General features: G+C 67.2%; 108 protein-coding genes (2 of these 108 cut by a window edge). 63 read left to right on the top strand and 45 right to left on the bottom strand.

Annotated elements, in window-relative coordinates:
- The 10 genes from L1892_RS07645 to pcaC all read left to right on the top strand — a co-directional run.
- Positions 1 to 294, top strand: the 3' portion of a protein-coding gene (locus L1892_RS07645) for a LysR substrate-binding domain-containing protein (RefSeq protein WP_235722972.1). It extends 594 nt beyond the left edge of the window; the window shows 294 of its 888 coding nt (coding positions 595-888); its start codon lies beyond the left edge, outside the window; it ends in the stop codon at positions 292 to 294.
- 128 nt (positions 295 to 422) lie between these two features.
- Positions 423 to 1,769 carry a type III glutamate--ammonia ligase gene (gene glnT, locus L1892_RS07640; protein ID WP_235722971.1) on the top strand — a complete coding sequence of 449 codons (1,347 nt, stop codon included), beginning with the start codon at positions 423 to 425 and terminating at the stop codon, positions 1,767 to 1,769.
- Positions 1,770 to 1,824: 55 nt separating this feature from the next.
- A complete protein-coding gene (locus L1892_RS07635; protein WP_235722970.1) occupies positions 1,825 to 2,733 on the top strand; it encodes a class II glutamine amidotransferase domain-containing protein in 909 nt (302 codons plus the stop codon).
- A complete protein-coding gene (locus L1892_RS07630; protein WP_235722969.1) occupies positions 2,721 to 3,413 on the top strand; it encodes a GltB/FmdC/FwdC-like GXGXG domain-containing protein in 693 nt (230 codons plus the stop codon). Before L1892_RS07635 ends, L1892_RS07630 begins: the two co-directional genes overlap by 13 nt.
- A gap of 17 nt (positions 3,414 to 3,430) precedes the next feature.
- A complete protein-coding gene (locus L1892_RS07625; protein WP_235722968.1) occupies positions 3,431 to 4,762 on the top strand; it encodes an FMN-binding glutamate synthase family protein in 1,332 nt (443 codons plus the stop codon).
- A 123-nt stretch (positions 4,763 to 4,885) separates the two neighbouring features.
- The gene (locus L1892_RS07620; protein ID WP_372474984.1) at positions 4,886 to 6,061 is read left to right on the top strand and encodes a 4-hydroxybenzoate 3-monooxygenase; all 1,176 of its coding nucleotides are present in this window, start codon (positions 4,886 to 4,888) and stop codon (positions 6,059 to 6,061) included.
- Positions 6,046 to 6,882, top strand: a complete 837-nt coding sequence (gene pcaH / locus L1892_RS07615) for a protocatechuate 3,4-dioxygenase subunit beta (protein ID WP_372474981.1) — start codon at positions 6,046 to 6,048, stop codon at positions 6,880 to 6,882. The genes L1892_RS07620 and pcaH overlap by 16 nt, the downstream gene beginning before the upstream one ends.
- Complete coding sequence (pcaG, locus tag L1892_RS07610; RefSeq protein WP_235722966.1) at positions 6,879 to 7,433, top strand: protocatechuate 3,4-dioxygenase subunit alpha; 555 nt, start codon at positions 6,879 to 6,881, stop codon at positions 7,431 to 7,433. The genes pcaH and pcaG overlap by 4 nt, the downstream gene beginning before the upstream one ends.
- Entirely contained in the window at positions 7,430 to 8,647 is a 1,218-nt protein-coding gene (locus tag L1892_RS07605; RefSeq protein WP_235722965.1) for a lyase family protein, read from the top strand. Before pcaG ends, L1892_RS07605 begins: the two co-directional genes overlap by 4 nt.
- 19 nt (positions 8,648 to 8,666) lie before the next feature.
- Entirely contained in the window at positions 8,667 to 9,044 is a 378-nt protein-coding gene (gene pcaC, locus L1892_RS07600) for a 4-carboxymuconolactone decarboxylase (RefSeq protein ID WP_235722964.1), read from the top strand.
- Positions 9,045 to 9,057: 13 nt separating this feature from the next.
- Here the strand turns inward: pcaC and L1892_RS07595 are convergent, their stop codons facing one another.
- Positions 9,058 to 10,638: a DUF222 domain-containing protein gene (locus tag L1892_RS07595; RefSeq protein WP_235722963.1), complete on the bottom strand. Its 1,581-nt coding sequence runs from the start codon at positions 10,636 to 10,638 to the stop codon at positions 9,058 to 9,060.
- Positions 10,639 to 10,824: 186 nt separating this feature from the next.
- Positions 10,825 to 11,373: a TetR/AcrR family transcriptional regulator gene (locus tag L1892_RS07590; RefSeq protein WP_235722962.1), complete on the bottom strand. Its 549-nt coding sequence runs from the start codon at positions 11,371 to 11,373 to the stop codon at positions 10,825 to 10,827.
- 154 nt (positions 11,374 to 11,527) lie between these two features.
- On the opposite strand from L1892_RS07590, the gene L1892_RS07585 reads away from it, so the two are divergent.
- Both L1892_RS07585 and L1892_RS07580 read left to right on the top strand, forming a co-directional pair.
- Positions 11,528 to 12,724, top strand: a complete 1,197-nt coding sequence (locus L1892_RS07585) for a cytochrome P450 (protein WP_235722961.1) — start codon at positions 11,528 to 11,530, stop codon at positions 12,722 to 12,724.
- A 47-nt stretch (positions 12,725 to 12,771) separates the two neighbouring features.
- Entirely contained in the window at positions 12,772 to 13,545 is a 774-nt protein-coding gene (locus L1892_RS07580) for an IclR family transcriptional regulator (protein ID WP_235722960.1), read from the top strand.
- Between the two features lie 5 nt (positions 13,546 to 13,550).
- On the opposite strand, the gene L1892_RS07575 is transcribed toward L1892_RS07580, so the two are convergent.
- The 5 genes from L1892_RS07575 to L1892_RS07555 all read right to left on the bottom strand — a co-directional run bounded on the left by L1892_RS07575 (position 13,551) and on the right by L1892_RS07555 (position 19,528).
- Positions 13,551 to 14,615, bottom strand: coding sequence for a polyhydroxyalkanoate synthase family protein (locus L1892_RS07575; RefSeq protein WP_268900087.1), 1,065 nt, complete (start codon positions 14,613 to 14,615; stop codon positions 13,551 to 13,553).
- A 49-nt stretch (positions 14,616 to 14,664) separates the two neighbouring features.
- Positions 14,665 to 15,813 (bottom strand): serine hydrolase domain-containing protein, encoded by a 1,149-nt coding sequence (locus L1892_RS07570; RefSeq protein ID WP_235722959.1) that lies wholly within the window; start codon positions 15,811 to 15,813, stop codon positions 14,665 to 14,667.
- 114 nt (positions 15,814 to 15,927) lie between these two features.
- On the bottom strand, positions 15,928 to 17,586 hold the full coding sequence (locus L1892_RS07565; RefSeq protein ID WP_235722958.1) for a class I adenylate-forming enzyme family protein: 1,659 nt from the start codon (positions 17,584 to 17,586) through the stop codon (positions 15,928 to 15,930).
- Entirely contained in the window at positions 17,583 to 18,536 is a 954-nt protein-coding gene (locus L1892_RS07560; RefSeq protein ID WP_235722957.1) for a cyclase family protein, read from the bottom strand. The genes L1892_RS07565 and L1892_RS07560 overlap by 4 nt, the downstream gene beginning before the upstream one ends.
- A 152-nt stretch (positions 18,537 to 18,688) precedes the next feature.
- A complete protein-coding gene (locus tag L1892_RS07555; protein WP_235722956.1) occupies positions 18,689 to 19,528 on the bottom strand; it encodes a TetR-type transcription factor C-terminal domain-containing protein in 840 nt (279 codons plus the stop codon).
- Positions 19,529 to 19,633: 105 nt separating this feature from the next.
- On the opposite strand from L1892_RS07555, the gene L1892_RS07550 reads away from it, so the two are divergent.
- Positions 19,634 to 21,307 carry a class I adenylate-forming enzyme family protein gene (locus tag L1892_RS07550; RefSeq protein ID WP_235722955.1) on the top strand — a complete coding sequence of 558 codons (1,674 nt, stop codon included), beginning with the start codon at positions 19,634 to 19,636 and terminating at the stop codon, positions 21,305 to 21,307.
- A gap of 93 nt (positions 21,308 to 21,400) precedes the next feature.
- On the opposite strand, the gene L1892_RS07545 is transcribed toward L1892_RS07550, so the two are convergent.
- The 5 genes from L1892_RS07545 to L1892_RS07525 form a co-directional block, all read right to left on the bottom strand.
- Positions 21,401 to 22,552, bottom strand: coding sequence for an acyl-CoA dehydrogenase family protein (locus tag L1892_RS07545; protein ID WP_235722954.1), 1,152 nt, complete (start codon positions 22,550 to 22,552; stop codon positions 21,401 to 21,403).
- Positions 22,553 to 22,596: 44 nt separating this feature from the next.
- On the bottom strand, positions 22,597 to 23,259 hold the full coding sequence (locus tag L1892_RS07540; RefSeq protein ID WP_372474980.1) for a TetR/AcrR family transcriptional regulator: 663 nt from the start codon (positions 23,257 to 23,259) through the stop codon (positions 22,597 to 22,599).
- Positions 23,252 to 24,445 carry a thiolase family protein gene (locus L1892_RS07535; RefSeq protein ID WP_235722953.1) on the bottom strand — a complete coding sequence of 398 codons (1,194 nt, stop codon included), beginning with the start codon at positions 24,443 to 24,445 and terminating at the stop codon, positions 23,252 to 23,254. Before L1892_RS07535 ends, L1892_RS07540 begins: the two co-directional genes overlap by 8 nt.
- Before the next feature lie 141 nt (positions 24,446 to 24,586).
- The gene (locus tag L1892_RS07530) at positions 24,587 to 24,907 is read right to left on the bottom strand and encodes a putative quinol monooxygenase (RefSeq protein ID WP_235722952.1); all 321 of its coding nucleotides are present in this window, start codon (positions 24,905 to 24,907) and stop codon (positions 24,587 to 24,589) included.
- A gap of 106 nt (positions 24,908 to 25,013) precedes the next feature.
- Positions 25,014 to 25,634 (bottom strand): TetR/AcrR family transcriptional regulator, encoded by a 621-nt coding sequence (locus L1892_RS07525; protein ID WP_235722951.1) that lies wholly within the window; start codon positions 25,632 to 25,634, stop codon positions 25,014 to 25,016.
- Positions 25,635 to 25,689: 55 nt separating this feature from the next.
- Here L1892_RS07525 and L1892_RS07520 point away from each other — a divergent pair, with 55 nt between their 5' ends.
- The 5 genes from L1892_RS07520 to L1892_RS07500 all read left to right on the top strand — a co-directional run bounded on the left by L1892_RS07520 (position 25,690) and on the right by L1892_RS07500 (position 29,364).
- Positions 25,690 to 25,980 (top strand): hypothetical protein, encoded by a 291-nt coding sequence (locus L1892_RS07520; RefSeq protein WP_235722950.1) that lies wholly within the window; start codon positions 25,690 to 25,692, stop codon positions 25,978 to 25,980.
- An 87-nt stretch (positions 25,981 to 26,067) separates the two neighbouring features.
- Entirely contained in the window at positions 26,068 to 26,688 is a 621-nt protein-coding gene (locus L1892_RS07515) for a hypothetical protein (protein WP_235722949.1), read from the top strand.
- 57 nt (positions 26,689 to 26,745) lie between these two features.
- Positions 26,746 to 27,768: a Rieske 2Fe-2S domain-containing protein gene (locus L1892_RS07510; RefSeq protein ID WP_235722948.1), complete on the top strand. Its 1,023-nt coding sequence runs from the start codon at positions 26,746 to 26,748 to the stop codon at positions 27,766 to 27,768.
- Complete coding sequence (locus L1892_RS07505; protein WP_235722947.1) at positions 27,768 to 28,856, top strand: NAD(P)H-dependent amine dehydrogenase family protein; 1,089 nt, start codon at positions 27,768 to 27,770, stop codon at positions 28,854 to 28,856. Before L1892_RS07510 ends, L1892_RS07505 begins: the two co-directional genes overlap by 1 nt.
- A gap of 22 nt (positions 28,857 to 28,878) precedes the next feature.
- A complete protein-coding gene (locus L1892_RS07500; protein ID WP_235722946.1) occupies positions 28,879 to 29,364 on the top strand; it encodes a PPOX class F420-dependent oxidoreductase in 486 nt (161 codons plus the stop codon).
- A 3-nt stretch (positions 29,365 to 29,367) separates the two neighbouring features.
- On the opposite strand, the gene L1892_RS07495 is transcribed toward L1892_RS07500, so the two are convergent.
- Entirely contained in the window at positions 29,368 to 29,931 is a 564-nt protein-coding gene (locus L1892_RS07495) for a type 1 glutamine amidotransferase domain-containing protein (RefSeq protein WP_235723048.1), read from the bottom strand.
- A gap of 104 nt (positions 29,932 to 30,035) precedes the next feature.
- On the opposite strand from L1892_RS07495, the gene L1892_RS07490 reads away from it, so the two are divergent.
- Positions 30,036 to 31,127 (top strand): NAD(P)/FAD-dependent oxidoreductase, encoded by a 1,092-nt coding sequence (locus tag L1892_RS07490; RefSeq protein ID WP_235722945.1) that lies wholly within the window; start codon positions 30,036 to 30,038, stop codon positions 31,125 to 31,127.
- Positions 31,128 to 31,158: 31 nt separating this feature from the next.
- On the opposite strand, the gene L1892_RS07485 is transcribed toward L1892_RS07490, so the two are convergent.
- Positions 31,159 to 32,379: a PucR family transcriptional regulator gene (locus L1892_RS07485; RefSeq protein WP_235722944.1), complete on the bottom strand. Its 1,221-nt coding sequence runs from the start codon at positions 32,377 to 32,379 to the stop codon at positions 31,159 to 31,161.
- Between the two features lie 109 nt (positions 32,380 to 32,488).
- Here L1892_RS07485 and L1892_RS07480 point away from each other — a divergent pair, with 109 nt between their 5' ends.
- Positions 32,489 to 34,000, top strand: a complete 1,512-nt coding sequence (locus L1892_RS07480) for a flavin-containing monooxygenase (protein ID WP_235722943.1) — start codon at positions 32,489 to 32,491, stop codon at positions 33,998 to 34,000.
- 12 nt (positions 34,001 to 34,012) lie between these two features.
- On the opposite strand, the gene L1892_RS07475 is transcribed toward L1892_RS07480, so the two are convergent.
- Positions 34,013 to 34,552, bottom strand: coding sequence for a hypothetical protein (locus L1892_RS07475; RefSeq protein ID WP_235722942.1), 540 nt, complete (start codon positions 34,550 to 34,552; stop codon positions 34,013 to 34,015).
- Positions 34,553 to 34,581: 29 nt separating this feature from the next.
- Here L1892_RS07475 and L1892_RS07470 point away from each other — a divergent pair, with 29 nt between their 5' ends.
- The 3 genes from L1892_RS07470 to L1892_RS07460 all read left to right on the top strand — a co-directional run bounded on the left by L1892_RS07470 (position 34,582) and on the right by L1892_RS07460 (position 36,704).
- Positions 34,582 to 34,878, top strand: a complete 297-nt coding sequence (locus tag L1892_RS07470) for a hypothetical protein (protein ID WP_235722941.1) — start codon at positions 34,582 to 34,584, stop codon at positions 34,876 to 34,878.
- Between the two features lie 86 nt (positions 34,879 to 34,964).
- On the top strand, positions 34,965 to 36,290 hold the full coding sequence (locus tag L1892_RS07465; protein WP_235722940.1) for an NAD(P)/FAD-dependent oxidoreductase: 1,326 nt from the start codon (positions 34,965 to 34,967) through the stop codon (positions 36,288 to 36,290).
- Positions 36,291 to 36,383: 93 nt separating this feature from the next.
- A complete protein-coding gene (locus L1892_RS07460) occupies positions 36,384 to 36,704 on the top strand; it encodes a hypothetical protein (RefSeq protein ID WP_235722939.1) in 321 nt (106 codons plus the stop codon).
- Positions 36,705 to 36,726: 22 nt separating this feature from the next.
- On the opposite strand, the gene L1892_RS07455 is transcribed toward L1892_RS07460, so the two are convergent.
- Positions 36,727 to 38,745: an HNH endonuclease signature motif containing protein gene (locus tag L1892_RS07455; RefSeq protein ID WP_235722938.1), complete on the bottom strand. Its 2,019-nt coding sequence runs from the start codon at positions 38,743 to 38,745 to the stop codon at positions 36,727 to 36,729.
- Positions 38,746 to 39,342: 597 nt separating this feature from the next.
- Positions 39,343 to 40,122 (bottom strand): sulfite exporter TauE/SafE family protein, encoded by a 780-nt coding sequence (locus L1892_RS07450; RefSeq protein WP_235722937.1) that lies wholly within the window; start codon positions 40,120 to 40,122, stop codon positions 39,343 to 39,345.
- Positions 40,123 to 40,189: 67 nt separating this feature from the next.
- On the opposite strand from L1892_RS07450, the gene L1892_RS07445 reads away from it, so the two are divergent.
- The 4 genes from L1892_RS07445 (at position 40,190) to L1892_RS07430 (ending at position 43,432) form a co-directional block, all read left to right on the top strand.
- Positions 40,190 to 40,612, top strand: a complete 423-nt coding sequence (locus tag L1892_RS07445) for a CoA-binding protein (RefSeq protein WP_235722936.1) — start codon at positions 40,190 to 40,192, stop codon at positions 40,610 to 40,612.
- An 18-nt stretch (positions 40,613 to 40,630) separates the two neighbouring features.
- Entirely contained in the window at positions 40,631 to 41,395 is a 765-nt protein-coding gene (locus L1892_RS07440) for a hypothetical protein (RefSeq protein WP_235722935.1), read from the top strand.
- A 131-nt stretch (positions 41,396 to 41,526) separates the two neighbouring features.
- Positions 41,527 to 42,006, top strand: a complete 480-nt coding sequence (locus L1892_RS07435; protein ID WP_235722934.1) for a hypothetical protein — start codon at positions 41,527 to 41,529, stop codon at positions 42,004 to 42,006.
- Positions 42,007 to 42,028: 22 nt separating this feature from the next.
- Positions 42,029 to 43,432: a H(+)/Cl(-) exchange transporter ClcA gene (locus L1892_RS07430; RefSeq protein WP_235722933.1), complete on the top strand. Its 1,404-nt coding sequence runs from the start codon at positions 42,029 to 42,031 to the stop codon at positions 43,430 to 43,432.
- Between the two features lie 11 nt (positions 43,433 to 43,443).
- Here L1892_RS07430 and L1892_RS07425 read toward each other — a convergent pair whose 3' ends face one another.
- The gene (locus L1892_RS07425) at positions 43,444 to 43,971 is read right to left on the bottom strand and encodes a DUF1697 domain-containing protein (RefSeq protein ID WP_235722932.1); all 528 of its coding nucleotides are present in this window, start codon (positions 43,969 to 43,971) and stop codon (positions 43,444 to 43,446) included.
- 50 nt (positions 43,972 to 44,021) lie between these two features.
- Between L1892_RS07425 and L1892_RS07420 the strand changes: the two genes are divergently transcribed.
- Positions 44,022 to 44,180 carry a hypothetical protein gene (locus L1892_RS07420; protein ID WP_235722931.1) on the top strand — a complete coding sequence of 53 codons (159 nt, stop codon included), beginning with the start codon at positions 44,022 to 44,024 and terminating at the stop codon, positions 44,178 to 44,180.
- 133 nt (positions 44,181 to 44,313) lie between these two features.
- Here L1892_RS07420 and L1892_RS07415 read toward each other — a convergent pair whose 3' ends face one another.
- Complete coding sequence (locus L1892_RS07415) at positions 44,314 to 45,540, bottom strand: glycoside hydrolase family 183 protein (RefSeq protein ID WP_235722930.1); 1,227 nt, start codon at positions 45,538 to 45,540, stop codon at positions 44,314 to 44,316.
- A 149-nt stretch (positions 45,541 to 45,689) separates the two neighbouring features.
- Complete coding sequence (locus tag L1892_RS07410; protein WP_235722929.1) at positions 45,690 to 46,814, bottom strand: citrate/2-methylcitrate synthase; 1,125 nt, start codon at positions 46,812 to 46,814, stop codon at positions 45,690 to 45,692.
- A gap of 94 nt (positions 46,815 to 46,908) precedes the next feature.
- Between L1892_RS07410 and L1892_RS07405 the strand changes: the two genes are divergently transcribed.
- Complete coding sequence (locus L1892_RS07405) at positions 46,909 to 48,141, top strand: citrate synthase (protein ID WP_235722928.1); 1,233 nt, start codon at positions 46,909 to 46,911, stop codon at positions 48,139 to 48,141.
- A 21-nt stretch (positions 48,142 to 48,162) separates the two neighbouring features.
- On the opposite strand, the gene mgtE is transcribed toward L1892_RS07405, so the two are convergent.
- Entirely contained in the window at positions 48,163 to 49,500 is a 1,338-nt protein-coding gene (gene mgtE, locus L1892_RS07400) for a magnesium transporter (protein ID WP_372474979.1), read from the bottom strand.
- A 120-nt stretch (positions 49,501 to 49,620) separates the two neighbouring features.
- Positions 49,621 to 50,388, bottom strand: coding sequence for a methyltransferase domain-containing protein (locus tag L1892_RS07395; RefSeq protein ID WP_235722927.1), 768 nt, complete (start codon positions 50,386 to 50,388; stop codon positions 49,621 to 49,623).
- A 179-nt stretch (positions 50,389 to 50,567) separates the two neighbouring features.
- Between L1892_RS07395 and rnhA the strand changes: the two genes are divergently transcribed.
- The 3 genes from rnhA to L1892_RS07380 all read left to right on the top strand — a co-directional run bounded on the left by rnhA (position 50,568) and on the right by L1892_RS07380 (position 52,266).
- Entirely contained in the window at positions 50,568 to 51,008 is a 441-nt protein-coding gene (rnhA, locus tag L1892_RS07390) for a ribonuclease HI (protein ID WP_235723046.1), read from the top strand.
- Entirely contained in the window at positions 51,005 to 51,937 is a 933-nt protein-coding gene (locus L1892_RS07385; protein WP_235722926.1) for an NAD(P)-dependent oxidoreductase, read from the top strand. The genes rnhA and L1892_RS07385 overlap by 4 nt, the downstream gene beginning before the upstream one ends.
- Before the next feature lie 122 nt (positions 51,938 to 52,059).
- Entirely contained in the window at positions 52,060 to 52,266 is a 207-nt protein-coding gene (locus tag L1892_RS07380) for a cold-shock protein (protein WP_235722925.1), read from the top strand.
- A gap of 88 nt (positions 52,267 to 52,354) precedes the next feature.
- On the opposite strand, the gene L1892_RS07375 is transcribed toward L1892_RS07380, so the two are convergent.
- The 3 genes from L1892_RS07375 to L1892_RS07365 form a co-directional block, all read right to left on the bottom strand.
- Positions 52,355 to 52,804: a DUF5994 family protein gene (locus L1892_RS07375; RefSeq protein ID WP_235722924.1), complete on the bottom strand. Its 450-nt coding sequence runs from the start codon at positions 52,802 to 52,804 to the stop codon at positions 52,355 to 52,357.
- Positions 52,797 to 52,934, bottom strand: coding sequence for a hypothetical protein (locus L1892_RS07370; protein ID WP_235722923.1), 138 nt, complete (start codon positions 52,932 to 52,934; stop codon positions 52,797 to 52,799). Before L1892_RS07370 ends, L1892_RS07375 begins: the two co-directional genes overlap by 8 nt.
- A gap of 97 nt (positions 52,935 to 53,031) precedes the next feature.
- Positions 53,032 to 54,096, bottom strand: a complete 1,065-nt coding sequence (locus tag L1892_RS07365; RefSeq protein ID WP_235722922.1) for a fatty acid desaturase family protein — start codon at positions 54,094 to 54,096, stop codon at positions 53,032 to 53,034.
- A 221-nt stretch (positions 54,097 to 54,317) separates the two neighbouring features.
- Here L1892_RS07365 and L1892_RS07360 point away from each other — a divergent pair, with 221 nt between their 5' ends.
- Both L1892_RS07360 and L1892_RS07355 read left to right on the top strand, forming a co-directional pair.
- Positions 54,318 to 55,109, top strand: a complete 792-nt coding sequence (locus L1892_RS07360) for an SDR family oxidoreductase (RefSeq protein WP_235723045.1) — start codon at positions 54,318 to 54,320, stop codon at positions 55,107 to 55,109.
- Between the two features lie 82 nt (positions 55,110 to 55,191).
- Positions 55,192 to 55,866 (top strand): hypothetical protein, encoded by a 675-nt coding sequence (locus tag L1892_RS07355; protein WP_235723044.1) that lies wholly within the window; start codon positions 55,192 to 55,194, stop codon positions 55,864 to 55,866.
- Positions 55,867 to 55,875: 9 nt separating this feature from the next.
- On the opposite strand, the gene L1892_RS07350 is transcribed toward L1892_RS07355, so the two are convergent.
- The 8 genes from L1892_RS07350 to L1892_RS07315 form a co-directional block, all read right to left on the bottom strand.
- Positions 55,876 to 56,514, bottom strand: a complete 639-nt coding sequence (locus tag L1892_RS07350; RefSeq protein ID WP_235722921.1) for a potassium channel family protein — start codon at positions 56,512 to 56,514, stop codon at positions 55,876 to 55,878.
- Between the two features lie 25 nt (positions 56,515 to 56,539).
- The gene (locus L1892_RS07345; protein ID WP_235722920.1) at positions 56,540 to 57,898 is read right to left on the bottom strand and encodes a TrkH family potassium uptake protein; all 1,359 of its coding nucleotides are present in this window, start codon (positions 57,896 to 57,898) and stop codon (positions 56,540 to 56,542) included.
- A 39-nt stretch (positions 57,899 to 57,937) separates the two neighbouring features.
- Entirely contained in the window at positions 57,938 to 59,914 is a 1,977-nt protein-coding gene (locus L1892_RS07340; protein ID WP_272492740.1) for an ABC transporter ATP-binding protein, read from the bottom strand.
- Positions 59,911 to 61,644, bottom strand: a complete 1,734-nt coding sequence (locus tag L1892_RS07335; protein ID WP_235722919.1) for an ABC transporter ATP-binding protein — start codon at positions 61,642 to 61,644, stop codon at positions 59,911 to 59,913. Before L1892_RS07335 ends, L1892_RS07340 begins: the two co-directional genes overlap by 4 nt.
- Before the next feature lie 88 nt (positions 61,645 to 61,732).
- A complete protein-coding gene (locus tag L1892_RS07330; RefSeq protein ID WP_235722918.1) occupies positions 61,733 to 62,542 on the bottom strand; it encodes a family 1 encapsulin nanocompartment shell protein in 810 nt (269 codons plus the stop codon).
- Positions 62,543 to 62,586: 44 nt separating this feature from the next.
- Positions 62,587 to 63,642 carry a Dyp-type peroxidase gene (locus tag L1892_RS07325; protein WP_235722917.1) on the bottom strand — a complete coding sequence of 352 codons (1,056 nt, stop codon included), beginning with the start codon at positions 63,640 to 63,642 and terminating at the stop codon, positions 62,587 to 62,589.
- A gap of 41 nt (positions 63,643 to 63,683) precedes the next feature.
- On the bottom strand, positions 63,684 to 65,345 hold the full coding sequence (locus L1892_RS07320; protein WP_235722916.1) for an FAD-binding dehydrogenase: 1,662 nt from the start codon (positions 65,343 to 65,345) through the stop codon (positions 63,684 to 63,686).
- A 68-nt stretch (positions 65,346 to 65,413) separates the two neighbouring features.
- On the bottom strand, positions 65,414 to 66,901 hold the full coding sequence (locus L1892_RS07315) for an amidase (RefSeq protein ID WP_235722915.1): 1,488 nt from the start codon (positions 66,899 to 66,901) through the stop codon (positions 65,414 to 65,416).
- A gap of 328 nt (positions 66,902 to 67,229) precedes the next feature.
- Between L1892_RS07315 and L1892_RS07310 the strand changes: the two genes are divergently transcribed.
- A complete protein-coding gene (locus L1892_RS07310; protein ID WP_235722914.1) occupies positions 67,230 to 68,192 on the top strand; it encodes an alpha/beta hydrolase in 963 nt (320 codons plus the stop codon).
- A 126-nt stretch (positions 68,193 to 68,318) separates the two neighbouring features.
- On the opposite strand, the gene L1892_RS07305 is transcribed toward L1892_RS07310, so the two are convergent.
- The 8 genes from L1892_RS07305 to L1892_RS07270 all read right to left on the bottom strand — a co-directional run bounded on the left by L1892_RS07305 (position 68,319) and on the right by L1892_RS07270 (position 76,802).
- Positions 68,319 to 68,594 (bottom strand): hypothetical protein, encoded by a 276-nt coding sequence (locus L1892_RS07305; RefSeq protein WP_235722913.1) that lies wholly within the window; start codon positions 68,592 to 68,594, stop codon positions 68,319 to 68,321.
- Between the two features lie 773 nt (positions 68,595 to 69,367).
- Positions 69,368 to 70,876: a cell envelope lipid trafficking protein PgfA gene (gene pgfA, locus L1892_RS07300; RefSeq protein WP_235722912.1), complete on the bottom strand. Its 1,509-nt coding sequence runs from the start codon at positions 70,874 to 70,876 to the stop codon at positions 69,368 to 69,370.
- 108 nt (positions 70,877 to 70,984) lie between these two features.
- On the bottom strand, positions 70,985 to 72,385 hold the full coding sequence (locus tag L1892_RS07295) for an ABC1 kinase family protein (protein ID WP_235722911.1): 1,401 nt from the start codon (positions 72,383 to 72,385) through the stop codon (positions 70,985 to 70,987).
- A 47-nt stretch (positions 72,386 to 72,432) separates the two neighbouring features.
- The gene (locus L1892_RS07290) at positions 72,433 to 73,254 is read right to left on the bottom strand and encodes a metal ABC transporter permease (RefSeq protein ID WP_372474983.1); all 822 of its coding nucleotides are present in this window, start codon (positions 73,252 to 73,254) and stop codon (positions 72,433 to 72,435) included.
- A gap of 38 nt (positions 73,255 to 73,292) precedes the next feature.
- On the bottom strand, positions 73,293 to 74,075 hold the full coding sequence (locus L1892_RS07285) for a metal ABC transporter ATP-binding protein (protein WP_235722909.1): 783 nt from the start codon (positions 74,073 to 74,075) through the stop codon (positions 73,293 to 73,295).
- On the bottom strand, positions 74,062 to 75,006 hold the full coding sequence (locus tag L1892_RS07280) for a metal ABC transporter substrate-binding protein (protein WP_235722908.1): 945 nt from the start codon (positions 75,004 to 75,006) through the stop codon (positions 74,062 to 74,064). The genes L1892_RS07285 and L1892_RS07280 overlap by 14 nt, the downstream gene beginning before the upstream one ends.
- A 114-nt stretch (positions 75,007 to 75,120) precedes the next feature.
- Positions 75,121 to 75,486: an ArsR/SmtB family transcription factor gene (locus L1892_RS07275; protein WP_235722907.1), complete on the bottom strand. Its 366-nt coding sequence runs from the start codon at positions 75,484 to 75,486 to the stop codon at positions 75,121 to 75,123.
- 44 nt (positions 75,487 to 75,530) lie between these two features.
- Positions 75,531 to 76,802: an MFS transporter gene (locus L1892_RS07270; RefSeq protein ID WP_235722906.1), complete on the bottom strand. Its 1,272-nt coding sequence runs from the start codon at positions 76,800 to 76,802 to the stop codon at positions 75,531 to 75,533.
- A 185-nt stretch (positions 76,803 to 76,987) separates the two neighbouring features.
- On the opposite strand from L1892_RS07270, the gene L1892_RS07265 reads away from it, so the two are divergent.
- From L1892_RS07265 to L1892_RS07150, 24 genes are all read left to right on the top strand, one after another.
- Positions 76,988 to 78,031, top strand: coding sequence for an NAD(P)-dependent alcohol dehydrogenase (locus L1892_RS07265; protein WP_235722905.1), 1,044 nt, complete (start codon positions 76,988 to 76,990; stop codon positions 78,029 to 78,031).
- A gap of 11 nt (positions 78,032 to 78,042) precedes the next feature.
- Positions 78,043 to 78,918 carry an alpha/beta fold hydrolase gene (locus L1892_RS07260; RefSeq protein ID WP_235722904.1) on the top strand — a complete coding sequence of 292 codons (876 nt, stop codon included), beginning with the start codon at positions 78,043 to 78,045 and terminating at the stop codon, positions 78,916 to 78,918.
- 107 nt (positions 78,919 to 79,025) lie between these two features.
- Positions 79,026 to 79,370 carry an NADH-quinone oxidoreductase subunit A gene (locus L1892_RS07255; protein WP_235723042.1) on the top strand — a complete coding sequence of 115 codons (345 nt, stop codon included), beginning with the start codon at positions 79,026 to 79,028 and terminating at the stop codon, positions 79,368 to 79,370.
- Positions 79,361 to 80,572 carry a hypothetical protein gene (locus L1892_RS07250; protein ID WP_235722903.1) on the top strand — a complete coding sequence of 404 codons (1,212 nt, stop codon included), beginning with the start codon at positions 79,361 to 79,363 and terminating at the stop codon, positions 80,570 to 80,572. The genes L1892_RS07255 and L1892_RS07250 overlap by 10 nt, the downstream gene beginning before the upstream one ends.
- Positions 80,565 to 81,500 carry a complex I subunit 1 family protein gene (locus tag L1892_RS07245; RefSeq protein WP_235722902.1) on the top strand — a complete coding sequence of 312 codons (936 nt, stop codon included), beginning with the start codon at positions 80,565 to 80,567 and terminating at the stop codon, positions 81,498 to 81,500. The genes L1892_RS07250 and L1892_RS07245 overlap by 8 nt, the downstream gene beginning before the upstream one ends.
- Before the next feature lie 2 nt (positions 81,501 to 81,502).
- Positions 81,503 to 82,066 carry an NADH-quinone oxidoreductase subunit J family protein gene (locus L1892_RS07240; protein WP_235722901.1) on the top strand — a complete coding sequence of 188 codons (564 nt, stop codon included), beginning with the start codon at positions 81,503 to 81,505 and terminating at the stop codon, positions 82,064 to 82,066.
- A complete protein-coding gene (locus L1892_RS07235; RefSeq protein WP_235722900.1) occupies positions 82,063 to 82,365 on the top strand; it encodes an NADH-quinone oxidoreductase subunit NuoK in 303 nt (100 codons plus the stop codon). Before L1892_RS07240 ends, L1892_RS07235 begins: the two co-directional genes overlap by 4 nt.
- Positions 82,366 to 82,372: 7 nt before the next feature.
- Positions 82,373 to 84,220 (top strand): proton-conducting transporter transmembrane domain-containing protein, encoded by a 1,848-nt coding sequence (locus tag L1892_RS07230; protein ID WP_235722899.1) that lies wholly within the window; start codon positions 82,373 to 82,375, stop codon positions 84,218 to 84,220.
- 2 nt (positions 84,221 to 84,222) lie between these two features.
- Positions 84,223 to 85,728 carry a complex I subunit 4 family protein gene (locus L1892_RS07225; protein ID WP_235722898.1) on the top strand — a complete coding sequence of 502 codons (1,506 nt, stop codon included), beginning with the start codon at positions 84,223 to 84,225 and terminating at the stop codon, positions 85,726 to 85,728.
- 15 nt (positions 85,729 to 85,743) lie between these two features.
- Entirely contained in the window at positions 85,744 to 87,138 is a 1,395-nt protein-coding gene (locus L1892_RS07220; RefSeq protein WP_235723041.1) for an NADH-quinone oxidoreductase subunit N, read from the top strand.
- 90 nt (positions 87,139 to 87,228) lie between these two features.
- Positions 87,229 to 88,857: an L-aspartate oxidase gene (gene nadB / locus L1892_RS07215; protein ID WP_235722897.1), complete on the top strand. Its 1,629-nt coding sequence runs from the start codon at positions 87,229 to 87,231 to the stop codon at positions 88,855 to 88,857.
- Positions 88,858 to 88,933: 76 nt separating this feature from the next.
- Positions 88,934 to 89,815 (top strand): alpha/beta fold hydrolase, encoded by an 882-nt coding sequence (locus L1892_RS07210; RefSeq protein WP_235722896.1) that lies wholly within the window; start codon positions 88,934 to 88,936, stop codon positions 89,813 to 89,815.
- A gap of 213 nt (positions 89,816 to 90,028) precedes the next feature.
- Positions 90,029 to 91,012, top strand: coding sequence for a hypothetical protein (locus L1892_RS07205; RefSeq protein WP_235722895.1), 984 nt, complete (start codon positions 90,029 to 90,031; stop codon positions 91,010 to 91,012).
- A gap of 121 nt (positions 91,013 to 91,133) precedes the next feature.
- Positions 91,134 to 91,427, top strand: coding sequence for a metal-sensitive transcriptional regulator (locus L1892_RS07200; protein WP_235722894.1), 294 nt, complete (start codon positions 91,134 to 91,136; stop codon positions 91,425 to 91,427).
- Between the two features lie 111 nt (positions 91,428 to 91,538).
- Complete coding sequence (locus tag L1892_RS07195) at positions 91,539 to 91,742, top strand: heavy-metal-associated domain-containing protein (protein WP_235722893.1); 204 nt, start codon at positions 91,539 to 91,541, stop codon at positions 91,740 to 91,742.
- A complete protein-coding gene (locus L1892_RS07190) occupies positions 91,739 to 91,903 on the top strand; it encodes a hypothetical protein (protein WP_235722892.1) in 165 nt (54 codons plus the stop codon). Before L1892_RS07195 ends, L1892_RS07190 begins: the two co-directional genes overlap by 4 nt.
- A 6-nt stretch (positions 91,904 to 91,909) precedes the next feature.
- Positions 91,910 to 94,177: a heavy metal translocating P-type ATPase gene (locus L1892_RS07185; RefSeq protein ID WP_235722891.1), complete on the top strand. Its 2,268-nt coding sequence runs from the start codon at positions 91,910 to 91,912 to the stop codon at positions 94,175 to 94,177.
- Positions 94,178 to 94,323: 146 nt separating this feature from the next.
- Positions 94,324 to 95,799: an FAD-binding protein gene (locus L1892_RS07180; protein WP_235722890.1), complete on the top strand. Its 1,476-nt coding sequence runs from the start codon at positions 94,324 to 94,326 to the stop codon at positions 95,797 to 95,799.
- Between the two features lie 52 nt (positions 95,800 to 95,851).
- On the top strand, positions 95,852 to 97,405 hold the full coding sequence (locus tag L1892_RS07175; RefSeq protein WP_235722889.1) for a molybdopterin-dependent oxidoreductase: 1,554 nt from the start codon (positions 95,852 to 95,854) through the stop codon (positions 97,403 to 97,405).
- A 410-nt stretch (positions 97,406 to 97,815) separates the two neighbouring features.
- Entirely contained in the window at positions 97,816 to 98,898 is a 1,083-nt protein-coding gene (locus L1892_RS07170; protein WP_235722888.1) for a Re/Si-specific NAD(P)(+) transhydrogenase subunit alpha, read from the top strand.
- Positions 98,898 to 99,203: an NAD(P) transhydrogenase subunit alpha part 2 gene (locus L1892_RS07165; protein ID WP_160902001.1), complete on the top strand. Its 306-nt coding sequence runs from the start codon at positions 98,898 to 98,900 to the stop codon at positions 99,201 to 99,203. The genes L1892_RS07170 and L1892_RS07165 overlap by 1 nt, the downstream gene beginning before the upstream one ends.
- Positions 99,200 to 100,729, top strand: coding sequence for an NAD(P)(+) transhydrogenase (Re/Si-specific) subunit beta (locus L1892_RS07160; protein ID WP_235722887.1), 1,530 nt, complete (start codon positions 99,200 to 99,202; stop codon positions 100,727 to 100,729). The genes L1892_RS07165 and L1892_RS07160 overlap by 4 nt, the downstream gene beginning before the upstream one ends.
- A gap of 169 nt (positions 100,730 to 100,898) precedes the next feature.
- Positions 100,899 to 101,321 (top strand): DoxX family protein, encoded by a 423-nt coding sequence (locus tag L1892_RS07155; RefSeq protein ID WP_235722886.1) that lies wholly within the window; start codon positions 100,899 to 100,901, stop codon positions 101,319 to 101,321.
- A gap of 84 nt (positions 101,322 to 101,405) precedes the next feature.
- A complete protein-coding gene (locus tag L1892_RS07150; protein ID WP_235723040.1) occupies positions 101,406 to 102,446 on the top strand; it encodes a YdcF family protein in 1,041 nt (346 codons plus the stop codon).
- Between the two features lie 46 nt (positions 102,447 to 102,492).
- Here L1892_RS07150 and L1892_RS07145 read toward each other — a convergent pair whose 3' ends face one another.
- Complete coding sequence (locus L1892_RS07145; protein WP_235722885.1) at positions 102,493 to 103,251, bottom strand: metallophosphoesterase; 759 nt, start codon at positions 103,249 to 103,251, stop codon at positions 102,493 to 102,495.
- A 214-nt stretch (positions 103,252 to 103,465) separates the two neighbouring features.
- Between L1892_RS07145 and L1892_RS07140 the strand changes: the two genes are divergently transcribed.
- Positions 103,466 to 104,491: a zinc-binding dehydrogenase gene (locus L1892_RS07140; RefSeq protein WP_235723039.1), complete on the top strand. Its 1,026-nt coding sequence runs from the start codon at positions 103,466 to 103,468 to the stop codon at positions 104,489 to 104,491.
- A gap of 20 nt (positions 104,492 to 104,511) precedes the next feature.
- On the opposite strand, the gene L1892_RS07135 is transcribed toward L1892_RS07140, so the two are convergent.
- On the bottom strand, positions 104,512 to 105,228 hold the full coding sequence (locus L1892_RS07135; RefSeq protein ID WP_235722884.1) for a dienelactone hydrolase family protein: 717 nt from the start codon (positions 105,226 to 105,228) through the stop codon (positions 104,512 to 104,514).
- Positions 105,229 to 105,283: 55 nt separating this feature from the next.
- Positions 105,284 to 107,665 carry an ATP-dependent DNA ligase gene (locus tag L1892_RS07130; RefSeq protein WP_235722883.1) on the bottom strand — a complete coding sequence of 794 codons (2,382 nt, stop codon included), beginning with the start codon at positions 107,663 to 107,665 and terminating at the stop codon, positions 105,284 to 105,286.
- A 71-nt stretch (positions 107,666 to 107,736) separates the two neighbouring features.
- On the opposite strand from L1892_RS07130, the gene ku reads away from it, so the two are divergent.
- Positions 107,737 to 108,711 carry a non-homologous end joining protein Ku gene (gene ku / locus L1892_RS07125; RefSeq protein WP_235722882.1) on the top strand — a complete coding sequence of 325 codons (975 nt, stop codon included), beginning with the start codon at positions 107,737 to 107,739 and terminating at the stop codon, positions 108,709 to 108,711.
- Positions 108,712 to 108,730: 19 nt separating this feature from the next.
- Here the strand turns inward: ku and L1892_RS07120 are convergent, their stop codons facing one another.
- A complete protein-coding gene (locus L1892_RS07120; RefSeq protein WP_235722881.1) occupies positions 108,731 to 109,918 on the bottom strand; it encodes an MFS transporter in 1,188 nt (395 codons plus the stop codon).
- 152 nt (positions 109,919 to 110,070) lie between these two features.
- On the opposite strand from L1892_RS07120, the gene L1892_RS07115 reads away from it, so the two are divergent.
- Both L1892_RS07115 and L1892_RS07110 read left to right on the top strand, forming a co-directional pair.
- The gene (locus tag L1892_RS07115) at positions 110,071 to 111,123 is read left to right on the top strand and encodes an alpha/beta hydrolase (protein ID WP_235723038.1); all 1,053 of its coding nucleotides are present in this window, start codon (positions 110,071 to 110,073) and stop codon (positions 111,121 to 111,123) included.
- Between the two features lie 209 nt (positions 111,124 to 111,332).
- A protein-coding gene (locus L1892_RS07110; protein WP_235722880.1) for a non-ribosomal peptide synthetase crosses the window boundary here: on the top strand, positions 111,333 to 115,343 show its 5' portion. It continues 252 nt past the right edge of the window; the window shows 4,011 of its 4,263 coding nt (coding positions 1-4,011); it begins with the start codon at positions 111,333 to 111,335; its stop codon lies beyond the right edge, outside the window.

Raw genomic sequence — 115,343 nt, 5'->3', positions numbered from 1 at the left:
ATGCCGGCATATGTGGCGCAGATCTGGGCTCTGTTCGGCACCATCGGGTCCGAGCCGCTGGTGGTGCAGGAGGCAATACACCACGAGACCGTCGTCGGGCTGGTATCGGCCGGAGTGGGCATCTCGATCCTGCCCGCGTCGGTAGAGCGGTTCCGTCCAGCCGACGTGGTGATCAGGCCCATCGCCGACGCGCCGATGACGGCGCTGCTCATCGCGCGGCCGGCCGATGATGCGAACCCCGCGGTCGACGGGTTCGTCGAATGCCTCCGTGCGGCGCAACGGATCGACGACTGAACGGTATCGACACACATCACTCACGACTCCGTAATCGGGCGGAAACAATCGAGATGTCTACTCGGTGTAGACAAAGTTTCCCAACAGGGGACATACTGAACTCGACATCCACACGACGGAGAATCACCATGACCGACCGCAACGAACTCGCCGACCTGTGCGAGGCCTCGGGGACGAAGTTCATCCTGGCTCTGTTCGTCGACCTCCGCGGCAAGCCGTGTGCCAAGCTCGTCCCGGTAGAGGCCGTCGACGAACTGGCCACCGACGGAGTCGGCTTCGCGGGCTACGCGGTGGGCGCCATCGGACAGGAACCCAAGGACCCCGATCTGATCGCGATTCCCGATCCGGCCTCGTTCACCCCGATCCCGTTCATCAAAGAGGGTCTTGCCGTCGTGCACTGTGACCCGCATGTCGAGGGCAAGCGGTGGCCGTTCGCGCCGCGCAACATCCTCAAGTCGCTGATCGCGCAGGCTGCCGACGCCGGCTTCGAGCCGTGGGTGGGTGCCGAGGTCGAGTACTTCCTGCTCAAGCGGAACGCCGACGGCGAGCTCGTTACCGCCGATGACGCCGACGACTCGAACCAGCCCTGCTACGACGTCCGTGGCCTCACTCGCATGTACGACCACCTGACCGCGGTGTCCACCGCGATGAATCAACTCGGCTGGAGCAACTACGCCAACGATCACGAAGACGGCAACGGCCAATTCGAGCAGAACTTCAAGTACGCCGAGGCATTGACCACGGCCGACCGGGTGATCACCCTGCGCTATCTGTTGTCGACCATGGCGGCCGAGCGTGGCATGGTCGCCACCTTTATGCCCAAGCCGTTCGCCGAACGTACCGGTTCCGGTCTGCACTTCCATCTGTCGCTGACCTCCGGCGGTGCGCCGGTGTTTCCCGACTCGGCCGGCGAGGACGAGCGCGGACTCGGATTGTCGCCCACCGCCTACGGTTTCGTGGGCGGCGTGCTGGAACACGCATGCGCACTGCAGGCGCTGATGGCTCCGACGGTCAACTCCTACAAGCGAACCGGGGCTACGGCCACCCGGTCAGGCGCATCCTGGGCGCCGCGTCGCGCCACCTACGGCGGCAACGACCGAACCCACTTTGTGCGGGTCCCCGACGAACAGCGTGTTGAGTTGCGCGGGGGTGACGGCTCGGCCAACCCGTACCTGGCCATCGCGGCCGCGCTCGGCGCCGGACTCGACGGCGTCAAGCGCAGCCTCGACCCGGGCGAGATCGGTAGCTGCCCCGAGCACATCGACGCATTGCCGCTGACCTTGCTGCATGCTGTCGAGGCGCTCGACACTGACCCGGTGATCACCGGTGTGCTCAACGCCGCCGTACCCGACATCGAGGACGGCGCGAGTGGTCCGGTCTCGGAATACTTCTCCCGCCTCAAGCGCGAAGAGTTCTTCGCGTGGCATTCCGCGGTGTCCCCGTGGGAGATCGACAACTACCTGACCGCCTTCTAGAACCCTCACCGGCAGGTCCCAGCCAGAAACGTTTGAGAAAGACAAGGAAATCACCATGTGCGGAATCGTCGGGTTGCATCTGCGCAACCCCGAACTCCATCCACGCCTCGGCGAGCTCCTCGGCCAGATGCTCGGCGAGATGCAGGACCGCGGCGCGGACTCGGCCGGCATCGCCATCTACGGCGACCCGACGTGGTCGCCGGCCGGCCACGGATGTGTGTCGCTGCTGGAAACCGGTGTGGATGCAGCCGACCTGGATGCGGCCACCGCGGCCGTCGGCGCGGAGCTGGGTAGCGAGGTCACTGCACAGCTCGTCGACGACACCCTCGTCCTCGCCGCAGCCGCCGTCGACTCGGAAACGCTGCTCACCGCCGCAACCGCCGTCTACCCCACCGCCCTGGTCGCCGGTTTCGGTGCCGACCTCACCGTGCTCAAGGGTGTCGGCGCACCGCGTGATCTGGTGCAGTCCTGGGGACTTCCGAGCGCGAGCGGTTGGCAAGGTGTCGGCCACACGCGCATGGCGACCGAGTCGGCGGTGACCCCGTCGGGTGCGCATCCGTTCGCCGTCGGGCCCGAGCAGTGCCTGGTGCACAACGGATCGTTCTCCAACCACGCCACCATCCGTCGCGAGCTACGTGCCGAAGGGGTGTCCTTCGACAGCGAGAACGACACCGAAGTAGGCGCCCGCTTCGTCGCCCACCAGCTCGCACAGGGCAAGGACGTGGAGACCGCACTGAAGGAGGTGTGCACCACCTTCGACGGCTTCTACACCCTGCTGGTGTCCAACCACGATTCCTTCGCCGTGGTGCGCGACGCCATCGCCTGCAAACCGGCAGTCATCGCCGAAACCGACGACTGGGTCGCCATGGCCAGCGAGTACCGCGCGCTGGCGAACCTGCCCGGCGTCGAGAATGCACGTATCTGGGAACCCGAGCCTGAGGTGGTCTACGCATGGACACGCTGAATTCCAACACATTTGATCTCGCCACCACACCGCTCCGCGAGGTCAACGCTGCCCTTCACAACGATGACGTGTGCGGCGAGATCGTCATCGACCATCCCTCCGGTGCGCACAGTGTCGCCGCGGGCGTGAATGCGCCCGTCAAGATCACCGTCAACGGACACGTCGGCTACTACGCCGCAGGCATGAACCAGCAGGCCGAGATCACCATCAACGGCAACGCGGGAACCGGTGTGGCCGAGAACATGATGAGCGGCACCGTGGTCGTCAAGGGCAACGCGTCGCAGTCGGCCGGTGCCACCGCGCACGGCGGCCTCCTGGTGGTCGAAGGTGACGCGGCGGCGCGCTGCGGCATCTCGATGAAGGGCGTCGACATCGTCGTCGGCGGCAACGTAGGCCACAACAGCGCTTTCATGGCGCAGGCCGGCCGGATGGTGGTTCGCGGCGATGCCGGTGACGGACTGGGAGATTCGATCTACGAGACCCGCATCTACGTCCGCGGCGAGGTCGGCTCGCTCGGCGCGGATTGCGTCGCCAAGCCGATGCGTGCCGAGCACCTCGACGAATTGGCGGGTCTGCTGAAGGCCGCCGGCTTCAAGGATGACGATCCCAAGGACTACACCCGTTACGGCTCGGCCCGCGAGCTCTACCACTTCCACGCCGACAACACGTCAGCGTACTGAGCATTTCGGAGAACACCATGACCGACACCCGATCGATCGAACAGCGCGGGCTGCGCGAGTCCGCCACCTTCGACCGCACCACGATCGCCGCCATCCAGCGGGCCGCCGACACCGGCATCTACGACATCCGCGGCTGGGGCGCCAAACGCAAGCTGCCGCACTTCGATGATCTGCTGTTCCTGGGCGCTTCGATGTCGCGTTACCCGCTGGAGGGCTACCGCGAGCGCTGCGACACCGATGTCGTCCTCGGTAGCCGAAATGCCAAGTACCCATTGCATCTCGACACACCGGTCACGATCGCCGGAATGAGCTTCGGTGCGCTGTCGGCCGGGGCCAAGGAAGCGTTGGGGCGCGGTGCATCGGAGGTCGGGACGTCCACCACCACCGGTGACGGTGGCATGACGCCGGAGGAGCGGGGGCAGTCGAAGAACCTCGTCTACCAGTACCTGCCGTCGCGCTACGGCATGAACCCCGACGACCTGCGTCGCGCCGATGCGATCGAGATCGTGCTGGGTCAGGGCGCGAAGCCCGGCGGTGGTGGAATGCTGCTGGGCCAGAAGATCTCCGAGCGCGTCGCATCGATGCGTACCCTGCCGCAGGGCATCGATCAGCGCAGTGCGTGCCGGCACCCGGACTGGACCGGACCCGACGACCTCGCCATCAAGATCAACGAGTTGCGCGAGATCACCGACTGGGAGAAGCCGATCTACGTCAAGGTCGGCGCCACCCGCACCTACTACGACGTGAAGCTGGCCGTGCATTCGGGCGCCGACGTCGTCGTCGTCGACGGCATGCAGGGCGGCACCGCCGCGACCCAGGACGTGTTCATCGAGCACGTCGGTATCCCGACGCTGGCCGCGATTCCGCAGGCAGTGCAGGCGTTGCAGGAGCTGGGAGTTCACCGAGAAGTGCAGCTCATCGTCTCGGGCGGCATCCGCAACGGTGCCGATGTCGCCAAGGCGATGGCATTGGGTGCCGACGCGGTCGCCATCGGTACTGCCGCCCTCATCGCGTTGGGCGACAACGATCCCCGCTACGCCGCCGAGTACGAGGCATTGGGTTCGGCCGCCGGTTACTACGACGACTTCCAGGACGGCAAGGACCCGGCGGGCATCAGCACCCAGGACCCGGAACTGTCGGCGCGGTTCGATCCCGTCGAGGGGGGCCGTCGCCTCGCCAACTTCCTTCGGGTGATGACCATGGAGGCACAGACCATCGCCCGCGCCTGCGGCAAGGCGCATCTGCAGCACCTCGAGCCCGAAGACCTGGTGGCCATCACCATCGAGGCCTCGGCCATGGCGCGGGTGCCGCTGGCCGGCACGAGCTGGATTCCGGGCGCCGGGTTCTGAGGCGGCCCCCGACGACGCATGGCTTTCACTCAGTGAAAGCCATGCGTCGACTTCCGTGATCCCCGACTCCTATGGTCATGCCATCGCATCACCTCACAGGATCGGAGAGCGCCCATGAGTTCAATGGCCCCCACCCGCACCCGGGTGGCCATCGTCGGCGGCGGTCCGGCCGGCCTCATGTTGTCGCATCTGCTGTACGTCGCCGGCATCGAGAGCGTCGTCGTCGACAACCGCACTGTCGAGCAGATCGAGACGACCCACCGCGCCGGCATCCTCGAACGCGACAGCGTGCGCCTGCTGGTCGACTCGGGCGCCTCCGACCGGGTGCTCACCGACGGCCACGAACACGAAGGCATCTCGTTGCGCTTCGGTGGGGTGAGCCACCGCATCGACTTCCAGAAGCTGGCGGGCGCGTCCTGCTGGCTGTACCCGCAGACCGAGGTGTTCATCGACCTGCATCGCGCCCGTACCCGCGACGGTGGCGACCTGCGCTACGGAATCACCGACACCGAGGTCGTCGACGTCCTCGACACCCCGACTGTGCGCTACACCGATCCGCACGGTGTCCGGCACACGATCACCGCCGACCTCGTCGTCGGCGCGGACGGTTCCCGCAGCATCTGCCGCAAGCTCGTCGCCGACCCGCACATGTACTTCCGGGAGTACCCGTTCGCCTGGTTCGGTGTGATGGTGCAGGCGCCGCCGAGCGCACCCGAATTGATCTACAACCGCTCGCCGCAGGGTTTCGCGCTGATCAGTCAGCGCACCGACACCGTGCAACGCATGTACTTCCAGTGCGACCCCACCGAGGACCCCGAGGCCTGGTCCGACGATCGGATCTGGGAACAACTGCACACCCGGCTGTCCGGGTCCGACGGATTCCGGCTCCAGGACGGACCCGTCATCGAGCGGACTGTGCTGCCGTTCCGCAGCTTCGTGCAGTCGCCGATGCGACATGGCCGGCTGTTGTTGGCCGGTGATGCGGCACATACGGTTCCGCCTACCGGCGCCAAGGGGCTCAACCTCGCGCTGTCCGATGTGCGGGTGCTGGCCGAGGTCATCGAACGCGCGCTGAACAACAGCGACGACGACGCACTCGACACTTACACCGCGCGCGCCCTGTCGCGGGTGTGGAAGGCCCAGCACTTCTCGTACTGGATGACGACGATGCTTCACAACAGTTCGGACGCATCGGAATTCGACGAACAGCGCCAACTCGGTGAACTGGAGACGCTGGTCTCCTCCGAGGCCGGCTCCACCTATCTCGCGGAAGGGTACACAGGATGGCCACACCATTGATGTCCGGCGCCGACGAACAGTCGGACGTCATCGACCACGGCGGTGCGTCGTCGGATGCCGCAGCCGGTACACAGCGACAGATCAGTGACGAGATCGCCCACATCGCAACCGCATATGCCGACGGATTGACCGCCGGTGCGAGCCCCGAGACCCGCCCACGGCTCGACTATGCCCCCTACCGCTCCAGCTTGCTGCGGCATCCCACGAAGGACTTCCGCCACTCCGACCCCGAGGGCATCGAACTGTTCTCGCCCGCGTTCGGACACCGGGACGTCGACCCGTTGGAGGCGGACCTGACGATCCAACACGGCGGTGACCCCATCGGGGAGCGCCTCGTGGTGACCGGGCGAGTGCTCGATAGTGCGGGACGGCCGGTGCGCGGGCAGCTGGTCGAGGTGTGGCAGGCCAACGCGGCCGGTCGCTACATCCACAAGCGCGACCAGCATCCGGCGCCGATCGACCCCAACTTCACCGGCTTTGGGCGCTGCCTGACCGATGACGACGGCTGGTACAAGTTCACCACCATCAAGCCGGGGCCGTACCCGTGGAAGAACCACCACAATGCGTGGCGACCGGCGCATATCCACTTCTCGGTGTTCGGCACGGCATTCACCCAACGGCTCGTCACCCAGATGTACTTCCCCGGCGATCCGCTGTTCGCGTTCGACCCGATCTACCAGGCCATCGTCGATCAGCAGGCACGCGACCGTCTGGTCGCCGCCTACGACCACGATCTGACCCAACACGAGTGGTGCACCGGATACCGTTGGGACATCGTCCTGAACGGCGCCGGCCAGACCCCGATGGAGGAGGACCAGTGACCCTCACGCCGACCCCCGGCCAGACCGTCGGCCCGTTCTTCCACTACGCACTGCCCTTCGAGGGTGGTGCCGAGCTGGTGTCCGCCGGCCACCCTGAACGGATCAGGCTGCACGGCACGGTGTTCGACGGTGCCGGAGATCCGGTGCCCGACGCCCTGATCGAGATCTGGCAGCCCGACGGTGCGGGTAATGTCAGTTCGGCGACGGGCTCCCTGCGCCGCGACGGCTTCACCTTCACCGGTTTCGGACGTGCGCAGACCGACCGCGTCGGACACTACACGTTCGCGACGGTGGCGCCCGGCGCGGCGAACGAAGGCGGCGCACCGTTCTTCGCGGTGTGCGTGTTCGCACGCGGGTTGCTCGACCGACTGTTCACCCGCGCCTACCTACCGGTCAGTTCACCGGCACTCGCCGCGGATACGCTGTTGAACTCGGTGCCCGACGATTGCCGCGCCACCTTGATCGCCGAGAAGGACGCCGACGGCTACCGCTTCGACATCCATCTGCAAGGCGAGGTTGAGACGGTGTTCCTCGATCACGGCGGCCGATGAGTAATCTGCTCTGGCCGGGTGATCACCATGCCGGTGACTACTTCACCGACAGTGCGTTTCTGGATGCCATGCTGCGGGTGGAAGCGGCGTGGTCGGTGGCTCTCACCGAGGCCGGGGTGGCGCCGCCCGACGCGGCGGTGACCTACGACGTGTTGCGCGATCTGGTCGGTGACGCAGATCTGTCCGCCATCGCCGACGACGCGGAATCCGGCGGAAATCCGGTCATCCCGCTCGTGAAGATGCTTCGCGGCCGGGTGGACACGGTAGCCGCGGGCAGATGGCTGCACCGGGGGCTCACCAGCCAGGACGTCGTGGACACCGCGGTCATGCGCTGTGCCGCTGACACATCCGAGGCGGTCGCCGTCGAGCTGGAGCGCCAGGCCCGGATCCTGGCCGACCGTGCCGACGAACACCGGCACACCCCGATGGTGGCGCGCACCCTGACCCAGCACGCGGTGCCGACGACCTTCGGTCTCAAGGCGGCGATGTGGCTGCGTGGCGTGCTCGACGCGCGCGAGCAGGTCGCAGAAGTGTCCTTTGCGGTGCAGCTCGGCGGTGCGGGCGGGACGTCGGCGGCGGTCGTCGAACTCGCCGGCGGTGGCCCTGCCCGAGTGGCGGCCGAGACATCGACGATCGTGGCCCGTGAACTGGGTCTGGAGGCCACCACGCCGTGGCACGGTGCACGCAGCGCCGTGACCCGCATCGGTGACGCCGCCGTCACCTGCACCGACAGTTGGGCGCATATCGGCAACGATGTGCTCGCGCTGTCACGACCGGAAATCGGTGAGCTGACCGAGGGAGCCGGCGGCGGGTCGTCGACGATGCCGCACAAATCCAACCCGGTGCTGTCGGTACTCATCCGGCGGGCAGCGCTCGCCGCGCCGCCCTTGGCATCGAGTCTGCACCTGGCCGCGGTGGACACTGTCGACGAACGCACACCCGGGGGTTGGCACGTCGAATGGGACACGCTGCGGACCCTGTTGCGCCGCACCCTGGTCGCAGCCCGTCAGACCACGCGGCTCGTCGACGAACTGCGGGTCCACACCGACCGCATGGCGCACCGCCTTGCCGAGGCTGGCGACGCCGTCACCTCGGAGCAGACGACCATGGCCGAGATCGCCGGCCACACCCCGGCCGGTCAGTACCTTGGCGCCCCAGACTTCTACATCGACGCGCAACTCGAGCGCCTACGCACCATGACCAGGACACCATGACCAGGACAGGAGACCGATGATGAGCCGATACGACGACGGCATGGCGGTGCGACGCGAGGTCCTCGGCGACGCGCACGTCGACCGGGCGACCGACACCATCACCGACCTCACCCGCGACTTCCAGGAACTCATCACCGAATACGCGTGGGGCAGCATCTGGACGCGACCCGGCCTGGATCGTCGCAGCCGTTCGATGATCACGTTGACGGCACTGATCGCCCGCGGGCACCACGAAGAACTGGCCATGCATCTGCGCGCCGCGTTGCGTAACGGGCTGACTCGCGACGAGATCACCGAAGTGCTGCTGCAGTCGGCGATCTATTGCGGTGTGCCCGACGCGAACACGGCGTTCCGGATCGCGAACGGGGTGTTCGCGGAGATCGACGCGGCTCAGTGACCGCATGCTCTGACTAGTCGGTCTCGTCGGCCTCCCGTCTGCGGCGATTGCGCTCCCGTTCTTGTTGTCGGCGGGCGTGTTTGGCTTCTACCCGGGTCATGGATCGGGTGGGTGGTGGAGGCTTCGCGTTCCGGGGTGGTTCGGTGTCGTCGGGCGGCGCGGGTGGGTCTGGTGACGCGAACCGGATGCGGAGCAGTCCGGGGAACATGCTCTCGAGATTGTCGGGGTCGCCCTCGATCACCAGACCTTCCGGAGTTTTGAATTCGGTGCGAAGGCGGCCGCTGCGGTCGCGGTACATGTCGTCGACCCAGCGGCCGAAGGTTTTCAGGATGTGGAAGAACCGGCCCTTGATGTTCAGGTTCTCCGGCGCGGTCTGCCCACCTGCCGCCGGGTGGGCGTGGTTGTACTCGTGGACATGTTCGACATCGCCCTCGAACGCGGGAGTCGCATCGCCGGGCACCACGCTGTGTCCATCGCGCACCCGTACATAGGTGTCCAGCGCGGCCGAGGGGCGGTAGGGGTCGGAGGGCAGATGCGCGGGCAGGGTGAAGGTGCCATCCGGATTCTGCGGAGTGCCTTTCGGGACCAACCTCTTGACGATGGCGTCCGGTCGCGCTGCCAGGTCTCGCACGTGTTCGTCCGAGATCACTCCGTGCCCGTCGACGAACCCGGCGTTCTCGGCAGTGCCTGCGAGGGTTCCCTCGTCGCAGACGACGTGAATGACCACCTTGGCATCCACCGGCGGCACCGTGGCCGGCTCAGGAATCTCTGCGGCACAGTCCTCTCGGCCGCACAGACATTCGAACCGCGTGCCCGATAGCAATGCGAACATCGCATCCGAGGCGCGCTGCGCCTTCGTGCGTTCGTCATGAGCGCACACCGCGGCCGCCAGAGACTTGACGGCGGCCGCGGCGATACGGACGTTCTCCGCCGCCATCGTGGCAGAAATCTCGGCCATCCCATCTGGCTGCGGCTTGGTTGACATCCGCCGATCGGCCAGCGCGCGTCTGCGTGCTTCTCGGACCGCGTCCGGGTCGTGGCGGAAGACAACGCGGTCGATCATGTCTCGCAATCGCTCGGCGGACCACGCGCCACGATGCAGGTCCAACTCGGCCGCGATCTCGGCATCCACGTCGGCCATGCAGGCATGCCCGGTGAGCAGATCGGTCCGCGCAATGATCGTCGAGACCCGGGCCTGGGAGATCTGGCCGTTGCGGAGTCGCTCGGCGACCTCGGGAAGGCGATCCCGCAACGCGACTGCCTCCCGCAGGACCTGCTCGGCGGCATTCTGGGAAACACTCAGTGCCAACGCGATCCGAGCTGCGCAGTCGGCGAAACCGTCGACCACCAACATGTCCTCCGGACGTTTCCCATCGCCGACAATTCGGCGATGGAGCTCGGCGGCGAGCTGATAGTCGTGCCAGGCCAGATACGCTCGTCCGCGTTGGGACGAGGCCATCGACCCGAGCAGGCCATTGGTGTCTGCGTCTGCGACGTCATCGCCATGGAGACGCCCGGTGAAGAGTGGCGCGAGATCCGGCCATGGAGAGGGCTCACCCCACCACGACGACAACGCCCAATCGGGACCCGACACCGCCAGCACCTTTCAGAGAATGGACACGGCGAAACCACACGTCCCACATAGCTCTGAAAGTGACCGACCCCTGCGGGCCGATCCGGTGTCACATCAACACTTCGATTTCGCTGTTACCCAATGTATGCCATCGCACCGACAAGAATGGTCTCCGCAGTTCAACTCGGGTTTTGGTCCGGAGACCGATCACTCCGGATGAATCGCGCACACCAGGATCTCGACGAGCGCTCGTTCCTCGGTCGGGTCCCGCGGGGGGAGCGTCACGATGGACAGGATCGATCGGATCGCGAAGCGGACCTGCACGCCGTCGGCCGCGTCGAGGCCCATCAGCTCGGCTGCGGTCGCGATGATCGTCGGCGAGTGGATGACGGTGTCCGCCGCGGCGTAGACCCGACGCGATTCGACGAACTGCCGGATCACCGGGTCGGCGCGAATCGCTCGCACGGCCACGGTGATCGCAAGGAGCGCCCGCTCTCGCCCTTCGAGACCGGCGACCGACTTCTCGACCTCGGTGACCACGGCCGCCGAGGAGAACGCCCACACCGCCTCGAGCAACTGCTTCTTGCCGCCGACGTGACGGTAGACGGTCGCCCGCGAACAGTGGGCTCGACGTGCGAGGTCGTTGAGGTCGAACCGGTCGAGGCCGGCGCCGCCGATCATCTCTGTCGCGAGTGCGTAGAGGCGATCGCGGGCCGTTTGGTTGCGGTCGCCATTCACCAGCCAGTCATCTGTCATGTTCTCAGTGTGAGACATCTGGCTGAGATGTTTCACCCGTTTGTCGAGGTCGGGCACACGGCATGAGACGGCGCGCACCACGACCAGACATCCGATGTGTCGACTTTCCCGCAACCTGTTGCTCTGTACGCGCGATGGAGTCGACGCTGGTCAGGTGCATGATCTGGACAACCCCTATCCGTACTACGAGACGTTGCGGACCGACACGCCGGTGGCCCGGCTCGCCGACTCCCCGTTCTACGTGGTGACGAGCTGGGATCTGATTGCCGAGGCCGTGGCCCGGCCCGATCACTTCTCGTCAAATCTCACCGCGACGATGGTGTGGAACGCCGATGGCACCGTGACCACGTACCCGATCGCGGAACTGGATTCACCCATCCACGCGCTCGCCACCGCCGACGACCCGGCGCACCGGGACCATCGCAGGATGGTGATGCCGTCTCTGGTCGCCAAACGTATCGGTCAACTCGAACCGTTCATCGATCACACCGTGAAGCGACTGTGGGACAGCGGAATCGACAGCAACGGAATCGACGGCAACCGGATCGACTGGATGACGGCGGTCGCGCACCGGGTGCCCATGGCCGTCGTCGCCGAACTCCTGGGATTCCCGACCTACGACATCGACGACCTGATCCGCTGGTCGTTCGCGACCACCGTGCTGCTCGACGGAGTGGTGACCGCCGAACAGTTGACGGCGGCCACTCAGGCAGCGACCGAACTCGGCGGCCACATCGCTGAATCCTTCACTGCGACCCGCGACGATCCGGGCGGCGGCGTCATGGGCGACCTCGCGACCCTGGTGAACCGAGGCGACCTCGATGAGTCGACAGCGATCATCATGCTCATTCAACTCGTCGCGGCCGGGGCGGAATCCACCGTCAGCCTCCTCGGCAACGCCGTGTGGCTGCTCGGCGAGCAGCCGGAACTGGTCGGACAACTGCGGGACAATCGTGATCTCGTGCGCCTCTTCGTCGAGGAGGCGCTGCGCGTCGAATCGCCGTTTCGCGGTCACTACCGCCACGTCGTGCACGACACCACACTGGGGGACGTGGCATTGCCCGCCAACTCCCACCTCTATCTGATGTGGGGCGCCGCCAATCGCGACGCCGAGCACTTTGATGAGCCGGACCGGGTGAACCTGGATCCGGTGGTGCGGCGACCACACATGGCGTTTGGGAAAGGGCTACATCTGTGTGTCGGAGCCGCACTGGCGCGACTCGAGGCGCGGGTCGCGGTCAATTGCCTGCTTGATGCCACCACCGACTTCACGGTTCATGGTGAGAATCCGCAGTGGGAGCGAAGCCTGCTGGTGCGTCGACTGCGAACATTGCCGCTGACCGTGACCTGACGGAGCTCGAGCTCGCTACACTCGATTCCACTGAGTGAAAGGCGACGATGGCAGGTAACACGGGCTCCCCGGGCCAATCGGTGGCCGCGCGCACGCTGGCGGTGCTCGCCGCCTTCGACCGCACCCACCGCGCGTTGACCCTCACCGAGATCGCCGAGCGCGCCGACCTTCCGGTGCCGACGACGCATCGCCTGGCCCGCGAGCTCGAGTCATGGGGCGCGCTGACCCGTCGGCCCGACACCCGCTACGTCATCGGACGGCGGCTGTGGGATCTGGGGCTTCTGGCCCCGATCCAATCGGGTATCCGGGAGGTCGCCGCGCCCTTCTTGCAGGACTTGTACGCCGCGACGTTCGCCACCGTGCATCTCGCCGTCCGAGAGGGGATCCAGGTGCTGTATCTGGATCGACTCTCGGGCCGGGCGTCCGTCCCCGTGGTGAGCCGGGTCGGCAGCCGACTCCCGTTGCACTGCACCGGAGTCGGCAAGGTCCTACTCGCGCATGCGCCCGACGAGATACGGCGTGAGGCGATGAGTGACCTGCGCCCGATGACGCCGCACACGATCGTCGCGCCCGGGGTGTTGGAGCCACAACTCCGCCAGATCCGGCAGCAGGGCTACGCGACCACCACCGAGGAGATGACGCTGGGCGCCTGCTCGATCGCGGTGCCGATCCGCCGGGGCGAGGATGTGGTTGCCGCACTCGGGGTGGTGGTGCCGTCGCTGGGGCGCAACCGCGCGTCCTTGGTGGGCGCTGCGCAGGTGGCGGCGCAGGGAGTCGGCCGCACGTTGGGCGGGGGCCTGCCGCCCCCCGCGACGGTCTGAGCGGGTCAGATGTCCGCGCGGTCCAGGCCGGTCAAGAACTCGTCGACCCGCGGCCACGTCTGCGCGGTCGCCTCGCTGCCTGCGATCAGACCCAGATGGCTGGTCTCGACGGTGGTGAAGTGCACCTCGGGCGAGTCGGCGAAGATCTCCACGCCGTGTCGCGCTGCACCCCAGCTGACGATCGCGTCGCGATGGCTGCCGAACAGCTGGATCGGGAGCGCGATGGATGTGAGGTCGATGCTGCGATCACCGAATCGCAGTACGCCGCCGGCGATTTCGTCGCGGAAAACAAGATTTTCCCACATCTGCTCGGCCAGCTTGCCGGGATATCCGGGCAGCGCCTCCTGGAACCAGTCGATGACCTGCATCCGCGCCAACGCCTCCGTGTTGTCCGCGTTGCGGAGGATGTAGCCGGGCTTCTTGAACTCGCGTTCCCACGCCGTCGCGCGGTACCCGAGGCGCACCAGCGGCGCCGGGATGCCGCCCATCGCTTTCAGCGCGTACGTCACCGGAGCGGGACCGATCGGCCGGATGAGCGTCTTCACCAACGGATACGGCTGTACCAGCGAATAATTCAGCGGTGTGCCAACTGCGGTGATCGACCGGACGGGCAGGTCGGGATGTGCGGCGGCGGTGAGGAACGCGACGGTGCCGCCCAGGCTCCATGCGGCGAGGTCTACTGTGCTCGAAGTGTCGCCGTAGTCGGCGAGCACGTGTCCGATGGCGGCGGGGACGATGTCGTCGCAGAAGTCCTCGAAACCGAGATGGCGGTCGGCATAACCCATCTCGCCGAAATCGATCACGTACGGGATGCGTCCGGTCGCCAGCAGTGTCGCGACCACCGACATGTCCGGCGCCAGGTCGTAGCAGCGGGCCGGAACCGCGAGCGGCGGGATCAGCAGGACCGGTGAGCGTCCTGCATTGCGAGCCGCATCGACGTCGGCGGTGGTTCCGTAGCGGCGTAGCGTCCGATGCCGCCCCTCGGAAAGGGTGACGTGCGAGGTGGGCTGGTCATCGGCCACGCGTTCACCGCGCGTCAGGCGGTAAAGGGTACGGACACCGTCGAGCATGGGCACCTTCCGGTCTCGTTGGGACACGGGGTGCGATCCTACGGGAGGCTCAGCCGGCGGCAGCCAGGATGGCCCGCGTGTAGGCCTCGGAGCGGTCGGATCCGATGATGCCCGGTGCCATCTTGTTCATGACGTAGGAGATGGTCATCTTCTGCAGCGGGAACATCACAGTGATCGACCCTCCCCATCCACCCCAGAAGCAGATCCGTTCGTCGGGGAGTGAGGGCACGGTCGCGGGTTCGGGAAGACCGAATCCGATTCCCCAGCGCAGCGGCACGCCCAGAACGAGGTCGTCGCCGCGCGTCTGTTCGTCGAAGATCTGATCGATCGTCTTCTCCGTCAGCAGCTGCACGCCGTCGACGGTCCCGCCGCGGGAGATCACCGACATCGTTCGTACGAGGGCGCGGGCGTTGGTGTGGCCGTTCAGTGCCCCCATGTCGGCACGACGCCACTCGATGGTGTTTGCGGCGGCGGCTGACGCCACTGGCCCGGTGAAGGTCTTGAACATCGGCGAATCGGTGGGCAGTGCCGCGATGTCGATCGGCAGCGGTGGGGGTGGGATCACCTCGGCGATCCGTGCGTCGTCGTCCGGCCCTGCACCGATCTGTAGATCGACTCCCAGCGGGCCGGCGATCTCGTCGGCGACGAACTGTGTGAGATGTTTGCCGGTTACCCGGCGGACGATTTCGCCCAAGAGGTGGCCCTGGTTCTGCGCGTGATAACCCGACGCGGTGCCGGGTTCCCACCACGGGGCCTGGCGAGCGAGGTGTTCGACCGAGGTGTCCCAGTTGTACATGTCGGTGAGCTCGAACGGCTGATCCCACCCCGAGACCCCCGAGGTGTGCGCCATGATGTGGCGGACCTCGATATCGTCTTTGCCGTTCTGGGCGAATTCCGGCCAGTAGGTTGCGACCGGTGCGTGTAGGTCGACGAGTCCTCGGTCGGCCAGCATGAGGACCGCGAGCGCGGTGACCTCCTTGGTGGTCGACCACACGTTGACGATGGTGTCGCGCTCCCACGGAAGTGTTCGGGCGGCGTCGCGGAACCCGCCCCAGACATCGACCATCAGTTCGCCGTCGACGTCGACGGCGATGGCCGCACCGAGTTCGTTGCCTGAGTCGATTTGGGCGGCAAGCTCATCGCGCACCCGCTCGAACTTCGGATCGATGTGACCGTGGACGTCGGGTGTCTCGGACATGTCGGACTCCTTGCCGGACGACCGCGGTGTCGCCCTCTCGGCCGACCGTAGAACATGTTCCGGCGGCCCGGTTGCGGTTTGCGCCGGTTGCCGGCACAAACCGCAACCGCCGACTCATCCTGCGTCGCGCAGCTCGCGGCGCAGGATCTTGCCGGTGACCGTCTTCGGGAGCTCGCAGACGATCTCGACCTCGCGCGGATACTTGTAGGCGGCCATCTGCTCCTTACAGAACTCGACGAGCTCGGCGGTGTCGACCGTCGCGCCGTCCTGCAGTGACACATAGGCCTTGACGGTCTCGCCGCGATACTCGTCGGGCACCCCGATCACGGCAGCCTCCCGCACCGCGGGATGGGTGTACAGCACGTCCTCCACCTCGCGTGGCCACACCTTGTAGCCCGACGCGTTGATCATGTCCTTCTTGCGATCGACCACGTAGAACCAGCCGTCGCTGTCCATGAATCCGACGTCGCCGGTCTTCAGTGCACCGCCGGGAATCGATTCGGCCGTCTTGTCCGGCTTGTTCCAGTAGCCCTTGACCACCTGCGGACCGGATGTGACGAACTCGCCGACTTCGCCGACGGGAAGGTCTTCGCCATCCTCCCCGACCACCCGGACGACCGTGTTGAACACCGGCACTCCCACCGACAGTGCACCCGAGGTCGCGTCGACGGGCGCCCGAACACCGAGCGGGACACCGTGTGACGGCGACGACGTCTCCGTCAGCCCGTAGATGTTGTGGATGTAGGCGCCGAAGTCCTGCTCGAGCCGGTCGGCCATCGCCGGTGCGATCGGCGCGCCACCGGAGTAGAGAATACGCAGACTCTCGAAGTCGGCCGGTGTGGCACCGGGGGCGGCGGACAACGCGTTGAACGCGGTGATCGCCGCGACGGTGAACACCGGCCGGCGTTCGCGGATCGCGTCGAGCGTGACGTCCGGGGCAAACCGGTGTGTCAGCGTCAGCGGTGCCCGCACCAGCATCGCGATCATCACATGTCCCACGAGTCCGGTGATGTGGAACAACGGCGCGACGCCGAGCACCCCCTCGCCCGGTTTCAGACCCGTCCAGTCGCGGTAGGTCTGCGCGTTGAACGCCAGGTTTCCATGAGTGTTCATGGCGCCCTTGGGTTCTCCGGTGGTACCGCTGGTGTAGGTGAGGACGGCGACATCGTCGGCGGTGAGGGTCGGCGCCGGCAACGACGATCCGTCGAAGCCGTCGATCGTCTCGACCAGATCGCGGGTGCCGGGATTGCGGCGGCGCTCGACGCCGGCGAACAGCCGAGGATCATCGCGCGTCTGAAAGTCGAGCGGAGACGTCGTGAAGACCGTTCGGACCGCCGTCTTCCCGGTGGCGATGACCGGCGCGGCCACATCGTCGTAGAGGTCGTCGAGGGTGAGCAACGCCGTTGCGCCGGAATCGACCAGCATGTAGGTGAGTTCGCGCTGCTTGTTCATCGGATTGATCGCGACGGCGATACCGCCGGCCTTCCATGCCGCCACGATCCCGATGATGAAGGCCGGATTGTTCTGAACGTAGACCGCGAGACGATCACCGGCCGAGAATCCATCGCCGACGAGTGCGGACGCCAGCGCCGTCGCGGCCCGATCCACGTCGGCGAAGGTCAGCGTCGCGTCGAAGTAGTAGAGAAAAGGGCTGTCCGGCTCGGCCGCCACCGCAGCATCGAACACGTCGAGGGCGGTGGTGTACTCGGCCTCGATGTCGGCCGGGCTGCCCGCCGGATAGCGGGTCAGCCACGGCCGATCGGCGTAACTCACTTGATCACCACCGGGTTCACGGGTGCGCCGGTGGCCCGGTGGATCTTCAGCGGCGCAGCCACATAGAAGAACTCGTAGACCCCGTCGGCGGCACAATCCGCGGCGAGTTTCTCCAGGTCGCAGATCTCGGTGAAGGCGATGCCCAGGTTGCGCATCAGCGCATTGTGCAGAACCAACGCGACCCCGTTGTGCGGGTCGGTGGTGACCTCGTTGGCGATGGTGTCGGTGACCAGATTCGGGATCTCCTTGTCCTGGAACCACTTCACCAGTTCTGCGGAATGCACCAAGCCGGGTTCGCAGAAGTCGTCGTAGAACTTGTCGCCCTGCTGGAAGAACAGTTGGAGGTGATTGGTGCGGATGAGCAGGATGTCGCGCGGTTTGATCTCGATACCCTGTGCCGCGGCGCACTTCTCGAGGTCGGTGTGGTCGAAGGTCTCGCGCGGCCCGAGGCAATCCACCCCCCTGAAGCGGGCCATGTCCAGCAGGACCGCGCGACCGGCGACGCCACGTTGTGCGATCGGCTCGACGCTGGCCTTGTCCAGGCCGCCCACGGTGGTGCGGGCGTCATACCCGTTGTAGATCTGGCCGTCGTACCAGACGTGGCCGAGTGCGTCGTACTGCGTGGACCCCTGCAGGAAGGCGTCGATCTTGTCGTCGGCGTAGTGCAGACCGCCCGGGAAGGCCGGGCCGTCGCCGCCCTCATCCCAGTTGGACTCGTCGAAGATCATCTCGCGGGTCGCCGGGCTGCGGCCGGGCCACACCGGATCGCCCTCGGGGTCGCCGATGAGTCGCTGCAGCGTGAACAGTTCGCCCTTCTTGATCAGGCCGACGCCGGCGAGGACCTGCTCGGCGGTGAGGTAGTTGAGGCTGCCGACCTCGTCGTCGGCGCCCCATTTGCCCCAGTTGGAGGGGGAGTCGGCGAGCAGTTCGGTGAGATCGGGTGCAGTCATGGGACGCCTCTCCAGTGAGTCGATGTGAGTGGACTGAACGATTCGAGCGAACGTTCGGAAAGTTCAGGTGAGATGAGGATCACAGGATTCGGGGCGTCCGTCAAGGGGTTTCGCCGAAGTCGAAAAGGGATGTCGGACAGGCGGATTTCGGTTCAGCGGGGCTGAACAAGCATCATCGCCAGGGCGTGATCGGCGTAGTCGTGGGCGACCTCGGCAGGCGTCTTCGGTCCGGCGGTGGAGAACCAGTAGGGCAGGGCCATGCACATGGTGGCGACGACCCGCGCGGTGCCACGCGGATCCGGCGATGCGAAGGAACCGTCGGCGGCCGCGGCGACGGCCGCATCGTCGAGGCGGGCCTGCAGGCGTCGGCGGGCGTCGAGGATGACGCTGCGGTCGGGTTCCTCGAGGCTACGCATCTCGGTGGCCGTGATGAACGCCAAGTCTCGGCGTACCGCATGGCAGAGCGCCAGCGCCTCGACCATCAGCGCAAAGCGCTCAGCAGGCCGCTCGCCCTCGGCATCCGCTGCCAGCACGCGCCATTCGATGTCGGCCATCGTCTGGGTCATGAGCGTCACCAAGAGATGCTGCTTGCTCCGGTGATAGTGGTAGATGCCGGCCACGCTGCTGTCGGCGGCGGTCGCCACCAGGCGCATCGTCGCACCGTGATAGCCGACGTCGGTGAACACCTCGACCGCGGCACGTAGCGCCGGGTCGAGATCGAGATCGCTGAATCGGCGCCAGTCGGAGGTGGGTGTGGCCCCGAGGGTGTCGGACTGGCGGGCGGGTGGCGGACTCACCAGGTGGCCGGGCGAGACGTCGAGGCGCCGGGCGATCTGGTGCAGGCGATCGATCGTGAGCGCGACCTTGCCGTTCTCGATGGCGCTCATCGTCCCGACGCTGACCCCGATGTCGGCGGCCAGGGCGCGCAGGGTCAGGCCGGACTGCACACGCGCCTGGCGGACCGCCGGTCCGGTCAGGTTCTGTTCAGCCATGCTGAACACGGTAGCGCTGTGTAACACGGTAGCGCTGTGTGCCGGTCACCGTAGACTTCACCCGACGATGTCGACTCCTCGGGGGGACGGAAAGGTGACGGTCGGGTGAGTGCCTACGACGACCGGCCGTGGCTCGCCCATTACGGCGGACGGCCCGCACATCTGCGGGTGGAGTTCGGTACCGCGATGGACATGTTCGACGCCGCGGTCGCGGCAGCCCCGGATGCCCCGGCCGTGCACTACTTCGACTCCACGCTCACGTGGTCCGGCCTCGATCACGCATCGGACGCGTTGGCTGCGTTGCTGCTGGCCCGTGGATTCGGTCCGGGCGACCGGTGTGCCCTGTTCGTCCAGAACGATCCGGCGTTCGTGATCGGTCTGGTGGCGGCGTGGAAGGTGGGTGGTGTCCCGACCGCGATCAGTCCGATGAGCAAGGTGGACGAGTTCACCTGGTTCCTGCAGCGTTACCGGCCGGCGGCGTTGCTGGCGCTCGATGATCTGTACCTCGAGGTCGTCCGGCCCGCGATTGCCGATGACCCGGGCATCGCGGTTCCGGTGGTGGTGACGGTCAGTGGGTTGGACGGACAGACGCGCGACGATCCGCGGCTGTTCGCGGGTCTGCGTCGCCATCGGCCCCCGGACACGATCGACCTCGCGGCACTCGTCGCCGGGTTCGATGGTCCGGCACCGCGGCGGCGACCCGTGGGTCCGGCCGATGTCGCCGCGCTGTTGCCGACGTCGGGCACGACCGGCTTTCCCAAAGGCGCCCGGATCAGTCATGCCAATCTGACGTTCAACACCCAGATCTACCGCGAATGGACCGGAGTCGACGTCGGGGAGCCGATTCTGGCGCTGGCGCCGGTCTTTCACGTCACCGGTCTCGTGGGAGCGGTGACCCTGGCGATGCTGCTCCGGTCGCCGGTCGTGGTGACCCATCGCATCCTGCCGGCCGTGATGGCCGACGCGATCCGCGAGTGGCGGCCGGTGTTCGCGGTCGCCGCGATCACCGCCTACATAGGTCTTGCCGACGAGTCCGACATCACGCCGGCGGAGATGTCCTCGCTGCGTTTGCGTTACTCGGGCGGCGCGCCGATCGAACCTGCGGTGGCGGAGCGGCTCGAGGAGGCCCTCGGCGGATACGTGCACAACATCTACGGACAGACCGAGACGACGTCACCGTCGCACATCGTGCCACCGGAACTGCGTTCGCCGGTCGACGAGGAGACCGGGGTGCTGTCGGTCGGGGTGCCGGTGTCGAGCACGGTGGTGCGGGTGGTCGACGACGACGGCCGCGATCTTCCGGTCGGTGAGATCGGCGAATTGGTGACGAGCGGACCGCAGGTCATCGACGGCTACTGGGACGACCCGACGGCCACTGCGGCCGCACTGACCGGCGGCGAATTGCGTACCGGCGATATCGGTTTCATGGACGATGCCGGCTGGTTCTATGTCGTCGACCGCAGGACCGATGTGATCAACGCGGCGGGCTACAAGATCTGGCCGCACGAGGTGGAAGCGGTTCTGGCCAAGCATCCCGATGTCGCGGAAGCGGCGGTCGTCGGCATCCCGGACGACTATCGCGGTGAGTCGGCGAAGGCGTATGTGGTGTTGCGCGCGGGCTCGCCGACGACCGAAGCCGATCTCGTCGAGCACTGTCGCGTCCGGCTTGCGGCCTACAAGTATCCGCGGGAGATCGAGCTGGTGGGTGCGCTGCCGCGTTCGGCGACCGGAAAGTTGTTGCGACGCGAGTTGCGTGGTCAGTCGGCGATCCGACCGTGACTGAAATCGGCCCCGTGAGGGCGATCCGAGGGGATATCCCCTCGGCGCCACCTCACGGGGCCGATTTCAGTCAGGCTGCGGTGCGACCGCGATCTACAGACCCAGATCCCGGCCGATGATGTCCTTCATGATCTCGGTGGTGCCGCCGAAGATCGTCTGGATACGAGAATCGGTGTAGGCGCGGGCAACCCGGTACTCGTTCATGTAGCCGTAGCCGCCGTGCAGCTGCACGCACTGGTCGATGACGCGCTTACCCAGCTCGGTGCACCACCACTTGGCCTTGGAGGCGTCCACCGCGGTGAGCTCACCGTCGACGACGGCCTGCAGGCAGCGGTCGATGTACTGCTCGGCGATGTCGAGTTCGGTGGACATCTCGGCGACGACGAACCGGTTGTGCTGGAAGGTGCCGATCGGCTTGCCGAAGGCCTTGCGGTCCTTGACGTACTGCAGCGTCTCCTCGTACACGGCGCGGGCGCCGGCGATGGCGCCGACGGCGATCGACAGCCGCTCCGACGGCAGGTTCTGCATCAGGTGGTAGAAGCCCTTGTTCTCCTCGCCGAGGAGGTTCTCCCGCGGGACGCGCACGTCGTTGAAGTGCAGTTCGGCGGTGTCGGCGGACTTGAGACCCATCTTGTCCAGCTTGCGTCCGCGCTCGAAGCCCTCCATGTCGCGCTCGACGACGAGCAGCGAGAACGCCTTGTGGCCGGCGGCCGGGTCGGGATTTGTGCGGCACACCACCACGACCAGATCGGAGTTGATGCCGGCCGAGATGAAGGTCTTGCTGCCGCTGAGGATGTAGTGGTCACCGTCGAGCTTGGCCGACGTCTTGATACCGGCGAGGTCGCTACCGGCGCCGGGCTCGGTCATCGCGACCGCGAGGATCGTCTCACCGGTGGCCATACCGGGCATCCAGCGCTTCTTCTGCTCATCGTTGGCCAGATGCAGGAAGTAGGGGACCAGGACGTCGTTCTGCAGGCTCAGTCCCGGTGCCGCACTGCCGAAGCGCGCGAACTCCTCGACGACGACCGCGTTGAAGCGGAAGTCGTCGGAGACGCCGCCGCCACCGAACTCCTCGGGGATGTTGAAACCGAGCAAGCCGGCCTCGCCCGCCTTGGCGTATGCCTCACGGTCGACCTGGCCTGCGGCTTCCCACTTCTCGACGTTGGGCGCGCACTCGCGGGTCAGGAACTCGCGTGCGGTCTGGCGGAGCTGTTCGTGTTCTGCTTCGAAGACGGTGCGTTTCATGTGGTGAACTCCTTCGTGATTCGGGTCTGGTGACGATCGGACGGTCAGGTCGCCGGGCGCGATCCCACCGCCCGCAGCGATGTCGCGGCGTAGGAGACCGCGACCTGTTCCGGGGTTCGTGGCCCGTCGGGCCGGTACCAAGTGGTGATCTCCTGACAGGCGCCGAGCAGATAACGCAACACTTCCCGAGCATCGCCCGGTATCTGGAAATCACCGGAGGCGATGCCGCGCTCCAAAACATCCGCCAGCAGGTCCTCCATCTCGGTGCGCATCCCCACGTAGTGCTGACGATGCGGGTTGTCGGTGTCGAGATAGCGCAGTTCACGTCCGACACTGGCCAACTGCAAGTCTGCGGTCATGTGCAGCACGATCGTCTCGATGGCGTTGGACAGCTGCTGTCGAGGGGTGTCGCCGTCGGCGATGGCCGCGTGCACCCGGGTGAGGACCGACGACATGCCCGCCTCGAGCAGCGCGACCAGGATGCCTTGCTTGTTGTCGTGGTGGTAGTACAGCGTGGGGAGGGAAACGCCTGCACGCGAGGCGATGTCACGGATCGACGTGCCGTGGAAGCCGCGTTCGTGGAACGCGTCCTTGGCGGCGACGAGGGTGATCGGCAGATGCAGGGGTTCCAGCTTGCGCCAGTCACCCGGTGCGGAGGTCGCCGCACCGGGCTCACCGGTCGCCGCGGTGGACACGGTCTCAGACACGCTCGATGATCGTGGCATTCGCCATGCCAGCGCCCTCACACATCGTCTGCAGGCCGTAGCGGCCACCGGTCGCCTCGAGGTGGGTGACCAGCGTGCTCAGCAGACGGGTGCCCGACGAACCGAGCGCGTGGCCCAGTGCGATGGCACCACCGCGCGGGTTCAGCTTGGCCGGGTCGGCACCGAACTCGTGGGCCCAGGCCAGCGGAACGGGCGCGAAGGCCTCGTTGACCTCGTAGGCGTCGATGTCGTCGATGGTCAGACCCGAGCGTTCGAGGATCTTGCGGGTCGCCGGGATCGGAGCGGTGAGCATGAACACTGGATCGTCGCCCGCCAGCGAGAACGAATGGAACCGGGCGCGCGGGGTGAGGCCGAGCTTGGCGGCCATGGTGTCGCTCATGATCAGCGCACCCGACGCACCGTCGGTGAGCGGCGAGGAGTTGCCGGGGGTGATGTGCCAGTTGATCTCCGGGAAACGCTTCGAGTACTCCTCGGAGTAGAACGACGGCTTCAGGCCGGACAGCCCCTCGGCGGTGGTCGAGGCCCGCACCGTTTCGTCGACGGAGTGCGTGATCGTCTGGCCGTCGGCGTTGGTGACGTCGATCGGGATGATCTCGCGGTCGAAGAAGCCCTCGGCCGCGGCCTGCGTGGCGCGGCGGTGCGATTCCGCAGCGAAGGTGTCGAGCGTCTCGCGGTCGAGCTTCCACTTGGCGGAGATCAGTTCGGCCGAGATGCCCTGGCCGACGAGTCCGTCGGGATAGCGGGCAGCGATACTCGGTCCGTACGGACTGCGACCCACCGTGGTGAACCCCATCGGCACACGGCTCATAGATTCCACACCGGCGGCGATGACCACGTCGTAAGCGCCGGCGATCACACCCTGCGCGGCGAAGTGGGCGGCCTGCTGGCTCGATCCACACTGCCGGTCGACGGTGGTGGCGGGCACGGACTCGGGGAATCCGGCCGACAGCAGCGCGGTGCGGGAGATGTTGAGTGCCTGCTCGCCGGCCTGGCTGACGCAGCCGCCGATGACGTCGTCGACGAGGGCGGGGTCGATGTCATTGCGCTCGACCAGGGTGCGCAGCACATGCGCGAGAAGCTCGACGGGCTGGGTTTCCGACAGCGCGCCGCCGGGCTTGCCCTTACCGGAGGCGAGACGGGCGACGTCGACGATGACGGCTTCGGGCATGTGGGTCCTCCCAGGTGTGATGGTGAGTCGAATCGGCAGGTGACATTGCCTGAGTGCACCCCGATCTAACGCTCGTTCTACCTGTCTAGCACGCCGGAACCCGCCGGATCAACAGATCGGCGGGTTCGGAGGCGAACGTTGCTAGATGGCGCCCTGGTCCGCTTCGCCGGCAGGCGTCGCGGTGAAGGTCTTGACGTCGAGCGGGCCGGCAAGCAGATTGCCGATGGCCTTGCCGAGTTCGGCGAGCGCCTCGGCCTGGCCATGCGTGCCGAGCGCTTCCATCGATTCCCACTTCTCGATCATCACCAGGTCGGTCGAGTCGCCGGTGGCCTCGTGCAGTGCGTACTTGAGGCAGCCCGGTTCGGCATGCACCTTCGGGATGGCGGTGAGGACGGCCTCCTTGACGGCAGCTTCCTCGCCGGGCTTGGGGGAGATGGTGGCGACGACGATAACGGGCGACATGGCTGTCTGGCTCCTGAAAGTTGAGGGACGAAACGATCTCCGCTGACGTTAGGGCACGTGTGGCGCGGCGTGGCGGGCTTCGATGGAATCGGCGCTACCGCTTCTGTCAGGACCCGAGATAGGCGACGATGGCATTGGTCAGGCCGCGGCGCGCCTCGTCCAGGTCGGAATAGGTGCCCAACTGCGCCTCCGACACGAGCCCACGCATGGCGCCCGGGATGAATGCGGCGACTTCGCGCACCCGTGCCGGATCGACCTCGAGGTCGGCGAATGCCTTCTGGCAGGCGCGGGCCCAGCTGTCCTTCCACGAGGCGAGTTCGGCTGCGGTGTGCGGAAAGAGTCGTTCGAGTTCGGCGGGATCCCGCGGCAACGCGGCACGCAGCGCCTCGATGGCCCGGGCTTCGGTGGAGGTCAGCCCCGCGAACAGGGTGTCGACGATCTCGGCCATCCGGTCGGGCAGCGGCGCGGTGTTGTTCTCGCGGTAGGGCAGCTCTCCGCGATGCTCGGCGGTACGGCGCAACACTGCTGCCCACAGGCCGTCGACGTCACCGAACTGATACTTCACCGTGCCCCAGGTGGCGCCGATCTCCTTGGCGATCCGATTGGCCGACACCGAACCCGGCTCGCCCGAGGCCAGCGCGGTCACCGCCGCGTCGAGCATCGCCTCGCGGGTTGATCGTCCCCGACGGTTGGTACGCCGTCCGGAGGTGTCGGCGTCGGTGGTCATGACGCCTGATCCTAACGGGGATACCGCCGCGGTCTTGGTCCGTACGATCAGGGGTATGAGGGAATCTGACGGCGAATACTACGTCACGGCCGACGAGCTGAAGGCGTTCTGGGAATCGGGCCGCAAGCACTGGTACATGCGCGAGGACGGGTCCACCGATCTGTACTCCGACGAACTCGACATCACCCACGGCTGGCCGATCTACCTGCGTGATCGCGACGAAGCGTGGCTCGCGAAGTGGGACGGCAACTTTCAGAAGGCGGTCGAGGAGGAGCTCAACCCCAACCTCATCCGGCACTTCGAAGAGCTGACAACCCAGGGAAACTGGCCGCACCAGCAGGACTGAGCGACTGGGCACCGGCCCACTTCGGTATCAAGTCAACTCCAAGTGGGGTGCGCGATGCTTCTCGGCACACACCACCGAGGAGAACCCATGACTGTCGCCGACCCGTCCACCATTCCCGTTCCCGCCCGTCGAGTGCCGACCACGGCTGCCGGTATCGCGCTCGCCTGCAGCGCCCCGATCTGGGCGATCAGCGTCGCCGCAGTCGGCGACCACGAAGGCTTCGGCGCAGCCTCGGTGTTCGGCGGTCTCGCCGCCCTCGCCTTCCAGCTATCTGTGCTCGCGCTGCTGTCGGTGCAGCAGCGTAGCCACGCGATGGGCGCGGGCCGGGTGGCCCGCGTGGGCTACCGCGTCGAGGTGGTGGTGCTCGGTGGTGCGCTGGTGTCGACGATCCTCGACATGTTCTGGCTGGTCCATGGGTCGGTCGTCTGGATGATCTTCGACATCTGCTGGCCGTTGTCGATGCTCGGGATGCTGATCATCGGCATTCGGGTCGCGATCGCGGACCGATGGACCGGTGCGCTTCGCTGGCAGACGCTGTTCGCGCAGAGCTGGCTGGTGTGGGCGTTGCCGCTCGGCGCCATCCCCGGTGTCGGGCTGTGGGGTGCCGTCGTGCAGACCATCCTCGGGTATGGCGGTCTGGGTCTGCTGCTCGCACGCAGGCAGGTGATCACGGCGTCGGCGCCGGTTTCGCAGAACCCCCTATCATAGTTACGTAGAACCCACTATGGTTCTTTCTCGGAGGGTGCGCGTCCGGAAGGAGAACCGATGGCCAGGACCCCGTTGTCGATGGAGCCGACCGGGTGGTTTCAGGTCGCGTGGTCGGCCGAGATCCGGGTCGGCGCGGTGCGCAAGATGAAGTACTTCGGCCGGGAGATGGTCGCGTGGCGCTCGGCGTCGGGAGTTGTGGCCGTATTTGATGCTTACTGTGAACATCTCGGCGCGCATCTCGGTTACGGCGGACGGGTGGACGGGGAGAACCTCGTCTGCCCGTTCCACGGGTGGGAGTGGAACCGTGATGGTCGCAACGTCTGCATCCCGTACGAGAAGCATCCCAACAAGGGGCGTCGCATCCGCAGCTATCCGGTTGTCGAACGCAACGAGGCGGTCTGGATCTGGTACGACGTCGAGGGGCGACCGCCGACGTTCGACGTCCCGGACATCTTCGGCGACTTCGACGACGACCGAACGGCTGATGATTACTATCCGCCGATCGCGGCGGCCACGCTCTTTCGCGAGGGCCTCGAGATCCATCCGCAGTACATCATGGAGAACGGCGTCGATTTCGCGCACTTCAAGTTCGTGCACAAGACGCCGTTCATGCCGGAATTCACCCGGCACGACTTCAGCGGTCCGGTGTCTTATGTCGACTTCACGATCGCCTTCGATGAGGGAGCAACCCTCGAAAATGCCACCAGCGGGGTCGAATCCATCAATGCCGGCCTAGGCTGTTCGGTCACCAAGAGTTGGGGCATGGTCGACAACCGGACGATGCCTGCGGTCACCCCCGTCGACGACCACACCTCCGATGTGCGGTTCACGGTGTGGATCGGACGCAAGCCGGGTGAGGAGTCCGGTCCGATCTCCGACTACGGCAAGACGATGGCCGACTTCGTCATCGAACAGTTCGAGGCCGACATCGAGATCTGGGCGCATCAGCGGTATTCCGACCCGCCCGCTTTGTCGCGCAAGGAGCACCAGGGCTTCACGGCATTGCGCGCCTGGGCCACCCAGTTCTATCCGGACGGTCCGACGACGCCCGTCGGCGCCGGTGACCGAAAGGCGATGTGATGACCGCTCCCGCACCGAGAATCCGCGTGTTCCAGGTGGCCACCGGCAACGTCGGTACCGAGATGATCGGCCGGATCGCCGGCCACCCCGACCTGGAATTGGTGGGCCTGCACTGCTATTCGCCGGACAAGATCGGACGCGATGCCGGTGAGATCGTGGGCGCCGACCCCATCGGCGTCATCGCGACGGGAACCGTGGCCGAGATCATCGCGGCGGCGCCCGACGTGCTGACCTTCCACGGCGTCTTCCCCGACGAGGAGCTGTATGTGCAGGTGCTGGAGGCCGGCATCGACGTCGTGACCACCGCCGACTGGATCACCGGCTTTCACCGCGACACCAACCATCCCCACCCGAGTGGGCGCAAGATCACCGAGATCCTCGCGGAGGCCTGCGAGAAAGGTGGTTCCACCTTCTACGGCACCGGTATGAATCCGGGTGCCGCGCAGGTGATCGCGGTGACGCAATCGATGGATGTCGCCGACATCGAGAATGTCACGGTCACCGAGTCGGTGGACGTGTCGTGTCATCATTCGGCGGTGACCTGGCAGGCGGTCGGCTACGGCCGTCCCGTCGACGATCCGACGATCCCGGACTCGTTGCGCCGCTACACCGAGGTGTTCGCCGACTCGGTGTACCTGATGGCGGACTGTTTCGACCTCGACCTCGACGAGGTCGCCTTCAGCTACGAGCTCGGCGCCTGCACCAAGGATGTCGATCTGGGCTGGTACTTCCTGCCGGCGGGATCGCTGGGAGCCAACTACATCAAGTATCAGGGCATGGTCGACGGCGTGGCGCGCGTGGAGACCCACCTCGAATGGCAGATGACGCCCTTCACCGATCCGGCGTGGGACATCAAGGGCTGCTACATCACCCACATCACCGGCGATCCGTCGGTCTACTCCAAGCACATGATCTTCCCGAAAGCCGGTGTGGACCTGTCGGACCCGTCGTCATTCGCATCGATCGGCATGACGGTGACAGGTATGCCTGCGCTGAACGCCATCAGCTCGGTGGTAGCGGCCCGGCCGGGCATCCTCACCAGCGCCGATTTGCCGTTGCGGGGCTTCGCGGGTCGGTTCAAGCGCTGAACTCGCGCGTATGGTTGACGCCATGGCCAGAACAGTTGCGAAAGCCGATGCCGTCGACCGCACCGAACTCCTGGAGTTTCTGCGGTCACGTCACCAGATGATCCTGAGCACCGTTCGTGCCGACGGGACCCCGCAACTCTCGCCGGTCACCGGCGGCGTCGACCAGGACGGTCGCATCGTCATCTCCACCTACCCGGGCCGGGCGAAGGCGGTCAATATCCGTAACAACCCGGTGGCCAGTGTGTGCGTGCTGTCCGACGAGTTCAACGGGGCGTGGGTACAGGTGGACGGGCACGCCGAGGTACTCGACATGCCTGATGCCGAAGACGGCCTCGTCGACTACTTCCGATGCATCTCCGGAGAGCATCCGGATTGGGACGAGTATCGGGCCGCGATGCGGACCCAGGGCAAGTCGCTGATCCGGATCCGGCCGACCCGCTGGGGACCCATCGCCACCGGCGGCTTCCCGGCCGATGTCGCCGAGCGTCTCGACGCCCAGGACGGCTGAACCTCAGGCAGGTGTCTTGGCGAACTCGATGGTGAGTTTTGCGTTGAACGCCGGGAGGTCGTCGGGATTGCGGCTGGTGATCAGCGTGTTCGGCCCCGATCGGCACACCACAACTTCCTCGTCCTGCCAGGTGGCTCCGGCATTGCGGAGATCGGTCTGCAGGCTGGGGTAGGAGGTCATCGTGCGACCGCTCACCACGCCGGCCTCGATGAGGGTCCATGGCGCGTGGCAGATCGCCGCCACGGGTTTCCCGGCGTCGAAGAACGCTTTCACGAACGCGACCGCGCTCGCATCGGTGCGCAGGAAATCGGGATTGGCCACGCCGCCGGGCAAGACGAGCGCGTCGAAATCGTCGACGCGGGCGGTGTCGGTGGTGGCGTCGACGGTGAAGGTGTCGCCACGGTCGAGGTGATTGAAGGCCTGCACCTCGCCGTCGGAGGTCGACACCAGTGTGGGGTTGCCGCTCACCGCCTCGACCGTCTTCCACGGCTCGGTCAGCTCCACCTGCTCGGCACCCTCGGGTGCGACCAGGAAGGCGATGGTGGTACCGGCGAGTTCCTCGGGCATGTCGGTTCCTTTCTCGACGATGGTCGAAATGGTCTGCGGCATCGGGTACCCGGGTGGACGAGCGCGCAAACCACGCAGGGCGGGGTGGCGGGTAGCCTCAGGTCATGTCCGTCACGTCCGACGTTGCCGTCATCGGGGCCGGGATCATCGGCCTGTCGACGGCCTATCAGCTGTCCCGCCAGGGGTATTCGGTCACGGTGTATGAGGCGGGTAGGCCCGGATACGGACAATCCGCCGGGCAATCGCGCGTCTTCCGCCACGCCCACGACGATCCGCGGTTGATCCGCCTAGCGGTGCGGGCGCGTGATCAGTGGCACGGGTGGTCCGACGACCTCGGTGTCACCACGGTGTCCGACGACGGTGCGTTGGCGTTGGGCGAGACGGCGGGACGTCGGCTGCCGTTGCTCCGTGAGGCCGGCGTGGCGGCGGAGGCGATCGATGCCGATGCTGTGGCCGAGCTGCTGCCGATGCTCGGTGCGTACGAGGGCACCGCGGTGTTCGACCCGGGTGGCGGTTCGATCGACACTCGGGCCGTCATCTCCGCGTTGGCCAGCCGGGTTGCCGACAGCATCGTCGGCGAGCAGGTGATCGCGACATATCGAGACGGCGATGGGATTGTCGTGCGAACGCCGACGACGCGGGGTGGTCACGGGTCTGTGGTGATCTGCGCGGGACGCGGCACCGCCGCCTTGGCGCGCGGAGCAGGGATCGCCGTGCCCGTACGTCTGGGAGCTCATGTGCGCGTGTCGTTCTCGGTGCCAGGCGAGACATCACGACTGCCGACGCTGCAGGACGGCAGCGGCCACTTCGGAGCCACCGGCGTATACGCGGCCGCCTATCCTGACCGTTCGGGATACGGTCTCGGATTGTCCGATCACGTCGACGCCAATGACGACGGCGCCATCGTCGACGGTGCACGTCTCGGTGAGTTGGCGGACGCGGCAGTCGAGTACGTAGGTTCGGCGTTGCCGGGGTTGGACCCCACGCCGCGTGAGATCGTGCACTGCTGGGTGACCACGTTGCCGTGGGGCGATGACGGGATGGCGATCTGGCGGGACGGTCCGGTCGTCGTGATGGCCGGGCACAACCTGTTCAAACACGCGCCGGTCATCGGCGAAGCGCTCACCCAGACGGTGATCAACGCAGCGGTACCGCACGACTTCAGGCCCGATCAGCTTCTCGGTGCCGCGGGTTGAGGCCGACCTCCCGCTTCGTCCATCGGTGACATCACCGATGTTCGACCGGGCGCCACCGCAGGATCTCCAGGGCTGCCGCCACATCGACCAGGTTCTCCGCCAGCGGGCGAGGCAGCAGCGTGTCGGCCCGTGCGATACGGCGGATCACCGTGTTGCGGTGGGTGTAGAGACGAGCCGCGGTCCGTGAGGTGTTGCATTGCTCGGCGATCCAGGTGCGGACCGTATCGACCGTGTCGCGGTCGGCGGAACCGAGTTCGCCGAGTGTGTCGGCAAGGAACTCGTCGGTGGCGACGTCGTCGGTGGTGAGCAAGGACACGAGCCGCAGGTCGTCGTAGTTCGCCACCTGGTGACCGTCGGGGTACCGGGCCATCAGGCGTTGGGTGGCCAGCGCCTGGAAGTGGCTGCGGCGGAAGCCGTCGAGGGAATGACCCGGCAGTCCGACGGCGATCCGCACTCCCGGGTGCTCGGGCAGTTCGCGCAGGTCAGGTGTCCGCGATTGCGGTAGCCACACCCACAGGGTCGAGGCGCTCGCCATGACGGTGAGGCGGTCGCGGCTGTGGTTCGACTTGGTCAGTGCGTCGGCCGCCGCCTCCAGGTCACGAGCGGCCGCGGCCCCCGGGTCGCTCCAGATGACCGCGGCCACCTGCGGTCCGTCGAGTCGGTGCCCGAGCTGGGATTCGGCGCGGGTCAGTGGGATCGGCGCTCCCTCCAGCAGCAGCGCGACGGTCTGTCGGCGCTCCGCGTGGGTGCCGCGTGTGAGGTCGGCGCGTTCGGCGGCCATCCGCTGCGACATGGCGCCGACAGTGTCGTCGATGAATGTCGAGATCGACAACGACGACACGTCGAGGAGCGCGCGGAGGTCGGCGGGATCGTCGGTGAGGTCGAAGCAGATCTCCATCCAGCGTCGCCACGCGACGCTCTGCGCCGTGCGGTAGGAGTCCAGCGATGACTCGCCGAGACCGCGTCGCACCAGGTCGCGGGCAGTGTCGAGGACCTCGCCACCGAGATTGACCGGTACCCGGCGTCCGGGATCACGCACGTTGGCCGCCGCCCAGTGCAGCATGTTGGCGATGTTGGTGCGGCGGGTGGCTTCGGCGAGCACCGGGTCGTCGGCGACAGCGGTCATCCGCACGCCGCCAAGTGCGGCGTCGTGCATCTCGCGAACCCACGAGTCGGGTGGGTTCAACGCGATCTCCGCGCCGCGGCGCAGCAACTCACGCACGCGGGGCGATATGTGTGGCCACTCGGACATGGCAACATTTTGCACCACTGAATGACCTGTGGAGTTGCAGATTGACCCTGGCGGTGTGGTCGTCGACTGAGCATGCTGGTAGCAACGCCTACGAGTACAGGAGCATCAGGTGACCACATCGAGCCCCGTCGACGGTGCCGCCGCCGTCGACACCGTCGACGTCCTCATCATCGGAGCCGGGATATCCGGTGTCGGCGCCGCGCGCTACCTCACCACCGAGCATCCCGCGAAGTCCTTCGCGATCGTGGAGGCGCGGGATGTCGCCGGTGGTACCTGGGATCTGTTCCGTTACCCGGGTATCCGGTCGGATTCCGATCTGTACACCTTCGGCTACGAGTTCAAGCCGTGGCGTGACAAACAGTCGATCGCCGATGCGCCGCACATCCTGGACTACCTGCACGAGACCATCGACGAGAACGGTCTCACCGACCTCATCCGGTACCGGCACAAGGTAATAGCCGCGGCATGGTCGTCGGCCGATGCGCGCTGGCTGGTCGACATCGACCGCACCGACACCGGCGAGCGGGTACAGATCAGTGCGCGCTGGATCTTCTGCGGTTCCGGCTATTACGACTACGACGACGGGTTCAGCCCGGACTTCGCCGGGCGGGAACGCTTCACCGGCCAGATCGTGCATCCGCAGCATTGGCCGGAGGACCTCGACTACGCGGGTAAGCGGGTGGTGGTGATCGGCAGCGGGGCGACTGCGGTGACCCTGCTACCCGCCATGGCCGACGACGCCGAGCACATCACGATGCTGCAGCGCACGCCGACCTACATCATCCCGTTGCCGCGGGAGGATGCGCTGGCCAACACGCTCAAGAAGGTGCTCGGTGACGAACGCGGCTACGCCCTGACCCGGCAGAAGAACGTCGCCCAGCAGCGGTTGATATTTGAACTGTGTCAACGATTTCCGAAGGCCGCCCGGCGTGTCATCCGAAGGATCAACGAGTCGCAGCTGCCTGACGGTTTCGACGTCGACAAGCACTTCAATCCGCCGTACAACCCGTGGGATCAGCGGCTGTGCGTGGTGCCCGATGCCGATCTGTTCCGCACCATCCGCAAGGGCAAAGCGTCGATCGTCACCGACCGGATCGACACGTTCACCGAGAACGGCATCCTGCTCGAGAGTGGTGAGGAGCTCGAGGCCGACATCATCGTGACCGCGACCGGCTTGAACATCAAGGTGATCGGTGGGATCGACCTCAGCGTCGACGGCCGGCCGGTGGCGCTGCCGGACACGGTGGTCTACCGCGGCATGATGCTATCGGGGGTACCCAATTTCGCGCTCGCGATCGGCTACACGAATGCCTCGTGGACTCTCAAGATCGGCTTGCTGTGTGAGTACTTCTGCAAGCTCCTCGGATACATGGATGCGCACGGCCACGACAGCGTCTGGGCCGTCGCCGATCCTGATCTGCCGACGCGCCCGCTGCTCGATTTCGGCGCCGGCTACGTGCAGCGCGCTCTGGACACGCTGCCGAAGCAGGGGCCACAGGCGCCGTGGGTGATGTCGATGAGCTACTACGCCGATCGTCGGCTGTTGCGTGGTGATGTGGCCGACGACAATCTGCGGTTCGCGAAGGCGACCGATCGGGCCGGCGTGGCCGCCGGTGTCTGACGCACCGACGGCTCAGTGACTGTGTGCGAGTACCTGGATGCCGAGCACGATGAGACCGATCAGGACGAGGGTGATCAGGGCGGCGAGCTTCTGTAGCCAGGTGATCTGGGCCCGGCGTACCGCCAGCCAGCCGACCAGGCCGAGTACACCGATGTAGACGAAGCCCGCGATGAGCAGTGCGGTGTCGAGTTCCAGAATCCCGATCCAGGCGGCCACGATGAGCCCGAGAGGGATCGTCAGTGTGCCCAGCGCGTTCGTCGAGATCCGGACCAGGGTGCGGAAGTCCCTGCCGTGCGGGAATTGCCGGTGCACGGCGAGGTGGGCGATGCCGTCGGAGGCGAAACCGGCCAGCACCACAGCCAGGACGCCCAGCGCCAGGATCTCGAAGGCGTATGCGGCGCTGTGGTGCCCGGCGCCGTTGTAGAGAACCAGCACGATGGCCAGTCCGGTGAAGCTGGCGTAGACCCGTTCCTTGAGGTACATCGTGGCGATACGTTTGGGGTTGGTGAGGTCGTCGTCATCGATCGGATCGGCGGTACCCGTAGAGCTCATGTGCCAATTGTGAGCCTATTGTGGCCGTCATGCGCCTCAACCCCACAGTTCCGGTCTCTTCCCTCGGTTTGATCGGCGGCTATGCGGCCGCTCGATTCACCGGACGGCGTGAGCTCGGCGGCGTCGTCCTCGCCGCTACGGGCGCATGGTGCGCGCGGGAGTGGAGCCAGCAGGGGCCGGTGGTGACGGCAGGCCTGCTGGGCACGTACCTGGGCGCGTTCGGCGCCTCGCATCCGCTGGCGAAGAAGATCGGGGCATGGCCGTCTGTGGTGGCGGTGGCTGCCGCGACTGCCGGAGTCGCCTACGTCGCGACCCGGGAGTCGTGATTGGACCGGGTCGGCTGCGCTGGTGACACGCACTGGCGGCCCGGTTGGGCGATATCGTCGCGTGCTGTCTGGAACAATCGGTAAGCGTGTCTCGGCAGACGAACGCGACCAGTAAGCCTCATGTGGTGATTGTCGGTGCGGGGCTGGGTGGCCTGCAGGCGGCGCGCCGGCTCAAACGGGCCGATGTCCAGGTCACCGTGGTGGACCGCGGCACCAGTCATCTGTTCCAGCCGTTGCTGTATCAGTGCGCCACCGGTCTGCTGTCCGAGGGTGCGATATCGAGTCCGATCCGGCATCTGCTGCGGCGGCAACGAAACGCGAGCGTCGTCCTGGGCGAAGCCGATGCCGTCGATGCGCAGGCTCGCACGATTTCGGTGTGTCGACCGGATGAGTCGACGATGACGATCGACTACGACTACCTCGTGGTCGCGGTGGGTATGCGCACGGCCTATCACGGCAATGACTCGTTCGCGCAGTTCGCGCCGGGGATGAAGACTCTTGATGACGCGCTGGCGATCCGGCGGCGGATCATCGGTGCGTTCGAGGTCGCCGAGACGTTGCCCGACGCAGCGCAACGCCGGCCGTGGCTCACGTTCGCGGTTGCCGGTGGCGGGCCGACCGGTGTCGAGATCGCCGGCCAGATCCGTGAGCTGGCCACCCTGGCGTTGGAGGACGAGTTTCGGACCATCGATCCCACCGAGGCGCGAGTGTTGTTGCTGCACGGGGGTGATCGCGTCTTGCCGTCGTTCAGTCCGAAACTGTCGGAGCGTGCCCAGCGAACCCTGGATGAACTCGGGGTGGAGACGGTTCTGGGCGTGCACGTGACCGATGTGACCGCCGAGGACGTCGAGACCACCAGCAAGGCCGAACCCCACGAGGTGGTGCGCTACCCGACTCGCACGACGCTGTGGACCGCCGGCGTCGAGGCGGTTCCGTTCGCCGGTGTGGTAGCTCGAGCCCTCGACGTCGAGCAGGACCGTGGCGGGCGTATCCCGGTCGAGGCCGATCTGTCCGTCGCCGGTCATCCGGAGGTATTCGTGGTGGGGGACATGAGTTCTCGCGACAAGCTACCCGGGGTGGCGGAGGTCGCGATGCAGGGTGGACGTCATGCGGGGGCCGTGATAGCGCATGCGGCGGCGGGAGGTACCGAACGGGAGCCGTTCAAGTACCGCGATTTCGGCAGTGCAGCGTATATCGCCCGCAGACATGCGGTGGTGGAGACCGGGAAGCTGAATCTGTTCGGCTATCTGGGTTGGGTGGCCTGGGGCGTCATCCACATCGCGTTCCTCGCCGGGATGCGCAACCGACTTGGCACAGTGATGAGTTGGAGTGCGACGCTGTTGACCGACTCGCGTCGGGAACGGGCGATCACGTTCGGGGACCCGGAGACCGCTCGGCAGCCCTATCGGTGAGGTGCTGCTGCTCGGCGATTACCTCTGAGGTAGTGGTTTTCAGCCCTCGGTGAGCGGAGGATGGAGGCATCCGGTAGCTAGGAGGTTCCCGCGATGTCCCAGAGGTCGGTTCCTGTTCCCGCCCACGCGCCGACACCATCGAGCCCGCGCTGGCTGACGATCGTGATGCGTTGTGACCGTTGGGGTTCGTACTGGTACATCGCTGTCGGCTTCTTGTTCGCGCCGGCATTGCTGATCCTCGACCCGTGGCCCGGCGCGGTGATGGTCGCCTGGGTGCTCATCTCATCGGCTGGTCTATGGCTGGGTCTGTTGGGGATTCTGATGGCATACGGACTCGCGAAAGTTCTCCGCGCGGGAGAGGAGATCTCCGAGGAATTCTGGTGGTCGCTGCTCGGGCGGCCACCGGGAGGCTGAGGCTTGATGGGCCCCTGCCCGGTCAGCGCGGGTAGGTGACGATGGTCTGTCCGGTGCGGGCGTTGCGCCAGGTGATGGTGCGGTCGGTGTGCATGGTCGGTATCCACGGCCCGTCGTGTTTGCGGTCGTGGTCGGGTCGGCATAGGGGTGCGAGGTTGAAGGCCACGGTCCAGCCACCGGCCAACGGGTCGGCATGGCAGAACTTGTGTAGGTGGTCGAGTTCGCATTCCTCGGATGGTCGGCCGCAGTAGGGGTAGCGGCAGCGCCGGTCGAGTTGAATGATTTCCGCGCGTAGCGCGGCTGACGGTTTGTAGGTCAGTGCTCCGGGTGGTGGGGTGGCGAACCCACCGTGCCCGGTCGGGTCGATCGGTGGGGCCGGTGTGCGGCTGCCGAAGATGATCAGTCCGCTGGCGGTGCGGGTTTCACTCGGTCGGGCGGTGACGGTCGTGGCGTGCGGTGCGATCCGCGCGGCGTGGGCCGGATCGATGGCGCCGTAGCCCATCAGGCGGGTCGGGTCGAGACCGGTGGGGTCATGGAGCAGGGTCAGGCCGGGCACGACGAGGCCGGGATCGGCGTCCGCGTCGGAGTCGGAGTCGCTGTCGGTTTCGACGGAGTCGTCGGCCGGTTCCGCATCGGCAACATCGGTGTCGTGCTCGGCGGGTGGTGCGGTGATGAACTCTCGTCGCGGCTCTGGAGAGGGCGCGGCATCCTGAGTGGTGTCAACGGCATGGGTTCCGGTGCCGGATTGGCTACTCTCGCCGTTGTTGTCGATGTTCGAGTCGCTATCGCTGTCGCTGTCGACGGCAGTGTCGTCGTCGAGGTCGGCGAGGGTGATCGGCTGTTCTTCTGCCGAATCAGGCCCACCCGTCTCGGGTTCGTTGGCGGTCTGGCCGGATGCGCTGGCGTCGTCAGCCGTGCTGGTGTCGACCGACGAGTCGCGCTCACTGTCGGTGACTGAACTCGGGGTGGCATCCGTGGTCTGCCCCCGGTTGCTGGTACGAGTCTGGCGGGCGGGGCAGGTGTCGTCGCCACAGTGGCAGCGCAGCTTCGCGCCGGGCGCTTTGATGATTTCGGCGAACGCGGCCACGCGTTGGGCTTTGATGCTGCGTCCATCGCGGCGGCACACCCGTCGGCTGATCAAGGCGCTGATGCGGTCACGCAGGTGTACGCCGTGTTCGGCGGGGATGCAGGCATCGACGGTCATGTGACCGAACGCTTCGGCACCGATCGTCACATCCCCAAACAAGTCGGCGATGTCATCGCGGGTCTCGGCGGCTCGATCGGGGTCGAGGCTGATGATGATGGCGTCGAGATCATCTCGCAGGGCGGTGTCGGTGGTGGGTCGGCTGGCCAGATCGAGCACCACATCATCGAAATCCCACGGCTCATCTTCGTCGGCATCGTCACCGGCGGAATCGTCGGTGGCGGCAGGGTCGGTCTCGGACGCAGCATCATCGGAGCCGCCATCATCAGTGCCGTCGCCGTCGGAGCCGTCGCCGTCGGTGCGCTCACCATCGGTGCCGGCGTCGAGGTCAGATTCGGGGTCGTCGAGGTCGAGGGTGAGTTCCTCCTCGACATCCTTGCTGGCGGGTTCGTCGGTGTGGGCGTTGTCGACGAGGTCTGCCAGTCGCTCCCGCAGGTCGCCGGTGGGGCCGGTGGCGGCGCCGCGGATGGCCACACCCAGCCGGTGGGGCCTCAGGTCGCCGGCGCGGAAGGCGTCACGGATCTTGGGGTGCTCGTCGAGTAGTTCATCGAGACCGACCCATTCGCCGGCTTGACGTCGAGAAATACCCAACTGCAGCGAGATTTCGCCTTTCGCGGCCTTGTCGGCGGCATTGCGCACTCGGTTCGGAACGAAATCGTTGTATCCGGCCAAACGCTCGTTGTAGGTGGATTGCCCGATCTGACGGGCAATCTGCATCGCCAGGGCTTGGGCTTGATTACTCAACCGCAACAGGTCGCGGCCGTACTGCGCCAATTCGTCGAGACTGCTGGAGGCCAGCAGAGCGTCGTCGGCGGCACGGTCGGTGAAGGTGAACACAAGACACTCCTTTCCGGCGACGAGCAGCGGTATCAGGATCGGGATGGGTTGGTGGGGAGTCGAACTGCTATCAGACTATCGGGAGGGTCTGACAACTTTGGCGTGTTGCGGGTGGGTGTGGATGGACTTGTTCGGTGAAGTTGGGTTCAGGTTATCGGTGGGGTGTGACAGCTTTCGTGGGTGAGTATGGTTGCGTGGGTGGGCCCTTCGTGACGCTTCCCTCGCAAGCTCGGACGCTCCTCAGGGATCAGGGGGCATCGCTTGTTCGTCGCTGCACTCTTCGTGATTCATGGCTAGGGCGTCCTCTCCGATTCTCTAGTGTTCGGGAAGCGCTGGTGGGGAATCGAACTGCTGTCAGACTATCGGGCGGGTCTGACAACTTTGGCGTGTTGCGGGTGGGTGTGGATGGACTTGTTCGGTGAAGTTGGGTTCGGGATAGCGGTGGGGTGTGACAGCTCTTCGTGGGTGAGTGTGGTTGCGTGGGTGGGCCCTTCGCGACGCGGCCTCGCAGGCTCGGACGTTCCTCAGGAGACAGGGGCGCGGCCTCGCAAGCTCGGTCACTCCTCAGGGTTGGGGGTAGGTGCGCACAGGGGCGGCTCACGCGAGCAGTCTCCAGAGGCCGACGAGGCCGACGACGACGATCACGCCGCGCAGCACGGGCGGGGACAGGCGTCGACCGTAACGGGCGCCGATGAATCCACCGATCAGCGATCCGATGGCGATGACAGCGGCTGCCGCCCAATTGATTCGATCGAACGCGACGAGACTGTAGACCACGCCGGCAACGATATTCACCACCAGTGACAGCAGGTTCTTGGCGGCGTTCATCCGCTGTAGGTGGTCGGGAACCACCACACCCAGCACGCCCATCAGCAGAATACCTTGCGCTGCAGTGAAGTAGCCGCCATACACACCGACGGCGAAGGTGGCGATCACCATGGTCGCGATGCGTGGGCCGCTCAACGGCGCCGGATGATGGCCGGGGCCGACCGAACGTCGACCGACCCACTTCTGAATCCATGGCTGGGCCACCACGAGGATCAGGGCGGCCACGAGAAGCACGGGGACGACCGACTCGAAGACCTTCTCGGGCAAGTGCAGCAGCAGCCAACAGCCCAGAATCGCGCCGGTGAACGATGCCGGGATCTGCCACCGCAACTGGCTCCACTGGCCCTCCAGCTCCCGGCGATACCCCCACGTCCCGGACACCCCACCGGCGACGAGTCCGACCGCATTGGACATCGTCGCGGTGACCGGCGGCACGCCGAAGGCGACGAGGGTGGGGAAGGTGATCAGCGTGCCGCTGCCGACCACCGCGTTGATGGCGCCCGCGCCGACACCGGCGAGCAGCACGGCGAGCAGTTCCCATGTCGTCATACCTCGAGCCTGCCCGATACCCGCACGATCGCCCTGCGCGGGTCCTAAGCACCACTAAGCTCGACGTATGAGCACAACCGATGAGGTAGTCGAACAGATTCTGAGTCGCTACGACACCATCACCGTGGTCGGCGCCAGCGCCAATCCGGCGAAGGCCGCCAACGATGTGCCGGCGTACATGCAGCAGCACGGCTGGCGCATCATCCCGGTGAATCCGCACGCGGACGAGATCGTGGGTGAGAAGGTGTACCGCACTCTCGCCGATGTCCCGGAACAGGTGGGTCTGGTCGATGTGTTCCGGCCGTCGCAGGACGCCCCTGAGGTTGCCCGCCAGGCAGTCGCGGCCGGCGCCACCGCCCTCTGGCTGCAACTCGGTATCGCGTCCGCAGAAGCACGTGCCATCGCCGAAGACGCCGGACTGCTCTACGTCGAGGACCGCTGCCTCATCATCGAACAGCGCCGTACCGGTCTGGTACCCGCGACTTCCTGATCGCCCGCGCCGACCATCGTGCATCTCGATATCGCGGGCGCGGCCAGCGGTAGTCACCTTCCGCTGTTCTTGCTGTTCCTGGCGTTCTCGCTGACCTTCCTCGTCACCCGGACCATCACCCGGCTGATCCGCGCCGGCCGTGGCCCGTTCCGCAACAACGTGCGCGGTGGAGTCCACATCCACCACGCGGTGCCGGGGATCATCCTCACCGTCGTGGGTGCGTTCGCGTCCGTCGCCGCCGACGGCGCATCCCCGGGCGCGGACATCAGTGCCCTGGCCATCGGGATCGGGACATCGCTGGTGCTCGACGAGTTCGCGCTCATCCTTCGCCTCGAAGATGTGTACTGGTCGCGCGAAGGCCAGTTGTCGGTGCAGGTGGTGTGCCTGACGGTCGCCGGACTCGGAATGGCCGTGTTGGGCATCGACCCGCTGACCGAGGTCGACACCGGCGATTCCTTTCGGATCGGACCGATCGCCTTCTCGATCCCGTTGGTCCTACATCTCATCTGTCTGCTGGCATGCGTGGCCAAAGGCAAGTACTCGACGGCCGCGATCGGCGCCTTCATCCCGCCGGTCGCCTGGGTGGGCGCGATACGTCTGGCGCGGCCGGGATCGCGCTGGGCGCAGCGGCGCTACTCGCCGGCCAAGACGGCTCGCGCACGCAGTCGCGCCCAGAGATTCGACTCCCGCTACGGCGCCTGGGGGCTGGACGTGGAGGACCTCGTGGCCGGACGACCCACCAACACCGGCACAGATACTGCCGGAGAGACTGCCGCCCACTAGTGCCATCGGTGCCCCGCACCGGGCGGATTCGCGACCGGAACTCGCGGCCGGCCCTGCTGGGGATAGTCTCGAAGAATGGCAGAGCACACCACGCCGAAAGGGCTGACGACACCGAGAGCGAGGTGCGCGGCATGATTGCTTTCGTGGTCATCGCGATCACCGTCGTGATGGCACTGTTCATACTCGTCGGCGCGGCCTGGTTCGCCTGGGACTCCGACAAAAGGGTCAAGAAGTTCGCGCGGTCCACCGACCTCGTCCCGGGCAAGCCTGGCCGCGCGCCCGCATCCTGGACCACGGCGACGTCGACGGAAGCGCTGCTGCATCGGCGAATTCGCTACGCCATCGCCGACGTCCACGCCAATCCGGCGATCCCGCACTACCCCGATCTCGTCGCCGCGCGAGATCGCCTCGACGACGCGGTGTTCGGTCTCGACGACAAACTGATCGCCGCCTCCGATATCGCAGATGACGAGGAGAAGACCGCGCGCTTGTCGTCGGCCGAATCGGCGGTGGTAGTCCTCGAAGAACTGCCCAAGAAGCTGTGGGAGGCACCCGAGGACAGCCAACTCGCGGATATGGAGAAGGTGACCTCCGCGCTCGAGCGCGCATGACCGGCGCGGCAGGAGTCGTTTGATGACCCCCGACGACGATCGGCGGCCCGACGACCCACCTCATGAGCACAGCGTCGAGGAGGAAGTCGACGGTGACGCCGGCGTCGACGACGCCATCCTCACCGGTCGCACGTTGTGGGTCATCCTGTTGCTGGCCGCCGGTGCCGGCGCCGTGGCCGGCTTCCTCGGTGGAGCCTTTCGGTGGACCCTCGACCTCGTCGACGACTGGCGCGCCGAACTCATCGAGTGGTCGCACACCCATCCGGGGTGGGGGTGGCTGATCCCGGTGGCCGTCGCCGGTGTGGCCGCAGCGGCCGCCGCCGGCATCGCGCGATGGCAACCGTTGTCGGCCGGCAGCGGCATTCAGCACGTCGAGGCCGTCGACCGCGGCGAGGCCGACCCGCCACCACTGTCGGTGGTGCCGGCGCGTTTCGTCGGCGGTGTGCTGTCGATCGGTGCCGCCGGCATGGTGCTCGGTCGAGAAGGACCCACCGTTCACATGGCCGCGGCGGTCGGTGCGGCCGCGGGCCGCCTGGCCCGATTGGCCGCCGAGGAGATCCGGCTGCTGCAGACGGTGCTGTCCGGCACGGGCCTGGCGGTCGCCTTCAACGCGCCGATCAGTGCGGTGTTCTTCATCTTCGAAGAGGTCACCAAGACATTCCGGCTCCGCGAGGGCATCGTCACCATGGTCGCGGTCGCCATCGGTGTCGGTGTCAGCCGGCTGGTGCTCGGCGATGAACCGGACTTCCGGCACGTCGCGTCGGTGTCGTCGCCGCCGCTGACCACCGTGCCGATCTTTGTGGTCTTCGGCCTGGTGGTGGGTCTGATGGGGGTGCTCTACAACCGCCTCATCCTCGCCTGCCTCGACCTCTTCGACATCATCAGTCGCGTACCCGCAGTGGTGAAGGCGGGCGTGGTCGGCGCCGTCGTCGGGTCGCTGCTCATCGCGGACCCGACCGTCGGCGGTGGTGGTGAGGCGCTGGCCGGACTGATCCTCACCGGACAACAGTTCGCGCTACCAGTGGTGATCCTCTACGTCGCGGTGCGATTCATCGCCGGCCCGATCTCGTACTCGGTTGGCACCCCCGGCGGCATCTTCGCACCGATCCTGGCACTCGGTGCGCTCGTCGGGCTGGTCGCCGGCCGGGTCACCCAGGTGATCGTGCCGGGTCTCGACGAGGATCTGACCATCGCTTTCGCATTGGTGGGGATGGCCACCCTGTTCGCGGCAATCGTGCGCGCCCCGTTCACCGGGCTCGTGCTGGTCATCGAGATGACGGCCGTCACCTCGGTCACCATCCCGATGCTGGTGTCGGGGGCGATGGCGGTGGTCGTCGCCTCCGCGTTGCGGTCGCCGCCGATCTACGACGCGTTGCGGGTGCGGATGCTGCGCAAACACGAACAAGCCGAGCGCGCACCGGGATAGCGCCTCGCCGGTCAGTCGTCGGCGAGTTCGATCAGTTGCCGGATGGTCTTCAGGTTGCGGCCGGTGCCCTGCACCCCGAGCCCCTTGGCGATGACCGGCGCGGTGAGCTTGGAGACGCCCGCACCGTCGGCATAACGGATGTGCAGGTCGTCGCCGATGACGCGGAATTCGTCGGAGCCGAAGGAACGTTCGGCGAAGGCATCCACCTTGTCGGGTTCGGGCTTTCCGGTCAAGCAGTAGACGTAGGAGTACTTGGCGTCGATGATCTCGAATGGATGGGCGTCGAGGGCGCGCACCAATTCGTCCCGGGACCTGCTGATGACCTCGCGGAAATAGCCGAAACGCTTGGTGATCGCTTGCTCCAGCGCCCGGTCGAAATCGCCGGGTTCACCGGGTGGACAACAGATCAGATTGCCGGATGCGATGTAGGTGCTCACCTCGGTGGCGCCGAGTTCGGTGGCCATCGTCCGCAGATCCGCCATCGGCAGTTTCGCGCCTCCCACGTTGATCGCGCGGATCAGCACCACCCGAGTCGACATCACACTCCTGTTCGCAGAACCGGCGTCCCGCGTGAGACGCTCGGTGTCAGATGACCGTCGGTCGCGGTGGTGGTTCCGGTTCCGGCGGCCCGGGCTGGGGAATGGGTTCCGGCTCGGGCACCGGGATCGGTGGTTCGGGTGGCGGCTCGGGGATGGGTTCCGGTGCCGGAACGGGTTCCGGGGGCGGTGGCGGGGGTGGAACCGGTTGATTCATGGTCACTCCTCAGCGTGAGCGGATGCCGAACTGACTGGTGACGTGCCGCGTGCTGGACGTGCCACACGCTCGACGTTACGCCGATGCCCCCACCCCGGCCATGCGATCGGTCGAGTCGCCGTCGGTTGTCAACGGACCTTCGCGAGATCGGTGCGGATCAGCATCACGTTGTAGTCGTCCCATCGGGACGCCACGAAATACAGCTGCTGTCCGGTCGCACGAGGATGGATGTAGGGCGCGTACAGGCCCTTGGTCTGGGCGGCCGGCACGATCACCTTCGGGCCGCTCCACGGACCCACCGGTGTCGGCGAGGTCCGCATCATGATGCTGCCGGTCTGTTCGGTGAGCATCACGAATCGCTTCAGAAAGGTGTTGTACGCCACCGACATCTCGCTGACCGGCTGGCGGACGATGGGCGCCGCGGCGGCCGGCTCCGCCGACCACGTCCCGCCACCGCGGTAGTACTGATAGCGGCTCAGATCGAGGATGTCGGCGGGACGGACCCGGGCGACGAAGGCGGCGCCGAATCGTCCGCTCGGAGTGCCGTACTGATAGACGTAATCACCCGACCGCAGGAATGCGCCCATCTGGAAACGCCCGTGCCCCGCAGCGATCTGACGAACCCCGGGAACGGTCACATCGGCGTTCATCCGAATGGTTCGATTGTCGGTGACCCAGGTCTGGCCGTTGTCACGCGACACCGCGATCGCCGAGTACCCGGTCGCCCACCGGCCGGGCGACAGCCACCGACGGATGGACATGTAGCTCATGTACTGGACGCCGTTGATCGCGATGCCGCCTGTCGGGATCTTGCCGACCTCGATGTTGCGCACACCGATCGCGTTGAGCATGGGTTGGGCGAATGTCGGATGCTGGGGTGTCACCGACGCTCCCGAACGCACCGACCCGGGGATGGCATCCGGGAAAGTGATGCCCTTGTCCAGGTTCGCGTTTCCGTCGCTGCGCAACAGAGTGTTGTGGCGCCACACCATCTGGCCCGCGCACCGACCCCACGTGTCGCCGAAGGCCATCAACACCTGACCGGACCCGTTGTCCCACGGCACCCCGACGTCGGTGGCGGTGATGGAGAACCGCTGATCGGTACGGTTGCGGCTGCGCGGTCCGGTGACCCACGCGACGGCGGTGCTGGCACCCCGCAATCTGGCCAGCGGTCCTTGTGGTTTCTTGCCGTTCGCGCGGTAACTGCCGAAGTCGGCACTGCCGAGGCCGATCTCACTGGAGCCACTGCTGCCGGTGCTGCCGACGTCGCCGCCGTGGAATCCGACGGCACTGCAGATCGATGCGTGCGCGGGCGCAGCCGGACCGACGGCGATGGCGCTCACTGCGAGCGCCATGACCACCGGCCCGGTGACAAGTACATGTCGGCTGACCATGAGACCCCCTGCACACCCGGCGACTGTGGTGCCAGTGTTACAGATGTTGATCGAGGTCCACAGATCCCGAGCCGAACCGAGATGTAGGCGTGACCGAAAGCTGTCGCAGGTCAGCGGGGCGCGGGACCCACATACCGCGCGCGAGGCCGGATGATCTTGCGCGAGCGGGCCTGCTCGGCGATGTTGGCGCACCAACCCACCACCCGGCTGACGGCGAAGGTGGGCGTGAACATGGACCTGGGGACCCCGCAGGCATCCATCACGACGCCCGCATAGAACTCGACGTTGGCGTACCGGGGTTGGTCGGGGTGCGCTTCACGCAGGACGTCGACCACCTGACGCTCCACCTCGACGGCTCGTTCGACGGTGGGGCCGCCGAGGCCGAGGGCGATCTCGCGCAGCAACTCCGACCGCGGATCGACCGTGCGGTACACCGCGTGGCCGAAGCCCATGATGCGGCGGCGGTCGGCGATCTGTTCCCGCGCCCAGGCGGTGGCGTCACCGTGGCGGGCGATCTCGTCGAGCGAATCCAACGCCCGGTCGGGTGCCCCACCGTGCAGCGGACCCGAGAACGCGCCCAGCGCACCACAGACCGCCGCGTGGATGTCGGCACCGGTGGACGCGATGACCCGGGCGGTGAACGTGGAGGCGTTGAACCCGTGTTCGATCGTGGCGATCAGATACTGCTCGACGGCCCGCACGTGCTCGTCCGGGGCGCGGCGTCCGGTCAACTGGTAGAGCCAGTTGGCGGCGACCGGCAACTCCGGGTCGGGTTCGACCGGGTCCTCGCCGCTGCGAATCCGGTGCAGCGCAGCCAGGATCGTCGGTGTCATCGCTGCCGCCCGCATCGAGTCGTGGCGGATGGAATCGGCATCGCTCTCCCACAAGGGCGCGACCTCGAGTGCGGGACCGGCCGCCGACAACACCGTCCGCAGGCCCGCGAGGGTGTCGCGGCCGTCGCCGAGCAGGGCCGATGCGCGCAGCAGGCCGGCCAACTCGTCCGGGAGTGGACGCAATTGCGCTGTCGTGGTGCGGAACTGCGTGAGCTGATGTGCATCGGGAAGTGCGCCGTGGACGAACAGGTACCAGACCTCCTCGAATGACCGCGTCCGCGCGAGGTCGATCGCCGAATGCTCACGGTAGTGGTAGAAGCCCTCGTCGCCGCGGACGTCGCCGATCTCGGTGTCGGCGACGACCACATTCGCCAGGCCTTCGGGGGCGATCAGTTGGTTCATCGTAGGTCTCCGTTCGTGTTCGGCGAGTCGAGGTCGCCTCACCTGCCACGATGCGAGTATTGATCGATAGGGTCAATGTTGATTTCATCAATGTATGGCGCCTCGGACCCACACCCGCCGATTCCCGAAGCCGATCCGGCACGATGGCCGCGACTACCTGACCACCGAGCAGGTCGCGAAGCTGCTCGGGGTCAAGACGGCCACTGTGTACGCCTACGTCAGTCGCGGTCGGATGACCAGTGTGCGCATCGACGGAGTCGACGGGAGCGTGTTCGGCGTCGACGAGGTGGAAGCGTTGATGTCGGCGCGGGTGCGTAGGGCGCCGGCGGGGGTCGTCGAACGTATTCGCACACAACTGACCCTGCTGCAGGACGATCACCTGTACTACCGCGGGTGTGACGCGGCCGACCTTGCGCGGACCGTGTCATTCGAGAAGGTGGCGAACATGTTGTGGGACAACGAGGTCGACTGGGATTCGTTGTCCCGAATCGACTCGTCGGCAAGGGATTCGATCGTTTCCCTCGCCGGTCCGCACGCCCGCGGGCTCGACCTGATCCGGCTCACCACCGACGTCTTGGGTGCGCGCGACGCGCAACGTCACGACCGGGCCCGGTCCGCGGTGACCACCGCCGCAGCCACCACCATCGCCGCCGCGGTCGACGTGCTGTCGCCCGGCGGTGCGTCGTCGAAGGGCGCTCTGGCCCAACGACTGTGGCCGTGTCTCACCGCCGAGCCGGCCGCCGCCGAGACGATCCGCGTGCTCGACGCCGCACTGGTGTTGCTCGCCGACCACGACCTGTCGGCGGGCGCGGTCGCGGCCCGCGTGGCGGCCAGTGCGCGCGGCAACGTGTACGCGGTCCTGAGCGCGGGGCTCGGGGCGTTCGATGGGCCGATACACGGTGGCGCAACGACATTCGCCTACCGGATGCTGGCCGGCGCCGTCGCTGATCCGCGTGCGGCGATGGCCGACCAGATGTATCTCGGCGGCCCGATCCCCGGAACCGGACACATCGTGTACCGCCATCGTGATCCGCGCGCCGAGGTGCTCATCGAGATGCTGCGCACCTCGTCGACCGCCGATCCGAGGGTTGTCGATGCGCTCGAGGAGATCGAGCGTCGCCTGCCGTCGGATACATTCGTGAACTCGGATCTGGCGCTCGCAGCACTCGCGCTGGCCCACCGGATGCGGCCCGACGCCGCCGAGACCATCTTCGCGGTGGCGCGGATGGTCGGCTGGACGGCACACGCACTCGAGGAGTTTCACGAAACCCGGCTGCGGTTCCGGCCCGAAGGGGTCTACACCGGTGTTCGCCCGACGAAGTACTGAGCGTCGCCGGACTCGGCGCCCTCAGATGCCCAGCACCGACTTGGCGATGGTGAAATAGATGATGAGTCCGGTGGCGTCGCAGAACGTGGAGATGAACGGTGTGGAGAACACCGCGGGATCGACCCGACAGATGCGGGCGATCAACGGCATGATCCCGCCGACCGTGGCCGCCAGCGCGCAGATGGCGAGGATGGTCGTGCCGATCACGATGCCGATGTCGAGACCGTAGACGGCCGCGGCGACCGCGAAACCGACTGTGCCCAGGAATGTCCCCAACGTGACGCCGACCCGGATCTCCTTACCTGCGACGCGCAGGACATCCCGCGGTGCGAGCTCGTGGACCGCCAGCGCACGGGTGATGGTGGTGGCGGCCTGCGACCCGGTATTGCCGCCGATTCCGGTGAGCAGCGGGATGAACAGTGCCAGCGCGACTTCCTGTTCGAGGGTGCCCTCGAAGAACTCCAGCACATTGACGGTCAGAATCGCCGATACCGCGAGCACGAACAGCCAGACGATGCGTGCCCGCGTGATGCTGAGGATCGATGAGACGAGGTAGGGTTCCTCGAGGCGTTCGCGGGCACCGCTGCGCGCCTCGTCGACATCGCGCGCCTGTTCGACGACGTCGACGGCATCGTCGATGGTGAGGACTCCCACCAGGCGGTTCTCCGAATCCACCACCGGCATGGCCAGGATGCCCCGCTCCACACATCGGAACGAGGCGGGTTCGGCGTCGTCGAGCGCGTGCGCGTAGATCGGTTCCGACATGTGTTCGCCCGGCTGCGATTCCGGGTCGGCGAGCAGAAGATCACGCAGGGAGAGCATGCCGCAGAGTCGGCGCCCGCGGTCGACGACCGGCACGGCGTAGATCGTCTCGGCGTCGCGGCCGTTCGTGCGTATCCGATCGAGCGCCTGTGCCACGGTCTCGTCCGGGTATGCGTGGACGAACTCCGGGCTCATGCGGCGGCCGACCGACCCGCGCGGGTACCCGAGGACGATTCCGGTGATCTCCCGCTCGCCGGGCGACAGCCCGCGCACGAGCGCCTTGGCGACCGATGCAGGGAGTTCGTCGAGGAGTTCTGCGCGGTCGTCGGGATCGAGTTCGCGGAAGGCCGAGGCGACCTCGGCGGTCCCGAGTTCCTCCACCAGGCCACGCTGGAATGGCGGGGGAAGTGCGTCGAAAACGGCGTTGGCGGCCTCTTTACCGAGCAGTCGAAAAGTCACGCCGCGGTGCCGCCGCGGGAGTTGTTCGATGAGGGCGGCCACGTCGTCGGATGGCATGGCCTGTAGATCCGCCGCGACGGCCGGGAGGTCGCCGGCTCGGACGAGGTGGCCGATCCGATCGGCAGCTGTGGTGATCACGCACCGCAACGTATGGCTGTGGCGTGTACGGACGGTTGCCGTGGGGTGACGTGTCCCGTCACCGCCGCACAGTTGTCACGATTTCGACGACGCCGTGTCCATCGTCGGCACCAGCGCGGGTCAGAACGGCGTGGCGACCGCGAAGGTCCTCCGGAACGGCAGCACAGTGCCCACCGATTGCGGCGGGTAGGCGTCACGCAGGCGCTGCTTGTACTCGGCCATGAAGGTCTCGCAGTCGTCGTCGTCCAGTGCCGTCAGGTAAGGCCGCGCGGTGGTCCCCGCGCTCCAGTCGTAGACGGGGTCGTCGCCGTGCAGCACGTGCAGATACGTAGTCGACCAGGTGTTGGTCGTGAAGCCACGTTCGGTGAAGAAGGCGAGGAGGTCGGCCGGGTCGAAACCGGGCATCCGCCGCACGTCGCGCAGTTGTTCGGCGAAGCGGGGATCGTCGGCGAGGTCGCGTAGCTCGCGGTGCATCGGCGACCCGGTGTTGTCCGGGACCTGGACCGCGAAGACGCCGCCGTCGTTGAGGTGACCGAGCAGGCGGTCGATGATCGCCATCGGGTCGGGAAGCCACTGGAACATCGCGTTGGACACGATCAGATCGACCGGCTGATTGGGCGACCAGTCGGCGGCGTCGGCGATGTCGTAGTTGGCGTGTGGATCGGTGTTCTCGCGGAAGGCCTTCTCGATCATGCGCGGCGACGAGTCGATCCCCAGGATCTGGGATTCGGGCCACAGAGCTCGCAGGTGGCGGGTCAGGTGGCCGGGTCCGCAGCCGAGGTCGACGATGGTGGTCGGTGCGGTCGGTACCTGGGCGATGAGATCGAGGAAGGGGCGGGCACGAGCGTCGGCGAATTGCAGGTAACGGTCCGGATCCCAGGTCTGCATGGTTCAAGACTAGGCGTCGGCGCGCGTCGGCGGCAGGCCTCGATCCCCGTCAAACTCCTCGGCACGGCCGATGGCACCCGTGCAGTACCCTTCGGTGAGTGACCGACGCCCTGTTCGAACCCACCCCCGACGAACCGTCCACCGATCTTCTCCCCTCGGAGACGACCGAGCCACACGACGTGGTCGAGATCTCCACCGACGGTGCATGCCTGGGTAATCCTGGCCCTGGTGGATGGGGGGCGATCCTGCGTCACCGCGGACGCGAGAAGCGACTGTCCGGGGCCGATCCGGCCACCACCAACAACAAGATGGAGCTGACCGGCGCCATCGAGGGGCTCGCGGCGCTGACCCGGCCCTCCACGGTCATCATCTACACGGACTCGAATTATGTGCGTAACGGCATCACCAAATGGGTGGCCGGCTGGCAGCGCAACGGGTGGAAGACCTCCGACAAGAAGCCGGTGAAGAACGCCGAGCTGTGGCGCCGCCTCATCGAGGAGGAGAAGCGTCACGAGGTGACGTGGAAATGGGTGAAGGGACACTCGGGGGACCACTACAACGAGATCGCCGACGAACTGGCCACCTCCGCCGCCCGCGGGATCGTCGAGGCGCGCAAGTGAGCCCCGCAAAGACCGACGCCGCCGCGATTCCGGTCGCCGTCGAACCGGTCCGTGACGAACATTTGGTGGCCGCCGTGGAATCGGCCGGCGGCCGCGTCGTGGATCTCGGCGATGCCCGGGTGCTGGTGTGGATCGGCGCGGTCGCCGACTTTCCCGAGCTCGACGACGACATCGAGTGGGTCGCGCTCAAGACCGCGGGGATCGAGGAGTACGTCGCTGCCGGCGTCATCGACGATCGGCGGGTGTGGACCAACGCCTCGGGCTTCTACGCCGACAACGTTGCCGAGCATGCGCTGGGCCTGCTGTTGGCCGGGCTGCGCCAGATCAATACGGCGGTACTCCGGCACTGGGACAAAGAACGCATCGACACCTCGGTCCGGTCCCTGCACGGGTCCACGGTGGCGATCATTGGGGCGGGCGGGATCGCCGCGTCGCTGATCCCGCGACTGTCGGCGTGCGGGGCTCGCTCCATCGCCGTCAACCGCTCCGGCCGGCCGGTCGAGGGCGCCGCGCTGACCGTGGCGTCCGATCGCACCGACGAGGTGTGGGCGCAGACCGATCACGTCGTCCTCGCCGCGCCCGCCACCGCTGCGACCCATCACCTGATCGATGCGCAGTCGTTGGCCGCATTGCCCTCCCATGCGTGGATCGTCAACGTGGCGCGCGGACCGCTGGTGGATCAGGTAGCCCTGATCGAAGCGTTACGCACCGGCGAGATCGCCGGTGCGGCGCTCGACGTCACCGATCCCGAACCCCCGGCGGCCGACGACGCACTGTGGTCGCTGCCCAACGTCATCATCACTCCGCATGTCGCAAATCCGGCTTCAGGGCTGACACGCGCAATGGCGCCGTGGATGGCCGAGAACCTCCGGCGGTATCGGTCCGGGGAGGATCTGCTTGCAGTGGTGCACCCGGGGCAGGCTTACTGAGCCACTCGGCGCGCTACGAGAAGCTGCGTCCACCGATTCTGGGAGTCGGTGGTTGATGTGCGACAATTGTACTTCGGGTGCCGACTGGCGCCCGACTGCATAAAGAGAGAAGTACCCGCATCATGGCACAAGGAACCGTCAAGTGGTTCAACAGCGAAAAGGGCTTCGGCTTCATCGCTCCCGACAACAGCACCGATGGTGACGTCTTCGTTCACTACTCGGCCATCCAGAGCGGCGGATTCCGCAGCCTCGAGGAGCAGCAGCGTGTCGAGTTCGAGGTCGAGCAGGGCCCCAAGGGCCCGCAGGCCACTTCGGTGACCGCACTCTGACGAGTAGCACACGCCACACCGACGCCGCCCGATAAATTCGGGCGGCGTTTGTTGTGTCCGGCGAGCACCGGCTGATGCGCGGTTCACCTCAGCGAGGTGTCGCGGCGCCATCTCGACACTGCGCCGCGGCACGGGACAGGATCTGGCGCGCTTCCCGATACTTGGCGGTGTGCTCCGAGATGAGCTCATCCCGTGCGGCCCCGGCCTGCCGTAGCAATGCCGCGGCGAGGGTCGACGAGGTCCGCGCCGGGATGACCAGCAGAGTCACCGATGCGCGTTCGCCGCAGACAGACATCAGCGGCAACTCATCGGGAGCGCTTTCCGCATCGAGACCCGGGTAGTGTGCCAGGCTTCGCCAATTGACGCGGATCGACGAGATCTTGCCGAGTCGCTCGTACCCCGATGTTTGCAGACCGGCAAGCTCATCGGAGATCTGCGCGGTATAGGGCAGCCACGCTCCGCCGACGGGAGCGCTGAGGTCCCACCCGAGGTGCAGGCGCGTCGGACCGAGAGTAGGAGGTGTCGCCCGACTACTCACCGACGCACTCGCCGGTTGTGTGAGGGTGATCTGTTGCGGAGAACACGAGGTCGGTGGTCGCTGTCGACGTGGCGTCGGGGGCGTCGGTGGTCTCAGCAGCGTGCGAGAAGAGGTTGGCGTTGTCGCTCATGTCAATCCGTTCAGAAGGTGGGTGCGGTCAGGTGTGATCTCGAGTGGCAGACCTGCGGATGGGATGGTTGTCGTTTGTGACGACGTCGGCCGTGCGATCATCGGTACATGTTGACAAGCGGGCACGTGAACGGATCCCGTTCGCCGAGTCCTGCCTGGTTGAGGTAGCGGATGACGATCCCATATGACTCGATCAGTGTCGTCTCAGTGTAGGTGACGCCGTGACGAGCGCAGTGCGCACGCACGAGAGGCTGGACTTTCGCCAGGTGCGGCCTGGGCATGCTGGGGAACAAGTGGTGCTCGATTTGGTAGTTGAGGCCGCCCATCATGAAGTCGGTCAATCGCCCTCCGCGGATGTTGCGCGACATCAGGACCTGCCGACGGAGGAAATCCACCTGCACGTCCCGCGGAACCAGCGGCATCCCCTTGTGATTGGGAGCGAAGGAGCAGCCGAGGAGGACTCCGAACGCGGCGAGATGAGTGATGGTGAAGACGATGGCGATAATCGGCGACATCACGAGAAACGGCGCCACGGTACCGATTGCCAATCGGGTCGTGATCAAACCGAGTTCCACCGACCGGTGCGCGACCGGAGCTCCGCCGAGCAGCCCGCGGATGCTGTGAACGTGCAGGGCGACGCCCTCGAGCGTCACCAATGGGAAGAACAACCATCCTTGTCGGTGGGTAAACCATTGGTAGAACCCGGATCGGCCCGTCGCGTCCGCGGGAACGAATGCCAGCGGGCCCGGTTCGATATCCGGATCGACCCCGATCTTGTTGGGGGCCTTGTGATGACGATTGTGTTTGGCGCGCCACCAGTGCAATGACAAGCCGGCAAAGGCCCCGGCGACTATTCGGGCAGTCCATTCGTTGGCGCTCGCCGAGGAGAATATCTGTCTGTGCGCGCCGTCATGGCCCAGGAATCCGAATTGAGTACTGACAACAGCCAGAAGGGCCGCCGGCGCCAGCTGCCACCACGAGTCGCCAATCGCGATCACGGCTCCCCAGGTACCGGCGAACGCCGCGACCAATAGTACGATCGTCCGCACGTAGAACCCGCGTTGCCGGTCGAGGAGGCCGGATTGCCGCACTTCGGCAACCAGCTCTGTGTAGGAACTGACGATGCTGTTGCGGGGAAGAGTAGAGCCGTTGGTGTCCGGCATGGGTGTGTGCCTCGGTGCTTTCTGTGTAAGCCGGCGCCACGGACTTCACGTCCGAAGAAGAGCGCCCTACGAGAGTCGCAACCAGCTGGCAGCAATGCATCACGTCGGCGTTGCCCAGTGTGCCAGAGAATGCGTGTCACGAGATGATCACGCTGGGCGCGATTCGAGATCATAGGTAGAACGTGTTCCAATTCTACGTCTGCGATGGCATCCTCGAGGGCGTGATCCTCGACAGATTCCGTATCGAAGACAAGGTGGCGGTCGTGACGGGCGCCGGGCGTGGCCTGGGGGCCGCGATCGCGGTCGCCTTCGCCGAGGCAGGTGCCGACGTGGTGATCTCGGCACGCAGCGAAGTCGAACTCGACAAGGTGGCCGCCCGCATCCGCGAGGTCGGCCGGCGCGCCCTGGTGGTCGCGGCCGACCTGTCCGACACGGACACCGCCGCGGGCCTCGCGAACACCGCGGTCGACGAGTTCGGCCGGCTCGACATCGTGGTCAACAACGTCGGCGGCGCCATGCCGCGGCCGCTGCTGGACACCAAGCCCCGACATCTGACGCAGGCCTTCGACTTCAACGTCACCAACGCACACGCGCTGATCCTGGCGGCGGTCCCACATATGCTCGACAACGCCGACGGCGGCGCGGTCATCAACATCACCTCGACAGTGGGGCGGGCCCCCGGCCGTGCCTACGCGGCCTACGGGACGGCCAAAGGTGCACTGGCCCAATACACCCGACTCATCGCGATGGATCTCAACCCGAAGATCCGGGTCAACGGTATAGCGCCGGGTGCGATCCTGACGTCGGCCCTCGATGTGGTCGCCGACGACGAGAACATGCGCACCCAGATAGAGTCGGCCACGCCGCTGCACCGGCTCGGCGAGCCGGAGGACGTGGCAGCCGCCGCGCTGTTCCTCGCCTCGCCGGCCGGGTCGTATCTGACCGGCAAAATCATCGAGGTCGACGGTGGCATCGTCACCCCGAACCTGGATCTGCCGATCCCGGATCTGTAGTACGAACCGGGCGGATTTCGCCGGTTCGTACTACGGATCGCGGGTCACGGGCGGTCGGTAGCATTGAACCGTGGGTGGCTTCATGGGCTCCATCGGCGATTTCTGGTGGCTGATCTTCCCGATCGGCGGTGTCGTCGGGGGCTGGGCCGCCCGAATTGCCGCATATAACGAGAAGCGCCGCCGCGACAAGATCGAGCTCGAGCGAATCAAGGCGTCGTCGCGGGCCGAGGAACTGCGGATCACGCAGACGAGCGCAGCCGCCATGGCCAAGGTCCTCGCCCGGCACGACGACGTGAACGAGCGCTGGTTCGGTTACGAACTCGACCTCGCCACACTCATCGAGTACCCGATGATGACCGATCTGCGCGAACCGTTGACCCTGGCGTTTCACCGCGCCAAGGTGCGTGCCGATGATCTGCGGCCGGCCGATCCCGATGAACTGCTCGAACCCGCCGCCTTCGCGGAGTACCGCGATGCCGTGAGCGACTACGCGACCGCCTTCGACGCCGCCGAGCGGGAGGCGCACCGCCGCCGACAGTCCGACTTCACCCCGTTCGAACGAGAGCGGCTGGAACGGGCCCGGCGGCTGGTGGCGGTGGCCGCCGACAACGGGGCGACCGCGGCCGAGCGTCAGGCCGCCTATCGCAAGGCGCGCGACGAACTCGAGGGTCTGATCGTGGTGCCGCCGGCCGCAGCGCAGCAACTCGAACGGCGGATCGCCGGCGCGTTGGAACCGGGGCACGGCCACTCGGACTGAATCGTCGGGTCACGCCAGATCGGCGAACCTCTCCACTTCGGCGGTGCGCCCGGCCACCACCAGCATGTCACCCGCCGAAACCGCACTGTCCTCGGTCGCATAGGTGAATTCGGCGCCGGGACGTTTGATGGCGACCACGGTGATGTCGAATTTGGTGCGCAATCGGCTCGCCGACAACGTCTTTCCGGTGATCGCCGACGGCGCGAGTGTCTTGACCATCGCGAAATCCTCGTCGAACTGGATGAAGTCCAGCATCCGGCCGGTCACCAGATGTGCGACGCGCTCGCCCATGTCGTGTTCGGGCAGCACCACATGGTGGGCGCCGACCCGTTCGAGGATGCGCCCGTGCTGGCGGCTGGTGGCCTTCGCCCAGATCCGCGGAATTCGGAAGTCGGCCAACAGCGATGTGGTCAGGATGCTGGACTCCAGGTCGGAGCCGATGCCGACCACAGCGAGTCGGAACTCGGGTACACCGAGCTGATCGAGGGCCTCGCGGTCGGTGGTGTCGGCGACCGCCGTGTGCGTCAGATCGTCGGCGCACCGTTGGACATTGCGCGGGTCTGCGTCGATGCCGAGTACTTCGGAACCCTGCTTGACCAGTTCGCGCGCCAGCGATGTGCCGAACCGTCCGAGGCCGATGACGGCCACGCGGGTTCCGTGTCGAGTCTTGCTGTTAGCCAACGATCGGCCTTTCCTCTGGGTACTCGTACCGGCGGGTGCGTTCACGCAGGGCGAGTGCGGTGGCGAGTGTGATCGGTCCGAGCCGGCCGATGAACATCAACACTACGAGCAGCACCTGTGCGCCGGCGGGCAGGTCGGCGGTGATGCCGGTGGACAGGCCGACCGTCGCGAACGCGGAGACCACCTCGAACATCACGACTTCCAACCGATATTCGGTCATCAGCATGATCGCCAGAGTGCCGACGATCACCGCGCCGGCGCCGAGTAGCACCACCGTGATGGCCTGGCGCTGCACCGCCGGTGCGAGTTTGCGACCCACCACGTGCACGCTCGGTTCACCGCGCACTTCGGCGATCACCACGAAGGCCAGCAGTGCGAAGGTGGTGACCTTGATGCCGCCGGCGGTGCCGGCGCTGCCGCCGCCGATGAACATCAGCATGTCGGTGATCAACAGGGACGACGGATGCATCGCGCTCACGTCGATCGAGTTGAAACCTGCGGTACGCGGCGACAGCCCGGCGAACACGCCGGTCACCAGCTTGCCCACACCGTCCAGCGGCCCGAGCGTGGCGGCATTGGACCATTCGATGGCCGTGATGGACACCGCCCCCAGCAGCGCGAGGCCGGCGTAGGTCCACACTGTGATCTTGGTGTGCAGCGACCATCCGGTGATGCGCTCTTCGGCACGGCGCAGCCAGTGCAGTAGGTGTCGGCCGGCCTCGAACATGACAGGAAACCCGAGCCCGCCGAGGACGAACCCGACGACGATGGGCGCGATGATCCACAGATCGGTGGCGAAGGGGACCAGACTGTCGGGGTACAACGAGAACCCGGCGTTGTTGTACGCCGAGATCGAGTGGAAGATCCCGAGATACAGGGCGCGTCCGAAACTCTCGTCGTATCCGGTGTAGAACCGGCCGGTGAGCACCGCGGCGATGATCGCCTCCACGATCAGGCTCAGCACGATGACGCCGACGACGACCCGTTTGCTCTCGCCGAGGCGCAGGGATTTGGTCTCCGCCTGCGCCACGAGCTGCATACGCAAGCCCATCCGGCGGGCCACGAGCAATCCGAGCAGCGACGCGAGGGTCATGATGCCCAGACCGCCGATCTGGATGAGCGCGAGGATGACCAGTTCGCCGAAGGTCGACCAGTACGAGCCGGTGTCGACCACGACGAGCCCGGTCACGCACACGGCCGAGGTCGCGGTGAACAGCGCGGTGACCGGTGGGGCCGAGTCGCCGCTCTCGGTGGCGATCGGCAACATCAGCAACACGGTGCCCACCGCCACCGCGAGGGCGAATCCGATGGCGACCAGGCGCGCCGGATGCTGCGGTGTCAGCAGGCGCATCGTCGACCCCTGCGTCGGCGGGCCCCGCGGCTCGACCGCCTATCGGACAACGGAGTCATCCTCGAGGACCTCGTCCTCGAGCGGACCGGCGAACTGACTGTTGTAGAGCCGGCAGTAGGCGCCGCGAGCGGCGAGCAGTTCGTCGTGGCTGCCCTGCTCCACGATGTGGCCGTCTTCCATCACCACGATCACGTCGGCGTCGCGCACGGTGGAGAGTCGGTGCGCGATGACGAAACTCGTGCGATCGGTGCGAAGGTTGGCCATCGCCTGCTGGATCAGCAATTCGGTGCGGGTGTCCACCGAACTGGTCGCCTCGTCGAGGATGAGGATCGTCGGCTTGGCCAGGAAGGCGCGGGCGATGGTGATCAACTGTCGCTCACCTGCGCTGACGCCACCGCCCTCTTCGTCGAGGACGGTCTCGTAGCCGTCGGGCAGGGTGCGGACGAAGTGATCGACGTGGCTGAGTTCGGCTGCCTCGATGACCTCCGCACGGCTCGCGGTGGGATCGCCGTAGGCGATGTTCTCGTAGATGGTGCCGCCGAACAGCCACGAGTCCTGCAACACCATGCCGGTGCGTTCCCGTAGGTCGTCGCGGGTCATCCGGCGAGAGTCGACGCCGTCGACCTCGATGGCTCCGGAGTCGACGTCGTAGAAGCGCATGATGAGGTTCACCAGCGTCGTCTTCCCCGCGCCGGTGGGCCCCACGATGGCCACCATGTGTCCGGGCTGCGCCACCAGCGAGAGGTTCTCGATGAGTGGCCGGTCGGCGACATACCGGAACGAGACGTCGTCGAACTCGATCAGGCCGTGCCCGTCGACTGGCGTCTGGGCATCGACGGGGTCCGGGGTCTCCTCGTCGGCGTCGAGGACGTCGAAGATGCGCTCGGCCGACGCCACCCCGCTCTGCATCAGGTTGAACATCGACCCGATCTGGGTGAGTGGCTGGGTGAACTGGCGCGAGTACTGGATGAAGGCCTGCACCTCGCCGAGGCTCAGCGAACCCGACGCCACCCGCAGTCCGCCCACCACGGCGACCGCCACATAGTTCAGGTTCCCCAGGAACATGATGGTCGGCATGATGATCCCGGAGATGAACTGGGCGCGCCAACTCGACTCGAAGAGCTTCTGGTTGCGCTCGTCGAAGGTCGACTCGATCTCGGATTGGCGTCCAAAGGCCTTGACCAGTTCGTGGCCGGTGAACGCCTCCTCGACCTGGGCGTTGAGCTTGCCGGTCGACGACCACTGGGCCATGAAATGCGGTTTGGATCGTTTCGCGATCTGCGCGGTCGCGATGAAGGCCAATGGAACGGTGAGCACCGCGATAAGCGCCAGCAGCGGCGAGATCCAGATCATCATCGCCAACAGCGCGATCACCATCAGCACCGAGTTCAGGAACTGCGCGATGGTCTGCTGCAGGCTCTGCGACAGGTTGTCGAGGTCGTTGGTGACACGGCTGAGCAGGTCACCGCGCGCGGCCTTGTCGTAGTAGCTCAAGGGCAACCGGTGGACCTTCTGCTCCACATCGGCGCGCAGGCGTCGGATGGTGCCCACCACGACGATGTTCAGCAGGTAGGCCGCCAGCCACGCCAGCGCCGACGACAACACGTAGAGCACCAGCACGATCAGCAGGACCTGACCCACCGCGGTGAAGTCGACGCCCACACCGGGCGTGACGTCCATCGACGACACCATGTCGGCGAAGGTGTTCTGGCCTTGTTCGCGCAGACCGGCGACGGCCTGCTCTTTGGTGAGTCCGTCGGGCAGGGTCGTGCCGATGACACCGTCGAACACCAGGTCGGTGGCGTGGCCGAGGACGCGTGGCGCGACCGCAGACAGGATCACCGAGATGACGATGGAGGCCAACACGGTCACCGTGAACGCCCGGTAGGCGAGCAGCAGGCGGATGAGTCGTTTGATGGAGGGACCGAACGAGCGTGCCTTTTCGGCCGGGCCGGCCATCATCGGAGGACCGACCGCGCCGCCGCCCGGTCGCCCCGCACCGCCGGGCCGGGTCATGACGCGTCCTGGATGGCGAGCTGGGATTCGACGATCTCGGCGTAGGTCTCGCAATTCTCCACGAGATCGTCGTGGCGTCCGAGCCCGACGATCCGACCGCGGTTGAGCACCACGATCTGATCGGCGTCGACGATGGTCGAGATGCGTTGGGCCACCACGATCACCGCGGCGTCCCGGGTGGCCGGGCGCAGTGCGGCACGCAACCGGGCATCGGTGGACAGATCGAGTGCGGAGAACGAGTCGTCGAACAGGAACACCGAAGGGCGTCGAATCAATGCCCGCGCGATGGCCAGCCGTTGGCGCTGGCCGCCGGAGACGGTCGTGCCGCCCTGGGCGACGGTGGTGTCGAGGCCGTCGGGCATGCGCGCCACGAAATCGTCGGCCTGCGCGATCCGCAGTGCCTCCCAGATCTCCTCATCGGTGGCGTCGGGTTTGCCGTGCCGGATGTTGGAGGCGATGGTGCCGGAGAACAGGTACGGGCGTTGGGGGACCAGGCCGATGGCCGAGCGCAGCTGATCGGGGTCGAGGCGTCGCACGTCGGTGCCGCCGACGAGGACCGCGCCCGCGGTGACGTCGATGAGTCGTGGGATCAGGCCGAGCACCGTGGTCTTGCCCGACCCGGTGGAACCGACGATCGCGGTGGTGGTGCCCTTCTCGACTCGGAAGCCGATGTCGCGCAGCACCGGGTCGTCGGCGCCGGGGTAACGGAACTCTGCGCCGCGGAACTCGACGGTGGACGGCTCGGTGGCGAATCCGACCGGGTCGGTGGGGGAGACCACCGAGGTGTCGGTGTCGAGCACCTCCCAGATCCGCTCGGCGCAGACGGTGGCGCGCGGCGCCATCATCGCCAGGAACGACGCCATCATCACCGACATCATGATCTGCATGGCGTAGCTCATCATCGCCGTCAGTGCGCCGATCTCCACCGACCCGTCGGACACCGCATGCCCACCGAACCAGATGACCGCGACGATGGTGACGTTGGTGATCAGCATGACCAGCGGGAACATCAGCGCCATCAGCCGACCGACCCGCAAAGTGGCGTCGGCCAGATGATCGTTGGCGCGCCCGAAACGATCGATCTCGTGGCGTTCCCGGACGAATGCCCGCACCACCCGGATACCGGTGATCTGCTCGCGCAGCACCCGGTTGACGGCGTCGATCCGTTCCTGCATGGCCCGGAAGCCGGGGATCATCCGCGCGATGATCAAGGCCATGGTGAGGCCGAGGATGGGGACGGCGATCGCGAGCAGCCACGAGAGTCCCGGCGCCACGCGGATGCCCATCGCGATGCCGCCGATGCACATGATGGGTGCCATCACCAGGATCGCGGTGCTCATCACCACCAGCAGCTGCACCTGTTGCACGTCGTTTGTGGTGCGGGTGATCAGCGACGGTGCACCGAACCGGCCCACCTCCCGCGCGGAGAAGGTGTTGACCCGATGAAGGAGGTCGTGGCGAATGTCGCGGCCGACGCCGAGCGCGGTGCGCGCGCCGAAGTACTGGGCGGCGATCGTGCAGATCACCTGCACCACACTGACCACCAGCATCCACCCGCCGATACGCAGGATGTAGTCGGTGTCGCCCTCGGCCACGCCCTTGTCGATGATGTCGGCGTTGAGCGTGGGCAGATACAGCATCGCCGCGGTGGCGACGAACTGAAGGGCGACCACAGCTGTCAGGTACCCGCGGTAGTTTGTGAGATATGTCCGGATGAGGCGGCTCAGCATCGCGCAATCACTTGGTAGACGCTAGCAATTCACTCCGACGGTGCGCGATGTGATTAAGGGCGCGATGTGATCAAGTGCGGACCACCGGTCACTCCGCGTAGGTGAACGGGACGACCGCTTCCGGGGTGTAGGTGAGATAGGTGAAGGACTCCTGGAAGTACAGGGTCACGGTGTCGGCGTCGTGGTGGTCGTAGCCGATGGACACGTCCTGACCGATGCTCATCTCGAAGTCACCGCCCCGGGTGCTGAGCAGGAACGCGCCGGAAATGGCGGGCGCCCACACGATGTCGCCGCCACCGACGAGCAGTCGCTGTAGATGGTCGCGGATGGGGACACCGTGGTTGGAGGTCTCGTTGACCAGCGTGTACACGTCCTTGGACAGCGCCAGCGAGTACGGGCCCTCTACCGAGGCGAGCCGCAATGCGGTCGTGGCCTGCGACAGCGCCTCGGCGTAGTCGCGCACGTCGGCCGGCAGGGGAATCGGGGTTGCCGACGCAGCCGGCCGGATGCCAGTGATTCCGCCGGCCGGGTACCCCTCGAAGATCGCCCGGTCCTCGGCCCTGGCCAACTCGGCCGCGGCATCGCGCACCGGGTCCCAATCGGAATCCTGAGCTCCCCGGTCGACGTCGTCGATGGCCTCGCGGCTGACGGTGAATGGCACCTTCAACTCCACCAGCGGCTGAGCCTGCCGCTGATGGGCGACGATGCCATCGGCCGGCGGATCGATCTTGCTGCGATGCCCCAGGGTGACCGAGGCGATGTCCAGGCCAAGCGGGCCGTTGACGTCGACGAGGCGCCGCGCGGCGCTGTTGCGTTTGAACGAGCGGGTGGCCTCCTCCTCGATCTCGGCCCACGCGGCCTCGGAGATGGGTGCGAGTTCGCGATGCAGGTTGTTCATGCTGCCTCCTAGGAGAGTGGGTGGCCGGATTGTGATCGGATGAATCAGTGCAGAGAGCCGATGCCGAGGGAGCCGTCGGTGGGTGGATCGGGCTCGCTGCGCTCGCTCGTGGATACTCGATCATCAGGGGAGGTAGCGGTGTCGCCGTCGACCTCGTCGGCGGGCGCAGTCGGCGGGTCCGGCAGGTCCTCGAGAAAATCGATGGTCGGGGTGAAGAACTGCGCACCGGTCACCGCGGTGGTGAAGTCGAGGAGCCGGTCGTAGTTGCCGGGCGGATCACCGACGAACATCTTGCGCAGCATCTCTTCGGTCACGTCGGGACCCGCGGAGTAGGCGATGTAGAAGGTGCCGCGTTCCCCGGAGCCGGAGGCGTCGCCGTAGGGCATGTTGTCGCGAACGACGTCGATTTCCTCGCCGTCGGCGCCGGTGACCACGTTCAGCGCGATGTGCGAGTTCGTCGGTTTCACGTCGTCGTCCATCTCGACGTTGTCGAACTTGGTGCGGCCGATCGCGTCTTCCTGCTCGGGAACACTCAGCGCGTTCCACGCCTCGAGGTCGGTGACGTAGCGCTGGATGGCCACGTAGCTGCCACCGGCGAACGCCGGGTCCTCGTCGCCGACGGTGATCGCGTCGATCGCGGCCTGTCCGACCGGGTTCTCGGTGCCGTCGACGAAGCCGATGATGTCGCGCAGGTCGAAGTAGCGGAAGCCGTGTACCTCGTCGACCACGGTGACGGCGTCGCCGAGCGCGTCGGTCACCAGGCGGCCGACCTCGAAACACAGGTCCATCCGGTCGGCCTTGATGTGCACGAGCAGATCGGCCGGCGTGGCCGGGGCCGTGTGTACCTCGCCCTGGTAGACGACGAACGGCCGCAGCGAGCGCGGGCGCGGCCCGTCGAACAGCCGGTCCCAGGCGGCCGAACCGATCGACGCGATCGCGGCCAGCGCCGCCTCGGGCGCGCGCGAGGAGACCGCCCGCGTCAGCGTGGGTAGGTCACCCAGCACCTCCCGGACCGCGTCTTCGCCGCCGTCGTCGATGGTGAGGACCAGAAACAGCGCCGAGGTGGTCTTCCGCGTCAGGATCGTCTGGGGGATCGGCACGGGACACACTGTAGCCCACCGCGACCGGGCGCATCGGAGGGTCAGCCGCGCGCGACCGCCCGCCCGGCGGCACGTCCGGAGAAGATGCAGCCGCCCAGGAAGGTGCCCTCCAGGGCGTTGTAGCCGTGCACGCCGCCACCGCCGAATCCGGCGACCTCACCGGCGGCGAACAGCCCGTCGAAAGCGGTGCCATCGGGCCGCATGACCTGCGAATCCAGGTTGGTCTCCAATCCGCCCAACGTTTTTCGGGTCAGGATGTTGAGCCGGACGGCGATCAGCGGGCCGTGTGCGGGATCGAGAAGTCGGTGGGGTTTGGCCACGCGGACCAGCTTGTCGCCCAAGTACTGTCGGGCGTTGGTGATCGCCATCAACTGGGCGTCCTTGCCGAACTTGTTGTCGATCTGCGCGTCGCGGGCGGAGATGACCCGCTCGAGATGCTGCAGGTCGAGTTCGGGTCCCCGGGTGATCGCGTTCATCCCGGCCACCAGGTCGGGGAGATTGTCGCGCACCACGAAGTCGACCCCGTGCTCGGTGAAGGCGGCCACCGGGCCCGGCGCACCCTTCGCGAGCCGGCTCTTGGCGGCGAACTTGAGGTCCTTGCTGGTGATGTCGGGGTTCTGCTCCGAGCCCGACAGCGCGAACTCTTTCTCGATGATGCTCTGGGTGAGGATGAACCACGAGTAGTCGTGGCCGGTGGCGAGGATTGCCTTCATCGTCGAATTGGTGTCGAAGCCGGGGAAATTTGGCGGTGCCAGTCGATTTCCGTTGGCGTCGAGCCACAGCGACGACGGGCCCGGGATGATGCGGATCGCGTGATCGGGCCAGATCGGATCCCAGTTGTGGATGCCTTCGGTGTAGTGCCACATACGATCCCGGTTGACCAGGCTGGCACCGGCATCCTCGGCGATGCCGAGCATGCGGCCGTCCACGTAGGCCGGCACGCCGGAGATCATCGTCTCCGGTGCGGTCCCCAGCCGTTCGGTCGGCCAGTTCTGGCGGATCAGTTCGTGGTTGTGGCCGATGCCGCCGGTCGTGACGATGACCGCGCCCGCGCGGATCTCGAAGTCGCCGGTCACGTGGCGCGGCGATGCCACCCCGCGATCGAGGTCGGTGGGCGCCAGGACCGAACCGCGCACGCCGACGGCGGCCCCGTCGTCGACGGTGAGCTCGTCGACGCGGTGGCGGAAACGGAACTCCACCAATCCGCGTTTCTCCGCCTCCAACACAGGCTCGGCAAAGACGCGTACCACCTCGGGGCCGGTGCCCCAGGTGAGATGGAAGCGGGGGACCGAGTTGCCGTGCCCGTCGGCGAATCCGCCGCCACGTTCGGCCCAGCCGACGATCGGGGTGATGCGCAGACCGAGATCGTGCAGATACTGGCGCTTCTCGGTGGATGCGAAGTCGACGTAGGCGCGGGCCCACTGGCGAGGCCAGAAGTCCTCGTCGTCGCGGTCGAACCCGGCCGACCCCATCCAATCGTGCAGTGCCAGTTCGGCGGAGTCCTTGATGCCGAGGCGTCGCTGCTCCGGGGTGTCGACCAGGAACAAACCGCCCAACGACCAGAACGCCTGACCGCCGAGATTGTTGCGATTCTCCTGATCGACGACGACGACCTTGCGTCCGGCGCGGGTGAGTTCATAGGTGGCGACCAGCCCGGCCAACCCTGATCCGACCACCACCGCGTCGGCCTGCTGCTCGCTCACACGCCCTCCTCTTCCCCTCGTCTCGATCGACCTTAGCCCTCGCGCTCCGACCGCCGGGGTCGCCTCGCTCAGACCGAGATGTCGGCGTACCGATGCGCCCAGGGGGACGCCTGTTCGAGTTGAGCTGCCAACGCGAGCAGCGTGTCGTCGGCGCCCAGCCGCCCGACGAACTGCACCCCCAGCGGCAGCCCGTCGGCGGTCCAGTGCAGCGGCACGCTGATGGCCGGGCGTCCGGTGAGGTTGGCGAGTTGGGTGTAGGGCACCCAGCCGAGGCTCTGCTCGATGAGTTCGTCGAGAATGCCGGTGCGGGCCAGCAATTTTCCGGCATGCACCTTCGCGATCACCCGGGACGCGGCCTGCAGCAGCGGAGGCGTGGTGGTGGCGCCCACCCGCAACGGCGGGGTGGCCAGCGTCGGGGTGAGGAACAGATCGTGTGTCCGGTGGAACTGCGCCAGTGCCAGCACGTGCTTGTTGACTTCGTCGAGGGCCGCCATCGCGGCCACCACCCCGGCCGACCGTCCGAGTTCGGCGAGCGCGAGGGTGTCGGCCTCGAAGTCGCGGTCGGTGGCGCCGGTGAGGGTGCGCGTGGCCTCGACATCGGTGGCCAGGGATGCGAACCAGATGGTCAGGAAGTCGCGGGCCAGCGCAGCATCGTCCTGCGGTGGCGTCACCTCCTCCACGTGGTGGCCGAGTTCGGTGAGGACCGTCGCGGCGTGCTCGACCGCGGCGATCGCCTCGGGGTGCGGGTGTGGGTTGATCGCCGACACCGTCGAGTAGCCGATGCGCAGCGGTGCCGGCGGGGAGCCGATGACGGTGGCGAACGGGGTCGGCGGGACCGGGGTGGGGTACACCGAACCGTCGGTGGCGCCGACGATCGCGTCATAGAGTGCGGCGGCATCGCGTACGGTGCGCGACACCACGCCCTGCACCGCCATCCCGAACTTGGGTTCGCCGGTGACCGGGCCGAAGGGCGCGAGCCCTCGGGTCGGTTTGAGCCCGACGAGGCCGTTGCAGGCGGCTGGTATCCGGATCGAGCCGCCCCCGTCGTTGGCGCCGGCGGCCGGCACGATCCCGGCGGCCACCGCGGCGCCCGATCCGCCCGACGACCCGCCGGGCGTGTGGTCGGTGTGCCACGGGTTGCGTGCCGGTCCCCACAACTCGGGTTCGGTGACGCCCTTGGCGCCGAATTCGGGGGTGTTGGTCTTGCCGAAGATCACCAGCCCGGCGTCGAGGAACCGGCGCACGACCGCGGAGTGCTCGGTGGCGATGTGGCGTAACAGCGATCTTGACCCGAACGACGTCGGGTAGCCGCGATACTCCTGCGCGAGATCCTTGATGAGGAACGGCACCCCGGCGAACGGCCCGGACAGCGTGGGGTCGGCGGCCCGGGCGTCGGCGGCGTCGTCCATGCGCGCCACGATCGCGTTGAGCGCAGGGTTGACGTCGTCGGCGCGACGTCGCGCCAGCGACAGCAGTTCGGCGGCGGTGACCTCGCCCGCGGCGACGAAGCCGGCCAGAGAGGTGGCGTCGTGGCGCAGGTACTCGCGGAGCTCCATCGTGCTCAGCGTACGTATCGATACCTGAGTGTCACCGTTCATCGAGCAAACCGATAACGGCCCGGTGACGCGGAACGACGGTTTCGTGAACAGGCGGAGCGGGTCTCGAGCGCGCTGCGATGTTTGCCCAGGTCGTCCGCGTGAGGCCGCGTGCCGGGGCATCCCCGCAGGTCCGAGGCGTCGCGTTCCTGGCTTTGCCGGAGTGTTATCGAGCCGTTACACTCGCTCCCGACGGGTATGCGTCGGCCCCTTGCGCCATAGAATCCCGTGAGAACGCCCTGAGAATGACCTGGCCCGACTCGAGGTCAAGATCGATAAGGACTTGTGAATGCTGACTCGCGCCCGTAAGCGCCTGGTCGCCGGACTCGTGGCACTTGTTGCCGCCACGGGCGCCGCAGCGGTCGCCGCGCCCGCAGCCCACGCGGCCAACGGATGCACCGTGGAATCCGTCTACTCGAAAGCGATGCATCGCAGCGTGCCGGTGTGCATCGTCTCGGCCGGCGGCGGCGGACCGAAGCCCACGCTGTATTTGCTCGACGGCCTGCGTGCCCCGAACAACAACAGCGGCTGGCTCATCGAGACTGACGTCGCGCGCTACATGAACGGCAAGGGCGCCAACGTGGCCATCCCGTTCGGTGGCGGGGGCAGCTTCTACACCGACTGGGAGCGCGCCGATCCCAAGCTGGGCGTCAACAAGTGGGAGACCTTCCTGACCCGCGAGCTGCCGGCCTACATGGCGCGCAAGCACAACAGCGACAACCGTCGTAACGGTGTGGCAGGGCTGTCGATGTCGGGTACCTCGGCGCTGAACCTCGCGTCGCGTCACCCGGGCTTCTACCAGGCGGTCGCCTCCTACAGCGGCTACCCGACGGTCACCATGCCGGGCTTCAACCAGGGCATTCAGGCGTCGGTCATTGAGATGGGCGGCAATCCGGTCAACATGTGGGGCGTGTGGCCCGCCGGTCAGTGGGCGGCCAACGACCCGTTCCTGTCGGCCAACAACCTTGCCGGTCACCACGTCTACGTGTCGTCGGGCACCGGTGTCGGCAGCAAGTACGACACCTCGGTGAACCCGTCCAGCGCCGACTTCGACCCGGTCAAGTTCGCGCAGATGGTCCCGCTCGAGGTCGCCGCCTCCACGAGCAGCCAGCTCTACATCGGTCGCCTCGCCGTGGTGCCCGGCGTCAAGCTCACCACCCACATCACCCCGGACGGTGTGCACTGGTGGGACTACTGGCAGAACGACTTCAAGCAGTCGTGGAACACGACCTTCGCGCCGGCGTTCTTCTGATCGGCAGGGCGCTGATCTGAACGGCTAGCGCAGCCACCTCTGTTCGCCGAAACCACCTTGGTTCGATACCAAGGTGGTTTCGTCGTTTCGGGGTGTCTGTGTCGAGGGGTGTCCGTGTCGAGGGGGTTACGCGGCCGGTCGCGCAAGCAGTCGGCGGACGCGCTCGGCGAGGCCATCGGCGTCGTCGACGTCGGACCACCCCCAGTGGATCGCGCGGTTGTCGGCTTCGACGATGGCGTCCGAACGCCCCTTCTCCTTGCGGAGGACCGCGACACCACTCTCGCCGGCGTACTTCGACTCGCCATCTGCTTCCCCGACGGCCCGCTGCTCGCGCCAGTAGAAATCGACCCGGGCGATCCATCGTCCACAGGAGTCGTACAGGTCGACCTGCAGTTCGGGCATTGGGAGCCCGCGGTCGGTCAACTCGATGCGGCTGTCGAGACTCCAGCACCGATTCCGACAACGCATTCAACTGTGATACCACCAGGCGCGCCCGCGTCGCTCCGGTCATCTTCGCGATGAGGTCCAGTTCGTTCTCGAGTTCGGTCATGGTGCAGAGGCCGACGTGCAGCGCGGCATCGCCGACGGCGATCGCAGGGATGCGACTCGAACCCCGCGCAGCATCGATCACGGTGCGAGCCGCAGAGGTCACGAGAACCCCGTCGACCGTGGTGGTCGCTGCCGGCCGGGTGTCGGTCATCAGGCGGACAACACCGGTCGAACGTGAACCGGGTGATCGCGACGGGTCGACCATCACCACCCGCTGGGTGGGCAGGCCCCAGATCGGGAGGCCGAGCACAGCAGCGGCCGACACCGAGGCCAGCGCGCGGCCAGAAGTGCGCGATGTCCGCAGGCGGGCCACCGCGATCTCGCGATGACGTTGCTCGCGGGTCCCGTCGAGGAATTGCGGCGAGATCAGCAGGCCGCGAGCGAGAGATTCGAGGTGGCCCGCTCGTTGCGCCAGGTGAATCTCGTGGTCGGTGTGGCCGCGCGCGTGCAGCTCGTGGCGGCTCATCGCGTGGTCGATGCAGAACAATTCAGCCATACCCATTGGACGCACCGAAGGCCCGATCGGCTCCACCCACATCGAGCTCGACGTAGACACCCCGATTCGCCAACATCACCTTGCATCCGATGCAAGGTGATGTCGGCGAATCGGGGTGGTTGCCGGCGGCCTACTCCGCCGGTGGGCGCCGGTACCGCTGGGTCTCGTCGGCAGACGGCGGTGTGAGCCACCCGGTGGCCGAGTCATCGCCGGCCGGGGGTTCGGTGGTCGACGGCTCGGCGGTCGCCTCCGACTCGGGCGCGCTCTCCACGCGCGGGATCTGCTCCGTCGGCTGATCCCACGGGTCGGCAGCGTGTGCCCCGCCGGCGCGCGTATCGGCAGCTCCGGCACCCGCAGCACCGGCGACACCAGCGGCTCCCGCGACACCACCACCACCGGCCGCGTCATCGGTGGGCGCGATCGGCGAATGCTCACCGCGTGTCTCACCCAGCCACGAGGTCGTCGCCGGATCGTCGGCGGGCGGGGTGGTGTCGTCGTCGCCGCGGCGGCGTCCCCGCCACCACATCAGCGCCCACACGCCCAGCAGCACCACACCGACGACGGCGAGGATCAGCGGCAGCCAGAAGTTGCCGAGCCGCAGCTGGCCCATGTAGTCGTCGGCGCGGGCGGCCTGGTTGGAGACGGTCTCATCGGTCCACTTGAACCGGGCTTTCAACACATCCATCTGGAAGTCGCGGATCGGTGCCGGGGTGTCGTCGCTCTGATCGGGTGAGCGGAAGTACTGGTGCTGGTCTTCCATCCCGTCGACGATGGTGCCGGTCTCGGGCTCCACCCACACGGTGCGGGTGGCCGTCGCATACCGGTGCATGGTGACCTGGTCGCGGGGTTCGACGCCCCGGCCGGAGATCCCCCACCAGCTGGCCGGCATGGTCAGGATGGTGCCCAACGCGGCCTGTCCCTGGGCGTTCGGCAGGCTCGACACGTCGGTTTCGGGGACCTCGCCGCTGAACTCGTAGACGGTGACGCCGTCGATGGTCTTCTCCCCGACGAACTCGACCGGGATGTCCTGGCGGGTGTTGGTGTCGTAGTAGAGGTAGGAACGCTTCTGCACATCGAACCCGAACTTGTACTGGAAGCCCTGCCGGTCGGGCAGCTCCACGGACACGTCCTGCGGGTTGACGCCCTCGGGTGCGGCCTCGAGCTGCAGCGAGCTGACCGTCCCGTTGGGCACCGAGCTCTTGCGGTTCACCGACACCCGGTCGATGTTCGCGGTGAGCAGCCCGTCGTTGCACTCGCGGGCTGCGTCCGCCGCCGCCATCGTGGGTTCGGTCTCCTCGCCGTCGGCATCGCGAAGGCGGTCGATCTGCACGGTCTGTGCGGACTGCAGGGTCGCCTGGCGGCGGTCGGACGGGTCGACGATCACCGACCGGCGCTGCTGACTGAGATGAGCGTCGTCGACCTGCGCGCGGCGTTCGTTCACCGAGCAGCGGTCGAAGACCCGCGCCGGAAAACGATCACCCGTCGAGCCGTCCTCGGACACGGTGGTCGCCTCCGAGGTGATGTCGAGGTCGAGGGGCACCACCCGCAGCTGGGGCACCAGGAACAACGGTATGGCGATGGCGGCGGCAATACAGGCGGCGCCGAGGAACGCCGGCAGCGCCAGCCAAAGTCGTCTCATTCTCCACTCCCAGAACTCACAGGCTCCACGCCCAGAAACCACACGGCCCGCCACACGGCAGGACTCAACGTCCCACCCTATCGGCGCGTGGTCGACAACTGTCGGAGGTCAGCCGGATGCGGCCCGATCGTCGCGCCGGTCCCGCTCGGCCTCCTTCATGATCCCCGCCATGTATCCGTAGATTTCTTTGTCGGCCATTGCCTTCCACCGCGGGGCCAGGAGCTTCATGTACTTCTCGACGTAGAGCAGCTGCTTGCCCACCAAGACCAGCTCCCGGGGCAGCCGGGCGTCGTGGGCCTTGGCGACCGCGGCCAGCTGCCGACCCAGGTCGGTGTAGGACATCGACGCCAGGTCGGTGGCGCCCAGCGGCATGGCGACTTTCTTGATGTCTTCGGCCCCCTGCGCAGTCGAGCCTGGCTTGTGGACGGCGCCGAGCAGGAAGATGGCGCGACCTGCGGCCTCGTAGTCACCCCGCACGATCAGGTCGACGACGAGCTGCCGCAGGATGCGCCGGGTGCGCTTGGAGAAGCGCCCGACGATGCCGAAGTCCAACAACACCAACGTGCCTTCGGCGTCGACGAGCACATTGCCGGCGTGCAGATCGCCGTGGAACAGGCCGCCGTGAAAGGCCGACTCCAGCAACGAGAGCAGCAGGTTGCGGCACAACGCCACCCCGTCGTGGCCGGCGGCGCGCACGGCGTCGGCGTCGTCGATCCGGATGGCGTAGATGCGTTCCATCGTGAGCACCCGGGAGGTGGTGAATTCGTCGTACACCTGCGGCACCCGTACCCGAGCGCCGAACGGCCCCTCGCGCAGGCACTCGTACCATTCGCGCATCGTGGTCGCCTCGTTGCGGAAGTCGAGTTCGTCGTCGAGGCCGTCGGCGAAGTCCTCGACGACGTGCCGGGCGCTGAGCATGCGGCCGTATTCGGAGATCTCGGCGAGCCCCGCGAACCGTTCGAGCAGTGCAATGTCGGGGGCGAGGCGTTCGGTGATCCCCGGTCGCTGGATCTTGACCACCACTTCCTCACCGGAGTGCAGGGTGGCGGTGTGGACCTGGGCGATCGACGCCGACGCGATCGGGTGAACGTCGAAAGCGGCGAACACCTCTTCGGGAGGTCGGCCGAGTTCGGCGATGAACAGCTCGCGGATGGCAGCCGGGTCGGCCGGCGGCACCCGATCGAGCAGTGACTCGAACTCGGTAGCGAGGGTCTCGGTGAACACACCCGGGCTGGACGCGATGAGCTGGCCGAGCTTCACGTAGGTGGGGCCGAGATGTTCGAAGATGGTTCGGATCTCATGAGCGACGAGGGCGGCAGTCGGTGTTTTGCCGTGCAGCAGGCCCTGTGCACTGTGGAACACGAAACGCCCGACTCCCGCCGCGGCATGTGCCGTCGCCGCGCCGAACCGGGTGATCTCGGTCAGCGGCGACACCGTGGGCAGCTGCGCGCGGAGCTCGGGACCGGGGGCATTGCGGCCGTCGTCAGCGGAGTTCTGCGTTGTCACCATCGGCAAGTGTAACGATCACGACCGGTGGATCCCAGGTAACGAGCCGATCAGACCGTCGCGATTGCCGTTCGGCGTCGGCCGTACCAGCTGGTCACGAGGCCGTTGCGGGGTGCGAAGAGGTAGATCGCGGTGAACATCACACCCTGGGTGACCACCACCATGCCGCCGGGCGAGACGTCGGCGCCGTAGCTGACGTAGACGCCCATCACGGTGGCCCCGACGGCCAGCGCGGGGGCCAGCAGCAGCATGTGTCCGAACTTGTCGGTCAACAGATGCGCGGCGGCGCCGGGGATGATCAACATCGCCACGACCAGGATGACGCCGACGATCTGTAGGGCGACGACGCAGGTCAACGCCAGCAGCCCCAGGAGCAGGGCGCCCAGCCACCGGCGCGACAACCCGATGGCATGCGCGTGCACCGGGTCGAAGGCGAACAGGGTCAGGTCGCGGCGTTTGGCCACCAGCACCGCGGTGACCACGGCGCCGAGGATCACCAGCTGCCACAGCGCGGACCCGCTGACGCCCAGCACGTTGCCGAACAGGATGTGTCCGAGGTCGGTCTGGCTGGGGGTGGCCGAGACCAGCACGAGGCCGAGGGCGAACAAGGTGGTGAACACGATGCCGATCGCCGCGTCCTCCTTGACCCGACTGGTGTCGCGGATGGTGCCGATCAGTGCGACGGCCAGGAACCCGAAGATCACCGCACCGATCGCGAACGGCACCCCGACGATGTAGGACAACACGACCCCGGGTAGCACCGCATGCGACACCGCATCGCCCATCAGAGACCAGCCGATCAGCACGATCCAACAACTGATCAGGGCGCACACGGCCGCCGCGACGGCGCTGGCGAAGAACGCGTCCCGCATGAACGACAACGTCCAGGGCTCGATGAGGAACTCGATCATCAGCCGACCTCCGCGTCGGTGCGCGGCGCACGGCGTTCGGTGACGTCGACGCCGAAGGCCAGCGCCAGGTTCTCCGGCCGCAGTGCCTCCTGCGGGGTGTCGTGTACCAGGACTCGTTGCATCAGCAAAACCGCCTCGTCGGCGAAGGAGGGCAGCGTGGACAGGTCATGCGTCGAGATCAGCACGGTGCGGCCATGCGATGCGAGGTCGGTGAGCAAGTCGATGATCGTTGCCTCCGAACGTTTGTCGACGCCGGCGAACGGTTCGTCGAGCAGCAGGATCTCGGCTCCCTGCGCGATACCGCGTGCGACGAAGGCGCGTTTGCGTTGACCACCGGACAGTCGCCCGATCTGTCGGTCGGCCAGGTCGGTGAGTCCGACCTGGGCGAGCGCGGCGTCGACGGCCTCGTTGTCGCGAGCGGTGATGCGCCGGAAGAGGTTTTGTCGTCCGTAGCGACCGGTCATCGCCACTTCGCGGACGGAGATGGGGAACTGCCAGTCCACGTCCTCGGCCTGGGGGACGTAGGAGACCAACCCGCGAGCGCGGGCGCGCGAGGTGCTGTGCCCGGCGATCGTCACCCGCCCCGAGGTGGGCCGCACCAACCCCATGATCGACTTGAACAGCGTTGATTTGCCGGATCCGTTCATGCCGATCATGCCGCAGATGCGGCCGGGGCGGACCGTCATGGACACATCGTCGAGCGCGGTCACCGGGCCGTATCGCACGGTGAGTCCGGAAATGTCGAGAGCTGGAACCTGTTGTGCGGTATCAGGGTTCGGCACGGTCGAGGTCCTTTCCGGTGAGTCCGGCGACGATGGTGGAGATGTCGTGGCGCAGCAGGTCGAGGTAGGTGGGAACCGGTCCGTCGGCCTCGGACAGCGAATCGACGTAAAGGGTTCCGCCGTAGCGCGCGCCGGTGTCGGCCTGCACCTGCCGCATCGGTGCGTCGTTGACGGTGGATTCGCAGAACACCGCCGGCACGTCGCGAGCGCGGACGAATTCCACGGTCCGGCGCATCTGTTGGGGAGTGGCCTCTTGTTCGGAGTTCACCGGCCAGATGTAGTGCTCGGTGAGTCCGGTGTCGCGGGCCAGGTAGCTGAATGCACCTTCGCACGACACCAACGCCCGCTCGTTATCCGGGAGCGTGGCGACCGCATCGATCAAGCGCTGCTGCTCGGCGTCCAACTGACGCCCGTACTGTGCGGCGTTGCGGCGATAGTCCTCGGCGTGGTCGGGGTCCACCCGCGCGAGGCCGGCCGCGATGTTGGCGGCGTACACCTTGGCCGCGGTCGGTGACATCCAGGCGTGCGGGTTGGGTCGGTCCGCCTCGTCGGCGGCCGCACCCGGAATCTCACTGATGTGCATCGGCTCGATCCCGTCGCTGGCGACGATGCGCGGAACATCCATGTCGGCCAGGAACCGCTCGAACCAGTCATCCAGATGCAGCCCGTTGACCACCACCAGCGATGCGTCCATCGCCTTGTGTAGATCGCCGGGAGTGGGCTCGTACCCGTGGATCTCCGCGCCGAATTTGGTCAGCGACACCGCCTCGGCATGCGATCCGCCGACGTTACGCGCGATGTCGGCGAGCACGGTGAAGGTGGTGAGCACCTTGGGCCGATCGCTGTGCACGCCGACGGAGGCGCATCCGCCGAGCACTGTGACGAGCAGCACGGCAGCCGCGACGAACGCACCGCGCCGGACCTGTGACATGCGCATACCGTAGTTTCGGGTAGCCGAACTTGCAAGTTAGCTATGCCTGACTCGGAGAGTTGGCGCGTTCCTACCGGGGCCAGGACGGGCGGTGGTTCGCGGCGCCCGGCGAGCTCACGAATGGGTGGGTTCGCCGGTCACCTGATGATCGGCGAAGTTGAGCGCTTCGGCGACCAACCGGCGGAGATGGCCGTCGCGGATGCGATAGATGACGCGGCGGCCGTCTTTGCGGGTGTCCACCAAACCGGTGAAGCGCAGTTTTGCGAGGTGCTGGCTCACCGCGGTCCGGGATGCGCCGGTGGCCTCGGTCAGTGAGCTGACGTCGGTTTCGCCGTCGGCGAGCAGGGACACGATGTGCAGTCGTGTCGGTTCGGCGAGCATCGCGAACACCGAGGTCGCGGCGGCGAGCAGCGCGGGGTCGGGATCGACGGAGTGATGCAGGCTGCGGGAGTCGCGCGGCAACGCGGTCTCGTCGGTCATCGGCCGGACCTCCTCGCGGGATCGGCGTGGCCGGCTCGACGAACTCAGCCGGTCAGTGCCTCGGATGTCATCGTAGGCGACCGGTGTGCGCGCACCGGTCGCGTCGATGCCGGACGCGTCCAGGTGCGTCGGGCGACGAGACCGCCGGTCGCCGCGAGCGCAGCCATTGCCAGGGGCATCACCCATGGGCCGACCACGGCGGGACCCCAGCCGGCGAGCGGATAAGTGACCAGGAACGCGGCGTGCGAGGCGGAGAACTGCGCGGTGAAGACAACGTCGCGGTCGTCGTCGTGGGTGTGATCGCGCAGCAACTGGGTGGTGGCCATGGCGATCAGCGAAGTCCCGGCGCCGAGGACGAACCACAGAATCAGCAGCGCCGCCGGCGTCGGGCGGGTCGCGGCCATCGCGGCAACGCCGGCGAGCGCGGCTGCACACAGCATCGCGGCGTGTCCGACGACTCGTCGGACGCCACCGAGGACCCGGAGCAGGCGCCGCAACGCGACGGCCGCCGCTATCGACCCGGCACCGAAGACCGCGAGCGCGACCGCGAGCATCGAATCGCCGAGACCCAGCGTTGCGCGGACATAGACCACCGAACCGACGACCACCACCGCGGTGGCTGCGGCGGTGGCTACGTTGGCCCACAAGACGCCGCGAAAGATCGGGCGCTGCAGCATGATCCGTAGTCCTGCGGTGGTGTTGCCCCAAAGGCTGCTCATCGAGCGCACCGTGCCGGGTCGGCAGTGCGATCCGTGCAACCCGGACGTCATCACCAACATGGCCGAACCGGCAAAGCCGAGTGCGGTGCCGACGAAAAGATACGAGTAGCTCATGAGGCCGAGTAGCGCGGCGGCGATCATCGGACTGATCACCGATTCGAGGTCGTAGGCGATCCGCGATGCAGATATCGCGCGGGTATAGGTGTCGCGATCGGTCACTACCGTCGGGATCACGGAGGCGAATGTGGGCGTGAAGGTCGCCGACGCCGATTGCAGCGCGAAGACCAGCAGATACACCTGCCACACCTCGCCGAGGAAGGGCAGTGCCGCCGCCATCGCCACTCGCACGACGTCGGCGCCCACCAGCACCGAGCGCGCCGAGAAGCGACTGCACACGGTGCGCATGATCGGCGCCATCACGACGTAGGCGATCATCTTGATCGCCAGCGCGGTGCCGAGTACTGCTCCGGCGTCGGCGCCCGCCAGGTCGAACGCCAACAGCCCCAGAGCCACGGTCATCAATCCGGTCCCGAGCAGCGAGATGACCTGGGCGGCGAACAACCGCCGGAACACCGGGATGCGGAACAGAGCGACCACGCTTCGATAGTAGGCATAAGTGCGCATATGCGCACATAAAAATTCCTTGATGTGACGAACTCGCTCATGGGCACACTCGGCGCTGGTTCTGCGGAACACTGGAACGAGTGCGGGGAGGTCCGCAGCGGGATCGACGAGGTCGACTCGCCTCCCGCGAACCTGACGTCGAACAACAGGGAGCATCCATGCCCACCACCGTCAACGCCTACATCGCCACCGCCGCCGACGCTCCGCTGGAGCCGGCCACCATCGAGCGTCGCGATCCGAAGCCACATGACGTGGTCATTGACATCGCGTACGCGGGAATCTGTCACTCCGACATCCACACCGCCCGCGGGGAGTGGGGGCGCACCGCATTCCCGGTCGTACCCGGCCACGAGATCGCCGGCATCGTCTCGGCGGTCGGCTCCGAGGTCACCCGGTATTCGGTCGGTGACCGGGTGGGAGTCGGCTGCTTCGTCGACTCCTGCCGCGAATGCGAGCCGTGCAAGGCGGGCGACGAGCAGTACTGCGAGCGCGGCATGACCGGTACCTACAACGCCGTCGACCGTGACGGCGAGCCCACCCATGGCGGGTACAGCAAGGCCATCGTGGTGGACGAGAACTACGTGTGCGGCATCCCGGAGGGCATCGGCCTCGATGAGGCCGCGCCGCTGCTCTGCGCCGGGATCACCCTCTACTCGCCGCTGCGGCATTGGAACGCCGGTCCTGGCAAGAAAGTTGCGATCGTCGGGCTCGGCGGACTGGGGCACATGGGTGTCAAGATCGCCCACGCGATGGGCGCCGAGGTGACCGTGCTCTCGCAGTCGCTCAAGAAGATGGAAGACGGACTGCGGCTGGGTGCCGATCACTACTATGCGACCAGCGACCCGGATACGTTCACGAACCTGCGCAACGAGTTCGACCTGATCATCAACACCGTGTCGGCGAATCTGCCGATGCAGAAGTACCTCGGCATGCTCGCCCTCAACGGAACACTCGTCGAACTCGGGCTGCCCGAGCATCCGATCGAGGTGCCGGCATTCGCGGTCGCGGCCAATCGCCGCAGCTTTGCCGGCTCGATGATCGGCGGCATCGCGGAAACCCAGGAGATGCTGGACTTCTGTGCCGAGCATGGCATCGGCTCCGAGATCGAGGTGATCGGCGCCGAAAAGATCAACGAGGCATACGACCGAGTCGTCGCCAGCGATGTGCGGTACCGGTTCGTCATCGACACGTCGACGCTCTAGCCTTCTCCGCGGTGACCCCGCCGTTCCGCTTCGCCAACATCCGCGGGGCCCGACTCGCCTGGAACCAGACGGGTCGTGGACCGGCGGCGGTGTGGGCGCATGGAATGAGCTCAAACTCTTACGGCCAGGAGTCATCGGGTCAATTCGATTGGCGTGCAGTGAGTTCGGAGCATCGACTCATTCGGTATGACGCTCGGGGGCACGGTCGGTCGAGTGGTGGGCGGACCGCGGACGAGTACACCTGGCCACAACTCGCATCCGATCTCGTCGCGCTGCTCGACATCACCGCGCCCGGCGAACGTGTGCACGCCATCGGCGCCTCCATGGGAACTGCGACGATTCTGTGTGCGGCACTCGTTGCGCCCGAACGATTCGACCGGCTCGTCCTCACGACGCCGCCGACGATCTGGGATTCCCGGCGCGCCTTGACGCCCCTGCGTGTGTCGGATGCCGATGCGATCGAACGTCGCGGGCTGGCTGCGTATACGCGTGCTGCCCCGAATGTTCCCGCGTCTCCCGCGCTGGCCGAAACCAAGCGCTACGTCGGTCGGGTTGCGGTGCGGTCGTCGATCTACCCTTGGGTGCTGCGCGGTTCGGCCATCACCGACCTTCCGCCGGCCGACGAGTTCGGTGCACTCACCCAGCCGTCACTCATACTGGCCTGGACCGGAGACCCGGCGCATCCGGTCAGTAGCGGCGAGCTCTCGCCGAGGCGCTTCCGAATGCCGAACTGCGCGTGGCGTCGACGCCGGGCGCTCTGCGTTCCTGGTCCGATGTGGTCGCAGACTTCCTCGCCACGACCTGACCAGTTCGGCGTCAAGTTGTCTACAGCCGAATGGCTGCCGGAGCGATTGCGGCATCAGCGACTGTTGACTAATACCCCATAGGGGTATAGACAGAGTGGGCGGTGTTTGAGGCGGACCTCATCGGGCAACTCGCCTGGAACGCGGTGACGGCAGTGATCGTGCGGTACGGCGACCGGAGGAGGTGCGTCATCTACGCCGGGGTGGGAGCGATGCTCACGGTGGCCCTCGGGGTCATAGTTGCGGTTCTCGCGCTGCACCGCCTCACCGCGGTGGCGCGCTCATCGCTGACGGTAATGCCCTTCCAGTCGGGTTGGGCGCCTGCCGAGCACGCCCTCTCGCGCTATCACGCACGCTGGTATCCGGTGACGCTGCTGTTCTTGGCCTTCGACGTTGAGATGTTGTTCATGTACCCATGGGCAGTGGTTGTCGCCGATCTCGGGATGTCGGCGGTCATCGAGATGTTTGTCTTCCTCGCGGCACTGTTCGTGGTCGTCGCCTGGGCGTGGCGAGAAGGCGTGCTGCGATGGGCGTGAAGTCGCTGCTGGCTCGGCTGGCTGTACGCCGCGTCCATGTGCTCGTTGTGGCGGCTGCAGGGAATCGCATCCTCGAGGTCGTGGTCGACGCCAAGGTGCGGGAGCGTGGATGGGTGGTTGCGGAGTCGCCGGCCGACGCCGACGTCCTCGCCGTCGTGGGAACGTCCGGTCCACGGCTCACCGAGGCGATCGAGCAAGTCTGGCAACAGCTTCCGGGCCCAAGAGTGCGCATCCAGGTGGACGAACGCAGCCAGGTGGATCCCGCCTTCGACCAGGCGGTCGTGGAGCTGTCCGACATCGATCGGCAGCGCGACGATGCGCGCCATCGACACGACAAGGGCGACGACGGTTCCGCGCGCCACTCCGACGACGCCGAAGAGCATGCCCGGATGCACCACGGCGGAATGGGCCACGGTCAGATGGGCCACGGTCAGATGGACCACGGTCAGATGGACCACGGCGGCATGGACCACGGCGGCATGGACCACGGCGGCATGGACCACGGGTCGATGGCACCGGCCGGGATTCCACTCGCTGAGGGTGCCGACGATCGCGACGGCCTCGAGATGGACGTCCTGCATCTGCCGCTGGGGCCGATAATGACTCACTGGCCGGCCGGGCTCGTCGTCCAATGCACGCTGCAGGGTGACGTCGTGGTCGATGCGCAGGTGGATGTGCTCGACGCAGAAGCGCTCGTTGCGTCCGGGGCCGACTCAACTGTCGAAGCGGTGAACCACTGTTCGGTTGTCGTCGATGTGTTGGCTCTAGCCGGCGCGGAAAACGTTGCAGCGCAGGCGCGTGCGGTGCGCGCACTGCTCGTCGACGATGAGCTGGAGCGGGCGCGGGCAGAACTTGGGCCGCTGTATCGGCGGATTCGGCGGTCGTCGCCCCTGCGGTGGTCGCTGCGTGGTCTCGGTGTGCTGGATCATGATCGGGCTGAGGAACTCGGTGTCGACGAGTACCTTCCGGCACTGACCGGCGACGTGCACGACCGAATGCTGGCGCGGCTCAGTGTGATTGGGGGAGCCGATGGTGAGGAGGGGGGACCCTTCGTGACGCCCCTGCACTGGCGCTGCGGGGAGTTACTGATACCGGAACTGATCGTCGGGCTCGATCTCGCGGCCACGCGGCTGGTCATCGCCAGTCTGGGTATCGATGTCGCGCAGATGGTCATTCCCGCGCCGGGAGAACAGCATGGGTGAGTCGACCATCGCCACCGTGCCCGCGATCTGGGCGCCGGCCGCCGCGGCGATCCTCGGGGTGTTCGCGCTGTACGCCGCCGGGGTCGATAGAGTGCTCGCGGCTCCGCGCGGCGCTCATCTGAGCGCGGCGGCCAGTCCTGTGCACGAGACCGCCCGGCTGCTTCGGCAACGACGCCGAGTACCCGTGAAGGCTGACGAATTGCTCTGGCGTGCAGGTGCATACGGGATGCTCGTCGCCGCTCTGTTGATGATCACCGTCGTACCACTCGGCTCGTGGACCTTGTTCGACCTCGACGTCGGCATCGTGTGGTTCAACGCAATGGACGTGATGATCTGGGCGTTGGTGTGGCTCACTGGCTGGGGTGCCAACTCGGCGTACGGACTGGTGGGCGGGTACCGTTTCCTCGCACACGGTCTGGGCTACGAACTGCCACTGATGTTCGCGCTGGTTGCTCCCGCGATCGCCGCAGAGAGCCTCCGCGTCACCGATGTCGTGGCGGCACAACAGGGACTTTGGTATGTCGTGTGGATGCCGGTGGCGTTTTTGGTCTACTGCCTTACCGTGACGGCGTTCTCGGTGTGGGGTCCGTTCGCCGCGGCCGCCGGCCGCGACCTCGCCGGCGGAGTGACCGCCGAACTGTCCGGGGTGGACCGTCTGCTCTTCCAGGGTGGGCGCTTGGCGCTGCTCGCGGCGGGCGCCGCTTTCGCCGTCCCCATGTTCCTCGGCGGTGGTGCCGGACCACTGTTGCCCGACTGGCTGTGGGTGCTGGTGAAGACGACGATCGTGCTCACCGCACTGGTGTGGCTGCGCCGCCGACTGCCGATCCTGCGCCCGGACAAGTTCATGGAGATCGGCTGGGTGATCGCGCTCCCGCTGGTTCTGATCCAAGACCTCGTGGTTGCCGTCATCGCGGCCGGGAAGGGCTGAACATGCTGACAGAGATCATCTTCTGGGTGTGCGCGGTCATCACGGTGGCCGCCGGGGCCGCGGTGTTCTGGGTGGACTCGATGGCGCGGGCCACCTACGCGCTGGCCATCTCGTTCGTCGCCGTCGGAGTGGCATTGCTGTTGTTGCAGCAGAACTACGTCGGCGTGGTGACCATCCTGATGATGGTCATGGAGATGGCGGTAATGGCTGTCTACATGGTGATGTTCATGGGGATGAACCCGGCACTCATGCCCATGAGCATGGTGCACGACAAACGGTGGGCGCTCGCGGCGTCGATCGGGACCTTCATGTCGCTCGCCGCGGGAATCCTGATGGCCGACTGGCCGAGCCGGCGCGGTACGCCGTCGGTCGATGTCACTCGCGCCCTCGGCGAGGAACTCATGGGACCGAAGATGCTCGCGATGATCGTCATCAGCCCGGTGATGGTCGCGACCATGGTCGCCGGGATCGTGCTCGCGGTGCAGCGCACTCGCTACGACCGATTCGGCGACGACCTGAAGGCCCGACCGGGCCGCGATCCGCAGCCGGGAGGAGTGGGCCGATGACCCTGCAGACCGTGCTCCTCGTGGCCGCCGCGCTGTTCTGCGTCGGCCTGTACGGCGCACTGTCCCAACAGGTGGTGGTGATGGTGATGATGGGCCTCGAACTCATGATCAACGGCGTCATCTTGGCCGCCGGGGCGGTGTGGTGGTTCCTCGCCCCGGACCCGTCGGGGCAGGTGTTGCTACTGGTCATCATCGCCGCGATGACCGTGGAGATGGCCATGGGATTCGCGGTGGCCACCCTCCTGCACCGACAGCGCCGAGCCGACATGACCGACATGGCCGACGACCTCGCCGAGTGAGCCGCCGATGAACACCCTTGTCGCGACCGCGATGTGGTCGCTGTTCCTGGTGCCCACCGTGGCCGGCGGCATCCTCGCGCTGGCCCCGCGTGCCGATCGTTTCGCCGCCGCCACCGGGATGTCCGTCACCGCAGTGGTGTCGGCGCTGGCGGTGGTGGTGGCAATCGAACGTCCCGCCGTGTCAGTGCCGTTCATCGCCGACGCCGACTTCGCGCTGACGGTCGATGACCTGTCCGCCTTGGTGATCCCGGTGGTCGCCATCGTCGCGTTGCTGGTCGTCATCTTCGCTGCCGCCGACATCACCACAACTCCGGCCCGATTTCACGGGCTCATGCTGCTGTTCGTCGCGTCGGTGATGGTCACCGCGAGTGCTGCGACGGTGCCCACCTTGCTGCTCGCGTGGGAACTGATGGGGGCGATGTCGTATGCGCTGATCGGCTTTCATTGGCAGCGCCCCGACGCGATGTCGGCCGGATCGGTCGCGTTCGTCACCACGCGGACCGCCGACCTCGGGCTGTACCTCGCTGCCGGAGCGGCGCTCGCCGGGGGCGCGGGCATGGCGCTGGCAGACCTGCCCGCGGCGAGCGACGGATGGCGGCACGTGATCGCAGCCGGGGTTCTGGTGGCCGCGCTCGGCAAGGCGGCCCAACTGCCGTTCTCGTTCTGGCTGTCCCGGGCGATGGAAGGCCCCAGCCCGGTCAGCGCGCTGCTGCATTCGGCGGCCATGGTGGCGATGGGTGGGTACCTGCTGCTGCGGACCGCGCCGCTGCTCGACGTGACCGGCTGGGCCGGGCCCACCGCCGCATGGATCGGCATGGCGACCGCGGTGGTCCTCGGTGTGGTCGCGGTGGCCCAGCGAGATCTCAAGCAGCTGCTGGCGGCGTCCACCTCCGCGCAGTTGGGTTTCGTGGTCGCGGCCGGTGGTCTCGGCGCGGTCGCGGGCGGCTCCGCGCAGCTCGTCGCGCACGCGTTCACCAAGGCCGCATTGTTTCTCGCCGCTGGTGCGTGGCTGACCACGCTCGGTACGAAGGATCTCGGCAGGCTCGGCGGCGTGGCGCTTCGGTGGCGCGTGCTCGGCGCCGCCGCCGTCGTCGCGGCACTCGCACTGGCGGGCGTCGCGCCACTGTCGTTGTGGGCCACCAAGGACACCGTTCTCGCCGCGGCACTCGACCACTCGCCGTGGCTCTACGGGGTCGGCCTCCTGGCGTCGGTGCTGTCGGCCGTCTACGCGGCGAAAATCGTTGCGGTGGTGGCCCGACCGGGTATCCGGCGCGTGTCGGCCTCGTTCGAGGTGTCACCGCCCCGCGGTGCGGTGGCCCCGGTGTTCGTACTCGCGATCGGAGCGGCCGTCGCCGGTGTGCTCGCGCTGCCGCCGGCGGGTGCCGCCCTGGCCGACGCGCTCGACGACGGGTCGGTCGCCACGTCCACGGCGATCGAGCTGGCCGTGTCGGCGGTACTCGCCGCCATCGTCGTCGCTCTGGTGTGGTGGCGTGGGGTGTCCGAAACGTTGTGGTCCCGTGAACTTCCCTGGGCTGCAGACTGGTTGGGCCTGGAACGCGGGGTTCGTGCGGTTGTCGTCAGGCCGGCGCTGCGGCTGGCGACTGCTCTTGCCCGCGCCGACAAACGGCTCGACGCCGCTGTCGAATCCACCGCGGCCGCCACCACCCGGTTCGCCCGCCGCACCGCCCGCATCGACTCCGACGGCGTCGACGGTGCGGTGGAGGGGGCTGCCAGACTCGCGGGGCGGCTCGGCGTGCTCGCCCGCCGTCCCCAGACCGGCCAACTCCACCAGTACTACTTGCAGATCGTGATCGTCCTGTTCCTTGCCGTCGTCGTACTCGTGTTCGTGAGGTGATCGTGCCCAGCCAGATAGTCCTCAGTCTGATCGTCTTCGTGCCGTTGGCGGCCGCGGCGGTTCTGCTGGTTCCCGGCTGGTCGGGCCAAGCGATCCGATGGCTGTGGGTCGCGGTCACCACCGTCGACCTCGCGCTGGTCGGGTGGGCCTGGTGGATCTACGACAGCCCGGTCGGCGGTGAGCTGGCCCTCGACGCGCAGGTTCCCTGGATTCCCGGAGTGGACAGCAGCTATCACGTCGGCGTCGACGGCCTGTCGCTGCCGCTGATCGCGATGACGGCGGTGATCTTCCTGGCCTGCGCGATCTATGCGCTGCGCGACACCGACGACCGGCCGCGCGCACAGGTGGCGCTGTTCTTGTTGTTGCAAAGCGTCAGCCTGGGGTTGTTCGCCGCCGCCGACCTCATTCTCTTCTTCGTCTTCTTCGATCTGTCGATCGTCGCAATGTATTTCGTCATCGCCGGTTGGGGGCACGGCGATGCCCGACGGTCTGCGCTCAAGTTCTTCCTGTACACCTTCGTCGGGTCGCTGGTCCTGCTGCTCGGATTCATCGGGCTCTATGTGGTCGCCGACCCGCACACCTTCGACATGGTGGAACTCGCGGCGCAGTCGCCGTCGGCCGACGGGACACTCACCGGTGGTTTCATCCTGGCGGCGATCCTGCTGGGGCTGGCCATCAAGACACCGGCCGTCCCGTTCCACACCTGGCTGCCACCCGCCCACACCGACGCACCGGCCATCGGTTCGGCGGTGCTGGCCGCGGTGCTGCTGAAGATGGGTACCTACGGTTTCGTGCGGGTGGCGATGCCGATGCTGCCGGGCTCCTGGCAGGATTGGGCACCCGTCGTCATCGCGGTCGGCGTGGTGTCGGTGATCTACGGCGCGCTCGTCGCGCTGGCACAAACCGACCTCAAACGCATGATCGCCTACACGTCGGTCAACCACATGGGCTACGTGTTGGTGGCCGTCGGCGCCGCCGGTGTGGTCGCGGCCGACACCGCCGACGCCCGGTCGGTGGCGGTGACCGGCGCGGTCACCCAGATGGTCAGCCACGGCCTGATCACCGGTGCGCTGTTCCTGCTCGCCGGAGTGTTCTTCGCTCGCGCCGACAGTTATGACCTCGACGGTTACGGTGGGCTGGCGTCGTCGGCGCCGAGATTGGCGACGCTGTTCGCACTGGGTGCTTTCGCCTCGCTGGGCCTGCCCGCCTTCTCCGGTTTCATCGCCGAGTTCCAGATCTTCACCGGCAGCATCGCCGCGGTTCCGGTGGCCGCCGTCGCCCTGGTCGGCATCCTGCTCGTCGCGGGGCTGTTCCTGTGGGCATTGCAACGCATCTTCACCGGGCCGGTCGCAGGCCGGTCGCCGGGCTTCGCGGACCTCCGCGTCACCGAAACCGCAGCAGTCGGGGCGCTGATCGCGCTGTCGATCGTCATCGGGGTGATGCCACGCCCGCTGCTCGACGTCATCGAACCGGCCGCCACCACCCTCGTCGACCTGGTCGGGCGGTAGTCGGTGGACGACATGATGCGCCCGGTGGTCATGCTGCCGGAGATCCTGATCTTCGCCGGCGGTCTGGCGGTGCTGATCTGCGGCTCCTTCGTGCCGCGGGCCCGTCAATGGTGGACACGCCTCCTCGCGGCGGTCGTGCTGGTGGGCGCCGTGATCTCTGCCGCGGTCGCGTCGGCCGGCGGCACGACCACGGCGTTCGAGGGTGCCTTCGTGGTCGACACCGCCACCGGGGTGGTACGCATCGCGGCCGGCGTCGGGGCCCTCGCCGTGCTCGCCATAGCGGGCGGTGAGATCGCCGGATCGGACCGGGAGAGTGAGACCTACGCGCTGATCCTGCTCGCGACGGCCGGCACCCTCGTCGTCGCCGGGGCACAGGATCTGCTGGTCCTCGCGCCCGGTTTTCTGCTCGCCGGTATCCCGCTGTACGGGCTGATCGGTCTGCGTCGCGATGGTGCGAGCGCGGAGGCGGCGATGAAGACCTACCTGCTCGGTGCCTTGTTCGGGATCGTGCTGCTCGCCGGTATCACCCTGCTGTACGGCGTCACCGCGGTGACCGATTACCCGGAACTGACCCGCCGCCTGCCCGACGCGCCACCAGCCGTGGTCGCCGCGGGTCTGCTCGGGGTCACCGCGGGGCTGCTGTTCAAGGCCGGCGGCCTGCCCGCTCACTTCTGGGTGCCCGACGCCGCGCAGGGATCGCATGCCACCGTCGCCACCTTCGTCACGACGGTGCCCAAGGTGGGCGCGCTGGTCGCCCTTTACCGACTGGCCCAGGTCGTGCCCGACACCGTGGCGTGGGCTGCGGTGCTCGCCGTGTTTGCGGTCGCCGGCATGGTCCTGGCCACGCTGGCCGCCTACTGGCAGGACGACCCACGACGACTGCTCGGCTGGTCGACGGTCGCGCAGGTCGGGTTCCTGCTATTGCCGGTCGTGGTGATCGGCGACAGCGCGTTGGCGCTACCCGCGTTGCTGTTCTATCTCGTCGGCTACACCGTCACCAACGTCGGCGCATTCGCGGTGTCGGCGGCGCGACCCGATCTGCGGACGCTGGGCGAATACCGCGGTCTCGCGGCGACCTCACCCATGCTTGCGGGCAGTCTGGTGGTGGCCCTGCTCGGTCTGGTCGGCACCCCGCCGACCGCGGTGTTCGTCGGTAAACTGACCGTCGCCACCGCCGCCTGGGAGGGCGAATGGGTGTGGCTCGCAATCGCTCTCGTGATCACCACCGTGCTGAGTCTGTTCTTCTATCTGCGCTGGTTGGCGCCGGTCTTCGGGCGCACAGCGCCCGGTCGCGCCGACGATGTGCCGCGGGCCGAACCCTGGGCGGCGGCGACGGCGGTCGTCGCGGCGGCCGTATCGGTACTGCTCGGCGTCGCGGCCGGGCCGGTGTGGGATCTGCTCGCGGGCTGAGGGGCACCGGGCGGTGAGCCGTGCCGCCACCGCGTCGACAGGCGTACAGTTTTCGACTGGGGATCGAAAACGTGGCCGAAGAGGTGCGACATGCAGACAACCGAACGCGACGAGTTGCGCGCGGACCTCGTGGTGGTCGGCGCCGGGGTGGCCGGTCTGACGGCCGCGCTGACTGCAGCGGAGGCGGGACTGCGGGTCGTCGTACTCACCAAGGGTGCCCTCTGGCGAGCCGGCGCGACCGAGCAATCGACGGCGACGTTCTATGCACAGGGTGGCATCGCGGTGGTGAACCCGGAGGCGACCGACGATTCGGTGGATCTGCACCTGGCCGACACCATCGCGGCCGGCGCCGGCCTCACCGACCCGGTCACGTCACGACCGATCCTCACCGACGGTCCAGGCGCGGTGTCGGGCCTGATCGGGTGGGGCGCCGAGTTCGACCGGACCGTTGACGGTGAGCTGGCCCGCACCCGCGAAGGCGGGCACTCGGTGCGTCGCATCATCCACGCCGGCGGAGACGCCACCGGTGCCGCGGTGCAGTCCACGCTGAGTCGTCGGCTCCGCGCCGCCGCGTCGAGCTCGCCCATCGTCTGCCTCGACGATGCGATCGTCACCGACATCCTGCGCGCCGGGGGCCAGGTATCCGGCGTGGCGTTCCGCACGCGCGACCGCGATCGGATCGTCCAGGCGCCGACCGTGCTGCTCGCAACCGGCGGCAGCGGCCACCTGTACGCGGCGACCACCAACCCGGCCGGCGCCACCGCCGACGGCATCGCGCTCGCATTGCGGGCCGGGGCGGTCGTCGCGGACATGGAGTTCATCCAGTTCCACCCCACGATGCTGTACGTCGACGGCGCACGCGGGCGGCGCACGCTGATCAGCGAGGCGGTGCGCGGTGAGGGGGGACGACTCGTCGACGCCGACGGACGATCGGTCACCGACGGCGTGCACCCGCGGGGCGACCTGGCGCCCCGCGATGTCGTTGCCAACGCCATCGAGACCCGGTTGGCCTCCACCGGAGCGCCCTGCGTGTACCTGGACATCCGTGGCGTGTCCGACTTCGAACGCCGGTTCCCGACCGTGACCGCCGGCGTCGTCGGCGCCGGACTGGACCTGTCCAGCGGACGGATCCCGGTGGTGCCCGGTGCGCACTACCTGTGTGGGGGAGTGCTGACCGATGTCGACGGCCGCACCGCGGTCCCGGGACTTCTGGCCGCCGGTGAGGTGGCCCGGACCGGCCTGCACGGCGCCAACCGACTCGCCTCCAACAGTCTTCTCGAAGGACTCGTGCTGGGGCGGCGCGCCGCTGCCGTCGCCGTCGCCCGCCGGGATCGACCGGTCGTCGAGGTCGACTCGACTCCGCGTACTGCCGTCGCTGCGACGATGCCGCGGCGTGAACTCCAGGATCGGATGACACGGTCGGTGGCATTGCGCCGCGACGCTGCCGGCCTGGCCGCGGTCGCCGCCGACCTAGCCGGCGCGACAGCCCGGCCGGTGCGCACGGTCGCCGATGTCGAGGAGGCGGCGTTGACCCTGGCCGCGCGGGTGGTGGTCGCGGCGGCGACTGCGCGCACCGAGTCGCGGGGATGTCACACCCGCACCGACCACCCGCACACCGATCCCGTTGGCCGGACCCGATGCTTCGGCCTCATCGACGGTGAGATCAGCGACTGCGCGGCCGGCGACGCGATCAGCGACGTCGCGACACTGGTGTCCTGACGACGCCCGCCGGGGCGGCGCCAGGGAGCACCGTTGCGCTCCGCCGCGCCACGTCGGGGGCGTAACGTCGGCGAGCATGACCGCGCCCGACCGGCTCGACGTGGATCTCGGCCACCTCCGTCTGCACGCGCTCACCTGGGGAGACCCGTCGGCCCCGTTGGCGATCTGCCTGCACGGCTTCCCCGACTCGGCCTGGACGTGGCGACATCTCGGGCCGGCACTCGCCGAGGTCGGCTACCGCGTGGTGGCCCCGTTCACTCGCGGCTACTCGCCGTCGGAGGTCCCGGCCGACGGCGACTACCACGTCGCCGCACTGGCCTACGATGCACTCGAACTGCACCGAGCGCTCGACGGTGATGACCGCGCGGTGCTGATCGGGCATGACTGGGGTGCGATGACGGTGCATGCGATCGCCGCGCGCGCCGACCACCCGTTCCGCCGACTGATCGCGCTGGCGGTGCCGCCGATCGCGGCGATTCGGGAACGCTCCGTCGGCGCACGGCTCCGGCTGCTGCCCGGCCAACTCGCCAAGAGCTGGTACATCGGGTTCAACCAGATCCCGGTGCTGCCCGAGCGGGTGCTGGGGCGGATGATCCCGATGCTGTGGCGGCGATGGGGCCCGGCCCCCGACGCGGCGGACGTCGACAATGCGTTGGCCGCCCTGCCGTCGACCGCACATCGCACGGCGGCTCTCGGCTATTACCGCGCGCCGCTGCGCGCCCGGGTCGCGCCGCGATACGCCGACGATTCCACGGCATGGCTGCGGCTGCCCATCAGCCCGATGATGTACCTGCACGGTGCGGCCGACGGATGCATGCACAGCGGTTTCGTCAAGGGATTGGCGGAGGTACTGCCCGCGGGAAGTGTCGTGACGCAGATCCGCGGCGCCGGACATTTCCTTCAGCTCGACGCCCCGGATGTCGTCGGACAGCACGTGCTGGAGTACCTCGAAGGCTGAGCGCGACGCAAGAGTTGTCGGGTTTCGGCCGACACCCGGGCCGCGACCCTGGCGGGGACGGGTGGATCCTTCGTACACTTGCCGCCGGGGAGGGCACCGATCGGTCATCAGACGCAGTCGGGGGCGTCGTATGGCGGGTGCTGCGCAATCAGGCGCGCCCCGAGTCAGCAATGATCGACACTGCATGTGCGTGATGCCCGAAGGAGTGACCGGATGAACGGCGAAGGCTGCTGGTCGACGGTCGTGTGCACACCGCAGGAACGCACCGCGTTGGGACTGACCGGTCAGTCGGAGTGGCTGCTGCATTGCCGGCTGGCCGCGGGTCATCGCGGGAACCATGCCACCGATGCCAGCTCGCATCCACGGGTCGACCGTCGACTGTGGTTGGAGTGGAACGACTTCGATGACCACGCCCAGTCCCTGATCGAGCGCAATCCGTGCACGGCTCGCTCGCCGCAGGGCACCGGATGCCTGTTCTACGAGGGCCACGGCGGGGGGCACTTCTTCGCGCCGTCGAACGGCCACGCCCCCACGGCCGTGTCGACGCCGCACGCCGGGCCGCCGGCGGGCCCGGCTCCGCAGCGGCCCGCGCCCCCATCGCCTGCGTCTGCACCCCCGGCACCCCCGCGGATGGCCGGCCCGCAGCAGCCCGCACCCCCGTCGGCTGCGCGCCAACCCGCGCCACGATCAGCAACGGGACCGGTACCTCAGCGGGCGCTCGACGATGCGGAGGCGCAGCGCCTTCGGCCCGGTCGGCCATCGCCCGAACCATCCGGCCCGATGCGTTCAGCCGCACCGCGCCCGCCCACCCCGATCCCGGCAGATCCGACCAGCCGACGTGAGACCACCGCCCAACCGGTCCGAGCACACGCCGGACACCAGGGTTACCGGCTCGGTCGCCGGTCCACCGACGCCGAACCACCCGCGGACATGACGCGGCAGGCGTCGAGCCGCCACCGCCTGCCCGACCCCGACGACGAGGCGCCCGCTTCGGCGCCGGTCGCTCCCGCGCCACCGGCCCGCCCGCCGCAGGCGTCCATGCCGAATCAAACGCTCGGCACGTCGGGGACCGGAAGTGCCCACGAAGCCGACGGCCACGGTGCCGAGATCGCCGCGGCGTTGCGCGACGTCGCCGCAGCTCTGGAGAAACTCGCTGCCGCGATGCGTCCCACGGAGGGTCCGGCAGTCCGCAAGTAGGGCCGTTGTGAATTCTGTCGAGTGAGCCACTCGACAAAACTGCTGTTCAGTGTGGGTTTCGGTCGTGTCCTGCGATGTGTACCCTAGGGGGGTACCGGTATCTGAGGGCAGGATGGAAGACATGGACACCGCATCGCACGGCTACATCAGCAGCAAAGACGACTACCTCAAACGGCTTCGGCGGATCGAGGGGCAGGCGCGTGGATTGCAGCGCATGGTCGACGACGAGGCCTACTGCATCGACATCCTCACGCAGGTCTCTGCGATGACCAAGGCGCTACAGGCCGTCGGACTGGGTCTGCTCGAGGAGCACATGAACCACTGCGTGATGCACGCCGCTCAGGAAAGCGACGCCGCCGGCCACGAAAAGATCGACGAGGCCATGGCGGCGATCACCCGGCTCGTCAAGTCCTGACACGGCCAATCCTGCCCCTCGGCGAACCGGCCGTCGGTGTATCCGGCCGGCTCGACATGCACCACCACCGCACATACGTCGATTCGACGTCCAACGAAGGAGGAACGAACCATGACCACCGCCACCTACACCGTGACCGGCATGACCTGCGAGCACTGTGTGGCGTCGGTACGCGAGGAGATCGAGGAGATCTCCGGCGTCCACAGCGTCGACGTCACCCTCGACACCGGCGCCGTCGAGGTCACCAGTGACCGCGAACTCGACACCGCCGAGGTCGGCGCCGCGGTCGCCGAAGCCGGCTACCAACTGGCATGACCACCCCCGCCTATCGGATCGCCGCCTTCGTCGCCGCCCTGGCTGCCGTCTTCGGCATCGCCTTCGGTGTCGGCCGAGCGGTGGATCCGTGGGCCGGGGATGCCCCGCTGCCCGCTTCCGGCACTCATCAATCCGGTCCCCATCAACAGTATTCGGAGTGAGCTGAGATGACCATTGGCCTCGAGCAGGTCGACTTCGACATCGACGGCATGACCTGTGCGTCGTGTGCCAACCGGATCGAGCGCAAGCTGAACAAGCTCGACGGTGTCCGGGCGTCGGTAAACTATGCGACCGAGCAAGCCCATGTCGAGTACCCCGCGACGCTGGATTCCGCCGACTTGATCACCGTGGTGCGAGACGCCGGATATGGCGCGTCGCCAGTCGGCGGACCGGGCGACGACGAGCACGATTCATCGGACGAGCGCGGTGACACCGAACTCGACGACCTGCGGCAGCGGCTCGTCGTCTCCGCGGTGCTCAGCGTTCCGGTGATCGCCCTGGCGATGGTGCCCGCCTGGCAGTTCACCTACTGGCAGTGGCTGTCGTTGACGCTGGCGGCGCCCGTCATCGTCTGGGGCGCCTACCCGTTTCACCGCGCCGCGTGGATAAACCTGCGCCACGGAGCCACCACGATGGACACCCTGGTCTCGATGGGAACGCTCGCCGCGTTCGCCTGGTCGCTTTACGCGCTGTTCTTCGGCACCGCCGGAGAACCCGGGATGCACCACGGCTTCGACCTGATCGCGTCTCGCGGCGACGGTGCCGCCAACATCTATCTCGAGGCCGCGGCAGGTGTCACCACGTTTTTGCTCGCCGGCCGCTACTTCGAGAAGCGTGCCAAGCGTCGTGCCGGTGATGCACTCCGTGCGCTGCTGGATCTCGGCGCCAAGGATGTCGCGGTCCTCGTAGACGGGAACGAACGCCGCATCCCGGTGGCCGAGCTCGCCGTCGACGATGTGTTCGTGGTGCGTCCCGGCGAGAAGGTCGCCACTGACGGGATCGTCGTAGACGGGGTCTCGGCCGTCGACGCGTCGATGATCACCGGCGAATCCGTGCCGGTGGAGGTCACCGCCGGTGACGAGGTCATCGGTGCAACCGTCAACGCCGCCGGGCGACTGGTGGTCCGCGCCACCCGGGTGGGTTCGGACACCTCACTCGCACAGATGGCGAAGATGGTGGCCGACGCGCAGGCCGGTAAGGCCGACGCGCAACGCCTCGCCGACCGGATCTCTGCCTACTTCGTGCCTGCAGTGATCACCATCGCTGTCGCGACGCTCGGCTTCTGGCTCGGAAGCGCAAGTGTCGCTGGTGATTCCGGTGGCATCTCGGTCGCCTTCACCGCGGCCGTCGCAGTGCTGATCATCGCGTGCCCGTGCGCTCTCGGGTTGGCGACCCCGACCGCGCTGATGGTCGGGACCGGTCGGGGCGCGCAACTCGGGGTGCTGCTCAAGGGGCCGGAGGTGCTGGAATCCACCAAGCGGGTGGACACGATCGTGCTCGACAAGACGGGCACGGTGACCACGGGCGAGATGACCCTGCAGTCGATGGTTGTCGTCGCCGACGGGCCGGGTGAGGAATGGGCATTGCGCTCGGCGGCTGCGGTTGAGTCGGGGTCGGAGCATCCCATCGGGCGTGCGGTCGTGGCGGCCGCCGAACGTCGGTGTGCCGGGCCGGCGCCGCAGGTGACCGAGTTCCGGGCGGTCGAGGGGATCGGTGTCGAGGGCATTGTCGACGGGGCCCGGGTCGTCGTCGAGAAGCCGAGCAGCGGCACCGGCGCTCTCCCGGAGCCGCTGGCGGCAGCTGTCGCCGAGGCGCAGTCGGGCGGCGCCACCGCGGTGGTCGTGTCTTTGGACGACCGGCCGGTTGCCGTGCTCGTGGTGGGCGATCAGGTGAAGGACACCTCGGACGCGGCTATCACCGAACTGCGCCGGATGGGCCTGACCCCGATCCTGCTCACCGGCGACAACGCCGGCGCCGCCGAACACGTGGCACGGGCGGTCGGTATCGAGCAGGTCGTCGCCGAGGTCACGCCGGCCCAGAAGCTGGCGACCATCGAGGAGTTGCAGGCACAGGGCCACTCGGTGGCGATGGCGGGCGACGGGATCAACGACGCCGCGGCGCTGGCCCAGGCCGATCTCGGGATCGCGATGGGTACCGGTACCGACGTGGCGATCCAGGCTGGTGACCTGACCGTGGTCAGCGGCGACCTGTGGGCGGTGGTCGACGCCATCCGCCTGGCCCGTCGCACCCTGGCCACCATCAAGGGCAACCTGTTCTGGGCATTCGCCTACAACGTCGCGGCGATTCCGGTCGCCGCCGCCGGGCTGCTCAACCCGATGCTGGCCGGCGCGGCGATGGCGCTGTCATCGGCCTTCGTCGTGGCCAACAGCCTGCGGTTGCGGCGGTTCCGGGCGCATTCGCGTTCGCGCGCGTGAGGTGACCGGCGCAAGCGCGCACTCGTCACGCTCGCGCGCACGTCGCGACATGCGCGGATGCATGGCGCGTGCGCGGTTGGCATTTCGCTGACCCCTCATCGCACTAGAACTAGAACATGTTCTAGTCGATCGTTTACGCTGTGGGCATGGCAGGAACTGAGGTCCCCGACACCATCGCGCTGGACTCCGTCGAGTCGTTCTCCGACGAGGTCGACGTGCTGGTCATCGGGTGCGGGGTGGCCGGCGGCAGCGCGGCGGTGGAAGCGGCAGCCGCGGGCGCGAAGGTACTGGTATTGGAACGCGCGGCCGCTGCAGGCGGCACCAGTTGCATGGCCGGCGGACACTTCTATCTCGGCGGCGGTACCGCGGTGCAGGAGGCGACCGGGCACGCGGACTCCGCCGAAGAGATGGAGAAGTACATCACCGCGGTGTCCCGGGACCCGGAGCCGGACAAGATCCACGCCTACTGCGTCGACAGCGTCGAGCACTTCACCTGGCTCGAGTCGCTGGGGTTCAGTTTCGAGCGCAGTTTCTATCCGGAGAAGGCGGTGATCCAGCCGCAGACCCAGGGGTTGATGTTCACCGGCAACGAGAAGGTGTGGCCGTTCAAGGACATGGCCGTCCCCGCGCCGCGCGGCCACAAGGTGCCGGTGCCCGGCGACACCGGCGGTGCGTCGATGGTGGTCGATCTCCTGGTCAAGCGTCTCACCGAACTGGGTGCGGAGATCCGTTACGAGACCGGCGCCCGGCAGCTCGTCGTCGACGACGCGGGTGGCGTGGTCGGGGCGTCCTGGCGCACTCCTGAGGCTCACGGCGTCATCCGCGCGGCTTCGGTGATCATCGCGGCCGGTGGTTTCGTGATGAACGAGGAGATGGTCGCGCGGTACGTGCCGCATGTCGCCGAGAAGCCGTTCACCCTCGGCAGTACCTACGACGACGGGTTGGGCATCCGCCTCGGCGAATCCGTGGGCGCCGCGCTGCGGCACATGGACCAGGCGTTCGTGACCGCCCCGATCTACCCACCGAGCATTTTGCTCACCGGCATCGTGGTGAACAAGGACGGTGATCGCTTCGTCGCCGAGGACTCCTACCACTCGCGAACCGCGGGTTTCGTGATGGACCAACCGGATTCGGCCGCCTTCCTCATCGTCGACGAGGCGCATATGGAGCGTCCGGAGGTTCCGTTGATCAACCTGATCGACGGGTGGGAAACCGTCGAGGAGATGGAGTCGGCACTCGGAATCCCGGAGGGGCGCCTGCAGAAGACCCTCGCCGACTACAACGCAAACGCCGCTCGCGGAGAAGATCCCGATTTCCACAAGTCCGCGGAGTTCCTGGCCCCGCAGGACCACGGCCCCTGGGGGGCCTTCGACCTGAGTCTCGGCAAGGCGATGTACTCCTGTTTCACCATGGGAGGCATGGCCACCTCACTCGACGCCGAGGTGCTCCACAACGACGGCACACCCATCGCCGGGCTTTATGCGGCCGGCGCGTGTGCCGCCAACATCGCCCAGGACGGAAAGGGCTACGCGAGCGGAACGCAACTCGGCGAGGGCTCGTATTTCGGGCGTCGCGCGGGTCGGCATGCGGCACAGCGCTCGTCAGTTGTGACCGAAGGGTGACGGTGCACGCCGGGCGCCCCGCCGCAGCGGGGTGGTGGGGTATCAAGGGGATGTGACCTCCCGCGTCGGTACCCGTAGTCATCTGTTCGCCGAGGCCGCGGCAGGACTGGTGGCCGTCGGCGCCGGACTCGCGGTCGGTGAGATCGTCGCCGCGTGGATCGACACCGGGTCGTCACCCTTCTTCGCCGTCGGCGCAGCCGTCGTCGACCATGCGCCGACCTTCGGTCGTGAGTTCGCCATCGGTACCTTCGGCACCGCCGACAAACCCGCTCTCTACATCGGCATGGGAGTGCTGATCGCCCTGATCGCGGCTGCGTGCGGCATCGCCGAGCATCGTCGGCCGCCGATCGGCGCGGTCGTCGTCGCGGTGTTCGGCGTGGTGGGTGTGCTGGCGGCGTGGGATCGGCCCGACTCGCGGTGGACGTTCGTGCTGCCTTCGCTTCTCGGTGCAGCGGTGGCGGTGCTGGTGTTGCGCCTGCTGGTCTCGATGCTGCCCGAGGAGCAGACGGACCCCGACGATGATCCGGCCCCGGCCGGGCGCCGCGTGGACCGGCGATTCGTGCTGACCGCCGGCGGTATCGCGGCGGTGGCGGTGGTGGTCGGCACCGTCGGACGACGCATGCTCGCCGACACCGCCCGCACCGTGGCCGACCGCACCAAGCTCATTCTGCCGTCGCCACGCACGCCGGCACCGCCGATCCCCCCGGGCGCCGACCTGGATCTGCCCGGCGCCACCCCGTTCGTCACCGCCAACGCCGACTTCTACCGGATCGACACCGCGTTGCAGGTCCCCAACCTGACCACCGAGGGATGGTCGCTGCGTATTCACGGCATGGTCGACAACGAGATCCGCATCGGCTGGGATGAGCTTGTCGCGATGCCGATGACCGAACGCGTCGTGACGTTGACCTGCGTGTCCAACGAGGTCGGCGGCGACCTCATCGACAACGCGCGCTGGCTGGGTGTGCCGATGGCGACGTTGCTCGATCGGGCGGGTGTGCGGCCGGGCGCCGACATGCTGCTGTCGACCAGCGCCGACGGGTGGACCTGCGGCACCCCGGTGTCCGCGGTGACCGACGGCCGCGACGCGCTGCTGGTGATCGGCATGAACGGGGAGCCGTTGCCGGTCGAGCATGGCTACCCGGTGCGGCAGGTGGTGCCGGGCCTGTACGGCTATGTGTCGGCCACCAAGTGGGTCACCGACTGGGAACTCACCACCTTCGCCGACGCCAAGGCGTACTGGACCACCCGCGGATGGTCGGCACTCGGACCCATCAAGCTGTCCTCGCGCATCGATCGCCCCACCGCTTCACGGATCGAGGCGGGCGAGGTTATCATCGCCGGAACAGCCTGGGCGCAGCACACCGGGATAGCTGCGGTCGACGTGCGCGTCGACGACGGAGGGTGGCAGCGCGCCGAGCTGGCCACCGAATACTCCATCGACACCTGGCGGCAGTGGCGCTTCGCGTGGGATGCGACCCCGGGTGAGCACACCGTGGAATGCCGCGCTATCGACAAGGACGGCAACCAACAGGTCGAGGCCTACGCGTCGCCGATTCCGGAAGGGGCCACCGGCCTGGATGCACGTCGGTTCTCGGTGTCCTGAGCCGGAGTGTCCGTGCGGATCACCGCAGGGGACTCTCGGATGGATTATCCGGCCCACGGCTCCGTGTGGTGATGCCGGCGGACATTCCTCCGCGAACTTCTGCCGCGGACTCCGGTCCGACCGGTGCGGCGAAACTCGACCTGCAAGCACGGCCACTGCCAGGCATCTCGGACAGCTGAATAGACAACTGTCCAGAATTGATAGAACATGTTCCGTCAAGGGTTGAGTGACCAATCCGACTGACCGAACCCTTGCGCGTGACCTCGTGCTATGTTCGTCGCACGTTTTTGTGAGCCGGGCGACAATGCACTGCCACCCGGCACATCGCAACCGCGATCCGAATGCGATGTGGGGCGACCGAGGGGTCCGGTCAGCCAAGTGCGACCTGTCCGAAACCAAAGGTGAGAACTATGAGTGTGGGTGTCGTGCGCGAGTCCGCCGAGGGCGAGCGCCGAGTGGCGCTGGTCCCCAAGGTGGTGGGCTCGCTGGTCGGGAAGGGTGTCCCGGTGATCGTCGAATCGGGCGCCGGTCTGGGAGCGTTGATTCCAGACGAACAGTATGTGGACGCGGGTGCGACGATCGGCGACCCGTACTCCGCGGATGTGGTGGTCCGGGTCGCCCCGCCGACCGACGCCGAGATCGGCAAGTTGCGCAGCGGCCAGAAGCTGATCGGTTTTCTGGCGCCGCGCAACGCCGACAACCAGATCGGCGCGCTGAAGTCCGCAGGCGTCGAGGCCTATGCGGTGGAGGCGATTCCGCGTATATCGCGGGCCCAGGTGATGGATGCGCTGAGTTCGCAGGCCAATGTCTCCGGTTATAAGGCGGTCGTGGTGGCCGCGGACCTGTCGACGCGGTATTTCCCGATGATGACCACCGCCGCGGGCACGGTGAAACCGGCCACGGTGCTGGTGCTCGGGGTGGGGGTCGCCGGACTGCAGGCGTTGGCCACCGCCAAACGCCTCGGCGGCCGGACCACCGGCTATGACGTGCGGCCCGAGGTGGCCGAGCAGGTGCGTTCGGTTGGTGCGCAGTGGCTCGATCTGGGTATCGACGCCGCCGGTGAGGGCGGATACGCGCGCGAACTGACCGACGACGAGCGCGCCAAGCAGCAGCAGGCGCTCGAGGACGCGATCAAAGGTTTCGACGTGGTGATCACCACTGCGTTGGTGCCGGGGCGTCCCGCGCCACGGTTGGTGACCGCGGCGGCGGTCGAGGGGATGAAGGCCGGCAGTGTGGTGATCGATCTGGCGGGGGAGACCGGCGGCAACTGCGAACTGACCGAGCCGGGGCAGACCGTCGTCAAACATGACGTGACGATCGCCTCGCCGCTGAATCTGCCGGCGACGATGCCCGAGCATGCCAGCGAGCTGTACTCGAAGAACCTGCTCGCCCTGCTCGAGTTGATGCTCGACGACAACGGTGCGTTCACACCGGATTTCGACGACGAGGTGCTGGCTGGTGCCTGCGTGACCCGAGAAGAGGTGTCGGCCTGATGTACACCGGACTGCTGGCGAACATCGCGATCCTGGTTCTTGCCGGGTTCGTGGGCTTCGCCGTGATCTCCAAGGTGCCCAACACCTTGCACACCCCGCTGATGTCGGGAACCAACGCCATCCACGGCATCGTCGTGCTGGGCGCGCTGGTGGTGCTGGGCAAACTGCCCGCCGACGCCAACTGGGGCATTCGGATCATCGCGTTCGTCGCGTTGGTGTTCGGCACGCTCAACGTGATCGGTGGCTTCGCGGTCACCGACCGCATGCTGGGCATGTTCAAGGGTAAGAAGGAGGCGGCCAAGTGACCGCGGACCTGGTGCTGGCGGCAGACGCCCACACCCCGAGTCAGGGCATCTCCTATCTGGTGATGGCCCTCTACATCGTTTCGTTCTCGTTGTTCATCTACGGCCTGATGGGCCTGACCGGGCCGAAAACCGCGGTGCGCGGTAACTGGATCGCGGCAACCGGTATGGCGCTGGCGGTGGCCGCGACCCTGCTCTACGTCTACAACGAGGGTGCCGTCGGTGACGACGGACATTCCACCGTCGGAGTACCCACGATCAACTGGATTCTGATCGTCATCGGTCTGGTTCTCGGTGTGGTGCTGGGCATCCCGCCGGCGCTGCGCACCAAGATGACAGCCATGCCGCAGCTGGTGGCGCTGTTCAACGGTGTCGGTGGCGGTACCGTCGCGCTGATCGCGTGGGCGGAGTTCCTGGAGACCTCCGGCTTCGGCGAGTTCCACAACACCGAACCTGCCTCGCCGCTGGTGATCGGGTCGTTGATCGCCGCGATCATCGGTTCGATCTCGTTCTGGGGTTCGCTCGTCGCGTTCTCCAAGTTGCAGGAGATCCTGCCCAAGGGGCTGGAGAAGCTGTTCGTCGGCAACGCGCGGCTGTTCCAGCTCGCCAACATCGTGCTGCTGGTGGTGGCGCTGGCCATCGCGATCTACCTCGGTATCAATGCCGCCAATGGCGGGGGCGCCAGCGGCTGGTGGATGCTCGGCCTGCTCGTCGCGGCCGGCGTGATGGGGCTGTTCGTGGTGTTCCCGATCGGCGGCGCCGACATGCCGGTGGTCATCTCGCTGCTCAACGCGATGACCGGGTTGTCGGCGGCGGCCGCGGGTATCGCGCTGGACAACACTGCGCTGATCGTGGCCGGCATGATCGTCGGCGCCTCGGGTTCGATCCTGACCAACCTGATGGCCAAGGCGATGAACCGTTCGATCCCGGCGATCGTGTTCGGTTCCTTCGGTGGTGGTGGCGACGCCGCAGCCGGTCCGGGCGGCGCGGCCGGCGGCACGGTGAAGGCCACCTCGGCTGCCGACGCCGCGATCCAGATGGCGTATGCCAACCAGGTGATCGTCGTCCCCGGTTACGGTCTGGCCGTTGCCCAGGCCCAGCACGCCGTCAAGGAAATGGCCAGCCTGCTCGAGGGCAAGGGCGTCGAGGTCAAGTACGCCATCCACCCGGTGGCCGGCCGGATGCCCGGACACATGAACGTGCTGCTGGCCGAGGCCGACGTCGAGTACGACGCCATGAAGGAGATGGACGACATCAACGGTGAGTTCAACCGCACCGACGTCGCCATCGTCATCGGTGCCAACGACGTCACCAACCCGGCTGCGCGCAACGACCCGAGCAGCCCGATCCACGGCATGCCGATCCTCAATGTCGACGAGGCGCGGTCGACCATCGTGCTCAAGCGGTCGATGAGTTCGGGCTACGCCGGCATCGAGAACCCGCTGTTCTTCGCCGACGGCACATCGATGTTGTTCGGCGACGCCAAGAAGAGCGTCGACAGCGTGATCGAGGAGCTCAAGGCGCTGTAGTACTTCTCGGTTCTTCCCCCGGGTATCGCTTCTTCGGCTGACTGCAGTCGACCGAAGAAACAACACCCGGGGGAAGAGTTGTCTTCGGGGTCTGGCGCGGCGGGCGATGAGTTTCGTGGTGAGTGGTGGTCTATTCACGCACAACCACCCATCGCCACCGGAGGACATCATGACCACCCACACCATCGCCACCGAGACCGACCGGACCACCCGCCGAAATTGGCGGCACACAACGGGAGTCGTCATCAGCGTGCTGCTCGGCGCCTTCCTGGTCTTCGACATCGTCGGCAAGCTGACGCAGCCCGAAGCCGTCGTCGAAGGCACCGCCGAGCTCGGCTTCCCCATCGACCAGACCTACATCATGGGCACCGTGTTGCTCGTCTGCCTTGTGGTGTTCGCAATCCCGCGGACCGCGGTGCTCGGCGCGGTGGGCTTGACCGCCTACCTCGGTGGCGCGGTCACCGCCAACATGCGTATCGAGGCGCCGCTGCTGGACCACACCCTGTTCGCCGTCTACTTCGGTGTCTTGCTGTGGGTCGGACTCGTGCTGCGTCGCCCGGAGTTGCTGAAGGTGGCCGGAATTCGGCGCTGATGGATTCGGTGGGTGTTATCGAGTTGGGATCGGACGGGTGCTGCGGCGTGAGGTTCCCAGCCTACTGTTACGCAAGTGACTCGTGTGACGAGAGTGAAACGTGCACGCCTGGCCGCTGTCGGCGTGGTGGCGACCGCGGCCGTCGGTGGTCTCGTGATCGGCGCGCTGCCGGTCGACCATTCCGCGCAACCGGGCGTCCGCCCGGCGGTCACCGCGATGGACCCGTCCACGTTCTACAACTCGGCGCAGCAGAAGTTCGCCGCCGGTGACGTGACCGGTGGGCTCGAGTCGTTGCAGCAGATGCTCAGCGTGGTCCCGGTGGACCCGTATGCACTTGCGCTGCAGGCCATCTGGTCGGCGCAGGTCGACGATGCCGCCGGAAGTGATGCAGCGCTGGCGAAGCTGAACGGGATCAACCGGACGTTGCACACGACCGCGCGCAACATCATCGCCGGGGTGGATGCCGCCGCGCAGATCGTGCCGGACACCTCCCCGAAAACCGTGACCGGCCGGACGGCGATCGTCATTCTCGGCTACGGGCTCAACGGCAATGGCAAGATGGCGCCGGAGCTGATCCGCCGCGTCACCGCTGGCAAGGCGCAGGCCGAGGCCGCGGCATCCGCGCCGATCGTGGTGGCAGGCGGCGCCCCCAAGAAGGGCATCACCGAGGCGGCCGCGATGAAGAAATGGTTGGTGGCCAACGGCGTCGACGCCGGACGCATCACCGAGGAGGGGCGCTCGGGATCAACGGTGGCCAACGCGCAGAACACCGCCGAGATCCTCCGCGGGCAAGGCATCAATGACATCATCCTGATCACCTCACCCAACCACATCCGGCGCGCGGCAGCCGACTTCGCTGCGGTGGGACTGCGGTCGGTGGCCACCGTGACCACCGCGACCGAACTCGACAAATATCGCGAACCGCTGACCCGCGACCGGCAGAAGGGAATCCGGCTCGAGGCCACCCGCGCGGCCGAGATCCCGGCGACACGCGCGGCCGGGCTGCCGTTGCCCGACAATCTGCCCGACACCGGGCCGGGCCTGATCCCCGAGTTCGGTGAGAAGCTGCTCGAAAGTCTTCTCGACGCAGGGTCGTCGGCGATCGATTCGCTGCCCGCCGAGTGAGTCGAACGTAGCGGTTTTCGGCACGTTCGTCGCACTCGCCCGAGTTCTAGAACATCACCGACCGATAGTGAGTGATCAGCCGCCAGGCGTCGGGTCCGTCGTCGAGACCGGACACCATGTGGAAGGCGATACCGGGCGGTTGGCCGCGGTTGATGATCTCGGTGCCCTCGAACGGGAGGTTCAGGGTGGAGGCGACGCCCGGCGCGATCGCCAGTGGTCGGCCGGCAAACATGGTGACCGCCGGGGTGTGCGCATGCCCGCAGACGAAACCCACGATGTTCGGATGCTCGGTCACCAGTGCCGCCAGTCGTTCCTCACCGGTTTGCCGGATCGAATCCATGAAATCCATGCCGAGGGTGGTCGGCGGGTGGTGGAACGCCACGATCACCGGAACCCGTGGACCGGCAGCACTGATCTGCTCCGACATCCAGCCGAGGGTCTCGTCGTCGAGGTGGCCATCGTTGCGGCCGGGAATGGAACTGTCGCAGACGACGAACAGCACCCCGTCGATCAGTTCGCAACGGTTGACCGGCGCGCTGCTGCGGTGACCGAGCAGACCGTCGTTGAAGCGTTCCCGATGATCATGGTTGCCGGCGGTGATCAGCATCGGCAGCGGGCTGTACAGCGTGCCGTAGGCCTCCCGGTACTCCGACTCACTGCCCTCGTCGGTGATGTCGCCGGTGACCAGCAGAGCGTCGATGCCCGCGGCGCGGGCGTGGATGTAGTCGAGCGTCGCTTCGATCCGGCGGCGGTTGTACCGCGTGCCGTTGAAATGAAGGTCGCTGATGTGGGCGACGACGAACACTCACGCTCCTTGCTCACTGACTAACCTGAGGCTAGTCAAGCAACCCGTCCTCGGCGCGACGAGGGCTGTCGTCGCCGCGCAAAAAGCTACGAGCGGCCGCGTCGGCTGCCTACTGTGTACCGATGGACACGCCCGGTTCGGGGGACCGCACACCTCATCGATGGCCACCTCTTCGATGGCCGCTGTCGACCGCGGGTGCTGGACGGATCTGCTGATGCGAAGCGTACTGATCGAGAACCCCGGTGAGGTCAGGGTCGACACCGTCGACGACCCGGTCCTGCCCGGCCCCGACGGTGCGATCGTGCAGGTGGAGCAGACCGCGATCTGCGGGTCCGACCTCCACTTCTATGAAGGTGACTACCCGCTGATCGCGCCGATCTCCCTGAGGCACGAAGCCTTCGGCACCGTCGTCGAGGTGGGGTCGCAGGTGCGCGAGCATGCCGTCGGCGACCGGGTGGTGGTGTCGTCGGTGGCCGGTTGCGGTGCATGCGATGGATGTTCGACGCTGGACCCGGTTACCTGTGTGCAGGGGCCGGTCATCTTCGGTTGCGGCGTTCTCGGCGGTGCCCAATCCGAACTCCTCGCGGTACCGTCCGCGGACTTTCAGCTGCTCTCGATGCCCGACGATCTCGGCGCCGAGGCGGCGCTGCTGCTGACCGACAACCTGGTGACCGGCTGGGTGGGCGCCCGGCGCGCCGACATCCCGGCAGGTGGTAGCGCAGTCGTCATGGGGTTGGGGGCGGTGGGTCTGTGTGCGGTGCGCAGCGCCCTGGCGCTCGGTGCCGAGACCGTCTACGCCGTCGACCCGGTGGCCGGTCGTCGTGCGACGGCCGCCGCGAGTGGTGCTGTCGGGCTGGACCCTTCGGAGTTGGGGGTGGTGACCGAGCAGACCGGTGGACGGGGGCCGCACGCGGTGATCGACGCGGTTGGCAGCGATACCACGATGAGCAGCGCGTTGTCGCTTGTTCGGGCCGGCGGCACGGTGTCGGTCGTCGGCGTGCACGACCTCAACCCGTTCCCGTTCCCCGCGACCATGGCCCTGATCCGTAGCGTCACCCTGCGATCTACCACCGCACCCATCCAGCAGGCCTGGCCGGAACTCCTGCCGCTGGTGCGCTCGGGCGAACTGTCCACCGACGGGATCTTCACCCACCGTATGCCGTTGGAGCACGCCGCGGCAGCCTACGCGCGCGTCGCGGAGCGTTCCGCCGACTGCGTGAAGGTCATCCTCGAGGTTTAGTGTCCCGCACCCACCGCGCGTCAACGAAGTGTTCGGGTGAACAGCTCGTCGAGTCGCTCGAAGTGTTCTTCGGCCGCCGCCGGGTGGTACACGGCCGTGTCGGCCATGGTGAACCCGTGGTGGGCACCCTCGTGGACCCATGCCGAATGGCTGACCCCACATGAGGTCAACGCGTGCTCGAACTCGGCGACGGCCTCCGGCGGCAGCGAACGGTCCTGGTCTGCGTGAATCGCCAGAACATCGGCTCGGATTCTCGGCAGCAGGCGATGTGGGCTGTCCGGGTTGTCGGTCACGAGGCCGCCCGTGTGAAACATACCGATCGCACCGACCGCGTCGGGGCGGGTCGCCGCGGCCAGCAACGCCAGTCGGCCGCCCATGCAGTAGCCGGTGACACCGATGTCGCTGTGGCGGACGTCGTCGCGCCCGCGGAGGGTGTCGATGTAGACCGACAGGTCACGCTCGGCGAGGTCGTTGGTGAGTGCCTTCACCCGCGACATTGCCTCGGACATGAACGTCGCACGGTTCTCTGGCTCGGTCAGGTCGCCGACGGGTTCCAAAGTGGGAGCGGTCCCGTCGCGGTAGAACACGTTGGGTGCCAGTACGACATAGCCCCAGGACGCGATCCGATCGGCCATCGCCTTTGTCTGCGGACGTAAGCCGATTGCGTCGACGATGAACAGCACACCGGGCATGGGGCCGGGCACGTCGTCGGGGGTGGTCACATAGGCATCAGCCACGCCGTCGGGAGTGCTGATGGCGATGAGTTCGTTGGACGTGGGTCCTCCCTTCTCCTCACAGGTCGCCGGGCAGTTTGTCCCGGCGGATGCCGCGCCAACTGGGATGGCGCAGGTGGCCGGTGGTGGTCCAGTCCATGAACCGGACCTCGCCGACGATCTTGGGTAGCACCCAGACGGCGCTGGAGGCCACCGGTCGGTCGAGCTTGTCGACGAACGGGCAGCGGTTGATCCGCAGGGGCTCGAGTTCCTCGGCCAGGGACCGCAATTGGGCGTCGGTGAAGCCGGTGCCGACGCGGCCCACATACCGCAGCCCGTTGTCCTCGGGGAGCCCGAGCAATAATGAGCCGATGGTGTGCGCCCGATTGCCCCGGCCCGGGCGGTAGCCGCCGACCACCACCTCGATGTCGCTCCAGTTCTTGTGTTTGAGCCACTGGGTGGTGCGACGACCCTGCTGATATGTCGACGTCCGGCGCTTGGCGACGACACCCTCGTAGCCCTGTTCGCGGCTCTCCTCGACTGCCGCGCGGCCTGGCCCTGGTAGCAACGCCGGAACCTCCGCGTAGGCCGAACGGGCGAAGGCCGGCGCAAGTTCGGTGAGCAGCTCACGACGCTGCGACCACGGCCTGCGTAGCAGGGAAGTTCCGTTCAGGTAGAGGATGTCGAAGATGTAGAACTTCAGCGTCAGCTCCTCGTCGGTGTTGTTGCGCGCCGACAGCAGGGTGAAATTGGTGCGGCCGCTGGCGTCGAGGGCCACCACCTCGCCATCGAGGACCACGTCGATGAGGCCCAGATCGTCGGCAATGGACTGCAATTCGGCGAAGTCGGCGGTCATGTCGATGCCCGAGCGGGAGGTGAGTCGGAAGTTCCCGTCGATGTAGCGCAACAGGATTCGATAGCCATCCCATTTACCCTCGAACGCCCAGTCTCGCCCGTCCAGGTTCTCGATCGATTCGTCGGTGGCCAGCATCGGCCGCGGATCACGCAGGCTGTCGGGCAGGATCGGTCGCGGCTCGTCGCTCATCAGATGTGCGAGCCAGTTCTTGTCACCGGTCTTGATCAATGCGTAGCGGCCCTGGATTCGGTTGCCATGCAACCGCACGATGACCTCGTTGTCGCGCCACTTCTCCGTCTCGTAGGTGCCGCGATCCCAGATCTCCACGTGGCCGCCACCGTATTCGCCGGCCGGGATGTCACCTTCGAAGTCGGCGTAGTCCATCGGGTGGTCTTCGGTGTGTACGGCCAGCCGATTCTGACCCGGGTCGTCGGGCAGGTTCTTCGGCACCGCCCACGACACCAGCACACCGTCGCGTTCAAGCCGGAAGTCGTAGTGCAGGCGTCGGGCGTGGTGTTCCTGGATGACGAAAATGGGGTCGCTCCGGTTGTCTTCGGGCGGTGTCCGTTCGCGATGGGCCTCGTCGCCGAACGGTTCGGGGGTTTTGTCGGCGTCACGTTTGCGGCGGTACTCGCCGAGGCTGACGACGGGATTCGGTTCGGGGGCCCAACGTGGCGATCCTCCGCTGGCGCTCCGGGTCTCCTCAGGGGTCGGTGCGGCGTCATCGAGTTCGGGCAGCTCGTCGAGGTCGGCGAGGAGATCGCCGACGGAGTCGACCCGTTCGAGGACCTCGTTGAACAGCAACTGCGCGAGATAGGGCTCGCTGAGTTCGGTCCAGGTGCGCGGTGCGGCCACCCATGGTTGCTCGCGGCCACGCATCGAGTAGGGCGCGAGGGTGGTCTTCGATCCGCTGTTCTGGCTCCAGTCGATGAACACCTTGCTGGTACGGACGGATTTCGCCATTGTCGCGGTGATGTCGTCGGGATGTGCGGCCGCCAGGGAGGTGGCGATCTGCTTGGCGACCGTGCGGGCGGAATCGGGGGAGACGGGCCGATCGAACCGGGCGTACAGGTGCATACCCTTGCCACCGCTGGTCACCGGGAATGCCGTCAGCCCGGCCGCCTCCAGCATGTCGCGAATCATCAACGCGACCTGAGCGCACTGCGTCAGCGGCACCCCCGGCCCGGGGTCGAGGTCGAGGACCAGGCGATCAGCCTTGGGTGCTGCCTCGTCAGCCGGCACCCGCCACTGCGGGGTGTGCAGTTCCAGCGCAGCCATCTGCCCGAACCACACCAGGTCGGCCCGCGACGTCGCGAGCGGATAGGTGATGACGCGTTTGCTGTGCTGTTCGCCGAACCGTGCGAGCCAATCCGGCGCCGATGACGGTAGATCCTTCTCGAAGAACGGCATCGACTCGACCCCGTTCGGCCACCGCTTGCGGGTGATCGGACGGCCCGCCAGGTGCGGCAACATGACTGCCGCGATCCGCGAGTAATAGTCGATGACCTCGAATTTCCGGGTTCCCGTGGTCGGAAACAGCACCTTGTCGAGATTGGTGATGGGGATACGCCGGCCGTCGATGTCGAGGCTCTCACCACCACCCATGACGTCCATTGTCCACGCCCGACTTGTCGTGGGGGCCGAGGATCGCGCGAATGGGTGGCACAATGGGGCGCATGCGCTCGATCTGGAAGGGCGATCTGAGCTTTGGCCTGGTCAACGTGCCGGTCAAGGTGTACTCCGCCACGGAAAGTCACGACCGGAGGTCGTACCAGGTCGATTCCAAGGACGGCACGCGAATTCGGTACCGCCGGGTGCGGGAGGGCACCGACACCGAGGTGGACTACTCCGACATCGCCAACGCCTACGAGACCGACTCCGGCGAGACGGTGATCCTCACCAAGGAGGACCTCGCGACGCTGCCGGTGCAGAAGAGCCCGGAGATCTCGATCCTGGAGTTCGTGCCGACCGAACAGGTCGACCCGATCTACTTCGACAAGCCCTATTACCTCGAGCCATCGTCGAAATCGCCGAAGGCGTATGCGTTGCTCGCGCAGGCGCTGCAGAAGACCGAACGACTCGCCATCGCCCAGTTCACGTTGCGTAACCGCACCCGGTTGGCTGCGTTGCGGGTGGTGGACGGCGTGATGACGCTGCAGACGTTGTTGTGGCCCGACGAGGTGCGTGCCGCGGACTTCCCGTTCCTGGAGGAAGACACCGAGATCCGCCCGCAGGAGCTCGACATGGCGGCGTCGTTGATCGAGACCATGGCCAAGGATTTCGACCCGTCGGAGTTCGAGGACCGCTACCAGAACGAACTGTCGAAACTCGTGGAAGCCAAGGCCGATGGTGCCGAGGCGTTCCCGGAAAGTGACGAGGAGCCCGAGGCCGACGAGGACTCCGAGGTGGCCGATTTGCTCGCCGCGCTGCGAGCATCGGTGAAGGACAAGGACTCCGGCGGTGGATCCGACGACGAGGAGTCCACCGCGAAGAGGACACCGGCCAAGAAGGCGGCGGCGAAGAAAGCACCGGCAAAGAAGGCGCCGGCGAAGAAAACCGCGGCCAAGAAGACCACCGAGAAGTCGACGGCGAAGAAGACGGCCGCCAAGAAGACCACGGCAAAGAAGACCGCTGCCAAGAAGTCTGCGTAGCGGCCGCGCCATCGGCGTATCAGGTGCGGGCGGTTGTCGCGGTCAGCAGCAGGGCAGTCAGTACCCCGACGGCGACGACGACCGCCACCCCCAGCACCACGATGTTTGAACGTGTGGCGGCGACGATCGCGCCGGCCGCCAGTCCTGCTTGCTGCGCGGCCCCGAGCGCCGCGGCCCGCCCGACCGGACGTGCGCCTGCGGTGTCCAGGGTGCCGTGATTGGCGACGGGGAACACCACCCCGATACCGAGACCCACCGGGATCGTGATGAGGAGCAACGTGATCGGCGTGCTCGCAACGGTCGCCGACAAGACGCAGGAGCCGGCGAGGACGAACATGCCGACAATCAACGGCAGGCGCACCGAGCTCGCCGCGCCGACTCGAGCCACCGTGAGGGCACCGAGCGCGGCGGCACCGTTGAGCACCAGGAACCCCCAGCCCATCTGGGTGGGCGACCACCCGTGATCCTGCTGGAGCTCAAAGCTCACACTGATCACGGTGAGTGCGAGCACGGCGTTTGCTCCGATGACGGCCGCGAATGTCCACGCGGTGAGATGGTCTGGCCGCGGTGGCACGTCCCCGGACAGTGCGGGGTCGGGCGCATCGGGCGACTCCGGCGACAATCGCCGGAGTCGCCGCGACACCGCCATCCATGCGCCGGCGCACCCCACGGCCCCTACGGCGACCGCGACGAAACACCAGCGCCACGACGCGCTCGCCAAGGGTGCGATCAGCACCAGCGCGGAGACGGCCCCGGCACCGGATACCAGCGAGAACACGGCGAATGCGCGGACCCGCAGCGGGTGCCCGGACGTGACCAGATGCACAGACGCGAGCAGGCACGTTGCGCTGACCGCCGCGGCCGCACCCTGCGCAGCCCGTGCCCCGACGAGTTGCGGGAGGTTCTGTGCCGCAGCGCCTGCGCCCGCGGTCAGCGCGAAGGCGATCGCTGCCGGGATCACGGCGGCCCGCGGGTCGGCTCGCCGAAGCAGTGCTCCGGTGAGTGGCAGCGCACAGACGAATGCCACCGCGAACGGGGTGATCAGGACATGTCGGGCTTCGGCGCCGAGATGCAGGTCCCGCGCCATCACCGGGCCGATGATCGAGACCGCGGTCTCATCGACGATGATCACGAACTGGGTGAGCGCGAGCACGGTGACGCCCAACATCACGGGCCGGGCGTTCTGCGCTGATCCGCGGCCGGTCATGTCACCTCCTGGACGTTTGACCCAATGCGCTCCGGGTAACACCGGCCCTGTGCCTACTATGGCATTGTCCGGCGGCCGATCCCGGGCACTCCGCGACCCGAAAGGGCCCCATGCCACAGTCGATTCGAGTCGTGACCCGCAGTGCCGCGGCCATGTTGCTGGCGCTGTCCGCTGTCATCGGAACCGCGGTCGTCGCAGGTCACACCCCGGCACGCGGGGACACCCTGGACGGTGTTCGGTACGCACACGCCACCTCGGCCGCGCCTTACCGAGAGACGCGGACGTCGCCACGCAACTTTGTGGCCTCGGTGTGGTCGCCGTCGATGCACACCCAGGTCCCGGTGCTGGTGCAGTCGCCGGCCAACAACAATCCGGGTGCGCCGGTGATGTATCTGCTGAGCGGATCGACCGGCGGCGAGAAGGACGACGACTGGACGCACGCCACCGACGCCAACGCCTTCTACGCCCCCAAGAACGTCTGGACCGTCACCCCGATCGGCGGCGCCGCGAGTTACTACGCGGACTGGCGGCGTGTCGATCCGGCTGCGAACTTCCGCTTCGGGGTCACCACGAATCGGCCGTTGCGGTGGGAGACCTTCCTGACCTCCGAGTTGCCCCGGGCGTTCGAACGCGCACACGGCGGCGTCACTGGGCCCGCTCGGTCGCGGGGGATCGCAGGGATCTCGATGTCGGGGACCGCGGTGATCCGGATCGCCGAGAACCATCCCGGAATGTACCGCGCTGTCGGTGCGTACTCCGGGTGTGCGGACACCGCTTCTCCCCAGGGGCAGCTCGCACTTCGGTCCGTCGCGTTCTTCCCGGGCGGTGCCGACGCGAGCAACATGTACGGTCCGCCGGGAGACCCGCAATGGACCGCACAGGACCCGGTGGTGAACGCCTACAAGCTGCGCAATCGCACACCCGCACTCTGGATCAGCGCCGCGACCGGTCTACCCGGCGCGCATGACACGCTGAGCGACCGCAGGATCGGTGGGAACGTCGGGGCACTGGCCGACCAGGTGGCCGTCGGCGGTGTTTCCGAGGCGGTGTCGCGATACTGCACGCAGACCCTGGCCGGTCGGCTGGCGGCACTACGCGTACCGGCGACCGTGCGTTTCCCGGCCGCCGGTACGCACTCCTGGGGATACTGGCAGGACCAGATGCACCAGTCCTGGCCGATGTTCGCGCGGGCGCTCGGGGCCTGACCCGCGGGTTCAGCATCCTTTCAACTTCTGCACCATAGGTTGGCGGTATGAGTACTCACTGGGGCGGCGGGAATCGCGGCGACCGGACGGTCGCCGAAGTCCTGTCGGGTCGTAACCCGACGACAGGTGGTACACACAATCGGCAATGACCTCGCGGCCATCGGAACGTCTCATCGAGCGTGCATCTCGGCGACAGGGCCGGTGCACCGGTGACGGTCGCCCGACGAGCGCTCTGGTTGGCGCAACTGTTTCGGCCCCAGGTCTCGCATGTGGTCGCCTTCCGCGTGACCCTCGTCGGACCCCTCGACACCCGTCGCCTCATCCGGTCGACCCGGGACGTGCTCGACCACATCGGTTGGCACGACGTGCACATCCCGCCCGAACTGTCTCCCGCGGACCCCGACTGCGCGCAGCCGCTGCGGCCGGCAGGCTCCGGGCGGGCCGTGGTGGAACTCGTGGATCTCTCTGGCGAGCCCGACCCGGTGACCGCCGGCGCTCTGCGCGCCGACGAGTTCATCGATGCGCTCGACGGCGCCGATCTCACCACACCGTTGTGGCGCAGCGAATTGCACACCATGCACCCGCAACTGCATCACTGGGTGGTACGCGTCCACCATGTGCTGACCGACGGTGCCGGCGCCTGGCGGGTGATGGGACACATCGCCGATGTGTACGGCGGAACCGCGTGTGCCGGCGATCTACGCGTACCGAGCGACGCAGACATCGACCGCGCTGACGCGCGCTACCAACAGTCTGATCGGCACGATACCGACGCGTCGTACTGGGCAGACACTCTGGCCCGCCACGAATCATCGTTTCTCGCCGGCGCGCCGACCGTCCCGACCTCCGCCATCACCCGCGTCACGAGGCAGGTGACGGGCGAACGGTCGCCGACATCCACCGAGACAGTGGCCGCCTTCGCGACCTTCTGCGCGCGGATGCTCGACACTCCCGACGTCGGATTGTCGCTGCCGGTCGCGGCCCGCACATCAGGTGTGCGCAAGCGGACTGTCGCACCCCTGTCGAACGTGATTCCACTGTCCCTCAACGGGATCGGCGATAGGCCAGTGCGTAGTGCCGTCACGCAGGTCGCCACCACCGTGGTGGGAAGCCTGCGCCACCAGCTGTTCCGGCGTGAAGAGATGATGCGTGCGCGCGAGGACATCACCGACTTCGGTGCGGTGGTCAACCTCCTACCTGCGGTGAGCCGGCCCACCGTGGACGGGGTGCACTGGCAGATCGAGGTGCTGCGGACCGGACCGGTCGGCGATGTGGCGGTCACCCTGCACCCGGCCGATCACGACGGACTGCGGGCGATCACCTGGGAGGCGCCGTCCGAGCGGGTCGACTCGGATGGGTTGGCGACGTTGGCTGCCCGATTCGACGGACACCTGGCTGCGACGCTGGACGAGATCGACGGGCACGAGCCGGTGTCGGACAGGTCGATCTTCCTGCCCGGCGAGTGGGGCCGTTTCCGTTGCCGCAGTGGGCCGCCGGCGCCACCGTTCGTCCCGACCGCGGGAATGCTCGAGCACCTTCGCGCGCACCGTCCGGCGGAGCCGGCGATCCTTGACGGTGATGTCGTACTCACTCGAGGCGACCTCGTGGCCGCCGCCGATCGTGGTGCCCGGGCGCTCATCAGCGAGGGGGTGGGACCGGGGGACGCGGTGGCGGTGTGCGTCGACCGGTCGGCGACGTCGGTCGTGGCGTTCTGGTCGGTGGTCCGGGCCGGCGCAGTGTGGGTGCCCGTCAATGATCCATTCGCGCCCGCAAGCCGGACGCGGGAAATTCTGGCGCGCACCAATGTCCGAGTGGGTTTGTGCGCCCCGGGCCGACCGGGTCCGCCGCCGGTGCGTTGGGTGGAACTCGACATCACCGGCATCGACGAGTCCACATCGGACACCACCGACGAACCCGCATGGCAACCCCCCGGGATCGACCGCGGTGCCGACGACCGCGCATACCTACTGTTCACCTCCGGATCGACGGGTCAGCCGAAGGGTGTGGACATGCCACATCGCGGAATTCCTGCGCTGGTGGCAGAGATCCGGCGGTCATATGCGCTCACACCGGAATCCCGGATGCTGCACGCATCCGCGCCCACCTTCGACACCGGAATCGTCGAGATGCTGTCTTCGGTGGCCACCGGCGCTGCCCTGGTCGTCGCACCGACGACGGCGCACGGCGGTGACGCGCTCGCCGCTGTGATCGACGAGCGCGACGTCACCCACATCATCGTGACGCCGTCGGTACTCGACACCCTGCCCGTCGGTGTCGCCGACCGACTTCAGCACGTGGTGCTCGGTGGCGAAGCCATCCCGGCCCGGCTGGTGGCAACCTGGGGCGACCGCGTGAGGATGCGCAATGCGTACGGGCCCACCGAAACCCGGTGCAGCATCAACTTCTCCGGCGAGCTCGTTCCGGGCCGACCGGTGACGGTCGGACCACCGATGGTCGGGGTGACCGAAGCGATTCTCGACCGCCGAGGACGGCCCCAACCACCGGGCGCGCTCGGTACCCTGCACTGCTCGGGTCCCCAGGTGGCTGACGGGTACCTCGACGACCCAGAACAGACCGCCGCCGTCTTCGAGGCGTGCACGTTCGCCGACGACCCGGTGATGTACCGAACCGGTGATCTCGCCACGTGGACCGACGACGGGGAGGTACACATCCTGGGGCGCCGAGATCACCAGGTGAAGCTGCGCGGACTGCGCATCGAACTCGGCGAGATCGATGCCGCGCTGAGCATGGCCGACGCAGTGCGGCACAGCGCCACAGTCCTGCGTGAACTGCCCTCCGGCCGAAAGGCGCTGATCTCCTTCGTGGTACCCGAATCACCCGGTACGTCACCGGATGCCGGCGATCTGCGCAGCCATCTCGCGCGGAGTCTGCCGACCTACATGATCCCGTCGTGGATCGTCAGTCTCGACGAGCTGCCCCGAACCGGCAACGGCAAGCTCGACCGGCGGGCGCTCGATGCGCACCACCTGCCCGAACAGCCGGCGCTTCGTCGGCCCCGGGAGGTACGAGAAGAGCTGGTGCTCGAGGCCGTCGTTGACGCGGTCGGCGTGACGTCGATCGATCTCGATCGCAGCTTCCTCGACAACGGTGGCGACTCGCTGGCGGTGATACGGGCCGCCCGGGTACTCGCCGCCGCCGGATATCCCGAGGTCACCGCCAACGACCTGCTCACCGCACCCGCTCTGGCCGAGGTCGCCGCCCGGATGTCGGACACACCCCGGCAGCCCTCGCGACCGTCGCCCTCGCCGAGCGAGCGGCAGTGCGAGCGTTCTCTGTCTGCCGCCGAGCGCACCGTGTCCCGCGAACCCGGTGATCGGGCCGCGCAACTCATCCGCATCGCGTGGGTACCCGAGTCTGCAGCCGCGGCCGAGCCGGCCGACGTGCGTTCTGCGGTGCAGACACTGCTGGACCGACACCCGTTGTTGCGCTCCAGCTTTCCCGACACCGCCGACGGTCCGGTCGTGCACACCGAATCGCACATCTCGGTGGACGCGGTGCTGTCGGTGACCGAGTCGCCGGCGACGCCCGGACGCACCGATCTGGAGCTGATCGCTGCGGAACTCTCGGTAAAGCTCGACGTGCGAACCGCTCCTCCGGTCGCTGTCGCGATGGTCACCGGCCCCGCCGGCACCGTGACGGCGGTGGTCATCGTCGCGCACCACATCGCTGTCGACGGGCAGTCGCTGGCGATCGTGGCTGCTGAGGCGACCGCGCTGATGCAGGGTCGGCGCCTGCCGCCGGCGCCGACCGGGCCGTGGCACTGTCCGACCGAGTCGAGTGGAGACCCTCGCCACGCCGACATCGTCTCTGCCGCACCGGATGCGGCGTGGACGCTGGCCGGCATCACGCCCGCCCACCTGCCGATCGCCGCGGCAGTTCGCGCCAGGACCGTGATCGGTGTGCGATTCTACGAGCGTTTTCTTGAGGACGCCGCCGCCCGGGGCATGACACCGTTCGAGGCGTTCCGGGGCGTCGTCGCGGCGGCGCTGGCCGATGTCACCAGCGATCGACACATCATGTCGGCAACCCCGATCTCCCGACGGCCGGCCGGCTCCGAGGACGTCGTCGGCGATTTCGTCCTCAGCGCGCTGATCCCGCTCGACGCCGATGCCGATCATCGGTGTGCCACCGAGGTCGCCCGAGCATGTATCGACGCGACCACGCAGCCCATGGAGGACGTGCTGTGCGCTCTCGGGCGT

The organism is Gordonia tangerina, assembly GCF_021556435.1.
GTDB lineage: Bacteria > Actinomycetota > Actinomycetes > Mycobacteriales > Mycobacteriaceae > Gordonia > Gordonia tangerina.
Note: the sequence above shows the minus strand (reverse complement) of the source record. Positions and strands in the feature narration are given on the sequence as shown.

Coding starts and splice junctions, on each gene's coding strand:
- glnT (WP_235722971.1), top strand. CDS start 423: ATGACCGACCGCAACGAACTCGCCGACCTGTGCGAGGCCTCGGGGACG.
- L1892_RS07635 (WP_235722970.1), top strand. CDS start 1,825: ATGTGCGGAATCGTCGGGTTGCATCTGCGCAACCCCGAACTCCATCCA.
- L1892_RS07630 (WP_235722969.1), top strand. CDS start 2,721: ATGGACACGCTGAATTCCAACACATTTGATCTCGCCACCACACCGCTC.
- L1892_RS07625 (WP_235722968.1), top strand. CDS start 3,431: ATGACCGACACCCGATCGATCGAACAGCGCGGGCTGCGCGAGTCCGCC.
- L1892_RS07620 (WP_372474984.1), top strand. CDS start 4,886: ATGGCCCCCACCCGCACCCGGGTGGCCATCGTCGGCGGCGGTCCGGCC.
- pcaH (WP_372474981.1), top strand. CDS start 6,046: ATGGCCACACCATTGATGTCCGGCGCCGACGAACAGTCGGACGTCATC.
- L1892_RS07605 (WP_235722965.1), top strand. CDS start 7,430: ATGAGTAATCTGCTCTGGCCGGGTGATCACCATGCCGGTGACTACTTC.
- pcaC (WP_235722964.1), top strand. CDS start 8,667: ATGAGCCGATACGACGACGGCATGGCGGTGCGACGCGAGGTCCTCGGC.
- L1892_RS07590 (WP_235722962.1), bottom strand. CDS start 11,373: ATGACAGATGACTGGCTGGTGAATGGCGACCGCAACCAAACGGCCCGC.
- L1892_RS07580 (WP_235722960.1), top strand. CDS start 12,772: ATGGCAGGTAACACGGGCTCCCCGGGCCAATCGGTGGCCGCGCGCACG.
- L1892_RS07575 (WP_268900087.1), bottom strand. CDS start 14,615: ATGCTCGACGGTGTCCGTACCCTTTACCGCCTGACGCGCGGTGAACGC.
- L1892_RS07570 (WP_235722959.1), bottom strand. CDS start 15,813: ATGTCCGAGACACCCGACGTCCACGGTCACATCGATCCGAAGTTCGAG.
- L1892_RS07560 (WP_235722957.1), bottom strand. CDS start 18,536: ATGACTGCACCCGATCTCACCGAACTGCTCGCCGACTCCCCCTCCAAC.
- L1892_RS07555 (WP_235722956.1), bottom strand. CDS start 19,528: ATGGCTGAACAGAACCTGACCGGACCGGCGGTCCGCCAGGCGCGTGTG.
- L1892_RS07545 (WP_235722954.1), bottom strand. CDS start 22,552: ATGAAACGCACCGTCTTCGAAGCAGAACACGAACAGCTCCGCCAGACC.
- L1892_RS07535 (WP_235722953.1), bottom strand. CDS start 24,445: ATGCCCGAAGCCGTCATCGTCGACGTCGCCCGTCTCGCCTCCGGTAAG.
- L1892_RS07530 (WP_235722952.1), bottom strand. CDS start 24,907: ATGTCGCCCGTTATCGTCGTCGCCACCATCTCCCCCAAGCCCGGCGAG.
- L1892_RS07525 (WP_235722951.1), bottom strand. CDS start 25,634: ATGACCACCGACGCCGACACCTCCGGACGGCGTACCAACCGTCGGGGA.
- L1892_RS07520 (WP_235722950.1), top strand. CDS start 25,690: ATGAGGGAATCTGACGGCGAATACTACGTCACGGCCGACGAGCTGAAG.
- L1892_RS07515 (WP_235722949.1), top strand. CDS start 26,068: ATGACTGTCGCCGACCCGTCCACCATTCCCGTTCCCGCCCGTCGAGTG.
- L1892_RS07510 (WP_235722948.1), top strand. CDS start 26,746: ATGGCCAGGACCCCGTTGTCGATGGAGCCGACCGGGTGGTTTCAGGTC.
- L1892_RS07505 (WP_235722947.1), top strand. CDS start 27,768: ATGACCGCTCCCGCACCGAGAATCCGCGTGTTCCAGGTGGCCACCGGC.
- L1892_RS07500 (WP_235722946.1), top strand. CDS start 28,879: ATGGCCAGAACAGTTGCGAAAGCCGATGCCGTCGACCGCACCGAACTC.
- L1892_RS07495 (WP_235723048.1), bottom strand. CDS start 29,931: ATGCCCGAGGAACTCGCCGGTACCACCATCGCCTTCCTGGTCGCACCC.
- L1892_RS07490 (WP_235722945.1), top strand. CDS start 30,036: ATGTCCGTCACGTCCGACGTTGCCGTCATCGGGGCCGGGATCATCGGC.
- L1892_RS07485 (WP_235722944.1), bottom strand. CDS start 32,379: ATGTCCGAGTGGCCACACATATCGCCCCGCGTGCGTGAGTTGCTGCGC.
- L1892_RS07475 (WP_235722942.1), bottom strand. CDS start 34,552: ATGAGCTCTACGGGTACCGCCGATCCGATCGATGACGACGACCTCACC.
- L1892_RS07470 (WP_235722941.1), top strand. CDS start 34,582: ATGCGCCTCAACCCCACAGTTCCGGTCTCTTCCCTCGGTTTGATCGGC.
- L1892_RS07460 (WP_235722939.1), top strand. CDS start 36,384: ATGTCCCAGAGGTCGGTTCCTGTTCCCGCCCACGCGCCGACACCATCG.
- L1892_RS07450 (WP_235722937.1), bottom strand. CDS start 40,122: ATGACGACATGGGAACTGCTCGCCGTGCTGCTCGCCGGTGTCGGCGCG.
- L1892_RS07445 (WP_235722936.1), top strand. CDS start 40,190: ATGAGCACAACCGATGAGGTAGTCGAACAGATTCTGAGTCGCTACGAC.
- L1892_RS07435 (WP_235722934.1), top strand. CDS start 41,527: ATGATTGCTTTCGTGGTCATCGCGATCACCGTCGTGATGGCACTGTTC.
- L1892_RS07430 (WP_235722933.1), top strand. CDS start 42,029: ATGACCCCCGACGACGATCGGCGGCCCGACGACCCACCTCATGAGCAC.
- L1892_RS07425 (WP_235722932.1), bottom strand. CDS start 43,971: ATGTCGACTCGGGTGGTGCTGATCCGCGCGATCAACGTGGGAGGCGCG.
- L1892_RS07420 (WP_235722931.1), top strand. CDS start 44,022: ATGACCGTCGGTCGCGGTGGTGGTTCCGGTTCCGGCGGCCCGGGCTGG.
- L1892_RS07415 (WP_235722930.1), bottom strand. CDS start 45,540: ATGGCGCTCGCAGTGAGCGCCATCGCCGTCGGTCCGGCTGCGCCCGCG.
- L1892_RS07410 (WP_235722929.1), bottom strand. CDS start 46,814: ATGAACCAACTGATCGCCCCCGAAGGCCTGGCGAATGTGGTCGTCGCC.
- L1892_RS07405 (WP_235722928.1), top strand. CDS start 46,909: ATGGCGCCTCGGACCCACACCCGCCGATTCCCGAAGCCGATCCGGCAC.
- L1892_RS07395 (WP_235722927.1), bottom strand. CDS start 50,388: ATGCAGACCTGGGATCCGGACCGTTACCTGCAATTCGCCGACGCTCGT.
- L1892_RS07380 (WP_235722925.1), top strand. CDS start 52,060: ATGGCACAAGGAACCGTCAAGTGGTTCAACAGCGAAAAGGGCTTCGGC.
- L1892_RS07370 (WP_235722923.1), bottom strand. CDS start 52,934: ATGAGCGACAACGCCAACCTCTTCTCGCACGCTGCTGAGACCACCGAC.
- L1892_RS07365 (WP_235722922.1), bottom strand. CDS start 54,096: ATGCCGGACACCAACGGCTCTACTCTTCCCCGCAACAGCATCGTCAGT.
- L1892_RS07355 (WP_235723044.1), top strand. CDS start 55,192: ATGGGCTCCATCGGCGATTTCTGGTGGCTGATCTTCCCGATCGGCGGT.
- L1892_RS07345 (WP_235722920.1), bottom strand. CDS start 57,898: ATGCGCCTGCTGACACCGCAGCATCCGGCGCGCCTGGTCGCCATCGGA.
- L1892_RS07340 (WP_272492740.1), bottom strand. CDS start 59,914: ATGACCCGGCCCGGCGGTGCGGGGCGACCGGGCGGCGGCGCGGTCGGT.
- L1892_RS07335 (WP_235722919.1), bottom strand. CDS start 61,644: ATGCTGAGCCGCCTCATCCGGACATATCTCACAAACTACCGCGGGTAC.
- L1892_RS07330 (WP_235722918.1), bottom strand. CDS start 62,542: ATGAACAACCTGCATCGCGAACTCGCACCCATCTCCGAGGCCGCGTGG.
- L1892_RS07315 (WP_235722915.1), bottom strand. CDS start 66,901: ATGGAGCTCCGCGAGTACCTGCGCCACGACGCCACCTCTCTGGCCGGC.
- L1892_RS07310 (WP_235722914.1), top strand. CDS start 67,230: ATGCTGACTCGCGCCCGTAAGCGCCTGGTCGCCGGACTCGTGGCACTT.
- L1892_RS07305 (WP_235722913.1), bottom strand. CDS start 68,594: ATGCCCGAACTGCAGGTCGACCTGTACGACTCCTGTGGACGATGGATC.
- pgfA (WP_235722912.1), bottom strand. CDS start 70,876: ATGAGACGACTTTGGCTGGCGCTGCCGGCGTTCCTCGGCGCCGCCTGT.
- L1892_RS07295 (WP_235722911.1), bottom strand. CDS start 72,385: ATGGTGACAACGCAGAACTCCGCTGACGACGGCCGCAATGCCCCCGGT.
- L1892_RS07290 (WP_372474983.1), bottom strand. CDS start 73,254: ATGCGGGACGCGTTCTTCGCCAGCGCCGTCGCGGCGGCCGTGTGCGCC.
- L1892_RS07280 (WP_235722908.1), bottom strand. CDS start 75,006: ATGTCACAGGTCCGGCGCGGTGCGTTCGTCGCGGCTGCCGTGCTGCTC.
- L1892_RS07275 (WP_235722907.1), bottom strand. CDS start 75,486: ATGACCGACGAGACCGCGTTGCCGCGCGACTCCCGCAGCCTGCATCAC.
- L1892_RS07265 (WP_235722905.1), top strand. CDS start 76,988: ATGCCCACCACCGTCAACGCCTACATCGCCACCGCCGCCGACGCTCCG.
- L1892_RS07250 (WP_235722903.1), top strand. CDS start 79,361: ATGGGCGTGAAGTCGCTGCTGGCTCGGCTGGCTGTACGCCGCGTCCAT.
- L1892_RS07245 (WP_235722902.1), top strand. CDS start 80,565: ATGGGTGAGTCGACCATCGCCACCGTGCCCGCGATCTGGGCGCCGGCC.
- L1892_RS07240 (WP_235722901.1), top strand. CDS start 81,503: ATGCTGACAGAGATCATCTTCTGGGTGTGCGCGGTCATCACGGTGGCC.
- L1892_RS07235 (WP_235722900.1), top strand. CDS start 82,063: ATGACCCTGCAGACCGTGCTCCTCGTGGCCGCCGCGCTGTTCTGCGTC.
- L1892_RS07230 (WP_235722899.1), top strand. CDS start 82,373: ATGAACACCCTTGTCGCGACCGCGATGTGGTCGCTGTTCCTGGTGCCC.
- L1892_RS07220 (WP_235723041.1), top strand. CDS start 85,744: ATGCGCCCGGTGGTCATGCTGCCGGAGATCCTGATCTTCGCCGGCGGT.
- nadB (WP_235722897.1), top strand. CDS start 87,229: ATGCAGACAACCGAACGCGACGAGTTGCGCGCGGACCTCGTGGTGGTC.
- L1892_RS07210 (WP_235722896.1), top strand. CDS start 88,934: ATGACCGCGCCCGACCGGCTCGACGTGGATCTCGGCCACCTCCGTCTG.
- L1892_RS07205 (WP_235722895.1), top strand. CDS start 90,029: ATGAACGGCGAAGGCTGCTGGTCGACGGTCGTGTGCACACCGCAGGAA.
- L1892_RS07200 (WP_235722894.1), top strand. CDS start 91,134: ATGGACACCGCATCGCACGGCTACATCAGCAGCAAAGACGACTACCTC.
- L1892_RS07195 (WP_235722893.1), top strand. CDS start 91,539: ATGACCACCGCCACCTACACCGTGACCGGCATGACCTGCGAGCACTGT.
- L1892_RS07190 (WP_235722892.1), top strand. CDS start 91,739: ATGACCACCCCCGCCTATCGGATCGCCGCCTTCGTCGCCGCCCTGGCT.
- L1892_RS07185 (WP_235722891.1), top strand. CDS start 91,910: ATGACCATTGGCCTCGAGCAGGTCGACTTCGACATCGACGGCATGACC.
- L1892_RS07180 (WP_235722890.1), top strand. CDS start 94,324: ATGGCAGGAACTGAGGTCCCCGACACCATCGCGCTGGACTCCGTCGAG.
- L1892_RS07170 (WP_235722888.1), top strand. CDS start 97,816: ATGAGTGTGGGTGTCGTGCGCGAGTCCGCCGAGGGCGAGCGCCGAGTG.
- L1892_RS07165 (WP_160902001.1), top strand. CDS start 98,898: ATGTACACCGGACTGCTGGCGAACATCGCGATCCTGGTTCTTGCCGGG.
- L1892_RS07155 (WP_235722886.1), top strand. CDS start 100,899: ATGACCACCCACACCATCGCCACCGAGACCGACCGGACCACCCGCCGA.
- L1892_RS07140 (WP_235723039.1), top strand. CDS start 103,466: ATGCGAAGCGTACTGATCGAGAACCCCGGTGAGGTCAGGGTCGACACC.
- L1892_RS07130 (WP_235722883.1), bottom strand. CDS start 107,665: ATGGGTGGTGGTGAGAGCCTCGACATCGACGGCCGGCGTATCCCCATC.
- ku (WP_235722882.1), top strand. CDS start 107,737: ATGCGCTCGATCTGGAAGGGCGATCTGAGCTTTGGCCTGGTCAACGTG.
- L1892_RS07120 (WP_235722881.1), bottom strand. CDS start 109,918: ATGACCGGCCGCGGATCAGCGCAGAACGCCCGGCCCGTGATGTTGGGC.
- L1892_RS07115 (WP_235723038.1), top strand. CDS start 110,071: ATGTTGCTGGCGCTGTCCGCTGTCATCGGAACCGCGGTCGTCGCAGGT.